This is a genomic window from Arthrobacter sp. StoSoilB5, from assembly GCF_019977235.1.
Taxonomy (GTDB): domain Bacteria; phylum Actinomycetota; class Actinomycetes; order Actinomycetales; family Micrococcaceae; genus Arthrobacter.
This window is the reverse complement of record NZ_AP024646.1, coordinates 3,045,223-3,160,565: the sequence shown is the minus strand read 5'-3', so window position 1 is coordinate 3,160,565 and position 115,343 is coordinate 3,045,223. Positions and strand designations below refer to the sequence as shown.

Here is a 115,343-nt window from a genome sequence, read left to right as displayed (position 1 = left end):
GTGCTGGACCTGGCGGGTATTGCCGTGGTGGGCGTCGATGAGCATGAGGCTGACGACGTTGTGGGTACCTATGCAAGCCAGGCGCAGTTGCCTACTGACGTGGTCACGGGTGACCGGGACCTTTTCCAACTCGTCGACGACGACCGGGACATCCGGGTCATTTACACCGCGCGGGGGATGAAAAACCTGGAAGTGGTCACCGACGTCGTAGTGGTGGGAAAGTACCGCGTGCTGCCGCAACAATACGCCGACTACGCCACCCTGCGCGGCGATTCGTCCGACGGCCTGCCAGGCGTTGCCGGCATCGGCGAGAAGACCGCCGCTTCCTTGCTCGCTGAACACGGCTCGCTTGAGGGCCTCCTGGAGGCAGCAGAGGATCCCGACGGCGGACTGTCCACTTCCGTACGCGCCAAACTGGCCGCAGCGGCCGAGTACCTCAAGGTGGCGCCCGCCGTCGTTAATGTGGTTCGCGATCTGAAGGTACCCACCCTTGAGGAGGCGGGAGCTCAATTGCGCCCCGTTACGGGTGAGGCGCGCGCTGAGCTTGAACGCTTGGCTACGGAATGGAACCTGGGCGGTTCAGTCAAGCGATTGCTTGCGGCCTTGGACACCCAACCGGACCTTCACAGCTGATTGACAGCTTCACAACAGCGTGGGCTTGGGTGATCGACTCATTGTAGTAACAGGACGGTGTTACAGATCGTCTGGAAGTTACCAGCCGTTCGCACGGCTCAGCAGCCGTTACAGCGGCGGCGGATTGAGGAGAGCACCATGTCAAAAACCAAGAGAATCACGCTGGGCATTACAGCCGGAGCGTTAGCGCTGGGCGCTGGGCTGGGTGTCACCAGCGTTGCTTCAGCTACCACGACGCCGACGCCGAGCGCAACGTCGTCAGCCGATGCCACTACGCCCCCGCAGGGCCACGGAAGGCCTGGAGGCCACGGCCCCGATCGTGGTCAGCTCGCAGCGGACCTCGCCAGCAAGTTGGGCGTGGACGAAGCCAAGGTCACCGACGCATTGAAAGCCTTCCGGGAGGCGAATAAGCCCACCACTCCGCCGACGGAAGGCACGGAAGGAACCAAGCCGGACCGGGCGGCGCATGAGGCCGCCTTGGCCAAGTCCCTGGCTGCAGCACTGGGCATTGATGAATCCAAAGTTACTGCCGCCCTGGAAGAAATCCGCACTGCGGCCCAGGAGGAGCGCGCGGCTGCTCTCAAAACCAGGCTGGACAAGGCCGTTGCCGACGGCAAGCTGACACAGGCCGAAGCTGATGCCGTGACCAAAGCTGTCGAAGCCGGAGTTATCGGAGGCGCCGGCCACTAGGCGTCGCAGCTGCACAGAACGAACCACGACGCCGGCACTCGGTAGCAATAAGGATCCCCTGGACAGCTCCAGGGGATCCTTGTCGTTGCCGAACGCAGCTTCTGGAAGGACCCGAAAAATTCTTTTGGGTGGTTGTCGATTTTGCCTCGCACTGTTCGACCTGTGAATGAGAAGGTCGAAGGGCGACCTTCCACAACACAGGAGATTGAGTGAAATGGCCAAGTACATGCTGATCATGCGGGCAACTGACGAGTCGTTCGCCAAGTTCGAGAACATCGACTTCAACGAAATCCTCGAAGCCATGGGCAAGTTCAACGACGAACTAATCCGCGCCGGAGTACTGCTGGCAGCCGAAGGACTGGACGATGCAAAGGAAGGCGTCGTGGTTGACTTCACCGGTGACACGCCGGTGGTAACTGATGGCCCCTATGGTGAAACCAAGGAACTGTTCGCCGGTTACTACATCCTGGATGTTGCATCCAAGCAGGAAGCAATCGAGTGGGCCAAGCGGGCGCCGATGACAGCCGGCACCAAGACGGAGATCCGCCGGGTGACCAGCATTGACGAGTTCCCGCAAGACAACGAATGGATCCAAAAGGAGCGGGCTTGGCGCGAGCAGACCGGACAGCTGTAGTCCGGAAAGCCACTGCTGTGAAAAGCGACCGACGTGGCAACTACTGGACTGGGCAGCGACTGACGTGAGCAGCAACGCACGTGAGCAGCAATGAGGCAAGGGCCGCCGTCGAAGCGGTGTGGCGCAGCGAATCCGCCCGCATCGTCGGCGCCCTTGCCCGCTATACGGGAGACTTTCCGCTGGCCGAGGATCTCGCGCAGGAGGCACTCGCGGAGGCACTCGTTTCGTGGTCCGTCAATGGCGCACCCGCCGAACCTGTGGGATGGCTCCTGACAGCGGGTCGCCGTCGCGCCATCGATACTTTCCGCCGGCGGGCAGCCCTGGACGACAAATACGCCCTCCTGGCCCGTGACCTTTCAGAGGAGGAAGCGGGCGTGGATACGCTGTTCGACCCCCAAACAATCGATGATGACGTGCTGGCCCTGATGTTCGTTTCATGCCACCCGGTCCTATCCAAGGAAGCCCGGATTGCGTTGACACTGAGGGTTGTGGGTGGCATGGCTACAGAAGAGATTGCGAAGGCATTCCTGGTCCCGGTGCCAACCATTCAGGCCCGTATCACCCGGGCCAAGAAGACTCTCGCCGCGGCGCGCGTCCCTTTCGCGGTGCCCGAAGCCCACGAGGTTCCGCAGCGGCTTGGTTCGGTACTGAATGTGGTCTACTTGATCTTCACCGAGGGGGCGTACGCTTCCGGAGGGAACTCCTGGATGCGCACCGAACTCGCCAGTGAAGCACGTCGGCTAGCCAGGGTGCTTGTTCGCCTCGCGCCGGAACCTGAAGCGTTCGGCCTGCTGGCATTGATGGAACTCACCGCCTCGCGATTCCCGGCGAGGCTCGACGCCGCCGGGCAACCGGTCCTGCTGGAAGACCAGGATCGACGGCGGTGGGACCAGTCAGCAATCAGGCGCGGACGCGCAGCTCTTTCGACTGCGGTGGCTGCCGGCCGAGGGCTCGGCGCCTATGGGCTCCAGGCCTCCATCGCCGAATGCCATGCTGCTGCGCGTTCAGTGGAGGAAACGGACTGGGAGCGAATCGTGATCCTTTATGAGGCACTCGGGCGACTCACGCCGTCGCCGATCATTGACCTGAACCGCGCCGTAGCTGTGTCCATGGCCTCTGGCCCTGTAGCCGGACTGGACCTCGTTGACGAACTTGCTGGTCGGGGTGAACTCAAAGGCCTGCATCTCCTGCCAGCGGTCAGGGGAGAACTGCTGTCCCGGCTTGGGCGCCATGAAGAGGCCAGAGAGGCGTTTCGACAGGCCCTTGAGCTGTGCTCCAACGGTGCGGAACGCTGGGCCCTTGAGCGGAAGATCGTGGGCTTGGGACACAGATAGCGCCAGGTATTGTTTGTGGCGCCTTTATGTTCTGAGGGGTGTGTGGTGGTGGTTGCGGCGTGGTGTTTGGTGGGGGTCGATGTGTGGTGGTGGGGTGAACCAGGGCACGCCGGTGTTGGTGGTGATGGTCCAGTGTTCTTTGTGGATGAGGTGGTGGTGGTGGCTGCAGAGGAGGGTGCCGTTTTCGGTTCCTGTGGTGCCGCCGTGTGACCAGTAGGTGATGTGGTGGGCTTCGCACCAGGGTGCTGGCATGGTGCAGTCGGGGAAGGCGCAGCCTTGGTCCCGGGCGGTGATGGCTTTGCGGATGTGGGGCGGGAAGATCCGGGTGGTGCGGCCGATGTCCAGGACCCTCGATTCGGTGCCGAGCAGGACCGGGATGATGTCGGCGTCGCAGGCGATTTTGCGGATGGTGTTGGGGTGGATCGGGCCGCTGAACGTGGCGGCGCCGGAGCCGGGCCGCGTTCGTTGCGGGCCGGGTTGATTCGTGGGGGTGCCGGCCGGGCGGGTTCGGGTGTTGGTTGCGCGGACCGGGGTGTTCGCCGCGTTCCTGAGTTCCTGGAGGAGGTCGTGGTGGTTGATGGTGACCATGACCTGGGGCCGGAGTCCGCCGTTGGCTGGCAGCTTGCCGGTGGTCAGGGCGACACCGCAGGCTCCGACGAGGCCGTCGAGGAGTTTCTGCGCGCGGGAGCGGCGGTCCAGGTCCGGGCTGGCTGATCCGTTCCGGCCACGACGCTGACCGGCAGGCTCACCAGCTTGGCCGCCACTGTTCGTGCCCGGCCCGCCCGTGCCCGCTTCGTTCGTGCCCGGCCCGCCCGTGTCCGCTTCGTTCGTGCCCGGCCCGCCCGTGCCCGGCCCGCCCGTCGTGTGGTTGTCCCCGTTTCCGGTGGTGTTGTTGCCGGTGGTGAGGCGGGGGTTGGTGGCGGTGTTCATGGCGGTGGTGAGTGTTTCGTATTGTTCGGTGGTGGCGAAGATTTCCAGGTGGTGCAGTCCGTGGCGGGGTTTGCGGATGAAGGTGCCTTGGAGTTGGCGGAGGATTTCTTCGCTGGGTTCGGGCCCGTCCTGGTCGATCGAGTCGGTCCAGCGTTTGGCTATTTTGAGGACGAAGTCGGGATCGGATTCACGGGCGGTGGTGGTCAGGGCTTGTTCCATTCCGGCGAGGGTGTCCTCGTCGGTGAGGAGCTGTACTTTGTCCAGCGCGGCGCTGATGATGGTCGCTGAGCGGGTGGGTATCTGTGTGGATTCGAGGGCCTTGGCAAGGATTTCGCGGCGGGGCGGGATGTGTTGTCCGGCGATGCCGACGCGGGGGAGCGCTTGGGCTGCGAGGGCGAGCCGGCGCCTGGCTTCGCCGATGCCGATCCTCAGGCGGGCGCGCAGGAATTCCGCGGCGTTGCGGTACCCATCATCCACCACCGCGGCAGCTTCCGCCGACCCAACAGCAGCAGGCCCAACAACGGCAGGCCCAACAACGGCAGGCCCAACAGCAGCGGGCCCAGCAGCAGTGGCCCCAACAACGGCAGCCGAGTCCGGACCCGAGGTTGCGGTCCCGGCCCCGGGTTCGCGTTCAAGTTCGGTTGCGGTTTCGGTCCAGCCTGTCCGCCATCTGGTGCCCGCGGCGGAGGAGTGTGCCTGCTGGGCTTCCTGCCGGGTCCGTTCCACCGCCTGGGCCGCGACCACCTGAAGGTACTCCACGGTCCGGGCGATCTCCTCCACCCGCCCGGCGAAGTGTGATGCCTCAACAAACCCGAACAGCCGGGCTTCAGTGGCGGCCATCCCGCGTGGGCCATCCAAAGCAGAGACCAGCGTTTCCATGGCACCGGCTAGTGAAAGCGGGGTGGGCTCTGAGTGCACGTGTCCATGGCCGGTGCCTGGTTGGGCCGGACTGGCGGTGGCATCCAGGGTTTCATCCGGGCCGGGAGGGGAATGCGGTGCACTCCTTATCGAATCGAGCCCGCGAAGCAGCTCAGCGCGCCTGGGATTATCCGCTCGTGTCAGCATCGACGTCGAACTCTTGGATGCCATGGCGAGCCGGGTAGGCGCTCCCAGGCTCCGCATCCTGGCCCGGGAGAGGGCACCACCGTCACCGGAGGCTACCGCCCCACGTGCCGCGAACTGCCCAACCCTTTCCATGAATCAACCCTCCCACCAGGGTCTGACAGTAATGATGGAATTGGCTTGTGTTGCGGTGTGACTCTGCCTCCGACTGACGCCCTTGTGGTTTGTCTTCAAAATGATCTGTCCGCCGTGACGCAGGCTGTAATAAGCGCGGCGGCCAGGTGGACATGACCTCATAGGAGCCTGCTCAAAGAATCCCATTACTGTCTTGTCTGACCACCCGGCCGGCGTGCCCTTCATGTTCCATTGCACGCAACAGAAGGTCAGGGCAGTTTCATCATGGCAAAACAACATCCGAAAGTCATCGCTGGGATCGACACGCATGCCGATACCCACCACGTCGCCGTCATCAGTGAAACAGGGCGGCATCTAGGGGACAAGGAGTTCCTTGCCGTCGGTTCCGGCTACCGGCAGATCGTGGAGTTCATCACCGGATTTGGCCCGGTCTCGTCCATCGGCGTGGAGGGCACAGGCAGTTACGGAGCGGAGCTCGCACGCGTCCTGAGTCGGGAGCACTTCTGGGTCCTGGAAGTGATGCGTCCAAACCGGCAAGAACGCCGGCTACGGGGCAAGTCTGATCCGTTGGATGCCTATCAGGCTGCGGAAGCTGCACTTGCCGGCAGCAGGGTTGCGACGCCAAAAGCCAGGGACGGGGCTGTGGAATCACTACGTGTTCTGCGCGCTGAACGAAACTCTGCCATGCGGGCAAGGGTCGCGGTCATGGCTCAGATCAAGAGCATCCTGGTCTCTGCTCCTGAGCCCATCCGGGCGAAGTACCGCGGCTTAAGCCGCGTTGCAATGATGAGCGCACTGGAGAAAAGCCGACCGATCGGTGACCCTGCCGAGCCTCCAAACGCCACCGCCATCGTTCTCAAGCGCTTGGCTGTCCGCTACCGGCACCTGAACACGGAAGTGGCCCTGATCGATACTGAACTCGACGCAATCCTCACCATTCACGCCCCTACGCTCAGGGACATTCAGGGTGTTGGCACTGACGTTGCAAGTCAGTTGCTGGTAACCGTAGGCGACAACTCCGAAAGGGTCACCTCGGAGGCAAGGTTCGCAGCCCTGGTCGGCGTTGCCCCCATCCCGGCCGCCTCAGGGAAAACCACCCGGCATCGACTTAGCCGTGGCGGAGACCGGCAAGCCAATAAAGCCATCCATCGCGTAGTGCTCGTACGGATGATGAGTGATAGCCGGACCAAAACCTACGTGGCCAGGCGCCGACAAGAAGGCAAAACCACCAAGGAAATCATGCGCTGCCTCAAACGCTACGTTGCACGTGAAATCTATGACCAGATCATGCACCCCCACCCAGCACCCTTCGCCGGGCAGCTCCGGGCCCTGCGGAAAGCCAAGAACATCACCCTCCAGGCCGCCGCTGATGACCTCCGCGTCTGGCCTACCGCACTATCCCGTCTCGAACGCGGACTCACCCGCGACGACAACTTCCACAAACGCTACGAAAGCTGGCTCAACGACCATTGACAGCAATAGGAGCATCATTTTTAGGATCGAGAGCCACCACCCTCAACCGGATAGCCATATTCCTCATCGGTCACCAGCTCACCCCACGTTGTCTCGGAACCGTCCAGCGTGCCAGTGGTTTCCCACATGGCGAGGTGACTCATGAAGTGCTCCGGAGCCGCGCCATGCCAGTGCCATTCGCCCGGCGGCGTGTAGATGGTGTCGCCTTGACGCACCACCTTTACCTCGGCTCCACGCGCTTGTACCAAGCCCACACCATCGGTCACATGGAGCGTCTGGCCAGCGGCATGCGTGTGCCAGGCTGTGCGGGCGCAGGGAGCAAAGCGAACGGTGTTCACGCGCATCCGCGAAGGCTCGTCTCCCTTGGCGATCACGTCGAAGTAGACGTCGCCCGTGAAGAGCTCCGCCGGTCCCTTGGTGCTGGTGGTCTTTGGGGTGATATTCATGGTTCCTTTTTTCGTTGCGGAATCAGTTGCGGTTTGTCTTCGGGAGAACTTCGCCGAATCCGGACTCCTGAGACGCCGGATGCGTGGTGGCTGCCCAACTCGCGAGCAGCCGCAAGGCATCCTCCGTTCCAGTGCCGGGCTCGGCGTTGTAGATGGTCATCGTCAGGCCGTCATCGGCGGACAACTCAAACGCCTCGTAGAGCACGTGCAGGTCCCCGACGATCGGATGCCGGAAGTGCTTCTTCCCGGTGTAGTGCTGCCGGACGTTGTGGGATGCCCAACGCACGCGGAATTCCTCGCTGCGGGTGGACAGCTCACCCACAAGGTCACTGAGTCCGCGGTCATAGGGGTTTCGCCCGGCCTCGGTCCGCATGATGGCGACAGTGTCGTTGGCAGCCCGTTCCCAATCTGCGTAGAAGTCATGGCTGCGGGAATCGAGGAAAAGGAAACGGGCAAGGTTGGGTGGCCCGGAAGGGACGTCGTAACTGTCTGCGTACAGCGCCCTGCCCAAGGCGTTGGTAGCCAGGATGTCGAGTCGGCCGTTCCGGACGAAAGCGGGGGAATGCGTGATTGCGTCCAAAGTGAGTTGGACACTTTGCCGGATGGACTGCTTCCGTACCGGACGCCGTCGCAAGCGGCCGCCATCATTTGCGGCACGGGCGAGGTCGAACAGGTGTGCCCGTTCGGCGTCGTCCAGTTGCAAGGCGCTGGCCAGGGACTCAAGGACGCTATCGGAAACGCCTGAAAGGTTCCCTCGCTCCAAACGGGTGTAGTACTCGACACTGACGCCTGCAAGCATGGCAACTTCGCCGCGGCGGAGTCCAAGGACGCGCCGGTTGCCGCCATAGGCGGCCAACCCTGCTTGCTCGGGGGTGATCTTCGCTCTTCGTGTCGAGAGGAAATCGCGCGTCTCGGTACGGTTATCCATGTTTCCAACGGTAGGGGTTTTGGCCTGCCAAGGGAGTCCCTGTCAGTACCCCTAACAGCAGTAACTCCTTGTGGTTTGGAAAAGGGGGTTAGATGGAAGCATCCGAAAATCTTCACCACGCAGGAGAAACATGCCTACCGCTAACGCGTATGCTTCACCCTCGGCCACGGGCGACCTCACCCTGACCACCATTGAACGCCGTGAGGTTGGTCCCCACGACGTCCACATCGACATCAAGTTCGCTGGCATCTGCCACTCGGACATCCACACCGTCCGGGGCGATTGGGGTCCCCAGCAGTACCCGCTGGTCCCCGGCCATGAAATTGCCGGCATCGTTACCGAAGTTGGTCCGAACGTCACCAAGCACAAAGTGGGCGACCGCGTAGGCGTTGGCTGCATGGTCAACTCCTGCAAGGAATGCAGGAACTGCTTGGCGGGCGAGGAACAGTACTGCCTCAACGGCAACGTGGGCACCTACGGCGCAGTTGACCGCGATGGCACCATCACCCAGGGCGGCTACTCGAGCAGCGTCGTGGTGAACGAGGACTTCGTAGTCACTATCCCTGAGGCGCTGGATCTTGATGTCGCCGCTCCGCTGCTGTGCGCAGGCATCACGACCTTCTCCCCGCTGCATCACTGGGAGGCCGGTCCTGGCAAGAAGGTCGCGATCGTGGGCTTGGGCGGCTTGGGCCACATGGGCGTCAAGATTGCCCACGCCATGGGTGCCGAGGTAACTGTCCTCTCGCAGTCCCTGAAGAAGATGGAAGACGGCCTGGAGCTGGGCGCAGACCACTACTACGCAACCAGTGATCCTGCCACGTTCGAGCAGCTGGCAGGTACGTTTGACCTCATCATCAACACCGTCAGCGCGTCCATCGACATCAGCGCCTACCTGCAACTGCTGAGCCTCGACGGCACGCTGGTGAACGTTGGTGCGCCGGCCGAGCCGCTGCCCGTGAATGCTTTCGCCCTCATCGGTGGGCGCCGCAGGTTCGCCGGCTCCATGATTGGCGGAATCCGCGAAACCCAGGAGATGCTGGACTTCTGCGCTGAGCACGGCCTCGGCGCCGAGATCGAAGTCATACCGGCCAGCAAGATCAACGAAGCCTACGAGCGCGTCCTCGCCTCTGACGTTCGGTACCGTTTCGTCATTGATGCGTCCACCATCGGCTAGAACCCACAGCACCACCGAAAAGGCCACGCTCCCGTCAAGGGGCGTGGCCTTTCACCTTCCACACAGCAGGGACAATGGTCTGGTGACTTTCAGACTGGACAGCATGGGGACGGGACTGGTCTTTGCTGATTCCCTCACGGCACTGGCAGCGGCCCTGACAGACCAGGGCGACGGCGGCACGGCAGTCGTGCAGGCACCGCCCGGTACCGGCAAGACCACGCTTGTTCCTCCGCTGCTGGCCAACCTTGTTGCGGAGAGGCACCCGGACCGGCCACGCGTCGTCGTCACTCAACCGCGGCGTGTCGCCGCCCGTTCTGCGGCGCGCCGCCTCGCGTCGCTGGACGGCACCCGTCTCGGGGACAGGGTTGGATATACCGTTCGTGGCGAGAGCAAAACGGGTTCGGAAACTGTGGTGGAGTTCGTGACGCCCGGCATCCTGCTGCGGCGCCTCCTGGCTGATCCCGGACTTGAGGGCATACAAGCCGTGATCCTGGATGAGGTCCACGAGCGCGGCCTCGAAACCGATCTTCTCGTGGGCATGCTCGCCGAAGTCCGCGAACTCCGTGGCGACCTGATGCTGGTCGCCATGTCGGCAACTCTTGATGCCAGGCGTTTCGCCGCCCTGCTGGGAAGGAACGGACAAGTGGAGGACGGCGACGGCGGCCCGGCTCCAGTGGTCGATTGTCCATCCGTGCTGCACCCCTTGGAAGTTGACTGGGCTCCTGCCGCGGGTCAGCGCCTGGATGATCGCGGCGTCACGTTCAGCTTCCTGAACCACGTTGCCGAAACAGCAGCGGCGGCGCACGAAGAAGCCCTCGCACATAACGGGGACATTGACGCCTTGGTCTTCCTCCCGGGCGTTCGCGAGGTGTCCGACGTCGCCAGCCGGCTCCGCGGGCGGGTCCGGGCTGGTGTTGAGGTGCTTGAGCTGCACGGCCAGATCGGCCCGGAAGCGCAGGACCGGGCGGTATCGGGCCGGGAACCTGGCGGACCGCCCCGAATCATCGTTTCAACACCGCTTGCAGAGTCTTCACTCACGGTGCCAGGCGTCCGGCTGGTAATAGATTCCGGCCTCGCACGTGAACCACGCCGCGACGCCGGCAGGGGCATGTCCGGATTGGTGACAGTTTCCTGCTCACAGGCCTCGGCCGATCAGCGGGCCGGGCGCGCTGCCCGCCAAGGTCCCGGAAGGGTGGTTCGTTGCTACGGCCAGCAGGCATTCGCAGCGGCGCCGGCACATCAAACCCCGGAGATTTCGGTGGCCGACCTCACCAGCGCCGCCTTGGTCCTCGCTTGTTGGGGCGCCCCTGGAGGCCGGGGGCTTGCCTTGCCGGATGCGCCGCCCCGCGCGGCCATGGACGAGGCTATCGAGGTCCTTCGGGAGCTCGGCGCGGTGACTGCGGAGGGAACTGTCTCGGACTTGGGCAGGACTTTGGCCAGGATACCGGCAGACCCTCGGCTCGCCCGGGCGCTGCTGGACGGTTCGGCGATGGTGGGCCGCCGCCGTGCGGCTGAAACGGTCGCAGTTGTGGCCGGTGACCAACGCGCGCCGGGCGCCGACCTCACAAAGCTGTTGGCCTCATTTCATTCGGGATCGGAGCCGGCAGCCCGACAATTTGCTGAGGACGTTAAACGGATGGAATCGATCGCGCGCCAGGAGAGCTCCGACGTCGTGGAAGGCGCGCTGGACGTTACAGCGGGGGAGGCGCCTGGGTTCGTGGTCGCGTTGGCCTTCCCGGACCGTATTGCCAGGCGGGTTCCTGGCCAAGGGTCACCAACGTATCTGCTGACATCGGGCACCCGGGCTGGTTTGCCGGCAGGTAGTTCCCTGGCCGGGCATGACTGGTTGGCCGTGGCCGAGGTTTCCCGTGCCCAAGGCCGGGATGCCGCGGGCACGGGCGCCGTGATCCGATCGGCGGCGCCCCTGTCCGCCGGGCTGGCGGCGGCCGCGGCGCCGGAACTTTTGGTCGAGGAGGTGACGGCACGTTTCGCCCAGGGGCGGGTGACCGCGAGGCTTGAACGGCGGCTGGGAGCCCTAGTGCTGTCCTCCACGCCCGTTCGCCCCAACGCGGTGCAGGGCCGGCATGCCGTTGCGGTTGCACTGGAGAAAGCAGGACTCTCGATGATCGGGTGGTCCGCTGCCGCAGATACCCTGCGCCGACGGCTCGCTTTGTTGTACCGGGTACTCGGCGATCCGTGGCCTGATGTCAGCGAATCCGCGCTGTTATCCAGGTTGGGTGACTGGCTTGCCCCCGAACTCGAATCCATGGCCACCGGCACGCCCACCAACACCATTGACCTCAGCGATCCACTACGGCGCCTGCTCCCATGGCCCGAGGCTTCAAACTTGGACAGCCTTGTTCCTGAGCGCCTTGAAGTGCCAAGCGGCTCGCGTGTGCGGATCGAGTATCCAGAGGTCTCGGAGGCCTCCGAGCACCCTGACCGGCAGAACGAGCAGCACGACGGCGGGAGCCCGGTTGTGGCGGTCAAGCTGCAGGAATGCTTCGGTTGGGACCGTACGCCCCGCCTTGTTGGCGGACGGGTGCCAGTACTTTTCCACCTTTTGTCTCCCGCAGGCAGGCCGTTGGCCGTGACAGGCGATCTCGCATCGTTTTGGTCCGGACCCTACTCCCAGGTTCGGGCAGAGATGCGTGGGCGCTACCCCAGGCATCCCTGGCCCGAAGACCCGTGGACGGCGGTTGCTACTGGCAAAACCAAGAAGCGGATGTAACCCTCCGGATCAGTGGAGCTAGGGGAGCCTTTCCAGCATGAACTGGATCTCGCCGTCCACGAACGTTCCCAGCACGCTGCTGGCGGCTAACTCATCAGCGGCCGTGGCGAGCGGATCGAGTTCGAACACGGTGAAGTCGGCGCGTTTGCCCACCTCGATGGACCCCGAAACGTCCCATATTCCTGCAGCGCGTGCCGCGTGCGAGGTGTAGCCCTCAAGGGCCTGGAGTGCCGTGAGTGCCTGGGCAGGTGCGATGGGCTCCTGCTCCGGATGTCCGGAACGGCGCCGCAACTGGGCGTCTGCAATGATCGGCAAGGGCTCGTAGGGAGCGATCGGCCAGTCGGAGCCGATGCCCAAGGTAACCCCGGCATCGCGAAGGTCCCTGCAGCGCCAGGCGCGGTCGGCACGGACCTGGCCAAGCCGGGTGGACCAGTTGTCGCTGTGGTCGGCCACGGAATAATGCGTGCAGTGTGTCGGCTGCATGCTCGCCACCACGCCGGCGTCCTTGAAGCGTTGCACAAGCTCATCCGGCACGGTTTCGATGTGTTCGATCCGGTGGACGGATTGGCGGAGGACGTCCGCGGGCACAACGCCGCGGAGAGACTCCAAGGCGTCCAGGACATGTTCCACTCCGGCATCGCCGATGGCGTGGGTGGCCGTCGGGATGCCACGGGAGGCAAAATAGCGAACCGCAGCTGTGTATTCTTCCGGCCGCGGCCAGAAGGGCGCAGTAGATTGGCCGTAGAGATCCGGCTCGTAAAGCCACGCGGTACCGTTGTCCACGGTTCCATCGACGAACAGCTTGATGGCCTCGATGGACCAGCGGCGCCCGCCCTTGCCTACGCTACGGGCAAGTTCCTTCCACTCAGCCTCGCCGGTGCCTGGCATGCACCACGGGGCGGTCCGCAGCCGCAGGGGCAGCTCGCCCTCGGCTTCCAAAGCCTGAAAAAGTGCTGTCGACTCTTCGTCATGGTCCATGACGTGTCCGCCGGTCAGGCCTGACCGTGCGAAGTCCCGCAGCAAGTTGCCGAGTCGGGTCTTCCGTTCGTCAAACGACTCCTTCGGGATATGCCGTTGCACGAGGTCAATGGCCGCCGCTTCCAGGAGCATGCCGGTAGGGACGCCGTCCGCGTCGCAGACCACCTCGGCGGTCTGGTCGAATTCAAAGCGGCCATGGATCCCGGCCACTTCCAGGGCCCGACTGTTGGCCAAAGCCGAATGGCCGTCGAACAACCGGATCATGGCTGGCCGGTCTCCGGAGACTTCGTCGATCACACTCCGGTGCAGGGGTGCCGAGCCAAACGCGTTCGGGTTCAGGCCCCATGCACGCAACCAGCCGCCGTCGTTCGCTGATTCTACCTGCAGCAGCGAGCGTACTTCAGCCAACGTCGAGGCACCGGACAGATCACAGCCGATGGTCAGGTCCAGGCCAAACACCGGGTGGATGTGGCAATCCACCAGGCCCGGTGTGAGCGTTGCGCTACCAAGATCCACAACCCGGGTGACGGCCTTCCGCCACTCCTGGGCGTCCTCCCGGGTTCCGACGGCGGTAATCACCCCGTCGCTGACGGCAACGGCCTGGGTGGACTGGCGGGAATCGCTGACCGGGTGGTCGTCGAGCGTGTGGATGGTGTCGGCAAGGACGATGAGGTTAGGAGTCATGGGTTTCGAAGCTTCCAATCCGGGCAAAGACGTCAGGGCGGGCACTGCGCAGGCTGCGGGCTATCAGCAGGCCTGCCAGGAAAACAAGGGGGGTCACCAGCAGGAGGATGGTGTTGGTGAGGGCATCGGCGAATGTCAGGAGCTCGATGTTGATGGCGATCAATGCGGCTACGCCGAAGAGCAGGATGGCTGAAGCAATGCTGAGGGGAATAAGTAGCCGGTTGGTCGCGGCCGCGGGATTGCGACGAAGGTAGATGAACGCTGCCACCGATACCAGTCCCTGCAAAGCGACAATGCCGAAGATGCCGGGCGTGTTGACCCAGATCAGCAGCTGCTTGTAAGGATCGGCGCCGGCAATTGCGCAAATGATGATGACGATTGCGGCGAGGGCTGTCTGGATCTGCCCGGCTCGGTGCGGGGACTTGTACTTCGGATGCGTCTTGCCGAGGAATGCAGGAACGACGCCATCTTTGGCGAGCATGTAGACATAGCGGTTGATGGCATTGTGGAAAGCAAGTTGGGAGGCATAGACACTGGTCACGATCAACACGTACATCACCACTTCTGCCCATGGACCCACGTAGTGGTTGATCGTGGCGAAGAACATGCCGTCGGCCAACTCACCCGCAGCCGCCATCACGTCGCCGTCGCCATAGGCCTGGATGACTGTCCACACGATGAAGGCGTAGAACACGGACATGAAGCCGACAGCAATGTAGGTTGCCCGCGGGACTGACTTGTCCGGATTGCGGGCCTCACGCCGGTACAGCACCGTGGATTCGAAGCCCATGAAGGCGGCGAAGCAGATGGCCAGGATGGCCAGGACGCCAGGGGTGAACGCATGCTCGGGGGAGAAGGAAGCAAGGCTGATGCCTTGTGCGCCGCCGTTCGCCAGAATGCCGGCGCCCATGATGGCAAGAATTGCTGTTTCGGCGATGAGCAGGACGCCCAGGACCTTTGCGCCAACGTCGATGCCCCGATAGCCAAGGAACCAGACGGCCGCGACAGCCACCAACGCTACTGTCGGCCATGGAACGTCCAAGCCGAAGAGCGTCCGGAGCATCGCCTGGGTTTGGACCGCGAACAGCCCGTAAACGCCGATCTGCAGGCAGTTGTAGGAAACGATCGCGAGGATGGCGGAGGCCAATCCCACCGTTTTTCCCATGGCAAGCGTGATGTAGGTGTAGAAGCCGCCGGCTGCTTTGACGTGCTTGGTCATGGCCATGAATGCCACAGCAAAGATCAACAACACGGCGCCGGCGATGACGTAGCCCATGGGAGCGCCAATGCCCCCGATACCAATGGCCACAGGTGCGACGCCGGCCATCACGGTCAAGGGTGCTGCTGCGGAGATCACCAGGAAGGCTATGCCGCCTGTGCCAATGGCATTCCGCTTGAGCCCGTTTCCAGCATCCGCTGCTGGAGGGCGGGTTTCGATTTCAGACATGGTGTCCTCGGGGGTCTAATGCGGGGAAGTTTCGAAGGGGGAGCCAATCCATAAGCGAAAGGCTTTCGTTTATCGTAGAGCCTTGTGATTCGGCGCACAATACCTTCGAGCAAAGTTCTGGCTAGAGTCGTAACAACACTTTGATTGGAGACCCAAATGCCACGCCCGCTGGTTCCGCTGATATCCATCGACGCACTCGTCACTGCCGCCCTGGAGCTGGTAGACGAAGCCGGCGACTTCAGCCTGCCCAAACTGGCCAAGAGGATCGGCGTCAGCCAATCATCCATTTACAACCACGTCAGCGGACGGGAAGAAATACTGGAGCTCATGCGCGGGCGGATCATCGCCGAGAGCCCCTACACCCTCCATGAAGGGCAGGACTGGGAGGACGCCCTGAGGGTCATCGTCCGCAGCTACCGCGATGCCTTCGCCCGGCACCCCCGCCTGGCGCCCCTGCTCGTCCTGCAAACGGTTCAGGACGACCAAGTGCTGGCCCTGTACGAGAACCTGGCGGTCGCCTTGGAAAACGCTGGTTTCCGTGGACAGGATGTGGTCTCGGCGATTTCCACCATTGATAGTTTCGCGTTGGGATTTGCCCTGGACCTGGCCGCTCCCGACGTCGTGTGGGCGCCTCCGGTTCACGGCTACCCGACGCTTACGCAGGCGCTCACGCATGCAGGTCCGCCGGATCAACGCGGTGAAGCAGCCTTCGATTTCGGTTTGGAGATCCTGGTTGCGGGACTCCGTTCCCGCCTCCAATCGCCGGTGTTGTGAACCTCCTGCAGAACTGGTGGGCGGCTGTAGTCCGTGGCTTCACCGAGGTCCATACCACCGCCGTGCCCCTGCCCGCACTGCTGGCCATTCTCGCCGGCGCCACTGTTTTGAGCATCCCCCGCGCCACCTGGCGATGGTTCGGCCTGTACGTGACATTCGTCCATGAGCTTGGCCACGCCTATGCCGCCCTCATGACGGGGCGCTTCGTCCACAGCCTTCGCATAGGAATGGACCATTCGGGCCGCCTCGTCAGCAGCGGCCGGAGTCCTTTCGGTGCGGCCTGGTCCGGCTTTTGGGGTTATCCAGCACCGGCAGTCGTTGGACTTGCCCTGATTGCGGCGTTCGCCGCAGGCCGATCAGGAGCCGCGATGTCCGTCGGTGCCCTCATCCTGCTGGTCTCCCTGGTTTTCCTGCGTAACCTCACCGGGATCCTTGTGGCCGTAGTCAGCGCAGCGATCGCCCAGTTGCTGGTCCTGTTCGGATCGCCCGCAGTGGTCAACTACGCCGTGCTTGCCCTGGGGTTGGCCCTTTCAGTGGGTGCTGTGCGGGATCTGTTCAAGCTGGCCGGTGTTCACACGCGTCGCCGGGACCGGCTCGCGGCCTCGGACGCCTATATCCTGGGACGCACCACCGGCATCCCATCCTTCCTGTGGTTGACTGGGTTCTCCGTGGTCATCACCGCAAGCGCCCTCACCTCAGCATGGCTGTTGTGGGGGATGGTCCAGTCCTAGCGCCTGTCCGCCATTTCCGAAGCTGGGTCTTGCCCTCCGGTCGCCTCAGGGTGTCCAATCCTCTTACACGTTCGAACCTTTCGACGCGTTCGAACTTCGAGCTTGGATACGACACCAGGAGGTGCTCATGTCCGCGAAGGGCACACGGGAGACGGCCAAGGCGGCCGGGCCCGGCACACCCGAGACCCGGCGAAGCGAGAACGGTACGGCCCTGGCGGCAACCGATCCTGCCAAGATACGCAACGTGGCACTCGTGGGACATTCAGGTGCAGGGAAGTCAATGCTGGTGGAGGCGCTGCTGGCGGCGACCGGGGCGATTACCAGGATGGGCTCGATCACCGAAGGAACCACAGTCAGCGATTCGGACCCGTCGGCCATCCATCAGCAGCGATCCGTCACCCTATCAGTGGCCCCGATCCTGGTGGGTGAGGTCAAGGTGAACCTGATCGACACGCCCGGGTACACGGATTTCACGGGCGAATTACGGGCAGGATTGAGGGCCGCTGACGCGGCCCTCTTTGTCGTCTCCGCCGTGGACGGCATCGACGGCGCCACCATTGCCTTATGGGGTGAATGCGAGAAGATCCGCATGCCGCGCGCTGTCGTGGTCAGCCGCCTGGACCACCCACGCGCGGACTTCAACGCCGCCGTCGTGCGTTGCCAGGAAGCTTTCGGTGAGTCCGTCCTCCCGCTTTACCTCCCCTCCGGGGGCGAGCTGGCAGGGGTGCTCCACGGCAGCAGTGATGATCCCGCAGTGGAGGAAGCCCGTGGGCCCTTGATTGAAGGGATTATTGCCGAAAGCGAAGACGAAACGCTCATGGACCGCTACCTGGGCGGCGAGGAGCTGCCACTGGAGGATCTCATCAACGACCTGGAGACCGCAGTAGCAAGGGGCTCGTTCTTCCCCGTGATGGCTACGTCGGCGGAAACGGGATTGGGGCTTCCCGAGCTCATGGCGCTGATGATTGATGCTTTGCCTTCGCCTTTGGAACGCACCGCTCCGCCCGTGATGAAACTCGATGGCTCGTCCCTCAAGCCGCTGGACTGCGATCCTGCAGGACGTCTCGCCGCCGAGGTGGTACGAACCACGGTGGACCCCTTCCTGGGACGCGTTTGCCTGGTCCGTGTCTTTTCCGGGACCCTTCGTGAAGATTCAGCCATCCACATCGGGGGTAGGGGATTGGCGGACAGAGGCCATGAGGACCACGACAGCGATGAACGGGTAACGCATTTGTATTCGCCCGTCGGATCGAGCTTGAAGGCGGTTTCGCAGTGCATCGCCGGTGACATATGCGCCATCAGCAAGCTGGCAAATGCGGAAACCGGGGACACTGTCTCGGACAAGGAAGCTCCACTGCTGATCGAAACCTGGAACATGCCTGAGCCGCTGATGCCCATAGCGATCGAAGGCCTCTCCCGTAGCGATGAGGACGCGCTGGCCAAGAGCATCGGGAAGGTAGTCGCCGCAGATCCGACGCTTCGGGTGGAACGCAACCAGGACACCCACCAGTTGATTCTTTGGTGCATGGGTGAGGCGCATGCCGAGGTGATACTGGACCGGCTCCGGGGCCAGGGCGTCAAGCTTCAAACAGTGGAGGTCATCACGCCGCTGCGGGAAACCTTCGCCAGCAAGGCCGCAGGGCATGGCCGGCACGTCAAGCAATCCGGCGGACATGGACAGTTCGCCATCTGCGACATCGAAGTTGAGCCCTTGGCGCGCGGAGAGGGGTTTGAATTCGCTGACAAAACAGTGGGCGGAGTTATTCCTGGCACCTTCGTCACCTCCGTGGAGAAAGGCGTGCGCTCCCAGATGCTCAAGGGTGTTTCGGCTGGGTTCCCCGTGGTGGATATCAAGGTCACCCTGGTGGGCGGAAAGACCCACAGCGTGGATTCCTCGGACGCGGCTTTCCAGGCAGCCGGTGCGTTGGCCCTTCGCGAAGCCGCATCAGCGGCCAAGATCCAGCTGCTGGAGCCCGTGTCAGCCGTGGTGGTCAGCGTCCCCGACGAACACGTGGGGGCGGTGATGAGTGATTTGTCGGGCCGAAGGGGACGGGTCACCGGCACTACGGCAGCCAACGGCGAAGGTACGGAGATCACCGCCGAAGTCCCTGATCAGGAACTTCTACGCTACGCCGTGGAACTTAGGGCCCTGACCGCAGGAACGGGCCGCTTCCGGCGGTCTTATCTTCGTCACGAACCGGTGCCGAAGTAGTCCCTCAACTGTTTTCCCTCAGAAAACCCGCCACTGCGGGCGCGAGTGAGGCGCCTATCTCAGCGGCACTGCGCTTAACGCCCTTGACCACGAACGAATGGTCAGCGTCTTCGCTCCACTGGAGTGTGGCCGTCGGGCCAATCCGGGCCACCACAGATTCCAGGAGTTCCGGCGTCGCGAAGGTATCGCGTGTGCCTTGGAGGAAGAGCATGGGCACGGTTACCCCGTAGAGGTGTTCATCGCGCAGCTTCTCCGGTTTGCCCGGTGCGTGCAGCGGATAGCCGAGATACACCAAGCCACGCGCGGGCATTCCCTCGGCCACGGCCATGGAGGCCATCCGACCACCGAAGGATTTGCCCCCTGCCCACAACGGTTCATCGCCGGCGATCTCCGCTGCCTTTTCCATAACCGCCCGCCACGTCGCAATGGCCGCCGGCGGACGGTCGGGGAAGCGTCGTCCTGCTTCCCGGTAGGGGAAATTGAAGCGCAGCGTACTGACGCCTTCCTCGGCCATCGCTTCGGCAAAACCCTGCAGGAAGGGGTGTTCCTTACCGGCGCCGGCGCCGTGGGCCACCACGAGGGTTGCGAACGGTTTGTCAGGCCGAACGTGGATTCCGGATACCTTGGTGTCTCCCACGGCAACAGTCAGGGCGGTTTCAGTGTTTGGCATGTATCCATCATGGAGCAGTTTGGCCGCGGGCTGTCAGTCAGTACGTCACGCCACCGGAAAAAAGGAACGCGGGATGCTGACGCGGGCGCCCGTCACGGGGTAGCTTGTGGCCATGGCGAGCGAATCAGCAACAGTTTCCGTGCCCGGCCCCGAAGGGCCCCGCGAAGTGAGGATTTCGAGTCCAAGCCGTGTGATGTGGCCTGAGGCAGGTCTGACGAAACTGGACCTGGCCAATTACCTGGTGGACGTCGGCGAAGCCTTTGTGGCGGCCAACGGCAACCGGCCAGTCAGTCTCCAGCGCTACTCGGGCAACATCGAAGGTGAGATGTTCTTCTCGAAGAACCCTCCCAAAGGAGCGCCGGACTACGTCCGCTCGGTCATGGTGACCTATCCAAGCGCCCGGACCCATCCGCAGTTGGTGATAGACGAACCGGCCACCGCCGTGTGGGCAGCTCAAATGAACACCGTGGTTTTCCATCCGTGGGCTTCCCGTGCCAATGATCCTGATAATCCCGACCAGCTGCGAATCGACCTTGATCCCCAGCCTGGAACCGACTTCGATGACGCCATCCCGGCCGCGCAGGAGCTCCGTGCGTTGCTTGACGAAGCCGGGCTGACGGCCTTCATCAAGACCTCAGGCAACCGCGGTTTGCACGTATATGCACCCATCCATCCCAAGCATGAATTCCTGGAAGTCCGCCACGCAGTGATCGCTGCGGGACGGGAGTTGGAGCGCCGGATGCCGGAGAAGGTCACCACAGCGTGGTGGAAGGAAGAACGCGGAACCAGGATCTTCGTGGACTTCAACCAAGCCAACCGCGACAGGACGATTGCTGGTGCGTACAGCCCCCGTGCCGTGCCCCAGGCACAAGTATCGTGCCCGTTGACCTGGGAAGAGCTGGAGAACGCCGATCCAGCAAAATACACCATCGCCACGGTTCCGGATCGACTGAAGAAAACAGGCGACCCCTGGGCCACCATGCATGACAAGCCCGGAGACATCGACGTCCTTCTGCAATGGTGGGAACGGGACGTCAAGAACGGCCAGGGCGAAATGCCGTTCCCGCCGGAATTTCCCAAGATGCCGGGCGAACCGATGCGGGTGCAGCCCAGCAGGGCCCGCAAGCAGGAGGAGTAACCGCAGGAGCAGGAGTGCATTCAGGTTCACGGAGGGGTATTTTTACCGCAGTGCTCGTGTGCGGCCTGATCCTTGCTGGCTGCACTGGTGAACCGCGGCCAAGCCCGCTGCCGCCGGCACCAGTGACAAGCTCGACGGCGGTACCTCCCACGGCGCCTGCCTCACCACCCTCCATAGCGGCATCACCCTCGCCACCAGCAACAGCGGCCTTCCGCGAGTTGCAGGCAACTTTGGAGCTCTTTAGCCGGGAGATGCTCCAGCACGGTGCACCGGCGGTGGTGATGGAGGCCAAAGCCGACACACAAGTGTGGACGCACGCTGCCGGCGTTAGGAGCCTTGACGGTGGTGCTCCCGTGCAACCGGGTGATCCCATCCGCGTGGGAGGGCTGACCCGGAGCATGGTGGCGGTTTCGGTGCTGAAGCTTGTGGAAGAAGGCCGGCTGGTACTTGAAGATTCCATCGCCAAATACCTGCCGGGGATCGAGGCCCTCCTGCCGCCAGAGCCAGCATCGGTAACAGTCCGGCGCTTGCTGGGCCACACCACGGGGATTCCCTTTGCCGGGGGACTTTCGGACTACGCAGTCCTCGGTTTCCTGGTGGAGCGGCTCCGGGGCGTTCCTCTCGCCGAGGTGCTGCGGGCGGACATCCTTGATCCCCTGGATTTGCACTCAACCATGGTGTTGGACGGGGACCCCCTCCCAGACACCTTGGTCCATGGTTATGCCCTGGTGGGGAACCAAACTGTGGACGTCACGCGTTCCTCGCAGCAAGGTGGCCCGGTTTCCGAGGGCGTGATAGCCAGCGTGGCCGACATCAACGCCTTCTACGCCGCGTTGCTTGAGGGGCGGCTGCTGTTACCGGACAGCCTCGTGGAGATGAAGGGTTCGGTCTTCGCCGATTACGGGCTAGGCCTGGACCACTGGAAGGACAGGTGCACCAACGGCTTCTATTACGGCCATTCAGGTGATGTACCCGGCTTTGGCACCATCTCAATCAGCAGTGCAGATGGAAACCGCCAGCTCACCATTTCCGTGGCCTACCCGCCGCTGCCCTTGACCACGCAACCCTCGCCCATCGCTTTGGAAATGACGGGACTTGCCCAGGTTGCTTTGAACGCGAGTTGCCGTTTCCACTTCCGATGAACCGGTAGCCCGACCAGGGACTTATTCGAATCGTGAAGGATCGCCCGTTCCGCGGCGAACTACTTCCGCAACGCCGCTGGAGAAGTCGATCACTGTGGTGGGCTCTGAACCGGTATCGCCGGAATCGATCACTGCGTCTACTTCATTGTCCAGCCGTTCCTTGATTTCCCAGCCTTGGGTCAGGGGCTCTTCCTGGTCAGGCAGCAGGAGCGTGCTGGAAAGCAATGGTTCACCGAGTTCGGCAAGGAGCGCCTGGACCACTTTGTGATCTGGAATGCGCACGCCTACTGTCTTCTTCTTCGGGTGTAGCAGGCGCTTGGGAACCTCACGGGTGGCCGGGAGGATGAAGGTGTAACTGCCCGGGGTGACGGCCTTGATGCTCCGGAAAACATCGTTATCGATCATCACGAACTGCCCCATCTGGGCGAAATCCTTGCAGACCAAGGTGAAGTGGTGTTTGTCGTCCAATTGCCGGATGGTCCGGATGCGATCCAATGCTTCCCTGTTTCCGATCTGGGCGCCCAAGGCGTAGCAGGAGTCGGTAGGGTAGGCGATCAGCCCGCCGCTTTGCAGCATGTTAACCACTTGGCCGATGGCGCGTGGTTGCGGATCTTCAGGGTGGACGTCAAAGAATCTGGCCATGGAGAGAGCCTACGGCAAAGCTAGGACAGGATGTCCTTGGTGGAGAACTTCCCGTAAGCCAGTGCGCCGCAGACGGCAATGTAGCCGGCTTGGAGCAGCGCGTTTTCTCCAAACGACGTCCAGGAGATCGGTTGCCGCAGGATGTCGGCGAACCCAAGCCAATGGTGGCTGAACAGCCAAGGGTGCAGCCATTCCAGTTGTGGCAGGTTGTCCAGCACTTGCGATACCACCGAGAGGACGATGGTCGCGGCCATCGCCCCCACCGGGACGTCCGTAAAAGTAGAAATGAGCAGCCCGATCGCGGACAAGCCCAACAGCGAAACCGTGATGTAGGCAGCGATCAACAGTGACCGCAGCGCTGACTCGCTTACCCCGATCGTGTCACCGGACAGCAGTGTGACAGGACCGATGGGGAAGAACACGACGCCGGCCAAGGTACCCGCCGCTGCGACGGTGGCTGTAGCGGCACAGCAGAAAGCAACGGCCCCGGCGTACTTGACCAGGAGCAGGCGGATGCGCCCCGCCGGTGCCAGGAGCAGATACCGCAAAGTTCCCAGGTTGGCCTCTCCGGCGACGGTGTCGCCGGCCACCACGCCGATGGTGAGCGGCAGGAACAGCGGGACACAAACCACCAGGGCCGTCACAGCGACAAACAGGCCGTTCTGTGTGATGCGGTCCAGAAACAGTGGACCGCGGCCAGGCGTCGCGGGCCGGGATGAGAGCTTGACGGCAATCGCAATGAGGATGGGAACAGCGGCGAGGGCCAACAGCATGGCCCAGGTCCGGAGGCGGCGAAACAGTACGGACAATTCGGAGCCAAGCAATGCCCACCCGATCCCGGGCCGGACCGGCGGGGCGGAACTTTCAGCCAACAACGTCAAACCCCTCTCCTGTCAGGGACACGAACCGCTCTTCCAGGCTTGCGTTCTCCACGGAGAAACCCCGGACGCGGACGCCCTCGGCCACCAAGGCGGCAACGATCTCTTCGGGCTCAACGCCGTCCAAGCCGGTTCCCTGGACCAGGCCGCGGCCAGGCGCTTCGCCGGGAACCAAACCCAGGCGGGCCAGGACACGGACAGCATGTTCGACGTCGGGCGTTCGCACCAGAACGTGCGCTTGTCCGGCAGACCGCAGTTCATCCAACGGTCCTTGGGCCACCAGCCGCCCGGCGCTCATGACCCCCACATGGGTGCACATCTGTTCCACCTCGGCCAAGAGGTGGCTGGAAACGAAGACGGTGGTCCCGCCGGCGGCCAGGGAGCGCACCAGGCCGCGCACCTCCCGGGTCCCTTGGGGGTCAAGCCCATTGGTTGGTTCGTCAAGCACCAGCAGTTCCCGTGGCCGGAGCATGGCGTTGGCGAGCCCCAGGCGCTGTTTCATCCCCAGTGAGTAGGCCCGTACTTTCTTCCCCGCAGCGTGGCCCAGGCCAACGCGGTCCAGTGCCTCGTTGACGCGCTGGCGTCGGGTGGACGAGGAGGCATGGCGGTCTGCGGAGTCCAGCCGCAGGAGATTGGCCGCTCCGGAAAGAAACGGATAGAAGCCCGGCCCCTCCACCAGCGCGCCCACCTCGGGCAACACCGAAGCCAACTGCTGCGGCATCTCCTTGCCCAGAACGCGTATTTCGCCACTGTTCGCTGAAGCCAGGCCAAGTAAAACGCGGATGGTGGTGGTTTTTCCCGAACCGTTGGGACCCAGGAAGCCGAACACCGCGCCGCGGGGGACGGCAAGATCAATGCCGTCCACCGCAGAACGGCGGCCAAAACGCTTCACCAGGCCATGGGTTTCTATGGCAAGGTCAATCGATGGGGTGGCGGGAGCAGTTTCACGGACCTCCGTCACAGGTCGCCGATCATAGGGGCGGCGATCATTGAACGGCCAGTCATTGGGCTGCAGCGGCTGATTCCAGCCGGTCCAAAGGCACCAAGCCCGCAAATACGCGGCCGTCGTCGAGAATAAGGACGCTCACCAGCGACGTTGTCAGTGCCCGTCCGCCGCTGACGGGTTGCAGCGCTTGGGCGAGCTGGGGGTTGGAGGTGAGTTCGGCGGGCGCCGTTCCAGCAGGGAAGCCGATCACAGTGGCCCAGCCTTCGCCGGTCACTGAACCGCCGTGGCGGGGGAGCGCCGGTATGGCTGATGCCTCAGGTGCCGGAACAGGCTGAACAGGGGCGGGTTGATCCGGGGCAGGGGCGGGGGCATCCGGAACAGGAGCAGTGGGCCCTTGCATCGTAGGCGGCAATGGCTTGGTGGGAACCGGCATCTCTGTGACAGTTGCGCCGACCGGCGGGGTGAAGTTAAACAAAGCGGCGTCCGGGGTGGAAAGGTTCACCTCGGTATAGGCAAGTGAATATGCAGGCTCCGGCTGGCCCTTCGCGCGAACCTCGACGCCCAGTGGCAATCCAGATTCGGAGTCGACGTCGATCGACACAGAATCAACCAAGGTCCCGTCACTGCGCGGCAGCAGGCTCAACCGGTACGCGCTGCGACCCGCAACCGTAGAAGCTTCGCCCACCGTAACTTCAGTGCTGGAATCAATGGCTGACAGGAAGTGACTGGCCATTGCCTCCGGAGTGGGAATGTCAGGACGCGTTGATTCGCTTGGAAGGGATTCCCCCCGCTCGGCCAATGAGGGCACAGGGACGTTTAGATGCGTAGCGCTGTTGTCCGCGGAATTGTAGAACCACGCATCGCCGCCATTGACCACAAAGTCACGTTCGGCCATCCTGTCCAGGATTTGCAGTTTGGCTTTGGAGGGGCCGTCCAGATAAACGCGCGCGGTGTGTGATCCTGTGAGCAGTTCAAGCGCCGAAGTGGCTCCAGGTACGATTCCCGGGCCAGCTGTGGGAACTTCAGGCAACCCCAACTCAGCGGTTTGCACCACAGTGCCGGATAAAGCGCGCACCTCCGTACGGGCGATCATGGCCAGGATCTCATCCGCCGTTTTGGGCGGCAGGGAAACGGTCGCGCCGGCCTGGACGGAGCCGATGAGCGCCGCCAGCGCCAGTGCAAGGGGAACCAGGAGAGCTGGCAGCCACCGCTGCCTGGCCCGCGCCATTAGTACCGACCACCACACGTGAGAGGCATGAATCCAGACTACTCCGGTTATCTGCGCGGATCATCGGTCCGCGTGGCTGGATGCGGTGTGCACATCCAGCCACGCACGCACCGGCGTCTACCAGGTTTCAGTCACCTTCAGCAGGCCGCGCGGAGCATCGGGATCATTGCCGCGCTCCACCGACAACTGCAAGGCCAATCGCTGGAGAGGCAGGATCTGCAGGATAGGCGAAAGCTCCTCCGGAACGCCCGCAGGCAAAGGAAGGACCAAACTACCTGGAAGGGCGGCAGAGTGGTCACCCACCACGCACACGTGGGCGCCACGGTCTGCAAGCCTCTCCAGGACAGGGCGCATGGCCGTTCCCCCGATTCCCTCCGGTACAACGGCAATTACAGGGTGCTGGGAGTCGATCATCGCGAACGGTCCGTGCAGGAGATCCGCACCCGAGAATGCCTGGGCAGGTAGGTAGGACGTTTCCATGAGCTTCAGGGCACCCTCCCTGGCCGTGGGGTAGGAATAGCCACGACCCGTAGTGATGATGCGGTCGGCAAAGCGGTAACTGCCAGCCACGTCCAGCACGGCATCATCAGCCAACACAGAATCGGCCCAGTCAGGAATGCCCGCCGCGTTGACGGACGTTCCACCACGCCACGCATCAACCAACAACCACAGAGCCAGAAGCTGCGCCGTGTAGCTCTTGGTAGCCGCCACGGCAGTTTCGCTTCCGGCCAGAATATCCAGGTGATGTTCCGCAGCCCTGGCCAGCGGGGACCCGGGCGAGTTGGTCACGGCGACGGTGAGGGCGCCAAGGCGGCGGGCTGCCGCCGTCGACTCCACCAGGTCCGGTGAACCGCCGGACTGGCTGACCGCCAACCACAGCACACCTTCCAGTTGGGGCGTGGCTCCATACGCGGTGAGGGTCGACGGCGAGGCAAGGCCAACCGGCAACCCAAGGCTGATTTCAATGAGGTACTTCGCGTACAACGCCGCATGGTCACTCGTGCCGCGGGCGGCGAGCAGGACAAACCGTGGGGACGCCCTCTTGATAATGTCCGCCATGGCAACGAATTGCTGGCGGCCCGAATCCAGGAGTCCGGCGAGTACCTGGGGCTGCTCTCTGATCTCGTTGGCCATTTTGGCACCGGGAGTGGAGTGCGGGACGCCTGGGGAGGTAGGAGTGATGGTCATGGTTCCTGTCTGTTTTTCGAAGGGGCAAAATCTCTGGGAGTCAGGGCTCGACCAGTTGCCGGGCCAGCTTTACGGCGCCGTGCACCGGGGCCTGGCCCAGGATCCTGATCAGTGAGGGATCCTCCAAGGCAACCTTGCGGGCAACGGCGCCTGCCAGTTGCTGTTGATTGACCAGGAGACCACCAGCCATCACCAAAGGCAGGTCCAATCCCAGCTCGCCCAGTACTTGCCTGGCCAAAGTGGCCAGGGAATGCGCGGCTTCAGCCTGGATCCGCAACGCAGCAGGATCACCTTCAACCGCAAGGTCCAGGACCAGCGGGGCAAGGCCCGCCCAGTGGTCCGGTTCAGGCTTGGCATAGAAGAGATCCATGAGCTGCAGTGCGTCCGCGCTCGCCGTCGCGGACATGAGGGCGCTGACCATCGTGCCGGGTTCCAGTCCCGCGTAGTACTCCCGCAAGGCCTCCCGGACAGCGTCACGCACCACGGAGTATCCTCCGCCTTCATCGCCGAGCAAATAGCCGTAGCCTCCGCTGCGGGCCTCTTGTCCCTCGCGGTTCCGCCCCCAAGCGACGGAGCCGGTGCCTGCTACCAGGACCACTCCGGCGTCGAGGTCCGCGGCGGCGAGGACGACGCGGGTGTCATGGACGACGTCGATCCTGGCGCCGGGAAAATGTTCAGTAAGAAGGGCACTCAGTACGGCCCTGCTGGCAGGGGTGTCCGCTCCCGCGGCGCCTGCGCATACCGCCTGGATACCCTCACCGACCGCCGCAGCGATCCGTCGCAGCACGGCGTCTGCTCCCTGGTGACCCACTGAGGACAGGTTGGCGCTTGCCTCGGTAATCTCAAGATGTGCGTCGCTGTTCGCGCCAGCGCCCTTGCTCCGGCCCTGTCCCTGCCCCCGGCCCAGGTCCGAACGCACAGCATGTGTCTTGGAACCGCCAATATGCAGGCCCAACACCGCCGGCGTCACCGGACAACCGCCGGTTCTGTGTCTTCATGTGCAGGGATGTGTCCGGCCGTCTCAGGCTCCGGCCACTTCCCACCATTTTCCCAGTACTGCTGTATTTCCTCCAAGGGGCGGCCCTTCGTCTCGGGAGCGAACTTGCGGACAAACATAAAGCCGAGGATAGCCAGAACACCGAACACTGCGAAGGTGCCCGCGCCACCCAAACGCTGGAGCATGGTCAGGAAGAACGCTGCCACCAGGACGTTGGCCACCAGGTCCGAGGTCAGCATCGCGCTTGCCCCGAGCGAGCGGAGCCGGGAAGGGAAGCTCTCGCCGGCGTATACCCACACCAGTGCACCGAAGCCGAACGTGAAGCCCACAGTGAAAAGAAGGACGCCAAGGAAGCCAAGGACTGTGAGCAGGCCGCCGAAGTCCTGGCCGGCCATGAACACTCCTACCAACAGGACGTTGGCCGCCACCATCATGCCGATGCCGGTCAAAAGCACCGGGCGGCGGCCCAGCCGGTCCACCAGCGACAAGGACACGAAAACGGCCACGAGCGAGGCCACTTGCACCGCCGCGGGCAGCAACAGGAGTGCTGCGTTGCCGCTGAAGCCCATGGCTTCAAAGATCCTGGGGCTGTAGTAGACCACAGCATTGATGCCGGTGATTTGGATGAAGAAGCCCAGGCCAACCACGAACACGGTCGCCCGGAGGTAGGGAACGCGCAGCATTTCGCGGAGGCCGCCGCCGCGTTCTTCGCTGATGGCCCGCTGCATCTCTGCCAACTCTGCGTCTACGTCTGTCCCCGGCTCAATAGCGGACAGGGTCCGCCTGGCTTCCGCCGTCCTGCCCCGCATCATGTACCACCGGGCGGTGTCCGGCAGCTTGACCACTATGGCGAGGACAATGATTGCCGGGATTGCTGCAAGGCCAAGCATCCACCGCCAAGAGCCAGTGCCGGCGAGGGCGTAGGCAGCCAGATAGCCAACGATGATGCCGAAGACGGTGGCCACCTGGTACGCAACCAGCAGGGCGCCGCGGACCTTTGCCGGCGCCGACTCCGCGACGAACACGGGGACCACCACCACGGAGATGCCGATGGTGAGGCCCAGCAGCAGTCGGGCGATGAGCAGCGTCGGTACATCGTCGGACATGGCGCTGAGCACTGCGAAGAGCGCGTAGCCGATCGCCAGACCCACCATGCACGCCTTGCGGCCCACGCGGTTGGATAGCCAGCCACCCACCAGCGCGCCCAGGACTTCTCCGGCAACCACTGCGGTGGTCACAAGTTCCTGCTGGGATGTGGTGAGGCTGAACTGCTTGGTGATGAACAGCAGGGCGCCGGCAATGTTGGACATGTCGTAGCCATAAATCACGCCGATGGTGGCGGCGGCGCCGCCCACCAGGAGCCCTAGCCTGGGTGTTTGCCGTAGGTCTTGCAGGATCGACATCTTTGTCCCTTGGATCTGTGGAAAAGTAGGGGTTTAGCGGAGTTTCTCCGAAATTGGTTTAGACCAACCTGCACTAGATTGGCATAGACCAATCACCTTGTCTACAAGTAGGATGTCCAATATGTCCACAGATGTCGCGGCGGCAATGCCCAAGTACTACGTCCTCAAGACCGAGCTGCTTGCCTCGATCGCCGGACTCCAGCCGGGCACTCTCATTCCCACGGAACGGGCGCTGGCGGAGAAGTACAAGACGTCCCGCACTACCGTTCGGCAAGCCATCAGTGAGCTCGTTGCAGAGGGGAAACTGGGCCGCATCCAAGGGCATGGCACTTTTGTGGCGCCGCCAAAGATGACCCACGTGCGGCAGCTTACGTCCTTCTCCGACGACGCAAGGAACCAAGGCTTGCGGCCTGACTCGAAGCTCCTGTCCCTGGCCGTGGCCAAGGCGGACATCGATGTCGCAGCACATTTGGGAATCGACCCCGGCGCTGGCGTCACACGCCTTGAGCGTATCCGGTTGATCGACGGCGAACCTCTGGCCCACGAGGTCGCTTACCTCCCGGGCAAGTTGCCGCGCTTCAAGGCAAACCTTGAGAAGGCCGGTTCGCTCTATGCAGCCTTGGCCGACATTTACGGCGTTCACATTTCCGACGTCGAGGACACCGTGGAGACGGCGCTGGCCGGGCCGGAGGACGTAAGGCTGCTCGGGATCGAAATGGGGGCGCCGTTGCTGGTGGTCCATCGCCTGGCGAGGGATGCTGCCGGTGTCCCCGTTGAGTGGACGCGCAGCACGTTCCGGGGCGACCGGTTCCGCTTCGTCTCACGGGTCAACAGCACCGCCTCGAAGGGCATTCCCTAAAAGCAGCGGCTGTCGAACCACAGCGGCTGTCGAACCACTCAGGGCGCCGGGACCGCCAAGTCGCTCCCAAGGGTACGCCGCACGAAGTCCGCACTTGGCTCTGCGTAGGCGTCCATAATCTGCTCGAACAACGCAGTTCCTTGGGCCCCGGGCCAGTCTGCGGGCAGGAAGGTCCGGGGCAGCCCGGGGTCGAGGTAGGGGATGATCCGCCAGCGGTCGATGCATTGGACATACCTGGCAAAAGCATCGGCGTTTGCATCAATACCGACGCTGTCCGGAGCGGGCGCGGCAGTGCCGTGCTCGCGGATGAAGTCCTTGTACAGCTCCGCCACCGCGTCCAGATCCCACCACTTCGATGCGGCATCGGCCAGGTTGCCGCCTACCAGCGGGGTTTGCGTCACGAAGAGGGTGGCCATTCCCCGGAGTTCAAGGTCGGTGAGGATTTCCTCCACCTCGCCGCGAAGGGTATCCGGGCAGATCCACAAGCCGGCGGCGACAGTCCCGCAACCAATCCAGTGGAGCCTCCGCCGCAACTGGTGGCGTTTTTCCCGCTCCGTCTCCGGAATCGAAAAGGAGACCAGGCACCACGGATCGGCCGGTGACATGCTTATTGGGTTGTAGATCCTGCGGTCGCCGCGGGCCAGCATGGTGGCGGCTCCCTCGGTCAGGGTGAACCCAGGGATCCCGTCACGCGCCTCCTGCAGGACTACGTCCTTCTTCCGCAGGCGGCCCAAGGCCGTCCGGGTCACCGTCCCGGACGTGCCCAGGGCCTCCATGAGGACAACCATGTCCTTGACCGACATCCATCCACCGGCATCGCGCAAATACAGGCCAATGACTGTTCGCAGCAACGACGTCGTACTCCCGGGACGGGAGTCCATGTCGTCAAGGACGGCACTCACAGCAGCTCGGCGAGGGCGTCGCGGATAGCGGTTACTCCCAGCTCAACCTCAGCGTAGCTTGTGCTCAAGGGGGACAAGCCGATGCGCAGGCCATGCGGGGGACGGAAATCGGGAATGACGCCACGCTCCCACAGCTTGGCCGTGACATCGGCAAACAGTGGGTGGTCCACAGTGATATGCGAGCCACGCTCGGCAGCGTCGCGGGGGCTCACGATGTCCACGCCAAGGGGTACCAGGAGCTCATCGGCGAGGGTAATGGCGTACTCCGTGAGCTTGACCGACTTCTCGCGAACGGCGTCCATGCCAACAGAGGCGATCAGTTCCACCATGTCCTTGATTGGCTGCATGGCCAGCACCGGAGGCGTGCCCGTGATGAACCGGCGGATTCCCTGTGCGGGACGGTATGACTCCGTCATGCCGAACGGATTGTCCGCCCCCATCCACCCCCAGATGGGCTGCTGGAGCAGGTCCTGCCGTGCGGCGTTGACGTACGCGAATGCGGGGGAGCCCGGACCGCCGTTGAGGTACTTGTAGGTGCAGCCGACAGCCAGGTCAACGTCCCAGGCGTCAAGCTCCAGCGGTACGGACCCAACCGAGTGGCAAAGGTCCCACAGCATCAGTGCGCCGGCTTGGTGCACCTTGGCGGTGATCGACTGCGCGTCGGCCAGGAACCCGGAGCGGTAGGCTACATGGCTAAGAACCACCACGGCCGTCCGCTCGCCAAGGAGCCCGTCGAGGTCCGCGGCACGAACGCCGCTGGCGGGGTTGGCGGCGATCCATTTGATGCTTGCCCCGCGTTCCTTGGCGATGCCTTCGATGATGAAGCGGTCCGTGGGAAAGTTGTCGCGATCGATGATGATCTCGTCACGGCCCGGTTGGGCATCTACGGCCGCGCGGATCAGCTTGTAGAGCATGACCGACGTCGAATCGCCCACAGTGACCTGCCCGGGCGCGGCGCCGAGCGCCACTTGGCCGATGCGGTCGCCAACACGGGTGGGTTCGTCCATCCATTGTTCGTCCCAGCCCCGGATGAGGCGGCTTCCCCAGGCGTCGTGGACAAAGGATTCCAGGTTCGCGGCAGTTGCCTTCAGTGGACGTCCGAGAGAGTTGCCGTCCAGGTAAGCGGTGAGCTGGCCGGCGTCGGGCGTGTAGAAGGCCTCACGCTGGGCGGCGAGAGGATCTGCGGCGTCCAGCTCGGCCGACGTTGGCCGCTGGGTCTGCTGGGCAGTAGTCATGGGTTCCCTCCTTGGGGAGTGCTTGTCGGGTATTTGCTTAGTTGCCGATCTCGGTGCGGACGGCGTAGAGCTCGGGGAAGAAGGTGAGGTCAAGGGCGCGTTTGAGGAAGTCGACACCTGACGAGCCGCCTGTGCCCACCTTGAATCCGATGGTCCGCTGGACGGTGCGCAGGTGGCGGAACCGCCAGGCCTGGAAGTTGTCTTCGATGTCCACCAGGTCTTCGCAGGCCTCGTACAGTCCCCACTGGGTATCGTCCGATTCGTAGATCTTCTGGAAGACGGGGACCAGATCCTTGCGGAACGTCCACGGCTCGCTGGTATCCCGCTCCAGGATGTCGGCCGGAATGTCGTATCCGGCGCGGGCCAGCACCGCCAGGAAGGCGTCGTACAACGTGGGTTCCTCGAGAAGCCGGCTGAGCAGCGCATGTGCCTCAGGGTCGCTTTCGAAGACCCGCAGCATGCCCCTGTTCTTGTTGCCCAGCAGGAATTCAACGCCGCGGTATTGGTACGACTGGAAACCTGAGGAACTGCCCAGGAAGCCGCGGAACTGCGCATACTCACGGGGCGTGAGGGTACCCAGGACAGACCACTGTTCAGTCATGGTGCGCTGGATGGCCTTGACGCGGGCGATGCATTTGAGGGCCTTGCCCAGGTTGTCAGCGTCGAAGAGCCTGCGGGCTTCAAGCAGCTCATGAAGGACCAGCTTGAGCCACAGCTCACTGGTTTGGTGCTGGATGATGAAGAGCAGTTCGTCGTGGTGCTCCGGCTGGCTGAGCGGGTGCTGGGAACTGAGCAGGTGGTCCAGGTCCAGGTAACCGCCATAGGACATCGCATGCCGGAAGTCGGTGCGGACTGTGTCTTCTATGGGGCGGACACTCTGCGGGGAATGGACTGGGGGCTTTTCCATACCTACGAGGTTATCACTTCCATGACGAACGTCAAGGAAATGATTTCTTGCGCATATTTTTCATCTCAGGATCGCCGACGTACCGTACGCTGGGCTTGACCCCACCAGAAAGTGGGGGAAGGGAGAACGGCCATGGCCTCCAACATGCCGGTGTCCATATACCTGGACGTCGACGGCGTGGTGAACCCGTTCGGCCCCCAAGGCGTCACTGATTGGGGTGGTGAGTGGAAAATTGCCGACGCCGGCATCCTTGACGTCGCGTTCGCGCCCGAGGCAGTGGCCGAACTCAACGAGCTGGCAGCGCATCCCCTCGCCCGTTTTGTATGGCTCACCACATGGGAGCGCCTTGCCCCGGAGTTTCTCTGCCCGGCCATTGGCCTCAAGGGCGAGGATTGGCCTGTACTTTCCAGCCAGGGCTGGGACCAGAGCCCCGAATGGTGGAAGCTCGGGGCGCTCCAGAAAGACCTGGCCGCGACGGGTGCGGAGCGCTTCGTGTGGTTGGACGACCAACTTGGCCAGGAGTCCGACGCCCGCTCCTGGGCCGAATACCACCAGGACCGTGTGCTTTGCATCTCACCGGATCCACGCAAGGGACTGTCCCGGCGCGATCTCGCCGCGGTCCGGACCTTCCTCGGTTGAGCCCAAGCACAGGCACACGTTTGTTCGCTCAGTGGTTGGCACGTAGGATTCTTAAGGTTTCAAGCCCGCCGGATAGAGTGCGGCAAGTCCAGTCAAGTAAACAGTGGCTGAACTATGCTGTGCATGGCAGGTATGGGGAAGTGGAACTGCTGAACGTCGACTCTGCAGATTGGGCAACAGGTGGAAATCACCTTCATGGTCGCGCTTGTCATAGCGTTGGCCCTATTCTTTGACTTCACCAACGGCTTTCACGACACAGCCAATGCGATGGCCACGCCTATCGCTACGGGGGCGATCAAGCCCAAAACGGCGGTTGCCTTGGCCGCCGTGCTCAACCTTGTTGGAGCGTTCCTTTCAACCGAAGTGGCAAAGACCATTTCCGGCGGACTCATCAGGGAAGGCTCGGACGGTATCCACATCACGCCGGATATCATCTTCGCCGGCCTGATGGGTGCAATCCTCTGGAATATGGTCACGTGGCTCAAAGGCCTGCCATCCAGTTCCTCGCACGCGCTGTTCGGCGGCCTCATCGGCGCCGCAGTGGTGGGTATCGGCCTGCACTCCATCAACTTTGAAACAGTGCTGCAGAAGGTGATCCTGCCCGCTGTCTTTGCACCACTCATCGCCGGAGGCGTGGCGTACCTTTGCACCCGCCTCGCGTATGCCCTGACTTCCCGGCACGATCCCGAAACGGGTGACAAGCTCACGCAGAAGCGTGGGGGTTTCCGTACCGGCCAGATCTTCACCTCCAGCCTGGTGGCCCTCGCGCACGGCACCAATGACGCCCAGAAGACCATGGGCATCATCACCCTGGTGCTCATCGCCGCAGGTACGCAGGCGCCGGGTTCCGGGCCGCAGTTCTGGGTTGTCGCCGCTTGTGCCCTGGCCATCGCCATCGGCACCTATGCCGGCGGTTGGCGCATCATCCGTACCATGGGCTCGGGCCTGACCGAAGTCAAGCCTGCGCAAGGCTTCTCGGCCGAGACCAGCACGGCCTCAGCCATCCTGGCTTCTTCCCATCTGGGCTTCGCGCTCTCAACAACGCAGGTCGCTTCCGGCTCGGTCATCGGCTCCGGGCTGGGCCGCAAGGGAACCTCCGTGCGGTGGGGCACTGCGGGCAAGATCGCCATAGGGTGGCTGTTCACGCTCCCGGCATCGGCGATCGTGGGTGGGCTCACCGCGCTCCTGGTGAATATCGGCGTCGTAGGTGTGGTCATTGCTGCGGTCGTCGGTAGCGGTGCCGTCCTGTTCATGTTCGTCGCGTCGCGTAAGTCGCATGTCGGCCACCACAACGCCGTGGAAGTCGAAGAGGCCGGCCACGCCGTCAAGTTCAGCAAGAAAAAGAAAGCCCGAAAGGCCGCCAACAACAAGGATGTGCAGCGATGAAGTGGTTGGAGTTGGTTCAGGTTGCCGGCGTCACGCTCGTGGCTGCTGTGAGCCTGGTGGTCCTCTACTCCCTGGGAGTACGCCTTACCGCCATTGCAGGTGACGCCCAGCAGAAGTCACCCGGACTCATACGCTCCCTCGCCGCCATATGCTTTGGCATTTGCGGACTGGCTGTTCTGTTCGGCATCTACCTGATCGTGCCGTACTTCGGAAAATAACGGCCTCTCTGGCAGCAATGTGCGTTCGGGAGAATAATCTGCAGTGTAGTTACATTACTGCGTGGTCGTGATCCGGCAGATGTGGGGCTGTCATGAAGTGCCATTCCCGAAGCCATCTCATCGGACTGGCGCTGGTTCCGGTCCTGATGCTGGCACTTTCTGCCTGCGTCCCCAACGCAACCTCCCCCGGGAGTCCATCGCCGAACCCTGCTCCGCCGGCCACCAGCGCAACATCACAAGGAGTTCCCAGCAGGGTCGATCCCACGGCGGGGCAGCCCGCTGGCCCGGCGGGACCGGGGGCCCCACAAGCAGAAGCGCCGGTGGTGCGCTGGGTACCCATCGGGCCGGTAGGCCCCAACGATCCCACCTCTGGCCAGCGGTATCTCCTCCTTCAGCAATTCCAGTGCGATGCACTGGCCCAGAGCCTGGAGGGCGCGGAAGACGCTGCGGTGTGGCAGGCGGGTGCGGCTGTCTGCAAGGCCCTGCAAAGTGGGACCCAGCAGGACTGGCAGCGGGCTTCCAACGCGGTTGCGGCAACACCCCGCATACCCCAGACCCAGTGCCTTGAATTTACGGTCGCCGCCACGTCAGCCTCTGCGATCGCCCAGCACCGCAGCAACCCAGGAGTTCCACTCAAGCCTGAGACCGCCCCGGGCGAGGCTTGCCCGCGCCACTTAAGCGGCCTGACGGTGGTCGACAGCGACTTGAGGCCCGTAGCAGGCACAGCACGTGCCTCCGGCCCCCGCTCGGGCGGAACGGTCGTAAGACTGGACGGCTATTACGTCAGAGTCGGGGACATCCTGTTCGACGGCGTCCCGGCATCACCGGAGATCGTTGCCGGCGGAGGGGACTACGAGACGCTGTATGTGAGGATGCCGCCGTCGGACGGCAGAGACTCCGTCCGCATTTCCATTACGGACACCGTGGACATCAGCGGAACAGTGACGTTCTTCTATGATGATTCCGCCCCCACCAGCACGGGCCCTGGAACCCAGAGCACAAGGCCAAGCGCCGAACCCACGCGGAGCGGCCCGTCGGCCACCATTCCTTCCGTCGGTGCGTCCCCATCGGCAACTCCATGAGCGTCGCCCAGGAGCCCGCTGCCTCACAGGAATCCGATGATCGGAGCCTGGTCAACAACCGCTGGCAACGGACCCTGGACGTCCTTTCCGTCATTGGTCCGCCCTTGACCGTCGCCACGGCCCTGCTGGTCTACTTCGGCTGGGCGCGCACTGATGCGCAAGCAAAGGCCATGGGCCTGGACGTCAGCCTCTTTGGTTATACGGTGCAGGACTTTATCCTGCGGAGCATCCAGTCGCTCTTCCAACCGTTGGCCTGGCTCGTAGTGATCGGCTTGTTGTGGCTCATGGTGGACCGGCTGGTTTCCCGCCTCCTTGGCGCTGCACGGCACCGGTCGCTGCTTCGAAGGGGCGCCATGGTGGTGTTGGTTCTTGGCTTCGCCTATGCAGCCGTGATGTGGGTGGCAATCGTAACGCAGCCGGAACGGATCCTGCTCTATGCGCCCTTCCTCATCGCCGCAGGTTTGCTGGTAGGGGCGTGGGGGCTCAGTGTGCGCCGAAGGGCTGCGGTTCCGGCCCAACGAATACTCCGCACCACCACGCCGCGCTCGCTCGAGAGGTCACTTGTGTTCGTCCTGGTCACCCTGCTGCTTTTCTGGGGAACCTCCGATTACGCGCAAGCCCTCGGACGGGGCGCTGCAGTCGATTACCAGGAACGGTCCAGCCTGCTGCCCACCGCCGTCGTGTACAGCAAGGAGCGGTTGGCGGTGACGGCACCCAACGTCCATGAGGACTCAGCTGGTACAGAGGCGGAGCCGTTGTACCGGTACACAGGGCTGAGGCTGCTGGTGGTCAGTGGAGGAAGGATCTTCCTGCTGAACGACGGATGGACGCTGGCCCAGGGCCGCGTGGTGGTACTCCGCGATGATGGCAGTGTCCGTGTGGAGTATGGGAACGCAAGTGCCAACTGACTAGTCTGGGGCCATGTCGATCTTCCAGTACTACGTCGCTTCCACCGTCGATGGCTTCATTGCTTCCCCGGACGACGATCTCGGCTGGCTCCTGCAATTTGACCAGGTTGAGGGCGTAAGTGGCAGCTATGAGTCCTTCTTCGCAGGTGTGGGTTGCATTGCGATGGGCGGCGGGACCTACCGTTGGCTCATGGAACACGAGCCCGGCAAGTGGCCGTACCCGGACACCCCCTGCTGGGTGTTCACCCATCATGAATACTCGGCTCCGGCCGGTTCCAATGTCACCTTCGTCCGCGGGGACGTGCGCGAGTTCGCCCCGGATCTCCTGGCTGACGCCGGAGACAAGAACGTGTGGCTGGTGGGTGGCGGTGACCTCGTCGCCCAGTTCGCCAATGCCGGTTTGCTCCACGAGATGATCGTCACCATCATCCCGGTTGTTTTGGGCGCCGGAAAGCGGCTGCTGCCGCTCAACGGCCCGACGGCGCCACTTGAGTTGCTCTCCTCACGCATCCTTGGTGGGGCCGCCGCGGAGCTGCACTACCGCATGCCGCCGCAGGTCGCCCGGCCGTAGGAGCGGCAGAAGAAGCGGCGGTGGCAGCTGCTGCTTAGTGGCGGTTGTTCCGGATCATGTTGGTGATCCGGGCAGTCGACAGCCTGCGGCCCTTTTCATCGGTGATCACGATCTCGTGCGTGGCCAGCGTCCCGCCCAGGTGGATTGCAGTGCACGTACCAGTTACCGTGCCGCTGGCGATGGAGCGGTGATGCGTGGCGCCGACTTCGATTCCCACAGCGTGCCGGCCTCTGCCGGCGTGAAGGGACGCCGCGAATGACCCCAGGGTTTCCGCGAGGACCACGTGGGCTCCGCCATGGAGGATGCCAGCTACTTGGGTGTTCCCCTCCACAGGCATGGTTGCCACAGTGCGTTCGGCGCTGAGTTCGGTAAACCGAATGCCCATTTTTACCACAAGGGAGCCAACGCCGTGGCCGGAAAGCCAATCATGGAACTCCTCCGGTACACCTGCCTCGTTGAGTTCGTCGACAAACCGGTTCGGCGTGAAATTGTCCATCATGCCAACTAGGCTGGCACCTGTGAGTGAAACAACCAAACCGGACCAGGTTCCAACGGCCCAAGCTGCTGCCATTGCAACAGCACCCACCCCCTCTGCCTCCGCTTCGTCCAGCACCACGGGGGAGGGCCGGCCCAGGCTGCTGGTCCTGGATGGCCACTCGATGGCGTTCCGGGCCTTCTATGCGCTTCCTGCCGAAAACTTCTCGACGGCCAGAGGCCAACACACCAACGCCGTGCACGGATTCACCTCCATGCTGATCAACCTGATTAAGGACCAGAAACCCACGCACGTCGCCGTCGCGTTTGATGTTTCTGACGACACAACTTTCCGCAAGGCCGAGTACAGCGAGTACAAGGGTGGCCGCAACGCGACGCCCGCGGAGTTCCAAGGCCAGATCGCCTTGATCGCGAAGGTCATGGAGGCGTGGGGGATTAGGACTATCGCGCTTCCCGGTTACGAGGCCGATGACATCCTGGCAACCCTTGCTGCCCAGGCTGATGCCGCGGGCTTCGAGGTCCTTCTGGTTTCCGGGGACCGTGATTCGTTCCAGCTGATCAACGAGAACGTTTTTGTGCTCTACCCCAAACAGGGCGTCAGCAACATCCCCAAGCTGGACGCCGCAGCCATCGAAGAGAAATACTTCGTCAAGCCAGCCTTGTATTCGGACCTCGCCGCATTGGTGGGCGAATCCGCGGATAATCTCCCGGGCGTACCCGGCGTGGGGCCAAAGACCGCCGCCAAGTGGATCAACCTCTACGGCGGCCTGGACGGCATCCTTGAAAACCTGGACGCCATCGGCGGCAAGGTAGGTGGAGCGCTCAAGGAGAACGTCGAAAACGTCAAGCGCAACCGGAGGCTCAACAGGTTGCTGACGGACCTTGAGTTGCCGATCACGCTTGAGGACCTTTATGAACCCCGCCCTGATCGCCAGGCAATGGAAGAACTTTTTGAAGAGCTGGAATTCCGCACACTGCGGGCCCGCCTGTTCGATCTCTACGGAGACGATACCGCCGGTGCTGCACCGGACACCATCGAAGCCCCTGAGTTTGCCACGCTGAAGGAGGCCGATGAGCTTGAGGCGTTCTTCAGCGCCGGATCGGGCATGCGTTCGGCTATTGCCATCCAGCCCATCCCGGGCCGCATAGGCGAGGACGCCAGCGCGTTGGCCGTGGTGCGGAACAACGGCGCTGCCTGCATCGAGCTCACCGGGCTGGATTCTGCAGCCGAGTCGGTGCTGGCCCGTTGGCTGCAGGACCCTGAAGAAGCCAAAGTGGTGCACGAGTTCAAAGCCGCCCTCAAGGCCCTGCACAACCGTGGCCTGGGCCTGGAAGGCGTTGTTGACGACACGTCGATTTCGGGATACCTAATCCAGCCGGACCGCCGCAGCTACGACCTCCCTGAGCTCGCCCAGGTCCACCTCAAGATCTCCTTGGGCGCTGTGACTGCAGCGGTTGGGCAATTGGAGCTGGACCTCATGGGTGGCAGCGATCAAGCGGCGGCCGCCGCGCTCGTCCAGCAGGCCGCCGTCGTGCATTCCCTTAGCAAGCACTTCGAAAAGGAACTTGCCGAGCGGAAGGCCGACGCCTTGCTGACAACGCTGGAGCTCCCGGTGGCCCGTGTCCTGGCACAGATGGAACTCACCGGCATCTACGTCTCCATGGATCGCATGAACGAGCAGCTTGCGGACCTCACCAAGGTGATCGAGAATGCCCAGGAGCAGGCATTCGCCGCGATCGGGCACGAGGTAAACCTGGGTTCGCCCAAGCAGCTGCAGACAGTCCTTTTCGAGGAACTCGGCCTGCCGAAGACCACGAAAATCAAGTCCGGTTACACCACGGATGCGGCGTCCTTGAAGGCCTTGCTGGAAAAGACCGGCCACGAATTCCTGGTGCAGCTCATGGCCCACCGGGAATCGTCCAAGCTTGCCCAGATGGTTGAAACCCTCAAGAAGTCGGTAGCGGACGATGGCCGCATCCACACCACGTACGCGCAGAACATTGCAGCAACAGGCCGTATCTCCTCGAACAACCCCAACCTGCAAAATATCCCGGTCCGCAGCGAGGAAGGCCGCCGGGTCCGCGGGATCTTCGTGGTCAGTGAGGGGTATGAATGCCTGCTGTCAGCTGACTACTCGCAGATCGAAATGCGCATCATGGCCCACCTCTCCGGTGACGAAGCTCTGATCCAGGCATACAGGGACGGGGAGGACCTGCACCGCTTCGTGGGCTCACGGATCTTCAACGTCGCTCCGGCCGAGGTCACCAGCGCGATGCGGTCCAAGGTGAAGGCCATGTCCTATGGCCTGGCCTATGGCCTGACCTCATTTGGCCTCTCAAAGCAGCTGGAGATCTCGGTGGACGAGGCCAGGACGCTGATGAAGGACTACTTCGACCGCTTTGGCGGCGTGCGTGACTACCTCAGGGGTGTCGTGGACCAGGCAAGGGTGGACGGTTACACGGCCACTATTGAAGGTCGCCGCCGTTACCTCCCGGACCTCACCAGCACCAATCGCCAAGCACGCGAAGCGGCCGAGCGCATTGCCCTCAACTCGCCTATCCAGGGTTCCGCCGCCGATATCATCAAGCGGGCCATGCTGGGCGTCTCCGCAGAACTTGCAAGCCAGGGCTTGAAATCACGGATGCTCCTCCAGGTGCACGATGAACTTGTCCTCGAGATTGCACCCGGAGAGCGCGAAGCCGTCGAAAAACTCGTGGTGGAGCAAATGGGTGCTGCTGCTGAGCTGTCAGTCCCGTTGGACGTCCAGCTCGGCGTAGGGTCCAGCTGGTTCGAGGCCGGCCACTAGTCAGCCGAACGATCCACAGGATCGTCCGAGGGGCGCGCCGCCTGGATGGTGGCGCGCCCCTCCACGTCTGGCTAGGCTCGGGGCGTGGCTGATCCCAATGAAAGTTATTCCGAAACGAACTCCGCCGAAAAATACAGGGTTCAACAATTCCCTGCTGTAGCTGATCGTGAGGACCCTGCCTACTCCCGCTGTGCAGCGTGGATCCAGGCAGTCTCGCACGGCTTCCACCAGCACAGGCGCGATGACGACTACATCGCCAAGACACTCGCGGCTTACCGCGCGGACCACCGTGAATTGACCGGGGTGTACATCAACGGTGACGTTCCCGAGCACGCTCTGGGTGCGGAGTTCCCGGTGGCCACGTACGGCACCATGCGCAAATCCCTGAACATCGGGTTTGGCCGACAACTGGAATCAAACCTGGTGACCGCCGTGACCGTCCGTGGAACGCACCGGCGCAAAGGCCTGCTCCGCGGCATGATCACCGCTGACCTTGCGGGCGCAAAGGACGATGGCCTCGCCATGGCAGCGCTGACCGCCTCGGAGGGTTCCATCTATGGCCGCTTCGGTTTTGGCGTGGCTACATTTGAACGCAGCATCAAGGTCGATACGGGCCCCCGTTTCCGCCTCAAGGGGCAAGCGACGGGGACAGTGGAGGTCGCTGATCCAGCTGTGCTCCTGGAGGTTGCACCGCAGGTCTTCGAACCTGTCCAGCGGGCGACTCCAGGCTCAGTAGACCGTCAGGAGTACTATCGCTTGCTGGCTTCCGGCGCGATCGGCCATGACGGGAAGCCGGACACCGGTGTCCGGAGCGCCCTGCACTACGACGCCTCCGGGACGCTGGACGGCTACGTTTCCTATCGCTTCAAAGGGTGGGATGAGAAGCCCTACACGATGGAGATTGTGGACCTCGTTGCTGGTACAAACCCGGCGTACCTCGATCTCTGGCGCTTCCTTGGGAGCATCGATCTCATTGACCAGGTGACGTGGGCCGAAGCGCCGGTGGACGATCCGCTGGCATGGGCCTTGGAAGATCCCAGATGCATTGACTCCTCGGATGTGCGCGACATGCTGTGGTTACGCATCCTGGATGTTCCGGCAGCACTGGCCGCCCGCCGTTACCCGGTTGCCGGAAAGCTCGTCATGGACGTCTCGGACACGCTTGGTCTGGCTGGTGGCACCTGGGCGTTGGAGTCCGACGGCGGTGCTGCCGCGGTGGTCACTGACGCATCCGGCCAGGAACCCGATCTCCGCATGGACGTCGCCGATCTCGCGTCCATATATCTCGGTGCCGTGTCCCCGGTGACGCTCACCGCGGGCGGGCGGATGAGTGAATGCAAGCCGGGTGCCGCGTTCAGGGCCCAACAGCTTTTTGCCGTGGAGCGGCCGGCACACTGCCTCACGCATTTCTAGAAATACACTTCTACTAACAGCTCAAACACCCAATAGACAAGGACATCCATGGGGGATTCCAAGCGGCGGCCGCTGGCCGGCCGGCGATCAGTGCTGCTTGGAATGGCAGGATTGGCAACTGCTGCCCTTGCGGCTTGCGCGGACAACGGCAGGGTGGCAGTGCCAGACGCCCCCGGACCAGGGCCGACGTCGCCTGTTGCTCAGCCAAGCGGACCGGGTGCCGGCCCTGCGACGCCGCCGCCATCCATCGCTGCGCTCTCGAGCGAGCAGGCCGCTGCGGCCATCGCCGCCAAACCCGGCGGCGGTGAGGGAGGCGACGGCACTGTAGCTCCGCCGTCGAACGCCCCCGCAGCACCGGCCGCTGTCCCCAGCAAGGAACAAATCGTTGCCGAGTTCGGGACCCTGCGCCCACAGGAATGGGGCCTTCACGTTGCGGGTGTCGTGAACAATTCCGCATCCCGGCATGTGGCCCTTACCTTCGACGCCTGCGGCGGGCCCGGCGGAACCGGCTGCGACCACAAATTGCTGAAGTCCCTTCGCAGCCTCAACGTCCCGGCCACCCTTTTCATTAATAGCCGCTGGATCACGGCGAACAGGTCACTTGCCGCCGAATTGGCAGCCGACCCCTTGTTCGAGCTCGCCAACCACGGCACACTCCATTTGCCGTTGTCAGTCAACGGAAGGTCCGCCTACGGCATTGCCGGAACGGCGAACCCAGCCGCGGTTTACGAGGAGTTGATGGGCAACCAGGCCCTCATGCATGAGTTGACGGGGGTTTCGCCGCGCTTCTTCCGGCCGGGAACGGCGTTCTACGACGACGTCGCTGCCGCGATGACGCGCAGGCTTGGGATGCTGCCGGTCAACTTCACCGTGAACGGCGACGGCGGTGCCACCTTCGCGCCCGCAACTGTCGCCGGGGAAGTGGCTCGGGTTGCGGCGGGGGACATCGTGATTTCGCACTTCAACAGGCCGGCCTCAGGAACTGCCGAGGGTTATGCGAGGGCTTTGCCGCGCTTGTTGGACGGCGGGGTTACCTTCGCGCGGCTGGGTGACGTCCTGCCTGGGTGAAGGCCTTTGCTGGTCCTGCCGGGGTCCTTTTGACCCTGCTTTGCAGATACGACTAGAATAAACGGGCGTGTACTACGTGCATGCGTCCATTTTGTATTAATCCACAAATCAGGATGACCCGGTATTCTGCCGTGTTCTGCCGTCCGGACCCGGGCGGCAGCGGTTTGCCTGACCGACACACTATCCACAACGGAGCCCCTACTACATGACCATCACCTCCACCGAGAAGCCCGGTACCCCCGTAGTCGCCATTAACGACATCGGTACCGCTGAGGACTTCCTCGCAGCTGTCGACGCCACCATCAAGTACTTCAACGACGGTGACCTCGTCGAAGGTACTGTCGTCAAGGTCGACCGCGACGAAGTCCTGCTCGACATCGGTTACAAGACCGAAGGTGTCATCCCTTCCCGCGAGCTTTCCATCAAGCACGACGTTGACCCCGGCGAAGTTGTTGCCGTTGGCGATCAGGTCGAAGCTTTGGTTCTCACCAAGGAAGACAAAGAAGGCCGTCTGATCCTCTCCAAGAAGCGTGCTCAGTACGAGCGCGCCTGGGGCGACATCGAGAAGGTCAAGGAAGAAGACGGCGTCGTTACCGGTACCGTCATCGAGGTCGTCAAGGGTGGCCTCATCCTGGACATCGGCCTGCGCGGCTTCCTGCCCGCATCGCTCGTGGAGATGCGTCGTGTCCGCGACCTCGCTCCGTACATCGGTCAGCAGATCGAAGCCAAGATCATCGAGCTGGACAAGAACCGCAACAACGTTGTGCTGTCCCGCCGTGCATGGCTTGAGCAGACCCAGTCCGAGGTCCGCTCCACGTTCCTCAACAAGCTGGAAAAGGGCCAGGTTCGTCCCGGCGTCGTTTCCTCCATCGTCAACTTCGGTGCATTCGTGGACCTTGGCGGCGTAGACGGCCTCGTTCACGTTTCCGAGCTCTCCTGGAAGCACATCGACCACCCGTCCGAGGTTGTCGAGGTTGGCCAGGAAGTCACCGTCGAGGTCCTCGAAGTGGATCTGGACCGCGAGCGTGTCTCCCTGTCGCTCAAGGCTACGCAGGAAGACCCGTGGCAGACCTTCGCCCGCACCCACGCCCTCGGCCAGGTTGTTCCGGGTAAGGTCACCAAGCTGGTTCCGTTCGGTGCGTTCGTTCGCGTCGAAGACGGCATCGAAGGCCTCGTGCACATCTCCGAACTGGCTGTCCGCCACGTGGAGCTCGCCGAGCAGGTTGTCTCCGTTGGCGACGAACTGTTCGTCAAGGTCATCGACATCGACCTCGAGCGTCGTCGCATCTCCCTCTCCCTCAAGCAGGCTAACGAGGGCGTTGACGCTGACAGCACCGAGTTCGATCCCGCTCTGTACGGTATGGCCGCTGAGTACGACGAAGAGGGCAACTACAAGTACCCCGAGGGCTTCGACCCCGAGTCGAACGAATGGCTCGAGGGCTACGAGACCCAGCGCGCCGCTTGGGAGCAGCAGTACGCTGACGCCCAGACCCGTTGGGAAGCCCACAAGAAGCAGGTTGCACAGCACGCTGCTGACGACGCTGCCGCTGCAACGTCCGGTGAGAGCGATTCCGGCACCACCAGCTACTCCTCGGAGCCGGCTGCTGCTGAGTCCAACGCTGGCACCCTGGCGTCCGACGAAGCTCTCGCAGCACTGCGCGAGAAGCTGACCGGCAACTAATTCCGCCACCCCTCACGGGATGCGCTGAATAGCCAAAGAAGGACCCCTGCCTCACGGCAGGGGTCCTTTTGCTTAAGCTGTTGGCAACGAGCTGGGCTATTGGAGGGCCAGGCGGCCAAGGCCTTGGCCCCGGAAACTCCGGCCCAACCAGATGCCAGTCTCCACGGAACCCGGGTCCGGCTCAGTCCTGGACATCGATCCACTCCGTTCCTTCCGGCTGGAGCACTGCAGACCCGGCGGTCAACGCCGCGAGCCGGGCCACGGCGTCGGCTATTGCTGCCGGCTCATCGGGGAGCGCCAGCCGCAGGACCGTCTCGTTGGCTCCGTAGCTGGTCTCCGCCATCACGTACATGGCCGAGCGGAGGTCATTTTCCAGTCGCCCGGCAGCGGCATGCGGAACGCTGACGGCGTATAGCCGCAAGCGGCGGCGCTGTACCAGCGGGGCGGCATCAAGCGCCGCCGAGACCGACTCCGAATAGGCGCGGACGAGCCCGCCGGCACCCAGCAGAATCCCACCAAAATAGCGGACGACGACGGCACTCACGTCGCTAAGGTCAGTCACCCCGGGCGCTGTCTCACGCTTGAGCAATGCTTCCAGCATGGGGATACCCGCCGTGCCCGACGGTTCGCCGTCGTCACTGGAACGTTGAATCATCCTGTCCGGACCGATAACAAAGGCAGAGCAGTGGTGCCGTGCATCATGGAACTCACGCCGCAGCGCGGCCACAAGGGAGCGTGCAGTGTCTTCATCGGGTGAGCGGCGGAGAACGGTGATGAAGCGGGAGCGGCGGATCTCCAGCTCGTGACGGAAATCGGGACCCCCGGCCAGCGTTGTGTAGGCCGTCGCGCGGCTGTCATCCTCAATTTCCACCGCTTCAGTCTAGTGTGGAGGGGTGTTGAAGATCGGGCTGACGGGCGGCATCGCCTCGGGAAAATCGTTGGTGGCGGCCAGGCTGCAAGAGCTGGGGGCTCTGCTCATTGATGCCGACCTCATCGCCAGGCAAGTAGTAGAGCCTGGAACTCCTGGCCTCGCCCGCGTAGTAGAGGCTTTTGGGCCGGGGATCCTGGACGGGCAGGGCAGGCTGGACCGGCCCGCCCTTGGCGCCATAGTTTTCCAGGATCCATCACGGCGCGAAGTCCTCAACGGCATCATCCATCCGCTGGTCCGGGAGTCCGCAGCCGGGATCATGGCCCAAGCTGCCGATGAAGACATTCTGGTCCAGGACATTCCCCTTCTGGTCGAGACGGGGCAGGGGAGCGCATTCCATTTGGTGATTGTGGTGGATGCTCCCGATGAGGTCCGGATTCAACGCATGGTGGACCTGCGCGGAATGACCCTGGAAGACGCCCGTTCGCGGATGGCCGCCCAGGCCACCCGGGAGGCCAGGAGAGCTGCCGCGGACATCATCCTGGAAAATTCCGGTAGCCGGGAGGATCTACTCGCCAAGGTGGACGACCTGTGGTTCGGGCGATTGGTTCCTTTCGCGGACAATTGCCGGCGCGGGATTCGTGCCCGGCGAACTAAAGGTCCTGTCCTTTCTGCCCCAAGGGCCGACTGGGGCCTGCAAGCGGCCCGTCTCTCATCGCGGATCCAGGCGGCAGCACCGGATGACATCCTTGCCGTGGACCACATTGGGTCTACGGCAGTGCCCGGACTGGCCGCCAAGGACGTTATCGACCTTCAAGTGACTGTTGCCGGCCTTGACGTGGCGGATCGGATCGCTCCACGTCTGGCGGCCGCAGGATACCCACGTGTTCCTGGCGTCGCGACGGACACCCCGAAGCCGTCACAACCTGATCCGGCCCAATGGCAAAAGCGCTTCCATGCCAATGCAGATCCAGGACGCCCGACCAACCTGCATGTGCGCGTTGCCGGCACGCCGGGTTGGAGATACGCTCTACTGTTCCGTGACTGGTTGAGGGCGGAACCTTCTGCAGTTGCCCTGTATGAGGCGCACAAGCGAGAAATGGCCGCACAACATGCAAGCGACCCCGGCACCGCTGGCTATGCCGATGCCAAGGAACCGTGGTTCACGGATGTAGCCTGGCCGCTGATGGATGGGTGGGCCAGCCGCACAGGCTGGCAACCGCCGTCGTATTCTTCTGTCGCAGCGGCACATAAATCCGGACGGTAACTGTCCGGGGGCGGGGGTAGATTGGTCTCATGAGTCTTGCCCAGGAGATCAACCGTGTCGTCGCGCCCTTCGAAGTCGTCAGCGACTACAAACCCGCCGGAGACCAGCCGGCGGCAATTGCGGAACTGACGGAACGCATCAGGAACGGCGAGAAGGACGTTGTGCTGCTTGGCGCCACCGGCACGGGCAAGAGCGCCACCACGGCGTGGCTTATTGAGCAGGTGCAGCGCCCCACGTTGGTCATGGTTCAAAACAAGACCCTGGCAGCCCAGCTCGCCAACGAGTTCAGGGAACTCCTGCCCAACAATGCGGTGGAGTACTTTGTTTCGTACTACGACTACTACCAACCGGAAGCCTACGTACCCCAGACGGATACGTTCATCGAAAAGGACTCATCGGTCAATGAGGAAGTCGAACGCCTGCGGCACTCGGCAACCAACGCGCTGCTGACCCGGCGGGACGTCATTGTGGTGGCCACGGTGTCTTGTATTTATGGCCTGGGAACGCCCGAAGAATACATCGCGGGCATGGTGACGCTCACCAAGGGCGCTGAAATGAACCGCGACCACCTCCTTCGCAAGTTCGTTTCCATGCAGTACACGCGAAACGACATGGACTTCCACCGCGGCACCTTCCGCGTCCGCGGGGACACTGTAGAGATCATTCCCATGTACGAGGAACTCGCACTCAGAATCGAATTTTTCGGTGACGAAATCGAGAACATCTACACGCTGCATCCAGTCACCGGTGAGGTCATCCGCGAGGAAACCGAGATGTACGTCTTCCCGGCCTCGCACTACGTGGCCGGACCGGAGCGAATGGGCCGGGCGATCACGGCCATCGAAGACGAACTCGCCGAACGCCTGAAGGTGCTGGAGAGCCAGAACAAGCTGGTGGAAGCCCAGCGGCTGCGGATGCGTACCACCTACGATCTCGAAATGATGCAGCAGATGGGTTTCTGCAACGGCATCGAGAACTACTCCCGGCACATTGACGGCCGTGCAGGCGGTACCGCTCCGCACTGCCTGCTGGACTACTTCCCTGACGACTTCCTCCTGGTCATCGACGAATCCCACGTCACCGTCCCGCAGATCGGCGCCATGTACGAAGGAGACATGTCCCGGAAGCGCACGCTGGTGGACCATGGGTTCCGGCTGCCCTCGGCCATGGACAACAGGCCTCTGAAGTGGGATGAGTTCCTTGAACGCATTGGACAGACCGTTTACTTGTCGGCCACGCCAGGCAAGTACGAGCTCGCCAAGGCGGACGGCTATGTCCAGCAGATCATCCGCCCCACCGGCCTCATCGACCCCGAGGTTATCGTGAAGCCCACCAAGGGCCAGATCGATGACCTCCTGGGCGAAATCCGCCAGCGTACCGAACGCGATGAGCGCATCCTGGTAACCACCTTGACCAAGCGTATGGCCGAAGACCTCACGGACTACCTCCTGGGCCATGGTGTCAAAGTCCAGTACCTCCACTCCGACGTCGATACCCTGCGCCGGGTTGAGCTGCTCCGTGAGCTCCGAATGGGCGTCTTTGACGTCCTGGTGGGCATCAACCTCCTGAGAGAAGGCTTGGACCTGCCTGAAGTCTCGCTGGTCAGCATCCTGGATGCGGACAAGGAAGGCTTCCTTCGTTCATCCACGTCCCTTATCCAGACGATTGGCCGTGCCGCTCGAAACGTGTCCGGGCAGGTCCACATGTACGCGGACAGGATCACGGACTCCATGGCCCACGCCATCGAGGAAACCAACCGTCGCCGTGCCATCCAGGTCAAGTACAACACCGATAATGGCGTTGACCCCCAGCCGCTTCGGAAGAAGATCGCTGACATCACGGACCAGCTGGCACGCGAAGACGCCGATACCCAGGAACTGCTGAACAACAACAGGCTCGCCAAGGGAGCCAAACGTACGTCGGGCAGCAAGGGTGCAGCCACCGTCCGGAAGGACGGGCTGGCCGCGGCTCCCGCGGAGGACCTCGTGGGCCTGATCGAACAACTCACGGAACAGATGCACGGGGCGGCTGCGGAGCTTCAGTTCGAGGTCGCCGCCCGAATCCGCGACGAGGTGGGGGAACTGAAGCGCGAATTGCGTCAAATGCAGTCCGCAGGGCACGCCTAAGGTAAGGTTGTGGTCACGTAGGGGAGTATCCCAAGCGCTATGTCCGTCAGCACGCAAGGCACAGATGCCTCGCCGGACTTAGCGGGCCGCCGCATTTGCATTCACCGCACTGGCAGGCCGGAGAGACTTACACCGCTTTCCCGTACCCTGCGAAAGGCCCGCATTAATGGAGCTTCCAATCTGGTTTGAGGTCGGCTCGTTTGTCGCCCTCGGAATCATCCTGCTAATCGACCTCCTGTTGGTAGTCAAGCGCCCCCACGAACCATCAATGAAGGAAGCCGGCCTCTGGGTCGCTTTCTACGTTGCCTTGGCCCTGGTCTTTGCCGGTGCCATGTTCTACTTCACTGGCCCCGAATATGGCAGCCAGTTCGTCGCTGGCTGGGTTACTGAATACAGCCTGAGCATTGACAACCTGTTCGTCTTCATCATCATCATGGCCCGGTTCTCCGTGCCCCGGAAATACCAGCAGGAAGTGCTGATGGTGGGCATCATCATCGCACTGGTCCTGCGTGGTATCTTCATCGCCTTGGGCGCCGTAGTCATCGAGCAGTTCAGCTGGATCTTCTACATCTTCGGCGCGTTCCTGCTGTGGACTGCGTGGAAGCAGGCCACCGATTCCGGTGAAGACGAAGAAGAAGGTGCCGAAAACCCCCTCGTGGCGCGCCTGCGCAAGGTCCTGCCGATGTCCGAAAAGTTCGACGGCGGCAAGCTGCGGACCACGGTAAACGGCAAGAAGGTCTTTACCCCGATGCTGATCGTCTTCGTGACCATCGGCATGACCGACCTCCTGTTCGCAGTGGATTCCATTCCGGCGATCTTCGGCCTGACCCAGAGCGCCTTTATCGTCTTCACAGCCAACATCTTCGCGCTCATGGGCCTCCGTCAGCTGTACTTCCTGCTGGGTGGGCTGATGAGCCGCCTGATCTACTTGAAGCACGCACTGTCAGTCATCCTGGCTTTCATTGGCGTCAAGCTCGTCCTGCACGCGATGCATGTCAACGAGCTTCCGTTCATCAACAACGGCCACCACATCGAGTGGGCTCCCGAGATTCCCACCTTCGTTTCGTTGGCGGTCATTATCGGTACGATCGTCGTAGCGGTCGTGGCCAGCCTGCTCAGCCCGGCGGCGCGCCAGTCCAAGCTGGACGCACGGCTGGAAGAGGACGCGAAGAAGAGCTTGAGCGAAGCAGAGTAACTGGGCAGTGAAGGTTGTAGTCTCTTGAAGTGACTACCACTTCTACTACGGCGCTGGACCCCCAACGGGTTCAGCGCCGTACTGTTTTCCTGCTCAGTTCGGCCCAGCTCCTCAGCGGAATTGGCAACGGCGCCACACTGTCCATTGGATCCCTCCTGGCTGTAGATCTGTCAGGCTCCGAGGCATGGGCGGGATCCATCACCACTATTCTCACCCTCGCCGCTGCTTTGTCTGCATTACCTTTGGCACGGCTGGCGGAGGCGCGCGGACGGCGCGTGGGTCTGGTCTCTGGCCTGGTGGCTGCCACTATCGGGGCGCTTCTGGTGATGGCATCCGTGGTGGTCGAATCGTTCCCGCTGCTCCTGCTTGCTGCCGGTTTCCTCGGGCTTGGTTCAGCCGCCAACCTCCAAGCGAGGTTCGCCGCCGTCGACCTCGCCCACGCTGAACACCGCGGCAGATCGCTTTCCACGGTTGTCTGGGCGATCACGATTGGAGCTGTGGCCGGCCCAAACCTCATCCAGCCAGGTGCCGTAGTGGGGGCCGCCTTGGGCCTGCCGTCCATTGCCGGGCCTTTTGTGTTCTCTGCTGCGGGCTTGTTCTTGGCGGCAGTGCTGCTTTTTGCCGGCTTGCGGCCGGACCCGTTGTTGTTGGCTCGGCGGCTGGCCTCAGAGGCCGCAGGCGCTGGGACCCTCCCTGCAAGGGGCACTATCCGCTCCGGCCTCCGGGCTGTTCGTTCCTCGCCCCGGGCCCTCCTGGCACTAGCAGCCGTGATCACGGCCCACGGCGTCATGGTGGCCATCATGTCCATGACCCCCTTGCACCTGCAGCAGTTGGTGGGTGGTTCCCATGCCAGCCACCACGGCGGAACAACTGACAGCACGGACGCCTTGGTTGTCATTGGGCTGACCATTTCGCTGCACATCGCCGGCATGTTCGCCCTGTCGCCGCTCTGGGGCTGGTTGACTGACAAAGCCGGCCGCATCCAGACCATCGCCATCGGCCACGGACTCCTGCTGGTCGCGGTGCTGATCGCTGGAATCGGCCAGCAAGAGCCTGTGTTGGTCACCACGGGGCTGGTCATTCTTGGCCTTGGGTGGTCCGCGGCGACCATCGCGGGCTCCACCCTCCTCGCCGAGAGCGTCGCCGAAACACAGCGGGTCACCGTGCAGGGCGTTTCAGATACGCTCATGGGCGCGGCTGGCGCCACCGGGGGCGCTACGTCCGGACTTGTCCTCGCCTGGCTCGGCTATGAAGGGCTCAACATTACCGCTGGAGTGCTGGCCGCAGCAATGCTGGCGCTAACCGCCGCCACCGCTGTCCGGGTGCGCCATTCCGCCGCTGTGTAGGAAACAGGTGAGGTTAGCGGGAACCCCTCACCAGCCCGAAGAGCCGCCCAAAGATACCCTCCCCGTCTTCCCCTATGCCGTCGTGGTGGAAGTCGTCGGTGACCCACGTTTGGAGTCCACGGACTGCTTCCGCGGTTTCCATTGAGAGGTCATGGTCCACATAGATGTCGTCCTTGTAGACGGCGGCTGCCACCGGAATGATATTGGCTGCTAGCTGCTGATGATCGTAAAGGGAACTCCAATCCGATTTGGCAGCCAGCAAAGCCGCCACGTCCCGGAGCGGGACAAGGGCCGGATCCTGTTCGAAGTACCAGGGGTAGATCATTTCTCCCGTGAGCAGGGGTGCCTCTGCTTCCGGCTTGAACTCCGGGAATTCGTCCAATACCCGCCACGCCGCCCAGTCCGTGGCCTCGCCCTGCCCGTAGATCGATTCGTGAAGTACTGCGTACAGCGGATTCCCGGCCCGGCTGACGAGATTGCGTACCTCCTCCAGGAACGCCTCTGACAGGCGTTCACCCAAAGGCGTTTCGATGAAGGCGTCCTCCAAGAGGTAATGCAAGGAGTCAACACGGGTGTTGCCGCCAAGGAAGGACCCCACCATCTGGAACCGTTCCGGCGTCAACCGTTCTCCGCTAGCCAGGAACTCCTCATGCCGTTCAAGGTGGCGGACGATCCTTGTGACCCTCTCACGGTCCTCCGGATACCACGCGAAGTACTCGGCATTCCTCTCCGCCACCCGGCGGAAGGTGGCGCGGTAAACGCGCTCTGCCGGGCCGTGCAGTGGAGCCAGGCCTCCGGTGATGAGCACCTCCCGCAGCCCCTTCGGGGCGAACGACAGATAGGTCAACGCGCAGAATCCCCCGAAGCTCTGGCCCAGCACTGACCATGGCCCGGAATCCAAGGCGTGCCGGATGAACTCGGCGTCGGCCACGATCGAATCGGCCCGGAAATGCGTCAGGTAGTCAGCCTGGGCTGCGGCGTCTCCCCGGAGCGCCAGTGACTGTCGCTCAACAGGAGTGGAAAGCCCCGTGCCGCGCTGGTCCAGCATCAGGATCCGGAAGTCCTTGGCGGCTGCCTTCATCCAACCGGAAAGGGAAGTGACGCGGTTCCCGCGTCCGCCGGGTCCGCCTTGGAGAAACAGCAACCACGGCAGTTTGGCGGCCTCCTCTGCGGAGTACGCGGTTGAGGAATACTCCCGTGCGAAGACGGTGATCGTCTCGCCGCTCGGCTGGGCCTCTTGAACGCCTTTGGCCGAACCATGGTCAAGGGGGACGGTGAAGTAGTGCTCGGCGGTACGGAGACCGCGGAATTCGTGCCGTGCGCGGATGCGGTGAGCGTCGGTCAAAGCTCGCATCTCAGCCATTGGCAAGAGCCTTGTTGCCGGTACTGGCACCTGCTCCGAACGCATCCAGCGCCTCACCGGTCAGCCTGAAGGTTGACCACTCCTCCATGGGGAAAGCGCCGAGGTTCTTATAGAAGTTGATGGACGGCTCGTTCCAGTCCAGGACGCTCCACTCCACCCGTGCGTAACCGCGTTCGACGGCGGTCGCGGCCAGATGCTGCAGGAGGGCCTTGCCGTGGCCCTCGCCGCGCGCTTCCGGAATGACATAGAGGTCTTCGAGGTAGATGCCGTGTACGCCTTCCCACGTTGAGTAGTTCAGGAACCACAGGGCGAAACCCTGCACAGTCCCAGCGGCATTCGCGGCCATGGTCGCGTACACCCGGGGGTTTTCACCGAAGAGCACCTCGGTAAGGAGCTCCGGGGTGTTCCTGACGGCGTCGGGTTCCTTTTCGTAGATCGCAAGATCGTGGATCATACGCAGGATGGCGGGAACGTCTTCAACGGTGGCAGGGCGGATTACACTCATGCTTCCGAGCTTACTAGGGCCCGGGCCGCCCACCGCCAGCGCAGAGCGGAGGACCCGTACGTAACGGGAGGTTCTTTATAGCGAAGGGGAATACCGTCCACCATGATGGGCGGGCCAACGTAGCGCAGGCGCCCGTACGGGCTGTCTACTTCGTGATAGTCCGGTTCCGGAAGTACAGCGTCAGAGTCCGTTAGTGCCGGAAGAAGAAGTAGTTCTTCCGCTGTGCGGGCAAGTGAAAGCCGGGCTGTACCACCACGTCCCGTGCCAAGGCGTTGGGTCAGCAACGAGAACACTGAAGCAGCAAGGCCATAGCCCGTGGCGTGATCGAGTGCCTGCACGGGCAGCGCTCCGGGCTTCCACCCGCCGTCGGCCGAGCGGCCGTACCGGTCAGCTATTCCGCATGCTGCCTGGACCAGGCTGTCGAAGCCGCGGCGCCCCTTCCAAGGACCTCCCTGGCTCCAAGCGCTCAAGGACACCACAACGAGGTCCGCGCGGGGAGCAAGCAGGGCGCCAGGGCCTAAACCAAAGCGATCCAGCCCGCCGTCGCGATATCCCATGACCACTACGTCGGCGGTCGCTATGAGGCCCTTGACCATGTTCAGGGCGTCAGGATCCCGGAAGTCGGCTTCGGCGCTTCGCTTGTCAAAGCCTGAGTCAATGAAAGCGTCCGTGAGTTCCGGGAGGTGGGGAGGGTCGATCCGCAGGACGTCCGCGCCCAGGGCGCCGAGGAGCCGCGTAGCCACGGGGCCGGCAATGACGCGGGTCAGGTCCAGGACCTTCAGGCCTGCCAGAGGGTGATCAGGGTCCGTGGAAGGAACCCACGACGACGGGCGGCCGGCTTCCGCGGATGGTGCAGGTTGGTCGAAGCTGATCCAAGGCCCGCCGCTGGCTGCTGCATGCATGGGAGTGGCCGCCCACTCGTCCCTTGTTCGGACGGCGGCAGCCACACCGTTGTTGCCAGTAATAACGTCTTCGGCTTCCAAGGACGTCATGGCCAGCAGGGCGCGGTCCACATCCGCAGCTTCGCTGGCCGAGACTGCTTCCATGAGACGGGCTGCGTGGTGTGGGTAGTTGGCGTGGAGGCGGATCCAGCCATCGGCAGTTCGTCGGAAACCGGACAACGGAGCGAAGCCTTCAGGTTTCTGCCCGGCTATCCTCAAGTGCCCCAGGGAATCGAACGCCGCCGCGGTGGGCCCGGCACCGACAGAATACCTGCCCGTGGTTCCCGTCAACGCGTTCAGCGCTGTTGCTGCAGCCCGCACCGCACCCAAAGCAAGGCCCTCAACGTCCAGTCCCGGAACTCCATCAGCAGGGGCCCACCATCGCCGTGATCCGGTCCACGGAGCCGTAGGTTCTGCGCTCATGATCTCCAGCGACCGCTGGCTGCTGCCGAGATCAGGGACGGGTTCCATGGGACCTCCTAAAGCCGGTTAACCTGAGCCGATTGAACTAGAGCCGGTTGACGTTCGTCACGCGAACCACAGCAGTGCCCGTCTCGTCGGATGCCGCGAGATCCACGTCGGCCGAGATGCCCCAGTCGTGGTTCCGGGCGGGGTCATCAAAAATCTGCCGGACCCGCCACGTACCGGGTTCCTCGGTGATGATGAGCAAGCCCGGACCCCGGGCGTCGGGGCCCGTGCCGATGTCGTCGTGTTCATCGAAATAGTCGTCCAGAACCTCTTCCCAGCGTTCTGCGTCCCAGCCGGCGTCAGCGTCCAGTTCACCCAAGGCAGCAGAATCCTCGTCCGCGAAGAGCTCCACCCTGCGGAACATCTCGTTCCGGACCATGACGCGGAAAGCCCTGGTGTTCGTGGTCAAGAGCGGCGGCGGGGGTGGGGGAGCGTCGTGCGGTGTTGGCGTCAGCCCTGAGGTGAGCTCCTCCCATTCATCAAGGAGGCTCGAGTCCACTTGACGGACAAGTTCGCCAAGCCAGGCGATGAGGTCTTCGAGATCCTCGCGCAGCAAATCCTGGGGCACGGTCTGCCTGAGTGCACGGAATCCATCTGCCAGGTAGCGCAGCACTATGCCTTCAGAACGGGCCAGGCCGTAAAACTGTACGAACTCTCCGAAGTTCATGGCGCGTTCATACATGTCGCGGATGATCGATTTGGGCGCGAGCTCGAAGTCGCCCACCCACGGCGCGGCCTTGCGGTACACCTCGAAAGCTTCACCGAGAATCTCCGCCAGGGGCATCGGGTACGTCACTTCGTCGAGCATGGCCATGCGCTGCTCATATTCGATGCCGTCAGCCTTCATGGCGGCAACAGCCTCTCCACGGGCCTTCTTCTGCTGCGCCGAGAGAATCTGGCGCGGCTTCTCCAACGTGGCCTCGATAACTGAGACAACATCCAGGGCATACGACGGCGACTCTGGATCGAGGAGCTCAAGGGCGGCAAGGGCAAACGGGGAAAGCGGTTGGTTGAGGGCGAAGTTGGCCTGCAAGTGAACCGTCAAGCGGACAGAACGGCCCTCGGATTGTTGTTCGTCTTCCGGAATGCGTTCCACCACACCTGCTGCCAGCAGTTCGCGGTAAATTCCCAGCGCCTTCCTCATGAGTTTCAGCTGCGCGGGCCGGTTCTCGTGGTTTTCGCTGAGCAAACGCCGGGTTGCCTGGAACGGATCTCCGGGGCGTTCCATGAGGTTAAGGAGCATCGCGTGGGTAACGGCAAAGCTTGAGGTCAGCGGCTCCGGAACGGACTCCACCAGCCGCTTGAAGGTTGACTCACCCCACGAAACGAAACCCTCGGGAGGTTTCTTCTTGACCACTTGGCGCAGCTTCTTCTGGTCGTCGCCGAACTTTGCGGTGGCCTTTGCCATGGCCTTGGCGTTCTCCACTACGTGATCTGGAGCCTGGACCACCACGGTGCCGGCGGTATCGTATCCTGCGCGCCCGGCGCGGCCGGCAATCTGGTGGAACTCACGCGGGTTGAGCACCCGGGTGCGTACGCCGTCGTATTTGCTCAAGGCTGTCAGCAGAACTGTCCGAATGGGCACATTGATGCCTACGCCCAGGGTGTCGGTGCCGCAGATGACCTTCAGGAGCCCGGCTTGGGCCAGTTGCTCCACCAAACGGCGGTACTTCGGCAACATGCCGGCGTGATGGACGCCGATGCCATGGCGGACGAGCCGGTTGAGCGTCTTTCCGAAGCCTGCCGCGAACCGGAAACCGGCGATGAGCTCTGCGATGCGGTCCTTTTCCTGCCGGCTGCACATGTTGATGCTCATCAGGTTCTGGGCGCGCTCGATCGCCTCTGCCTGGCTGAAGTGCACAACGTAGACGGGGACCTGCTTGGTGGAGAGCAGTTCTTCCAGGGTCTCGTGGACCGGTGTCTGGTGATAGTAGTAATGCAGCGGGATGGGTCGTTCCGCGGAGCTAACGGTAGTGGTGGGCCGTCCGGTCAGTTCGCTCAGGCCGGTTTCGAAGCGGCTGACGTCTCCCAGCGTGGCGGACATGAGCAGGAACTGGGCCTGGGGGAGTTCCAACAGTGGAACCTGCCAGGCCCATCCGCGCTGGGGATCGGAGTAGAAGTGGAACTCATCCATGATCACAGCGCCGAGTTCCGCGGAGGCTCCCTCACGCAGCGCAATGTTGGCGAGGATCTCTGCGGTGCAGCAGATAATTGGCGCATCCTGGTTCACACCGGAGTCGCCCGTAATCATGCCAACGTTTTCGGCGCCGAAGATGTCACAGAGCGCGAAGAACTTCTCCGAAACCAAAGCCTTGATGGGAGCGGTGTAATAGCTGCGTTGGCCGCGGGCCATGGCTTCGAAGTGGGCTGCAATGGCAACAAGGGATTTTCCCGAGCCCGTGGGCGTGGCCAGGATAACGTTGGCGCCGGAGGCGAGCTCCATGATCGCCTCGTCCTGCGCAGCGTACAACTGCAGGCCGCGGCCTTCCGTCCATTCAACGAACCGGGTGTAGATCTCGTCCGGACCGAGGGGACTGGAGGCGTTGGAACCAGGGAGCTGCTCAAGAAGTTTCATTGGTTTCCAGCTTAGTGCCCGCACGGTTTAGGCTCGGCCCAGCAGTGCTGCCAAACGCAAGGAGGGTTATATGAGGTGGGATCCGTCCAAGTATGTGGAGTTTGGCAATCACAGGGATAGGCCCTTCCACGACCTCGTGGGCAGGGTTCAGGCCCGGGGTCCGCGGAAAGTGGTGGACCTTGGATGCGGCCCTGGGAACCTCACCGCGACTCTGGCAGTCCGCTGGCCTGGCGCCCGCATCGTCGGCCTGGACTCCTCAGCGGAGATGCTTGCGAAGGCAGCCAGCCAGGCCCTGCAATTTGCCAACCTGGAATTCGAAAAGGCTGATATCGCCAGCTGGCAGCCCGACCAGGAGACAGACGTCGTGGTCACCAATGCCGCACTCCAGTGGGTTCCAAAGCATCAGGACATGCTCGCTGGGTGGTTGCGTGGCCTTAAACCGGGTGCGTGGTTCGCGCTGCAGGTACCGGGAAACTTCACTTCCCCTTCGCATGCGTTGATGAGGGAGCTCGCTGAGTCACCCAAGTGGTCCTCCCGCCTTGGCGGTGTTCTTCGGCATGATGGCGTTGTGGGTAGTCCTGCGGATTACCTGGGGATCATGCTCGACGCCGGTTGTGCCGCTGACGCTTGGGAAACTACCTACCAGCAGGTACTACCGGGCAAGGATCCGGTCCTTGAATGGGTGCGTGGCACCGGACTGCGGCCGGTGCTCGCAGCTTTGCCTCCAGGGGATGCCGCCGACTTCGAGAAGGAATACTCTGCTTTGCTGCGGGAGGCTTATCCGGCGACGAGACACGGAACAGTGTTCCCGTTCCGCCGTATCTTCGCAGTGGCCCGGAAAGACACATGAGTGGCCCGGAAAGACACATGAGCGGGCGGGACCCGTTGGGACGCGTAGCAATCAAGTTTCCAGCCCTCGGTGGCTTGTACCCTTTCCGCGTCGCTGGTCTAATTCTCGACATGGACCAAGGACGCTTCATTGAGCTAACCCCCGGATTGGTGCCGGCACCTGGCCGGTGTTCGCGATGACTGCCATGGACGGGTTTCCTGGCAGTTGGCGCCCCAACACCAGCAGCGGAGTGGCCCTTTTTGAGCAATTAAGGCTGCGCATCATCGAACTGGCAGACTCCGGGGTGCTCGCAGTTGGAGCAAAACTTCCGCCGGTCCGGAACCTGGCTGGCGTGCTGGACGTGGCCCCGCATACAGTGGCCAGGGCTTATAAGGAGCTGGAGGTTGCGGGCGTAGTCGCCACGAGGGGCCGCAACGGCACCATAGTCTGCGCGCGGGATGACCGCTGGGGTGCGCTGGCCGAAGTTGCCGGCCAGTATGCCGCGGCGGCCAAGGCCCAAGGAGCCTCTTTCGCGGAGGCTGTACAGCTTCTTGCCGCCGCTTATGACGCCGATTGATACCGATCAGTAGTGTGTGAGGCACGACATGGAAATTCGAAGAAGTTTTCGATTAGCATTGGTAGGTGCCCAAAGCCTTAGCTGAAGATGCAGCCATCGATGCCCTGAAGAGCGTATCCGCCGTTCCCGACACCAAGCCCACCAGGCCGGACCTGTCCCGGCTCGTCGTCAAGGGTGCACGGGAACACAACCTGCGCAATGTAGATCTGGACCTGCCCAGGGACGCGATGATCGTGTTCACAGGCCTCTCGGGTTCAGGCAAGTCCTCCCTTGCATTCGATACGATCTTCGCCGAGGGGCAGCGGCGGTACGTGGAATCGCTGTCCGCCTATGCCCGACAGTTCCTGGGCCAGGTGGATAAGCCGGACGTGGACTTCATTGAGGGCCTGTCGCCGGCAGTGTCGATCGACCAGAAGTCCACCAGCAAGAACCCTCGTTCCACAGTGGGCACCATCACCGAAATTTACGACTATATGCGTCTGCTCTGGGCGCGTGTGGGCCGTCCGCACTGCCCTGTCTGTGGCGAACCCATCGCCCGGCAGACCCCACAGCAAATTGTTGACCAGCTGTTGGAACTGGAAAAGGGCACGCGCTTCCAGGTCCTCGCTCCCGTGGTACGCGGCCGCAAGGGCGAGTTCGTGGACCTCTTCAAGGAACTGACCGCCAAGGGATATTCGCGTGCGCGGGTGGATGGCGAACTGGTCCAGCTCAGCGAGCCTCCCAAGCTCGGCAAGCAGTTCAAGCACACCATCGAGGTAGTGGTGGACCGCCTGGTGGTCAAGGAAGACATCAGCCAGCGGCTCACGGATTCCATTGAAACGGCACTGGGCTTGGCGGAAGGCCGGGTACTGATCGAATTCGTGGACGTTGATGCCGGGGACCCCGCACGCATCCGCGCTTTCTCCGAGAACCTCGCATGCCCCAACGAGCATCCACTGGCAATTGATGAAATCGAGCCCCGGTCCTTCTCGTTCAACAACCCCTTCGGCGCCTGCTCCGCGTGCAGTGGAATTGGGACCAGGCTTGAAGTGGACGAGGAACTGATTGTTCCCAATCCTGAGCTTTCCCTGGCACAGGGTGCTATCGCTCCATGGTCGCTGGGCACCGCCACCACTGAGTACTGGAACCGTCTCCTGGAGGGCTTGGCCCATGAGCTCGGCTTCTCCATGGACACATCGTGGGAGAAACTGCCCAAGGATGTCCGGAACACTGTGCTGCACGGCAAGGACCACAAGGTCGTCGTCCAGTATCGGAACCGGTTCGGGCGCGAACGCAAGTACAGCACCGGCTTTGAAGGTGCCATCCAGTATGTGCACCGCAAGCACGGAGAAACTGACTCGGATTGGGCCCGGGACAGGTACGAAGAGTACATGCGGCAGATTCCCTGCCCCGAGTGCAACGGCGCGCGACTCAACCCAGCTTCGTTGTCGGTTCTGATCAATGGAAAGTCGATCGCTGAAGTAGCGGCCCTTCCCATGCGTGAATGTGCAGCGTTCCTGGGTAGTCTGACCTTGACGGACCGCGAGGCACAGATTGCCCACCAGGTCCTGAAGGAAATCCAGGCCCGCCTGACGTTCCTTCTGGACGTGGGGCTTGAATACCTGAACCTGGAACGGCCTTCCGGTACGTTGTCCGGCGGCGAAGCCCAGCGTATCCGCCTTGCCACGCAAATTGGTTCCGGTCTGGTGGGAGTGCTCTACGTCCTGGACGAGCCGTCCATCGGCCTTCACCAACGCGATAACCGCCGGTTGATCGAGACGCTCACCCGCCTGCGGGACCTCGGCAACACCCTGATTGTGGTGGAACATGACGAGGACACCATTCATGAGGCGGACTGGGTGGTTGACATTGGACCTGGCGCCGGCGAGCACGGCGGCCAGGTGGTGCATTCCGGTACATACAAGGAGCTCCTGGAAAACAAGGACTCCCTTACCGGCGACTACCTGTCCGGGCGCCGCAAGATCGACATCCCGGCCAAGCGCCGCAAATATGACAAGAAGCGTGAACTAAAGGTCATCGGTGCCAGGGAAAACAACCTGGACAACGTGGATGCCACCTTCCCGCTGGGGCTGTTTACGGCCGTGACCGGCGTCAGTGGTTCGGGCAAATCCACGTTGGTGAACGAGATCCTTTACAAGGTCCTTGCCAACAAGCTCAACGGCGCCAAGCAGGTGGCAGGCCGTCACCGGAGCGTGAACGGGCTCGAGCACCTGGATAAGGTGGTCCACGTAGACCAGAGCCCCATCGGACGCACGCCGCGCTCCAACCCGGCAACCTATACAGGCGTGTTCGATAACATCCGAAAACTGTTTGCTGAAACCACTGAAGCAAAAGTCCGTGGCTACCAGCCCGGCCGCTTCTCGTTCAACGTCAAGGGTGGGCGCTGCGAAGCGTGCTCCGGCGACGGCACGTTGAAGATCGAAATGAACTTCCTGCCGGACGTCTATGTTCCCTGCGAGGTGTGCCACGGCGCCCGGTACAACCGGGAAACCCTTGAAGTGCATTACAAGGGAAAGACCATCGCCGACGTCCTTAACATGCCTATTGAGGAAGGTGCGGAATTCTTTGCCGCATTCACCCCGATAGCAAGGCATCTGAACACCTTGGTGGATGTAGGCCTTGGCTATGTCAGGCTCGGCCAGCCAGCTACAACGCTCTCCGGTGGTGAAGCACAACGCGTGAAGTTGGCCGCCGAACTGCAGAAGAGGTCCAACGGTCGCAGCATTTATGTTCTGGACGAGCCCACCACGGGCCTGCACTTCGAGGACATCCGGAAGCTACTTATGGTTCTACAGGGGCTGGTGGACAAGGGCAACACTGTGATCACCATCGAGCACAACCTGGACGTCATCAAGTCTGCGGACTGGATTGTGGATCTGGGACCGAACGGTGGTTCAGGCGGAGGAAAGATCGTCGCCACCGGCACACCTGAGCAGGTCGCCCAGTCCACTGACAGCCACACCGCAACGTTCCTTGCGGAAATTCTGGGCTAACGGCTCGACTGCTCGGGAAACGCCCAAAGAAATATCTTCAGGACGACCGAAGTATTCCGGTAGCGGCATGCGAGTTTCAGGCATGCCGCTACTCGTGAGAAACTAACCCGGTGACTCAAACAACGGTGCCCGTAATTTTCGATCTGGACGGCACCCTTGTCGATCCAGCCGGTGGTATCACGGGAGGAATATCCGCAGCCCTGCGCGAAATGGGCCTCCCAGTTCCGGAACAGGCCTTGCTGAATGCCATGGTTGGCCCCAAGCTCAGCGACGCATTGCTGCATTTGGCGGATGTGCCCACGGAATTGGTCGATGAAACCATTTCCCGCTACCGGCAGCATTACAAGGAAACCGGTATTGGCCAGAGTAAGTTGTATCCGGGAATCTTCGACCTCCTTGAATTCTTCGCCGAAACAGGACGGGCCGTTGCCGTAGCAACCCAGAAGCCGCAAGGTATTGCCCGGGTAGTCCTTGAGCATCACGGTATTTCGGATTTCTTTGTATCCATTCGAGGAGCTGCTGACGATGAGTCGCTGGCGGCCAATTCTGCTTCCGGCAAGATCGAGATTGTTGGCGCAGCCTTGGCGGACCTCCACTCGCAGCCCGCAGTGATGGTAGGGGACCGGCACCAGGACGTTGCCGGTGCGATGGCCAACGGACTGGATTGCATTGGTGTTCGCTGGGGCTTCGCCCCCGACGGCGAGTTGGAGGATGCCGGCGCGGTGGCCGTGGTTGGCACTGCCCTTGAATTGCGAACCAAGATTGAAGAACTTGACGCTGTCCGCGCGGCAGCCCTGAGCGAGGTACAAAACGATGGCAGTCTTTGATGCGATCCGCTGGACTACCCGTGGACTGATCTCCACCACGTGCCGGCCCACGGTCATTGGACTGGAGAACGTGCCCAAAGAAGGCCCGTTCATCGTGGCGCCCAACCATCTCTCTTTCCTGGACAGCGTCATTGTGCAGGCGCTCATGCCGCGTCCGGTTGCGTTCTTCGCCAAAGCGGAATACTTCACCACGAAAGGCGTCAAAGGCGCTGTGATGAAGTCCTTCTTCGAAGCCGTCGGTTCCATCCCGGTGGAACGCGGTGAGCAGGCAGCAAGCGTGCAGGCGCTCAAGACCCTCCTGGACATCCTGGAGGCCGGAAAAGGCATTGGCATCTACCCTGAGGGCACCCGGTCCCGCGACGGCATCCTTTACCGCGGCCGGACCGGCGTGGGTTGGTTGGCGCTCACCACTGGTGCACCAGTGATCCCCGTGGGGCTTATAGGCACAGAGAAACTACAGCCCGCGGATAAGAACGCGGTCCGTCCCCAGCACTTCACTATGAAAGTTGGCGAGCCGCTCTACTTCGACAAGACGGGCCCGGACCATTCCCTCCCTGCGCGCCGGCAGGTTACGGACAAAATCATGGATGCCATCGCTGCCCTGAGCGGACAGGAACGTTCCACGAGCTACAACCAGAGCAAGTCGGTGGACTGAGCGACTGGCGTTGGCTGTCGGTCCTGTTCACTAGACTGGAATCGTGGCAAATCCAGCAAGTTACCGGCCCCAGACGGGTGAAATTCCCACCACGCCGGGCGTCTACCGTTTCCGCGACCCCCACGGTCGCGTCATCTACGTGGGCAAAGCCAAGAACCTCCGCTCCAGGCTGAATTCCTACTTTGCGAATCCCTCCGGGCTGCTACCCAAGACGCATGCGATGGTGCATGCCGCGAGCAGCGTGGAGTGGACCGTGGTGGGCAGCGAGCTGGAGTCGCTACAGCTGGAGTACACCTGGATCAAGGAATTCAAGCCGCGCTTCAATGTGGTCTTCCGGGACGACAAGACGTATCCCTACCTGGCCGTCACCATGGGGGAGAAGTACCCCAGGGTGCAGGTCATGCGTGGCGAGCGGAAGAAGGGCACGAGGTATTTTGGCCCCTACACCGCGGGCGCCATCCGGGAAACGATGGACACGCTCCTTCGCGTGTTCCCCGTGCGCAGTTGCAGTGCGGGCGTCTTGAAGCGGGCGCAAGCCAGCGGGCGCCCGTGCCTCTTGGGCTACATCGACAAATGCGCGGCACCCTGTGTTGGCCGCGTGACGCCGGAGGAGCACCGCCAACTGGCGGAGGACTTCTGCGCCTTCATGGGCGGCGAGGCCAAGCGCTTCATCGGCCGGCTTGAAAAGGATATGGCGGCTGCCGTCGCGGAACTCGACTACGAGCGCGCCGCGGGGCTCAGGGACGACATCATCGCTCTGCGCAAGGTCTTTGAGCGCAACGCCGTTGTCCTTGCGGAGGATACGGACGCCGACGTCTTCGCTCTGCATGAAGACGAGCTCGAAGCCTCGGTGCAGGTTTTCCACGTCCGTGGCGGGCGGGTCCGTGGGCAGCGTGGTTGGGTGGTGGAGAAAGTCGAAGACGCCACGACGCCGGAACTCATCGAGCACCTGCTGCAGCAGGTCTACGGGGAAGACAGCGAGGTCCAGGGCCGCATCCCGCGGGAAGTACTGGTCCCGGAGAACCCGAGCAACCACGCCGAACTCAGCGAATGGCTGGGCGGGCTCCGTGGGGCCAAGGTGGATATCCGCGTACCCCAACGTGGTGACAAGGCTGCGCTTATGTCCACGGTCCGGGAGAACGCCGAGCAAGCGCTGAAGCTGCACAAGACCCGCCGCGCCGGGGATATCACCGTCCGCTCGCTGGCCCTTCAGGAGCTTCAGGAGGCCCTTGAGCTTCCGGTGCCGCTGCTCCGGATCGAGTGTTTCGATATTTCACATGTCCAAGGGACCAACGTCGTGGCGTCCATGGTGGTGGTGGAAGACGGCTTGCCCAAGAAGTCCGATTACCGCAAGTTTTCCATCACGGGAGCAGCGGCAGCGGATGACACAGCCGCCATGCATGATGTCCTCACGCGCCGCTTCCGCCATTACTTGACGGACAAGGCCGCCCAGGTGCCTGTCTCCGGCGAAATCATCAATCCGACGCGTATGGGCACCGCCGCAGCTCCCAACGGGACTGAAGCGCCGCCGTCGGACCCCACCATGCCGGCCCCCAAGGCCAAGTTCGCATACCCGCCCAACCTGGTTGTGGTGGACGGTGGCCAGCCACAGGTCAATGCCGCAGCCCGTGCGTTGGCGGAGTTGGGCATCGACGACGTCCATGTGGTTGGCCTGGCAAAGCGCCTCGAAGAAGTCTGGCTGCCCAACAGCGACTTCCCGGTGATCCTTCCCCGGACTTCGCAAGGCTTGTATCTGCTGCAGCGCATCCGCGATGAAGCCCACCGCTTCGCCATCACCTTCCACCGGCAAAAGCGGGGCAAGGCCATGACGGTCTCAGCCCTGGACGGCGTTCCGGGCCTGGGAGAGGCCAAACGCAAGGCCCTGGTGGCGCATTTTGGCTCCCTCAAGAAGATCAAGGCGGCCAGTGTGGAGGAACTTACCTCCGCCAAGGGCATCGGTCCGGCATTGGCAGCTGCCGTCGTGCAGCATCTGGGATCCAGCGAAGACGCAGGTGAAGCCGCTCCCGCCGTGAACATGACCACCGGCGAAATCCTCGAATCTTAGCTAGGGTAAGAACTTGACCGGTGGCCGCGACTGCGATGCCACCGGTCAGGCTGTAACAACCACTTCCAAGGAAACGGGGACCACTGATGGATGAGGCAACGGCAGGAGCCGGCGCGGAGCAGGACGGACTGACGCCCGTCAAGCCACCGGAGGCGGAACTGCTGGTGGTTACCGGCATGTCGGGGGCGGGTCGCAGTACCGCTTCGGACGCGTTGGAGGACCACGGTTGGTACGTTGTGGACAACCTTCCTCCGCAGATGCTTGGCACTTTGGCGGAAATCGTCTCGCACGCGCCAAAATCCATCCCTAAGCTGGCCGTAGTTGTGGACGTTAGAAGCAAGGACCTCTTCACCGACATCCAGACAGCCCTGGGCGCCTTGAGTGCCACAGGCATCACCTTCCGGGTACTGTTCCTCGATGCCAGCGACGAAGTCCTGGTCCGCCGGTTCGAACAAGGCCGGCGCCCTCATCCGCTGCAAGGCGGGGGACGGATCCTTGACGGAATCGGCATTGAGCGGGAGGTCTTGCGCGAACTCCGGGAGCATGCCGACGTTGTATTGGACACCAGTGAATTCAACGTGCACGGGCTTGCAACAGCGATCACTGAATTGTTCAGCGATACCGGACCTGTGACGCTCCGGCTGAACGTCATGAGTTTTGGATTCAAGTACGGGTTGCCTGTAGACGCAAACTTCGTTGCCGACGCCCGTTTCATTCCCAACCCGCACTGGGTTCCGCAGCTCCGTCCCCACACAGGACTGGATGAGGACGTCAGCGATTATGTGCTCACAGCCGATGGGGTCCAGGAGTTTGTTGACCGTTACGTCAAGGCCCTGGAGCCGGTTCTGGACGGCTACCGCCAGGAAAACAAGCACTACGCCACGCTGGCCGTGGGGTGCACCGGTGGCAAGCACCGTTCGGTAGCAGTCGCCGTCGAACTCTCCAAGCGCCTTGCTCAGTATCCGCGCGTTACGGTCACAACATCCCACCGCGACCTGGGGCGTGAGTAATGGGAGTCCTGACGGGCCCGTTGCCGCTCATCCCGCCCAAAGGCGTTCCGGGAAGCCAGCAACACAAGAGTCCTTCCGTGGTTGCGCTCGGAGGCGGACACGGCCTTGCGGCCTCGCTCTCCGCCCTTCGTTTGTTGACGTCGGAGCTGACGGCCATCGTCACAGTAGCTGACGACGGCGGCTCCTCCGGGCGCCTCCGGGACGAGTACGGTGTCCTCCCGCCCGGCGACTTGCGGATGGCACTGAGTGCGCTCTGCGACGACACCGACTGGGGGCGGACATGGCGGGACGTCATGCAGCACCGCTTCAATGCGGGCACCGCCAAGGGCGGCTCGCTGGATCATCACGCCATGGGCAACCTGCTCATCGTCACGCTCTGGGAGCTGCTGGGGGATACCGTGGCCGGCCTCAAATGGGCCGGAGCGTTACTGGGGGCGCGGGGCCAAGTACTGCCGATGTCCAGTGTTCCTTTGACCATTGAAGGCCAAGCCCGGGTGGAGCTGCCCGGCGGGGGGCATGAACTGCAGACTGTCAGTGGCCAGGCGAAGTGCGCAGTTGCGGGAAAACTCGAGGAAGTGCGGCTGCTGCCCGAGGATGCACGCGCGTGCACCGAGGCCCTCACAGCGATCGAGCTCGCCGATTGGGTCATCCTCGGACCGGGATCCTGGTACACGTCTGTATTGCCCCATTTGTTGCTGCCGGAGCTTCGCCAGGCCCTGGGCGATACCGCAGCCAAACGCTGCCTCACCATGAACCTTGACGTCGAAACCAAGGAAACGTCCGGCATGACGGCGGCGGACCACTTGGATGTCCTGCGGCGCTACGCACCGGAGTTCAGCGTCGACGTCGTACTCGCCGACCCCGCTGCGATCCAGGACCTCAAGGCCTTTGAGAAGGCGGCGGGGATGATCGGTGCGGAAGTGGTGTTGGGTAGAGTAGGGGCTTCGAGGCGCCGCCCCGTCCATGATCCACTGCTCTTGGCAGCGGCGTACCACGATATCTTCGGGAACAGTTAGGAATACATACGCGATGGCACTTACCGCGTCGGTCAAGGACGAACTGTCCCGGCTGGACATCAAGAAATCTTCAGTCCGTAAAGCTGAGGTTTCGGCGATGCTCCGCTTTGCAGGCGGCCTGCATATTATTTCGGGACGAATCGTCATCGAAGCCGAGGTGGACCTGGCCTCGACTGCCCGGCGCCTGCGCGCCGCGATTGCCGAGGTTTACGGACACCAGAGCGAGATCATCGTGGTCTCCGGCGGCGGCCTGCGCCGGGGAAGCCGCTACGTGGTCCGTGTCGTCCGCGACGGCGAGGCACTGGCCCGGCAAACAGGCCTTCTGGATGGTCGTGGGCGCCCGGTTCGTGGCCTGCCTTCCGTGGTGGTCAACGGGTCCGCGGCAGATGCTGAAGCCGTGTGGCGCGGAGCTTTCCTGGCTCATGGATCCCTCACTGAACCAGGACGTTCCTCGTCCCTGGAAGTAACCTGCCCAGGGCCCGAGTCTGCGCTGGCGCTCGTAGGTGCTGCCCGCCGGCTGGGCATACAGGCCAAGGCCCGCGAAGTCCGCGGGGTGGACCGCGTGGTTATCCGCGACGGTGACACCATCGCGGCGCTCCTTACGCGGATGGGCGCACATGACGCCCTGATGGTCTGGGAGGAGCGGCGCATGCGCAAGGAAGTCCGGGCAACTGCCAACAGGCTGGCCAACTTTGACGACGCCAACCTGCGCCGTTCGGCGCAGGCTGCCGTAGCGGCAGGCGCCAGGGTGGACCGCGCGCTTGAAATTCTCGGCGACGACGTTCCGGATCACCTGAAGTACGCAGGGGAGCTTCGGGTCGCCCACAAGCAGGCAAGCCTGGACGAACTGGGCCGCCTTGCCGATCCTCCCATGACCAAGGACGCCATTGCGGGCCGGATCCGTCGCTTGCTCGCGATGGCCGACAAACGCGCGCTGGATCTCGGAATTCCGGGTACTGAGGCAAATGTGACTCCGGAAATGATGGACGAGTAGTTCCCGCCCATAGAATCGAGAGCGTGCGGAGGAAATACTGCGAGGCGGCGGCGGGTTGTTCCCGGTGGCGGCAGGAGCAGGCTTCTTCCCCAAGGATTTCCGGCTGGCCTGCCGGCCGGATGAACACAACGAGAGTTACCAAACCGGACTTCGGTCCATTACATTGGAGGATTTCGTGACAGAGTACGTTCTGCCCGAGCTCGGCTACGACTACGCAGCACTTGAGCCGCACATTTCGGCAAAAATCATGGAGCTGCACCACAGCAAGCACCACGCTGCCTACGTTGCAGGCGCCAACAACGCCCTCAAGCAGCTCGCAGAAGCCCGCGAAACGGGTGACTTCGCCAACATCAACCGCCTCTCCAAGGACCTTGCGTTCCACACCGGCGGCCACATCAACCACTCCGTGTTCTGGAACAACATCTCCCCGGACGGCGGCGATAAGCCTGAAGGCGAACTCGCAGCCGCCATCGAGGACGCCTTCGGTTCGTTCGACGCTTTCCGTGCCCAGTTCACCGCTGCTGCACTCGGCCTGCAGGGTTCCGGCTGGGCCTTCCTGGCCTACGAGCCCATCGGTGGCAACCTGGTCATCGAGCAGCTCTACGATCAGCAGGGCAACGTCGCCGTTGGCACTACTCCGCTGCTCATGCTGGACATGTGGGAGCACGCGTTCTACCTGGACTACGTCAACGTCAAGGCTGACTACGTCAAGGCATTCTGGAACATCGCCAACTGGGCAGACGTCGCCAAGCGCTTCGAAGCAGCCCGCGCCAACGCCACGGGCCTCATTGTTCTGTAGCTGGTGAGCCCCGGTTCACGCTGATGTAACAAAAGTCACATTATCGGCGAAAAGGGACCAAATACTGAAAAGCCTGCCCCCGCAGTTGCGGGGGCAGGCTTAGTTAAACGTAAGATGGGTCACGGAAGGCGGTTAGCCTTCAGCAACGTGGCTGGTCGCCCTCCGATCTGATAATCACCTCTGCCCAATGACGTGCGGGGTCTGTTAGTTGGAAATATTGATCCGACTCACTAGGCGTGCTTGCAAGAGCACCAAGGAGATTGACACACAGTGACCACCCGTATTGGTATCAACGGCTTCGGCCGCATCGGCCGCAACTACTTCCGCGCAGCACTGGCCCAGGGCGCAGACCTTGAGATCGTCGCAGTCAACGACCTCACCAGCCCCGAGACCCTCGCCCACCTCCTGAAGTACGACTCCGTCGGTGGCCGTCTGACCCAGTCCGTGGAGGTCAAAGAAGGCAACCTGGTTGTCAACGGCGAGTCCATCACCGTGCTTGCTGAACGCGATCCCGCAAACCTTCCCTGGGCCGAGCTCGGTGTCGACATCGTTATCGAATCCACCGGTTTCTTCACCAAGGCGGCAGCTGCGCAGAAGCACATCGACGCCGGCGCCAAGAAGGTCCTGATCTCGGCACCTGCAAGCGACGAGGACATCACCATCGTCATGGGTGTCAACCACGAGCTCTACGACCCCGCTGCGCACCACATCATTTCCAACGCATCCTGCACCACCAACTGCCTTGGCCCCCTGGCAAAGGTAGTCAACGACGCCTTCGGCATCGAGCGTGGACTCATGACCACGGTTCACGCCTACACGGCAGACCAGAACCTGCAGGACGGCCCCCACAGCGATCTCCGCCGTGCCCGCGCTGCTGCCATCAACATGGTTCCTACCTCCACCGGTGCCGCCAAGGCCATCGGCCTGGTCCTGCCGGAGCTCAAGGGCAAGCTGGATGGCTACGCGATCCGCGTTCCCGTCCCCACCGGTTCGGCCACTGACCTCACGGTCACTGTTTCCCGCGAAGTTACGGTCGAGGAAGTCAACGCCGCTGTCAAGGCTGCCGCTGAGTCCGATCAGTTCGCCGGCATCCTGAGCTACACGGATGCACCCATCGTCTCCTCGGACATCGTGGGCGACCCCGCTTCCTCGATCTTCGACTCCGGCCTGACCAAGGTCATCGGCAACCAGGTCAAGGTTGTTTCCTGGTATGACAACGAGTGGGGCTACTCCAACCGCCTCGTGGACCTTACGGAGCTCGTCGCATCCAAGCTGGGCTAGGGTAGACACATGACATCTCACACCCTCAACGAACTCATCGCTGAAGGTGTCCGCGGGCGGTACATTCTGGTCAGAAGTGACCTTAATGTGCCGCTCGACGGCTCTACAGTGACCGACGACGGCCGCATCAAGGCCTCCCTCCCGGTCCTTAAGAAGCTCTCGGACGCCGGTGCCCGTGTGCTCGTAACCGCCCACCTCGGCCGCCCCAAGGGCGCTCCGGAGGAAAAGTACTCGCTGAAGCCCGCTGCAGCCCGCCTCGGCGAACTCGCGGACTTTAACGTCCAATTGGCTGCTGATACCGTTGGCGACTCCGCCAAGGAGCTGGCAGCTGCACTGCAGGATGGCGACGTACTCGTTCTCGAAAACGTGCGATTCGACCCCCGCGAGACCAGCAAGGACGACGCCGAGCGTGGCGCTTTCGCTGACGAGCTGGTTGCCTTGACTGGTGACAACGGCGCGTTCGTGGACGACGCCTTCGGCGCAGTCCACCGCAAGCACGCCAGCGTCTACGACGTCGCAACGCGCCTGCCGTCCTACCTCGGCGATCTGGTGCACACCGAAGTGGAAGTCCTGCGGAAGCTTACCGCCGACACCCAGCGGCCTTACGTCGTTGTCCTGGGCGGGTCCAAAGTCTCCGACAAGCTGGCAGTCATCGACAACCTGCTTGGCAAGGCGGACACCATCCTGGTTGGTGGCGGCATGCTGTTCACCTTCCTGGCAGCAGAAGGCCACAAGGTAGCTGGGAGCCTTCTGGAAGAGGACCAGATTCCTGTGGTGCAGGACTACCTCAAGCGCGCGGCCGACGCCGGAACTTCGTTCGTGATCCCCACGGACGTCGTCGTGGCCAGCCGTTTCGCAGCGGATGCCGAACACGAAGTTGTCCGTGCGGATGCCATCGAGGAGAGCTCCTTTGGTGCCTCCGGCATTGGCCTGGACATTGGCCCTGAATCCGCGTCTGCTTTTGCAGCGCAGATCGAAGGAGCCAAGACCGTCTTCTGGAACGGCCCCATGGGCGTCTTTGAATTCGAGGCGTTCTCCAGCGGCACCCGAGCCATCGCCCAAGCCCTGACTGACACCGTAGCCTTCACCGTGGTGGGTGGCGGCGACTCAGCCGCAGCAGTACGGACCCTAGGCTTCGAAGATTCCCAGTTTGGCCACATCTCCACCGGTGGCGGCGCCAGCCTGGAATACCTCGAAGGCAAGGAACTTCCCGGCCTCAGCGTCCTGGACCGCTAAACAGCAATCCAGCCGGCAGGACGCCCACGCGTCCTGCCGGCTGTTCCATATATCAACGCATTCTTGGAGTTCATGTGACTACCTCTGCCAACGGCAACTTTGTCCGAAAGCCCTTCATCGCAGGCAACTGGAAGATGAACATGGACCACGTCCAGGGCATCACCCTGCTACAGAAGCTTGCCTGGACCCTCTCGGACGCTAAGCATGATTACAACCGTGTCGAGGTTGCCGTCTTCCCGCCTTTCACTGATCTCCGCGGCGTACAGACGCTTGTCCAGGGCGACGAACTTGACGTCGTTTACGGCGGCCAGGACCTGTCCCAGTTTGACTCCGGAGCATTTACCGGCGACATCTCCGGTCAGTTCCTCAGCAAATTGGGCTGCGCCTACGTCCTGGTGGGGCACAGCGAACGCCGCACCATCCACAACGAATCCGATGACGTCCTGAACGCCAAGGTCAAAGCCGCGTTCCGTCACGGTGTCACACCGGTCCTCTGTGTCGGTGAAGGCCTTGAGATCCGTCAAGCGGGAACGCACGTGGAGCACACGCTGGCCCAGTTGCGGGCCGGCGTCGAAGGTCTCACGCCGGAGCAGGCCGCTGAGCTCGTGGTCGCCTATGAGCCCGTGTGGGCTATCGGAACCGGTGAAGTTGCAGGTCCGGAAGATGCACAGGAAATGTGTGCCGCCATCCGCGCCGAACTTGCAAAGCTCTTCGACGAAGGTGTCGCTGAAAAGACGCGCCTTCTGTATGGAGGTTCCGTCAAGGCAAACAACGCTGCCGCGATCATGGCGGAAAACGATGTTGATGGCCTGCTTGTGGGTGGCGCCAGCCTGGACCCCGCCGAGTTTGCTAACATTGTCAGGTTCGAGAGCCACCTCGTCACGGACTAGTCCGGCTCCCGATTTCCGCTTCTTCGAAAGGCCGTCGTGGACGTTCTTCATGTCATTCTGCAGATCCTGCTGGGCGTTACCAGCCTTCTGCTGACGCTGCTCATTCTTCTCCACAAGGGACGTGGAGGCGGTTTGTCCGACATGTTCGGTGGAGGAATGAGTTCCGGACTGAGCTCGTCCGGCGTCGCTGAGCGGAACCTGAACCGCTTCACCATCATTCTTGGCGTCACGTGGGGAGTTGTCATCATCGGCCTGGGCCTGATCATGCGCTTCACTTCGGGTGGCGACTCCTAGGCATTCGCGAGGGAGGCTCCTTCGCTTTGGAGCCTCCCCAACACTTCTGAATCAATCGGCACCAAACACTAGTGCCGCCGTCGTACCCCTCGCATTAGACTGGGCCTGTCGGCCGTAAGGCCTACGGGCCGTGACGGCCAACCACCGAGTCGCTAGGGGTTCGAAAATGGTTCATGGCACGCCTGGTTACCGGGGCACCCGCGTTGGTGTAGCACTGGGATCTGCTCCGAGAAATCAAAGCGACCACGGCGATGGAGAACAACTGCCGCGTATTCGTGTCCCCTATTGGTGCGCCAAGGGACACGAGACGCGGCTTGTTTTTCTTAAACTGCCGGACGAACAAATACCCAGGAATTGGGACTGCCCCAAGTGCGGCCTCCCAGCGTCGAGAGATCCAGGCCAGGTTCCGGAAACCCGGCCGGAAGACGAGCTCTTCAAGTCCCACCTGGATTACGTTAAAGAACGACGCTCCAGCCAGGACGCAGAAATTGTCCTGGCTGGAGCGTTGGAGCGGTTACGCGCCCGCGGGGTCCTTCCGGACCAACTGCTGGGGGACACGTGACGCAGCGTTTTCGTCGATGAGCCAAAGAGTCCTGGAGCGCCCAACAGGTCCGGCTGCGGGGACCTGAACGGGGTTGGCACCTGCCAAGGCAAGGCCCACGGCGCCGGCCTTGTCTTCACCCGCTACCACCATCCAGATCTCCTGCGCCGTATTGATGGCGGGCAGGGTCAAGGAAACGCGCGACGGCGGTGGCTTGGGTGAGTTTTCGACGCCGACCACTGTGCGGTTCTTCTCCCTGATGGCTGCCTGCTCCGGGAAGAGGGAAGCCACATGGGCGTCGGGACCTACACCGAGTAGGAGTACGTCGAAACGAGGCAACACTCCACGGTTCTCCGGCCGGTCATCTGACATGTCAGCGGCATGCTCTGCCTCTGCTGCTGCCTTGAGCTCTTCAGCGTAGGCTGCAGCGGCTTCCTCCGCGGTGGCGAACTGGTCTGCCGAACCCGGCTCGTGGACCCGGGCAGGGTCAACTGGAAGGTGTGCTAGCAGGGCCTGGTACGCCTGTCGGGTATTGCGGTCGTTACTGTCTGCTGCAACAAAGCGCTCATCACCCCACCAGAAGTTCACCTTCGACCAGTCGACAGCTGGTGCCGCCGCAGAGTCTGCCACCGCCTTCAGGGTTCCAATCCCGACAGTTCCTCCTGTCAGGACCACCGTGGCCTCGCCGTGCTTGTCCTGGACATCCACAAGCTTGGTGATAAGGCGGGCCGCAATGGCCGCCATGAGCACCTTGGAATCGGGGTGGATGCTTACTCTGGGCTCAGCGTGCACTGGTCTGGACTCTCCTCTGACTGGTTAATGGCAGTCCCATCGTAATCACTTCTCCGAAGACTTCGTCGGGGTCGAGCCGGCGGAGTTCCTCGGCGAGGCAGTCCTTGAGGCTGCGCCGGGGGAGCGTGATGCGCTGTGCGGGCTGCCCCGGCTGCGTCAGTTCAGCCACGGACAGGCCGGGGCGGAAGAGCTGGACGTCGCCGCTGGCGCGGGTCAGGCGGACGCGCCGGATGCCAGTGCCGGCAGGGTCTGCAACGATCGTCACGGGCGCCTGGAGGGCCAAGCTCAGCCATGCTGCAAGGAGCAGTGTACTGGGAGAGTCCGAGGCACCTTCAACAGCGACGGCGGAGACGGGGTCACCATCAACTTGGTCGAACACAGCGGCAAGCTGCATGCGCCAGTTCGTCAATCGGGTCCAAGCGAGGTCGGTGTCGCCCGCTTTGTAGGTCTGGCGAATGTTCTCCAGTGCCTGGGCGGGATCGGGCTCGTTCGCGGAGTCCGTGATGCGGCGGTGGGCGATGCGGCCAATGGACGTCTCGCATGCGCTTTCGGGTGCTCCGTGCGGCCACCAAGCCACGATCGGAGCGTCCGGGAGCAGGAGCCCTGACACGAGGGACTCGCTTTCGTGGGCCATATGGCCGAAGCCACGCAGCACGATGACTTCGGATGCACCGGCATCGCCGCCGACGCGGATCTGCGCGTCCAGGCGGTCCGGAGCCTCTGCCCCGGCGTCGGCAAGCACGATAATGCGGCAGGGGTGTTCGCGGCTGGCCTCGTTGGCTGCCTCGATGGCGTCTTCTTCCTGGCCGGACTTGGTGACAACCACCAAAGTAAGCACTCGGCCCAACGCGATCACGCCACCCTGTTCGCGCAAGGCCATGATCTTCTTGGAGATCTTGGAGGTGGTTGTGTCAGGAAGATCTACGATCATGGCCTTCTCCAGGTTCGTCCATCGCGGGCAAGGAGTTCATCGGCCGAAGCCGGCCCCCAGCTACCGGGTGCGTAGGGTTGCGGTTGTTCTTCCAGGCCCGCCCAGTACTCTTCGAACGGGTCAAGGATCTTCCAGGACAGCTCGACTTCCTGGTGGCGCGGGAACAGCGGCGGTTCACCCAGGAGTACGTCCAGGATGAGGCGTTCGTAGGCTTCGGGGCTGGACTCGGTGAACGAGTGGCCGTAGCCAAAGTCCATCGTGACGTCGCGGACTTCCATTTGCGTGCCCGGGACCTTGGACCCAAAGCGGATCGTGGCGCCTTCATCGGGCTGTACGCGGATCACCACGGCGTTCTGGCCGAAGTCATCATCGTTGTGGTCCCGGAACAACAGGTTGGGTGCACGCTTGAACACAACCGCGATTTCGGTCACGCGGCGGCCCAGACGCTTGCCGGCCCGCAGGTAGAACGGAACACCGTTCCAGCGGCGGGTGTTGATGTCCACGCGGATCGCGGCATAAGTCTCAGTCTTTGAATCGGCCGGGATGCCGTCCTCATCCAGGTAACCCAGCACTTCCTCGCCGCCCTGCCAGCCGCCGGTGAATTGCCCCCGGGCGGAATGCGTGGACAAGTCATCGGGCAGCTTGACGGCCGCGAGGACCTTTTCCTTCTCGGCTCGCAGGTCATCGGCGTTGAAGGAAATAGGCTCTTCCATTGCCGTCAACGCAAGGAGCTGCAGCAGGTGGTTCTGAATCACGTCGCGGGCCGCACCGACGCCGTCGTAGTAACCTGCACGGCCACCGGTGCCGATGTCCTCGGCCATGGTGATCTGGACGTGGTCAACGTAGTTGGCGTTCCAGAGAGGCTCGAACAACTGGTTTGCGAAGCGCAGCGCCAGGATGTTCTGCACCGTCTCCTTGCCCAGGTAATGGTCGATCCTGAATACCGCATCCTGCGGGAACACGGACTCCACGATGTCGTTGAGCTGACGGGCAGAATCGAGGTCGTGGCCGAACGGTTTCTCGATGACCACACGGCGCCACTGCCCCGGCTTCGCCTGCGCCAGACCGTGCTTGGACAGCTGGCGACAGACCTGCTCGAACGCTTTGGGCGGGATGGAGAGGTAGAAACCGTGGTTGCCGCGCGTGCCCCGGGTCTCGTCCAGTTCGTCAAGGACGTCGCCGAGACGCTCGAAGGCGTCGTCGTCGTCGAAGTCGCCCTGCACGAACCGGATCCCGGAAGCCAGCTGTTCCCACACAGCTTCATCGAAATTGGTCCGGGCGTTGGCCTTGACGTTCTCTTTGACCTCGGCTGCGAAGTCGGCGTCGTCCCACTCACGCCGACCGAAGCCCACCAGGGCGAAGCTCGGCGGCAGCAGGCCACGGTTCGCCAGGTCATAGACCGCGGGCATGAGTTTCTTACGGGCGAGGTCGCCGGTGACTCCGAAGAACACCAACGATGACGGCCCGGCGATGCGGTTCAGGCGCCGGTCCCGCGGATCCCGCAAGGGATTCCGCAGGCCGGCGATCTTCCTGCCGTTTTCAGTTTCTGGCATGTTTGGTTTTGTGCCTTAGCTTTCGAGTGCGCTGGCCTGGCCGGCCAGTGCAGCGACGACTTCCTGGAGCTGGGCCACGCCGGCAGCACGCTCGGTGAGGTGCAGGCGCAACACGGGACGCCCATGGCCTTCCAGGACCTGGGCATCGCCCGAGGCCTGTGCAGCAATGAGCTCCCCGAAGGTGAAGGGGCGGTCAGGGATCTCGAGATCCAAGGAGGATGCTGCCGTGATCTGAAGGAACACTCCGATAGCCGGACCGCCCTTGTGGAACTGGCCTGTGGAATGCAGGAAGCGCGGGCCCCATCCGAAAGTTACCGGACGGCCGGAGACTGCGGCGAGTTCGTCGCGGATGCCTTCAAGGGGTGCGTGGGAGATGCGGTCGAGGTAGGCCTGGACACTGAGGTAGCCATCCGTGCCGAGCTGGGCCAGAAGGGCCTGCATGGCTTCGGATGCAGTGCCGGCATTGCCCAGCCAGTCGCCGCCTCGAACTTCCACAGCGCCGTCGGTGAAGGCCGCTGGCGTGGGTTCAGGGCGGGCATCCAGCAGTCCGCGCGCGGCCACCTTGGCAGCCTCGACGTCGGGCTGGTCAAACGGGTTAATGCCCAGGAGGCGTCCTGCTACAGCGGTCGCGAATTCCCAGAGGAACATCTGGGAAGCGAGGCCACCTGCGATGGCAACTTCGTTTTCGCGAAGTTCGACGTCGGCGTCCGCACTTACCAGCCGAACCACCAGGACATCCTCGGCCCCGTTGAGGGCCTCGGGGCAATCCGGTCCTGCAACAACAGGCAACACACCTGTGCCGAGCTTGCCCGTGGATTCAGCGATGAGCTGCTCGGCCCAATCGGCAAAGCCGACGATGCCGGAACCATCCTCGGCAATAACGATCTTGTTGCGCAGCGGGTTGGTACCGCCGAGGGCAATGCCCAAAGCCAAGCCAATGTTGTCTTCGGAATCCTCATTAAGGATCTCGGCGGCCTCCTCTGCCTCGTCCAGGAAAGCCTGGATGTCGACGCCGGCCAGGCCGCAAGGGACCAGACCGAACGCGGTGAGGGCAGAGAACCGGCCCCCGACGTTGGGATCGGCGTTGAAGACGGCGCGGTAGCCTGCTTCGCGGGAAGCCTTGTCCAGCGGCGATCCCGGGTCGGTGACGATGATGATGCGTCTCTTGGCGTCGATGCCGGCGTCGTTGAAGGCTTTCTCGAACACCCTGCGCTGGGAATCTGTCTCAACCGTCGAACCCGATTTGGAGGAGACGACAATTGCGGTCTCGGCCAGCCGGTCCGTCAAAGCAGCGCTTACCTGCTCAGGGTCTGTGCTGTCCAGCACAGTCAGCTCGACGCCGGCGGTGCCGGCGATGACCTCGGGAGCCAAAGAGGAGCCACCCATGCCACAAAGGACAATGCGGGAGACGCCCTCGGCGCGGAGAGCATCACGAAGTTCGAGAATGCCGTCCACCAAAGGTTGCGATACGGCGGCAGCCTCAACCCAGCCCAGACGGATGGCCGATTCGGACTCCGCTTCAGGACCCCACAGTGTGTGGTCCTTGGCGAAAATCCTCGTGGCGACGTGGTCGTCTACAAGGCTGGAGATGTTCTGGGCGATGGCCTGCTGCGCGGCACCGCTGGCGTCGTAGCTGATTGTGCTCATTGTGGGTTAGGAAGCCTTCCGTGCGGTGGCGAGGGCGCCTTCGACGTCGGCCAGGAGTTCCTTCCAGCTGGCCACGAACTTCTCGAGGCCTTCGGACTCGAGCAGCGCTACGACGTCATTGTAGGAAACACCGAGTGCCTCCAGGGCGTTGAGGGTCTCGTTGGCGTCTTCGTACGTGCCGGTGATGGTGTCGCCGGTGACCACGCCGTGGTCAAACGTAGCGTCAAGCGTCTTCTCCGGCATGGTGTTGACCACGCCGGCAGCGACGAGTTCCGTCACGTACAGGGTGTCAGGGTAGGCCGGGTCCTTGACGCCAGTGGACGCCCACAGCGGACGCTGGGGGAGGGCGCCGGCTTCGGACAGCACGGCCCAGCGCTCGGTGGAGAACAGCTCTTCGTAGACCTGGTAGGCCAGGCGTGCATTCGCGACGCCAGCCTTGCCCTTGAGCGCCTTGGCTTCATCGGTGCCGATGGCGTTCAGGCGCTTGTCGATCTCGGAGTCCACGCGGGAGACGAAGAACGAAGCCACGGAGTGGATCTTGGAGAGGTCGTGGCCGTTGTCCTTGGCCTGCTCCAGGCCGGACTGGAAGGCGTTGATGACGGCGCGGTACCGCTCCAGGGAGAAGATCAGGGTCACGTTGACGCTGATGCCCTCGGCCAGGGTTGCCGTGATGGCCTCCAGGCCTTCCAGGGTTGCCGGGATCTTGATGTGGACGTTGTCCTTGTTGACCTTGCCGTAAAGGTGCTTGGCCTCAGCAATGGTGGCCTCGGTGTCCCAAGCAAGGCGGGGATCCACCTCGATGGACACGCGGCCGTCCACACCGTTGGTGGCCGCAGCGATCGGTGCGAAAAGATCGCAGGCATCGGCGACATCGGTGGTGGTGATCTCGAAGATGGTCTCTTCGACGCTGGCACCGGCTGCGGCCTGGGCGGCGATCGTGGCGTCATAGTCCGTGCCGGTGGTGATGGCGGCGTGGAAGATGGACGGGTTGGTGGTCACACCGACGACGTTCTTTTCGTCGATGAGCTTCTGCAGCGTGCCCGTCTCCAGGCGGTTGCGGGAAAGGTCATCGAGCCAGATGGAAACGCCGGCGTCGGAGAGCTGCTGCGTGGGGGTGCTGGTCATTGTTTTCTCCTTGATAGAGGTATCAGGCGCTCAGGCCTGCGAGGGAGTCTTTTGCGGCGGCGGCAACGGCTTCGGCCGTGATGCCGAATTCCTGGAACAACCGCTTGTAGTCTGCCGAGGCACCGAAGTGCTCAAGGGAGACCGAACGGCCGGCGTCACCGACGAATTCCTTCCAGCCCAGTGCGAGGCCGGCTTCGACGGAAACGCGTGCCTTCACATCCGTGGGGAGCACGGACTCGCGGTAGGCCTCGTCCTGTTTGTTGAACCATTCCACGCACGGCATGGAAACAACGCGGGTGGCGATGCCTTCAGCCTGGAGTGCTTCGCGGGCTGCAACGGCGAGCTGGACCTCGGAGCCGGTGCCGATCAGGATGACCTGGGCGTCAACGGTTTCGCCGTCCTTGGAAGCCTCGGCCAGGACGTAACCGCCCTTGGCCACACCAGCGGTGGAACCAAAGGTGTCGCCCGCTGCAGTGCCTTCGCCGCGGGCGTAGGTGGGGATGTTCTGTCGGGTCAGCACAATGCCGGCAGGGTTCTCGTGGTTCTCCAACATGGCCTTCCATGCCGCGGAGACCTCGTTGGCGTCGCCGGGGCGGACCACGTCCAAGCCGGGGATGGCGCGCAGGGATGCGAGCTGTTCCACTGGCTGGTGCGTGGGTCCGTCTTCGCCGAGGCCGATGGAGTCGTGCGTCCACACGTACAGGGACGGAACGCCCATCAGGGCACCCAGGCGGATGGCCGGGCGCTGGTAGTCGGAGAAGATCAGGAACGTGCCCGAGAAAGCACGGGTGCGGCCGTGCAGGGAGATGCCGTTCACGATCGAGGCGGCTGCGTGCTCGCGGATACCGAAGTGCAGAACGCGGCCGTAGGGGTTGCCCTTCCAGGCTTCGGTGGAACGCGAGGCCGGAATGAACGAGGGCGAGCCTTCGATGGTGGTGTTGTTGGACTCGGCGAGGTCGGCGGAACCGCCCCAGAGCTCCGGCAGGACGGGTCCGATGGCGTTGAGGACCTTGCCCGAGGCCGCACGGGTGGAAACGTCCTTGCCGGCTTCGAATACGGGGAGAGCGGCGTCGATGCCGACGGGAAGCTTCTTGGCTTCGACACGCTCAAGCAGGGCAGCGGCGTCCGGGTTGGCGGACTGCCAGGCCTCGAACGAGCTCTGCCATGCGGCACGGGACTCGGCGCCGCGGTCAAGGACCTTGCGGGCGTGCGCCAGGACCTCTTCGTCAACGTCGAAGGACTTGGCCGGGTCGAAACCGAGCACGGTCTTCAGTGCGGCAACTTCCTCGGCACCCAGGGCAGAACCGTGGATCTTGCCGGTGTTCTGCTTCTTCGGGGCCGGGTAGCCAATGATGGTGCGCAGCGAAATGATCGACGGCTTGTTCGTCTCTGCTTTCGCTGCGAGGAGTGCGGAGTAGAGCTCCTGGACGTCTTCGACGTAGTCGCCGGTCTTGGTCCAGTCAACGCGCTGGGTGTGCCAGCCGTAAGCCTCGTAGCGCTTCAGGACATCCTCGGTGAAAGCGATGTCGGTGTCGTCCTCGATGGAGATGTGGTTCTCGTCGTAGATCACCACGAGGTTGCCCAGTTCCTGGTGGCCTGCCAGCGAGGACGCCTCGGACGTCACGCCTTCCTGCAGGTCGCCGTCGGAAGCGATAACCCAGATCGTGTGGTCGAACGGCGACTCGCCAGCGGGAGCATCGGCGTCGAACAGGCCGCGCTGGCGACGCTGGGAGTAAGCGAAACCGACAGCCGACGCAAGGCCCTGGCCCAGCGGGCCGGTGGTGATTTCCACGCCGGCGGTGTGCTTGTACTCGGGGTGGCCCGGAGTCAGCGAACCCCAGGTACGCAGAGCCTCAAGATCCTTCAGTTCCAGGCCGTATCCGGAGAGGAACAGCTGAATGTAGAGGGTCAATGAGGTGTGTCCCGGGGACAGGACAAACCGGTCACGGCCAATCCAGTCAGGGTTCTTCGGGTCATGGCGCATCAGCTTCTGGAACAGCAGGTACGCTGCCGGTGCCAAGCTCATTGCCGTGCCGGGGTGGCCATTTCCAACCTTCTCCACGGCGTCGGCGGCCAACACGCGGACGGTGTCAACAGCCTTCTGGTCCAGATCGGTCCATGACAGTTCTTGCTCTTCCAAATGTGGCACGAAAACCGAGCCCCTCTCTGTGCTGACGGCAGGCGGAAGGACACGGCGCGCAGGAAGCACAGGATGGCGCCCGCTGCAATGTGTCTACCAGCCGTTCACCATTGAAACGTTGATCCTTCATCCAGACGCACGGATTTCCGAGAATACGGTTTCCCGGATTGTCAACGTGTGCTGATCTGCTCAACAGCTTAGCCCCAAACGTGTCGTGAGACTCAGGGAATCCCACTAACTGGACAGAATTTCCCTTATATGAATCACGATGGCGCCGCGCGGAAGTGATCTTTCCGAAACATTGGCGTATTTTGCGGACATGGGCGTACTTCCAGCCACGGTATGATATTTGGAGGCCACCAGCGGTTCATGCGCCCGCGGTTCCATGTCAGAAACCCGGACGGCTGCCGCTGCGAGAACCCCAGAGCATAGAACAGAGTGACTGCCGCCGTGAGCACAACTGATACGCCCCTCAACGCGTCCCCGGCCCGGGGAAACATCGGAATCTCCCGTAAGTTCAAGGCGTATCTGGCTCTGACCAAGCCCCGTGTGATCGAACTGCTCCTGGTTAGTACCCTCCCCACCATGATTTTTGCCCAGCGGGGCTTCCCGTCCATCGGGCTGATTCTGGCAACACTCGTGGGTGGTGCTTTCGCCGCAGGCAGCGCCGGCGTGTTCAACTGCTACATCGACCGCGACATCGACAAATTGATGCACCGCACCGAAAAGCGTCCCCTTGTTACCGGGGAAGTCACCCCGCGCGAAGCCATTGTGTTCGCTTGGATCCTCGGCGCGGCTTCGATCGCGATCCTCTGGTTCGGGGCGAATCCGCTGTCCGCGTGGCTGGGGTTGGGTGCAATCGTCTTCTACGTGGTCATCTACACCATGATCCTCAAGCGCCGCACCGCACAGAATATCGTCTGGGGCGGCGCGGCCGGCTGCTTCCCAGTGCTCATCGCCTGGGCCGCGGTCACCAATACTGTCGAGTGGCCCGCCGTCGTTCTCTTCATGGTCATTTTCCTGTGGACACCCCCGCACTACTGGCCGCTGTCCATGCGCTACGGCGAGGATTACCGCAACGCCAAGGTGCCCATGCTTGGCGCAATTGCCGGGGCAAAGGTCGTCTCTGTCCAGGTGGTCCTGTACGCCTGGGCCATGGTTGCCTGCTCGCTCCTGATGATTCCCGTGGGCGGTGCAGGCTGGGTCTACTCAATCGCCGCCGTCGCTGCCGGTGCATGGTTCCTCTATGAGAGCCACGCACTCTACAAGCGCGCACAAGGTGGCGACGTCTCCAACAAGGGCGCCATGAAGGTCTTCCACGGCTCCATCAGCTACCTGACGCTACTGTTTATCGCGTTGGCCGTGGACCCGTTCATCGGATCACCGATCATCGGCGGCTAGGCCGCACCGCAAGTTGCCCAACCAAAAGGCACGACGCCGGCACTCACCCCCGAGTGCCGGCGTCGTGCCTTTCGTCTCCCACCAGCGATGCTCTCTCACTTCCAGCCCCATTTGGCCGGTTGTTCTCTCACATCCCACCGATCCGAAGCGGATGCTCCCAATGGATGTTCGACGTCCGCAGGATCTGAGAGAGCAACCGGGCCAGGGCTGCAGGATCTGAGAGAGCAACCGGGCTAGGGCTGCAGGATCTGAGAGAGCAACCGGGCCAGGGCTGCAGGATCTGAGAGAGCGTAGTGGGGGTTGCTACTTGGCCGGGCTGTATTTAGCGGTGTCGGCCGCGTTGGTGGATGCGCTCATCAGCAGGGCTGCTCCAAGCATGTGCGCACCCACGAGAAGTGCGGGAATTCCGTTGTAGTACTGCGTGAACCCGATGATGGCCTGGAGCACTGTGACACCCAGCAGCAACCATGCAGCGGTGCGGAACGGTCCACCTATCTTGTGGCGGATCACCAAGTAGACGGCAAACAATGTTCCCGCGGTGATGAGGTAGGCCGGCACGGCGTGAATGTGTGAAAAGAGGTCCCAATCGAGGTCGTTTCGGGGAGCATCGGCGTCGCCGGCGTGCGGACCTGCGCCGGTCACAACCACGCCCAGCATGACCGCGATGGCGGAGAATACAGCAACGGCCATCATGACGGGCCGGACAATCGCGGGAAGCGCGGGCAGGGACCGGTCCATGAAGCGTCCAGTGCGTCCGTAAGCACGGTTGACGAGCAAGGTGGCGAAGACCACGAGGGCCATTGACACCAGGAAGTGAAGCCCGACGACCCAGGGGTTCAGGCCGGAGAGAACTGTTACGCCGCCGATGACAGCCTGGGCGGGGATGCTCGCCAAGAGGCCAAGTGCCAGAAGGAAGAGATCGCGGCGTTCCCTGCGCAGGTTCCACAAGTACACCAGCATGAGCGCGGCAACCGCGGCCAAGGCGAAAGTCAGCATTCTGTTGCCGAACTCGATGAAGCCGTGGATACCCATCTCGGGCGTATTCACCAATGAGTCGCTGGTGCAACGCGGCCAAGTCGGGCACCCAAGTCCGGAGGCGGTTAGGCGGACCGCGCCGCCAGTGACCACGAGGACCGTCTGCCCAATGAGCGAGAGCACTGCGAGTCGGCGGATGGTGCGGTTGACCTCCGTTGGCAGCTTGGAGGTGAACCGCTGAACAGTTTTCGGAAGGCGGGATGCCGTACTCACAGTTTTCTCAATTCTCAGTTCTGCTTGGTTGGTCAGTTCCACTTGAACCAGCGGATGGCTGCGGCGCCGGCAAGCACGGTCCACAGCAGGAGGACCATTACGGCCGGGAGGGGGACGACGCCCAACAGGAAAGCATCCCTCAACGCCTGTCCCAGTGCACCGGATGGAAGGAAGTGCACGATCCCCTGAGCCAAAGCGGGGAGCCGTTCTGCCGGAACGACGATGCCGCCCAGTGCTCCCAGCAGGATCCATAGCAGGTTGGTGATGGCAAGGGTGGCTTCGGGCCGCACAGTTCCTGCCACCAGCAAGCCCAAGGCCGTAAACGCGGCTGCTCCGAGAATCAGCAGGCCTATGCCCGGGAGCCAGGCCTCTGGCCGTGGCTGCCAGCCCAGCAGTCCAGCGACGGCGGCCACCACCAGTACCTGCAGGAACAGCACCACGAGCACCGCCAGGACCTTGCCCGCAATCAGCCCACCGCGCCCCAGGGGAGTAGTGGACAGGAACCGCAGGACTCCGTAGCGGCGGTCAAATCCTGTGGCTATGCCTTGCCCCGTAAAGGCTGTGGACATGGCGCATAGGGCGAGGATTCCAGGCGTGGCGACGTCTATGCGGGAGCCGCCAAGGCCATCCAATAAGGGCGTAACGGTCAAGCCGGCCATGGCCAGCAACGGCAGGACGATTGCGAGAATCAATTGCTCGCCGTTGCGGAGCATCGTTATGGTCTCGTAACGGCCCTGCTGCAGAATACGGCGGGGCAGGGAAGCAGGTCCGGCGTTTGGGGACAGTAGTTTGCTCATCGGAGGTCCCTTCCGGAGATGTCCAGGAAAACGTCTTCGAGGCTGCGCGCCTCGAGTCTCAGTGACGCTGGCATGATTTCGCGTTCCGCCCACCAAGCGGTCAAGGCGGCAAGATCGGCGGGCCCCAGGGCACCTGTGATGGAGTAGCTGCCAGGACGGGTTTCAAGGACTTGCAAACCTGCGCGAAGGACGCCTTTAAACTCGAGTCCGGCCGGTGCATCGAAGAACAGGGTCCGGTCAGTAATAGCGGTGTCGGCAGAATGGTCGTGCCGTAGGAGGTCGGCGACCGTTCCCTCGGCGACGTTGTGTCCGCCGTCGATGATGTAGACGTAGTCAGCCAGGCGTTCGGCGTCGTCCATCAAATGCGTCGTGAGGATGATGCCCATGCCGGCGTCGCGCAGTTCAGCAATGAGATCGAACACCACCTGACGCGAATGCGGATCCAGTCCAGCGCTGGGCTCGTCAAGGAAGAGGACTTCCGGGTTACCTACCAAGGCTGCAGCCAGGGCCACGCGCTGCTTTTGGCCGCCTGACAGGCGCCGTACGCTGGTGCGGCTGAACTGGGCAATGCCCAAGCGCTCCACGAGCGCATCGACGTCCATGGGATTCCGGTACATGCCGGCAACATGACGCAAGAGGGGGACGGGACGGGCCGACGGCGGGAGGCCGCCGTCCTGGAGCATGACGCCTACGCGGGACCTCAAGTCAGCGCCGGCCGTATCCGGGTCCGCGCCCAGGAGGGAGATGCTCCCCCCGGTCCGTTTCTGCAGACCTTGTGCACACTCAAGCGTGGTGGTCTTGCCGGCGCCGTTGGCTCCAAGGAGGGCCGTAATCCGGCCTCGTTCAGCCGCCATGGACAGCCCACTGACAACCCGGAGCATTTTGCCGTCAAGGGAGGCCAGGGGGCCTACATCCTTAATGAGTCCGTCTATAGTGAGGACAGGGGAATCGGTGGATCGCACCAAAGTATTCTACGTGAAGTAGTACGGTCACACTTGGCGGGCGGCTAAGGTCAGTCTTGCCTTACTGGATGCATGAAACAAATTACGACATGATTGTGTTGTGTATTCCATGAGCAGTCCAGTTTCCATGCCCTCAAAGCGGCATGCTGCAGCAGCCGAGGCCTTCGCGCCTTTGCATGCGCTGCCTGACGCGGAAGACCGCACAAGGGACCGCGTCCTTGGCGCAGTTTTGGAGAACGGCCCCGTCAGTGCTGCTGAGCTGGGCGATCTTCTTGGCTTCACGCCTGCAGCGGTTCGCCGCCACCTGGATCACCTGGAGCGGAGCGGCGTGATCGAAGTCAAGCGCGTCGCCAAGGCAGGAGCCGGCGCCGGACGCCCTGCGCGCCGCTATGTCCTGAGTTCACAAGGCCAATCGAAGCTTGGCGATGACTACCTGAACATCGCCAGTTCCGCGCTCCGGCGACTCCAGGAGATTGCCGGCGAGGATGCAGTCCGCGAATATGCGGAGGAGCGCTTCTCTGAAATGGAGCGTCGATACGCACCGGAAGTCGCGGCTGCCGGGCAGGACATCACCGCCCGCGCCTTGGCCTTGTCCAAGGCCCTGAGCCGTGACGGTTACGTAGCCTCTGCCCATTCCATTGAGGCCAAAGCCCCTCTGCCCGCAGAGTTTTCCAGTGTCCAGCTGTGCCAGGGACATTGCCCCATCCAACAGCTCGCAGCGGAATTCCCGGTCTTTTGCGACAGCGAGACCAAGGTCTTTTCCCGCTTGGTGGGCGTCGATGTCCGGCGTCTTTCAACCCTGGCGCAAGGCGGGCACGTCTGCACCACCCACATACCTACCGGGCGACCAGCTGCCACGGTGCCTCACAGCACCGCAGTGCAGTCCGGGAACCCGTACCAGGAATCAAACAACCAGCAAGAAAGGCCGTGATGACGGACCAACTAGCAGAGAAAGCGGTAGCTGACGGCACTGTGATCTCGGAGATTCTGGAGAAGAATCCCGAACTGCACGGTATCGGAAACTACGAGTACGGCTGGGCCGACAAGAACGACGTAGGCGCGAACGCCCGTCGTGGCCTCGACGAGGAGGTTGTCCGCGACATCTCCTCGAAGAAGAACGAGCCCGAATGGATGCTCGATCTGCGGCTCAAGGGCCTGAAGTACTTCGACCGTAAGCCCATGCCAACCTGGGGCGCAGACCTCTCGGGCATCGACTTCGACAACATCAAGTACTTCGTGCGTTCCACCGAGAAGCAGGCGGCAACGTGGGAAGACCTTCCCGAGGACATCCGCAATACGTACGAGAAGCTCGGCATTCCCGAAGCTGAGCGCAGCCGCCTCGTCTCCGGCGTGGCAGCCCAGTACGAGTCCGAGGTTGTCTACCACCAGATCCGCGAAGACCTGGAAGCCCAGGGCGTTATCTTCCTGGACACGGACACCGCTCTGCGGGAACACCCGGAAATCTTCCAGGAATACTTCGGCACCATCATTCCCGTCGGCGACAACAAGTTTGCTTCGCTGAACACAGCGGTATGGTCCGGTGGATCGTTCGTGTACGTGCCCAAGGGCGTGCACGTGGATATCCCGCTCCAGGCTTACTTCCGTATCAACACGGAGAACATGGGCCAGTTCGAGCGCACCCTGATCATCGCCGATGAGGACTCCTACGTTCACTACATCGAAGGTTGCACGGCTCCGATCTACACTTCGGACTCCCTGCACTCCGCCGTTGTGGAGATCATCGTGAAGAAGGGCGCCCGCGTCCGCTACACGACCATCCAGAACTGGTCCAACAACGTGTACAACCTGGTCACCAAGCGTGCCATCTGCGAAGAGGGCGCCACCATGGAATGGATCGATGGCAACATCGGCTCCAAGGTGACCATGAAGTACCCGGCCGTTTACCTGGTGGGCGAACACGCCAAGGGTGAAACCCTGTCCATCGCCTTTGCCGGCGAGGGCCAGCACCAGGACACGGGCTCCAAGATGGTGCACATCGCACCCAACACCAAGAGCTCCATTATTTCAAAGTCGGTTGCCCGCGGCGGAGGCCGTGCGGCTTACCGCGGCTTGGTCCAGGTCCGCGAAGGTGCAAAGCACTCGGCCAACACGGTCCGTTGCGATGCCCTCCTGGTAGACACCATTTCCCGTTCGGACACGTACCCGTACATCGACATCCGCGAGGATGACGTTGTCATGGGCCACGAGGCCACCGTTTCCCGCGTCAGCGAAGAGCAGCTCTTCTATCTGATGTCCCGCGGCATGCCTGAGGACGAGGCCATGGCCATGATCGTGCGCGGCTTTATCGAGCCGATCGCCCGTGAGCTGCCCATGGAATATGCCCTTGAGCTGAACCGCTTGATTGAACTGCAGATGGAAGGGTCCGTCGGTTAACAATGACTGATATCACTACTGAAAAGGCGCGCATCGGCGCGCCCTCGGCCCAGCCGTACATCAACGGCTTCACCGAGGAAGGCGAAAACCTTTCGCCCGTCAACACAGGCACCAATGCTTCGCAGAGGCTGGAAAAGCCGTCGGAACAGCCCTCAGCTGGTCCGCTCGCCGGTGCGTCGGCCAAGAGCCACTCGCACGGTGGCGGGGTAGGCGTCCCGGACAGCTCCCGGGCCGGCCGCCTCACCTCCTACAAGCTTGAGGACTTCAAGCCCCTGACGGGTCTTGAGGAAGACTGGCGGTTCACGCCCTTGAAGCGTCTGCGTGGCCTCCACACGGATGTCCTCAACGGGGCAGCTCCGGCTGTGAACGTAACGGCACCGACCGGCGTCGTGGTTGAAACTGTTGGCCGCGACGACGCCCGGATCGGCCAGGCAGGCATTCCGGAAGACCGTGTGTCCGCCAACGGCTGGGAGAACTTCTCCGAAGCCACTGTCGTGACGGTTCCTGCGGAACTGCAGGCTGAGAGTGAAGTTTCCGTCCTGATCACAGGTGCTGGCGAAGAAGCATCCGCCCAGCACATCGTGATCGTGGCTGAGCGCTTCTCCAAGGCTGTTGTTGTCCTGGACCACCACGGCACCGCGGTGGTTTCCGAGAATGTCGAAATCATCGTTGAAGACGGCGCCGAACTGACCGTCGTGTCCTTGCAGGAATGGGACGACAAAGCAGTTCACGCTTCATCACAGCAGGCCAAGATCGGTCGCGACGCCAAGTTCAAGCACATCGTCGTCAGCCTGGGCGGGGATCTGGTCCGCGTCACGCCGTCCACGCGCTTTACCGCACCTGGTGCCGACGTCGAAATGTTCGGCCTGTACTTCGCCGACGCCGGACAGCACCTTGAGCAGCGCCTGTTCGTTGACCACGCAGTGGCCAACTGCAAGTCGCGCGTGCTGTACAAGGGCGCCCTGCAGGGCCGCAACGCCCACACCGTGTGGGTCGGCGACGTCCTGATCCGCAAGGAAGCCGAAGGCACCGACACCTACGAGGCCAACCGCAACCTGGTCCTCACCGACGGTGCGCGTGCCGACTCAGTGCCGAACCTGGAAATCGAAACCGGCCTGATCGAGGGTGCGGGCCACGCCAGCGCCACTGGCCGTTTCGATGACGAGCACCTGTTCTACCTCATGGCACGCGGCATCCCGGAGAAGGTTGCCCGCCGTCTGGTGGTGCGTGGCTTCCTCAACGAGATCATCCAGCAGATCAAGGTTCCGGCAATCGAAGATCGCCTGACCGACGCTGTTGAGCGCGAGCTCGCTGCAACAGACAACTAAGACAGGTCAGTCAGAGAATCATGAGTGAACAAACCAAGGGCGAACTGGTATGCAACGCCAATGACATTCAGGTCAAGCAGGCGCTGCGAATCCTGATTGATGACTATCCCGTAGCCGTCGTGAAGGACTCGATGGGGGACATCCATGCCATCGGGGATACCTGCTCGCACGCGGATATCTCACTGTCGGAGGGCGAGATTGAAGGCTGTGCCATCGAATGTTGGGGGCATGGTTCCCAGTTCGATCTTCGCAGCGGACAGCCCCTCCAACTGCCTGCCTACGATCCCGTGCCCGTCTTTGCCGTCACCCTCGACGGCGACGACGTCTACGTGGACGTGACCAACGTTGTGAACGGCGCCTCGGTAGAGAACTACTGAGCGCCAAGTATCGCCAGACTTACGAACGAAAAAAGAAAGAAGAGCATGTCTACTCTTGAGATCAAGGACCTGCACGTCAGCATCGAGACGGAGCAGGGCACCAAGGAGATCCTGAAGGGCGTCAGCCTCACCATCAAGACCGGTGAGACCCACGCCATCATGGGCCCCAACGGATCGGGCAAGTCCACGCTGGCCTCCACCATCGCCGGCCACCCGCGCTACACCGTCACCAGCGGTACCATCACGCTGGACGGCGAAAACGTCCTCGAAATGAGCGTTGACGAGCGCGCCCGTGCAGGCGTCTTCCTCGCCATGCAGTACCCGGTAGAGGTTCCCGGCGTCACCATGACAAACTTCCTGCGTACCGCCAAGACGGCTATCGACGGCGAAGCGCCCGCCCTGCGCACGTGGACCAAGGACGTCAAGGCTGCCATGCAGCAGCTGCGCATCGACGCCGACTTCGCACAGCGCAACGTCAATGAAGGCTTCTCCGGTGGCGAGAAGAAGCGCGTTGAAATCCTGCAGCTCGAGCTCTTCAAGCCGAAGTTCGCTGTCCTGGACGAGACCGACTCCGGCCTCGACGTCGACGCCCTGAAGGTTGTTTCCGAAGGCGTCAACCGCGCACATGCAGAGGGCAAGATGGGCACGCTGCTCATCACCCACTACACCCGCATCCTGCGCTACATCAAGCCTGACTTCGTCCACGTCTTCGTAGACGGCAAGGTTGTTGAAGAGGGCGGCCCCGAGCTCGCTGACCGCCTTGAAGAAGAAGGCTACGACCGCTACGCCGCAGGCGCCGGCGTTGCCGTTGCTCCTGCCGTACAGGCCTAGTTAGGATCGTTCCATGACCGAAATCAACGCGGCGCGCACCAGCCTCGAGGACGTCGAGGAAGCGCTCAAGGACGTCATTGACCCGGAACTCGGTGTCAACGTCGTGGACTTGGGCCTCCTCTATGGCCTGAAGTACTCGGACGAGGACGGCGCACTCCTCATCGACATGACGCTGACGACTGCGGCCTGCCCGCTGACTGACGTCCTGGAAGAGCAGGTGGGCAAGTCCCTCGACGGAATCGTCGATGACTGGCGCCTCAACTGGGTATGGATGCCGCCATGGGGTCCTGAGCGGATCACCGACGACGGCAAGGACCAGATGCGGGCCCTCGGCTTCAACATCTGATCAGTAGTTTTCGCCCTCCAAGGGCAAAGAAAATGGTTCCGGGCCAATTGGCCCGGAACCATTTCTGCATTAAGTCTGCGTTAAACGCAGGTTTACGGCGTCGCCACGCCAAAGGTGTCGCACTTGTTGATATCACCAGTGGCATATCCCTGGTAGAACCACTTCTGCCGCTGTTCACTGGAACCATGCGTCCAGGACTCGGGCGAGACCCGTCCGGTTGCGGCTTTCTGGATGCGGTCATCACCGACGGCGGATGCGGCCGACAGCGCGTCCTGAAGGTCCTGCTCGGTGAGGGGATCCAGGAACGGCTTGCCGGTTGCCGGGTCTTGCTGGGTGGTTGCATGGCGAACCCAAAGTCCCGCGTAGCAATCGGCCTGCAATTCAACACGAACGGCACCGGACTGCGGCCCTTGGGGATCCTGTTGTGCTTGGTCAAGGTTGCCAAGGATGTTCTGGACGTGGTGGCCGAATTCGTGGGCCACCACATATTCCTGCGCCAGTGGTCCGCCTGATGATCCAAAGCGTGTTACGAGCTCGTCGAAGAACCCGGGATCGAAGTATGCCTTGGTGTCCGCCGGACAGTAGAAAGGTCCAACAGCCGTGGTGGCAGTGCCACATCCGGTATTGGTCCCTTGTTCGAAGATGACCGTGCCGGGCCTGGAATATTGCACGTTGTACTGGGCGAGGTATTCCGGCCAGAAAGCATTAAGGCTGTTCACAGTGCCTGTAATCCGGCAGTCGAGTCGTTTGTCCGCATCAGCACCGGTCTTGCACTCCTGCACACCACCGCTCCCACCGTCGACGGCGGGCGGCTGGCTTCCGCCGCCCGTGAGGTCCCCAAGGATGTTGGGGTTGATTCCGAAGAGGGCCAGAAGCAGCACGACGATGCCACCACCAATCCCGCCGCCTATCTTCGTCCCGCGGCCCATGCCTCCGCCGCGTCGGTCTTCTACTTGGGATGGGTCAAGCTGCGCACCGTCATTGAAACTCATACAGTCAGAATAGACGTCACCATTGGTGCCGGAGGGCGGACACTGCCGTAAAATTGCGGGGATGCCTTTCCTGGACAAAATTCAGCTCTGGGCCGATGAGCGACCCCACGACACCGCCGTCGTTGTGGGCCGCAGCCGGCTCAACTGGGCCGAGCTCCGCGACGCCGCGACGGAGCTGCTTGGCCACACGACGGCCACTACCGTGCTTGCCGAACCCAACTCCACCGGATTCGTCGCGAAGTTTGTAGCCGCAGTGGCGGGGGAGCGCCGCTGTGCCGTGCTGGACCCACAGTGGCCCGCAGCGATGGTGGAGGAAGTGACGTCCCGTATCGTCGACCCGGCCATTGCATCCGGCGTCGAACTCATTGACGGGGATCCCTCCACCACTTTCTTGATTGGGCTTACGTCGGGCACCACATCGGTGCCGAAGGCCTTCACGCGGTCCCGCCGCTCGTGGCAGGTTTCCTTCAACGCTTCGATCGAGTTCTTTGGGCTCTCACAGGACGACCGGACTTTGGCGGCGGGCCCCCTCTCCTCCAGCTTGAACCTCTACGCCCTGTCCGAGTGTCTGTATGCGGGCTCTGCGTTCCATACGCTGGAGTCCTTCGACGTCGGTGATGCGCACGCGGCCATCAGCCACGACGACATTACAAGGCTGGTCCTCACCCCGACCATGCTTCGTTTGCTCAGTGAACGGGGCCTGGCCGGAGATGTGGATGCTTCCGGAATCCGGAGCATCATCTGCGCCGGTTCCAAGCTCGACGGCCGCACGTTGGAGGCAGCTCGCCGTTGGGCTCCACATGCTGCCATCTTTGAGTATTACGGAGCCTCCGAGTTGAGCTTCGTCTCGGGCACGCGGCTGGCCGCGGGTGAACCGCTGGACGTCGGAGGTACGGGGATAGGCAGGCCGTTCCCAGGTGTGGAACTGCGAATCCTGGACGACGCTGGCCGGAACCTCCTGGACGGCGCCCATGGCAACATCAGCGTCCGCAGTGGAATGGTCAGCAACGGTTACCTTTGGGGGGACGACGGCCAGGCCCTTCGATGCCTGGACGGTTGGTACACCGTGGGGGACCAGGGCTATCTCGCCAACGGGATCCTGCACATTCTGGGACGTCGTTCGGACATGATCATCACTGCGGGCAAGAACGTCTACCCACACGAAGTGGAACTTGCCCTCGCCTCCGTTCCAGGCATCGAAGTTGCCGTGGCTGCCGGGGCCCCGGATGACATCCGCGGACAAAAGGTGATTGCCGGCGTCGTTCCTGCGTATGGTGCCGTCACGGCCACCCAGCTCCGCACGGGCCTTGACGGCCTGCTCGCCCGGGACAAGTGGCCATTGCAGTACTACGTGCTTTCCGAGCTACCCATCACGGATCGGGGCAAGGTCAGCCGGATGGTGCTCCTTGACTGGATCAAGAACCATGATTCACGGGCGCAGCCCCTTGGATAGCGGCAGCCTCTTGGATAGCGGCAGCCCGTCGATTCACGACGCCGACGAGTCCCGCCAGCCGGTCATCATCGCGGCGCTGCGGACTCCAATTTGCCGCGCGAACGGGCAACTGAGGCATCTCCGCGCCCCGGACCTTCTGGCACCGGTCATCCGTTCCCTCATTGCGTCGGTGGGCGTTGATCCGGCTGGGGTGAACGACGTCATTATGGGCAATGCTGTTGGCGGTGGCGGGAACGTGGCGCGCTTTGCCGCGCTCCAAGCGGGTTTGCCCATAACGGTGCCGGGGCTCACCGTTGATCGGCAGTGTGGTTCCGGACTGGATGCCATTGCCCTTGCGGCCCGTCTGGTTGGCGCCGGGGGAGATCCCCTGTATGTGGCTGGCGGGGTGGAAAGCATCAGTACCGCTCCCTCCCGTGCCAACAGGAACGACGACGGCGGACTGGACTTTTACTCGCGGGCCACCTTTGTGCCACCCGCGTTTGGTGACCCTGACATGGGTGTTGCTGCGGAAAATGTGGCCAGCGAGTTTCGTATCAGCCGCAATCGGCAGGATGAGTTCGCACTCCGTAGCCACCAGCGGGCTCTTGAGGCCGCGGCAACGGGCAAGTTCGCTGGCGAAATCGTCCCGCTTGATGGCCGTGGCGCTATAGTCGACGCCGACGACGGCCCCAAGGCTTCGCTGCGCGCCTCCCTGATGTCGCGGTTCCCGGCAGTATTCGTCCCCGATGGAACTGTCACGGCGGCGAATTCGTGCTTCGACGCGGACGCAGCGGCCGCCGTCGTCATAACGTCCCTCAAGCGCGCCCGTGAGATGGGTGCTGCTGACGGCCTGCTGGTTTTGGGTTGTGAGACCACGGGCGTGCATCCGGAGTTGCTGGGTATCGGGGCTGCACACGCGGCGGAGAGGTTGTTGGCTCAGCACGGCGTGACTGCCAACGATGTTGAGCTCATCGAATTCAACGAGGCCTTTGCTTCTCAGACCATCGCTTGCCTGGATCATTTGGGCATCGATCCGGCCAGAGCCAATGCAGAGGGCGGAGCGCTGGCGCTTGGCCACGGCTACGGCGCTTCTGGGGCGGTCCTGGTGACCCGGCTGCTTGCCCAGGCTCGCGGCCTATCTGCAGATTCCGGGTCAGCGCCGCTGGGCTTGGCGATGATCAGCATCGCGGGCGGCATGGGTACGGCAGCCCTGCTGCGCTATTCCCGGCTCTTGGGCTCGTCCGGCTCTCCGAGCCCGCGGGCGGCCAACGCATCGCCTGTTTGGCGGGCATAAGCGACCGTCGTGATAAAGACGGGGAGTACCAGGGCCCTGGGGTTGCGTTCCAGTCCGCGGGCCCGGGCCGCATCCCTGACGTCCGAAAAGGCGCCCGCAATAAACGGGATGCTCCTGAGCATCACGGCAATGGTTAGCGCGAAACGCTCGGGATCGGCACCCAGTCGCTGGAACGGCTTGGCGAGGGAGACAACGCCGTCCAAAAGGTCCTGAACGGGAGTGGTGGCAGTCAGCACGGAAGCTGCGACGACGCACACCAGGATGTTAAGGATGATGCGCGCAGCCGTGGGGCCACCCAACTGCCACCACTGGAACAAGCCGATCACTACGAGGATGGGCGCCACCATCCAGATGGCCCGCGCCAAACGCCGCCAACCGGCCCCGCTGAGCAGGAACAGGCCGCACATCGTGGCGAAGACCAGCAGCGACACGGCCCAGTCGACGATCAGGAAGGACGCCGTTCCGCAGGCCGCCACCACGAGGAACTTCAGCCACAGCGGGGTGCGGTGGATGACCGACTTGCCTGGCACATAGTTTGCGATCAGGAAGCCGTGGCCCCTCATGGCTGGCCCCGCCCCGGAAACTCGTGCAGCGCAGTTGCGCACAGCTCCCGGTACCGCGCAACGCCGTCGGCCGGTCCGCCGTCGAAGATGATGCGCCCTGACTCCACGACAAGGACCCGGTCCATATCCAGTGCGAGGTCGAGGTCGTGCGTGGACATGATCACTTGCTGGTCCAAGCCCGCCACCGTGCGGCGAAGGAGTTCGCGGTTGCGTAGATCAAGCAGGGTGGAAGGCTCGTCCAGGACCAGCACTTTGGGGTCGACGGCGAGGACCGCTGCCAAGGCAAGCAACTGACGCTCTCCACCGGAAAGCTCATAGATGCTCTGGTCGGCCAAGGGCAGCAGGCCAAACCTGTCAAGAACCGATTCCGCGCGTGTGGCTCGTTCGCGTGTGTTCTTGATGGTGCGGCGCAGCGAGAGCTCAACGTCCTCCCGGCCGGTGGGCATCACCAATTGCGACAAAGGATCGGTGAAGACGAACCCGACGTTCGCACGAACCCGGCGGCCAGCCTTGACCGTGTCATCGCCGTGGACCTCGACAGTTCCGTCGCTGGGCTCCACCAAGCCGTTCAACAGCCGCAACAGTGTGGACTTTCCGGAACCGTTGGCACCGATGACGCCGATTCGCCGCTCCGTGAGGCTCAAGGAGACGTCGTGCAGCAGGGTCTTGGGTGTGTTGCTGCCATCTATGGCTACACGAACCGAGACCCTGCTGAAGCGGATGGAATTCATAGAGTGATTGTGTCCGACTTTGCCTGGCGCAGGCTATTTGACCTTGCGGACCAGGACGTCCGGGAAGGCTTTGTGGATAGCTACGGCAATGATCACGGCCAGGATGTTCTTAAGAATGTCTCCGGGGTAGAACGCGAGGTCGGCAATGAAGGCTTTGGTGAAGTCCAGTTTGCCGTTGACCATCATGCCCAGGACACCCAGGCCATGGATGAGGACGATGCTGCTGACCATGGCGGCAGCAAACAGCAGCAAGGAACGGTTCCGGATCGTCTTACGGATGATCAGGGCCGCCAGATAGCCTGTTGCGGCTGCCGCAAGCGGGAACGCAATGATGTAGCCTGCGGACGCAGTAGCCAGGATCCCGAGCCCGCTGCGGCCGCCGCTGAAGATCGGCAGCCCGGCCAGCCCAAGGAGGACATAAAGCCCGACGGCGGCGAATCCGCGCCCGGGGCCAAGCACCAGGCCGCTGAGCATCACCGTGAGGGTCACCAAAGTGATCGGCACGCCAAGGGCACCAACCGGAATGCCGGGAACGATCGCGGACGCTGCCACCAGGGCTGCGAAGACGGCAATGAGGCCGAGGTCCGTGGCGGTCCATCGCTTGCGCGAAGAGTTGCGCTCCACAGAGGCGGAGGTGGTTTGGCTCATGACGGGTCCTATCAGGAAATGCTGTGGGTGCGAGGTTAGTGTGTGTTTCCCCCAAGAGTGAGGATACGGAGCTTGAGAAGGGGTGTTTTTGGTGCCTCTCCACAATCGCCAGGCGGAATTCTTTGGTGGGATGCCACAAATGGCACTGTGGGCGATGCTATGTCCGGGGGAGGTCGGGGTGCCGGTAGACTTGAACAGGCTGTTCTCACAGCCACCCCCGCCGCAACTACCGGGCCTACCGGTCACGCAGGCGTTCCCCATTGAAAGGCATCACCCGAATTGATTACCGTCCAGGAACTCGAACTCCGCGCCGGCGCACGCCTGCTCATGGACAAGGTCAACTTCAGGGTAGACAAAGGGGACAAGATCGGCCTCGTTGGCCGCAACGGAGCGGGAAAGACAACCCTGACCCGCGTTCTCGCGGGCGAAGGTCTTCCGGCCGGTGGCAAAGTGACCCGCAGTGGTGAGATCGGCTACCTGCCCCAGGATCCCCGCACCCCGGACATGGAGCAGCTCGCACGGGATCGTATCCTCTCTGCACGCGGATTGGACGTGGTGGTCGGGAAGCTGAAGAAGGCGCAGGCCGAAATGGCAAGCGAGGATGACGCCGTCCAGCGCAAAGCCATGAACCGCTACGATCGCTTGGAAGCTGAGTTCCTGGCTGGCGGCGGGTATGCCGCTGAAGCCGAGGCAGCCGCGATCTCCTCAAACCTTGCGCTCCCGGAACGCATTCTTAATCAGCCGCTGAAGACCCTCTCCGGTGGTCAGCGCCGCCGCGTGGAGCTCGCCCGCATTCTCTATTCCTCGGCCGAAACCCTGCTCCTCGACGAACCTACCAATCACTTGGATGCCGACTCCATCACTTGGCTGCGCGACTTCCTCAAGGACCACCAGGGTGGACTGATCGTGATCAGCCACGACGTCGAATTGCTTGAAGCCACGGTCAACAAGGTCTACCACCTTGACGCAAACAGGGCCCAGATCGACTACTACAACATGGGCTGGAAGCGCTACCTCCAGCAGCGCGAAACGGATGAGCGCGCCCGCAAGCGCGAACGTGCCAACGCGGAAAAGAAGGCCCAGGTCCTCATCGACCAAGCCAACAAGATGCGTGCCAAGGCAACCAAAGCCGTCGCAGCGCAAAACATGGCAAAGCGTGCTGAACGTCTCCTCGGCGGTTTGGAAGCTGTCCGCGAAAACGATCGCGTCGCAGCCCTGCGCTTCCCGGACCCGTCACCCTGCGGCAAGACCCCGCTGACCGCGGAAGGGCTCAGCAAGTCCTACGGCTCATTGGAGATCTTCACAGACGTGGACCTGGCGATCGATCGCGGCTCCAAGGTGGTCATCCTTGGCCTCAACGGTGCAGGCAAGACCACCCTCCTCCGAATGCTTGCAGGAGTGGACAAGCCGGACACCGGCGACATCATCCCGGGACACGGGCTGAAGGTGGGCTACTACGCCCAGGAACACGAAACGCTGGACCACGATCGCACCGTCCTTGAAAACATGCGTTCGTCCGCGCCGGATATGAAGGACGCCGAAGTCCGGGGCATCCTGGGTTCGTTCCTGTTCTCGGGTGACGACGTGGAGAAGCCTGCAGGAGTTCTGTCCGGCGGCGAGAAGACCCGCCTGGCCCTCGCCACCATCGTTGCCTCAAGCGCCAACGTGCTGCTCCTCGACGAGCCCACCAACAACCTGGACCCGGCCAGCCGCGCGGAAATCCTCGGTGCCCTGAAGAACTACAGTGGCGCCGTCGTCATGGTCAGCCACGATGAAGGTGCCGTCTCTGCCCTGAATCCGGAACGCGTGGTGCTGCTGCCGGACGGTGTTGAAGATCACTGGAACGAGGACTACCTGGACCTGATCACGCTGGCGTAGGGCGCCTGACCTCTACGGATCTAACGAACCTGGAGTTCTTCGGCGTTGGTGATTGTTCTTAGCCGTTCGTAGGTGATGGAGAACATGGAGTTGTGGTCGCCCGCGCCTGCCCACAGGACACGGTGTTCCTGCAGGGACGTGTCAAGAATGGTTCTTATGCGTTGTGGGTGACCGACCGGGGCTACGCCGCCCACTTCCTGGCCCGTGTGGGCGAGCACGAAGTCGGGCTTCGCCCGGCGGATTTTTCCCGTGCCCAGAAGTTTGGCTACCAGGGTTGTGTCTACTTTCGCGGCACCGCTGGCGAGGATCAGCAAAGGTTTGCCGTCGAGTTCGAAAATCAGGCTGTTGGTGATGGCCGCAACCCCGCAGCCAAGGACAGACGCGGCAGCAGCTGCCGTGGGCACCTTGTCCTGAAAGATCCGGACGGTGTCCTCAGCGCCTGCTGCCATCAGGGCCGACTTCACGTTGAGTACTGGGTCCGGAACCGCTTCAGTAACCTTGTGCATCCAGGATCGCGTCTTCCTCTTCTTCCGACGTGGGGCGCTTATTTCTCCGGTTTGACGGCACACGGCGCTTGGGCGGCCCGTTGGCAGCGATAACTTCCTCGGCGTCCTGTTCATCCTCTTCAGCGTCGATGGCCGCGTTACGGGCCTGCTGCCGGGCCGCATAACCGAAGCCAATGAACATCAGGACGCCGAAGGCAAACCACTGCAGGGAGTATGAAAGGTGCGTGCCCTCTTCAGTGGCTGGTTTGGGGAACGGTGTGGGCATCGGTTGGACAGCGGGGACCTCGCTGGCCAGCTGGCCATAGGCGCCCATGGCGATGGGGTAGGGGAGTTCGCTTGCGAAGCTGGCCAGGTCAATGGAGGCCAGTTGTCCGTCCACCGCGCCGCGGTCCAGCTTCGGTTCGGACGGCTTGAGTCGGGCCACCACGGTGACCTCGCCCTTGGGAGGTGCCGGAACGACGTCGGGCCGGCCCGGAGTGTTGTTGCCAATCGGCAACCAGCCGCGGTCGATGACCACCGCTTCGCCGGTAGTCAGGCGGAAAGGAACCACGACGTCGTAGCCTGGCTGCCCGTTCAACGGACGGTTGCGGACAACACGCTGGCCGTCGAGGTCATAGCTGCCCCTCAGCTCCACCTGGGTCCATTCCCGCTCCGGGTCCAAGACGCGGAACTGGTCCTTGATGTCAGCGAAGGGGACGGGCGTCGCGGAGTAATTACTCACAACGCGGTTGATCTCTGCAAGCGTCTCGGCCCGCCGATCCATTTGCCAGCGGCCGAGGAACACACAGGCTGTGGCGAAGATAACAGCCAGAATGAAGTAGCCCAGCCACTTGCTGGAAAAAAGAAAGCGGTACATTCAGCGGGCCTCGCCAACAGCTGCGTCATCTGCCTCGAAAGGGATGGTCTCTTTCCAAAGGCCCCGGGTTTGAAGGTAGTCCTCAAGCCATTCACGGTGCTCGTTGCACGAAAGCCAAACCTTGCGCCGCTCAGGGGTATGGATGCGCGGGTTGTTCCACAGGAGTTGCCAGGTTGCTCTATCCCGGCATCCCTTACGGGAGCAGAGGGCAGGGCCGGTGGCACGTTCGGACTCCTGGCTGCCCAAACCGGCGCCGCCAAGGTTAAAGATGTTCATGAAGCCGCCCGTTCATCGCCGGAGTCCCCGGCTTTCGGTGTATGAGTCGCGTCAGGCTCTGTGCCCTGACCCGGTGGCTCGTCGTCTACTACTTCGCCTTTTAGCACCGTGATGTTGTCCATAGCTTGGTCGTCGCTGGATTGGGGCGAGCCCTCGATTTCCGTTGCTGCCACGTAATCCAGCAGGGAATCGCTGTGGTCCTCGGCCTTATCGCTACCATTCGCGATGACAACGGCTATCCAGGGAAGGAACACGGCGCCAGCCACGGCCACTATCTTGAACCAGCCATCCACCACGAAGATCAGGATGATGCAGACCATGCGAATACCCATTGCCACTGCGTACTTGATCATGCGCTCCCGCATGTCTTCCGAGTGGGCAGCCGCGGCATCGGTGATGCTATGGACTTCGGGGTCGCCGGAAACGGCGTCCGGATCCCCGGGCACCTGCTGCAGGGGACTGTTTTCTCGTGTCACAACTGAATCATCACGCTCCAAAGGCTTGTTCCAATTCTCTCACCAAGGCGGTAGCCGCCCAAACCGCTGGACAGGCCGGTTACCCGCGGGTTGCAGCAGGTGCCCGATAAGATCGAGGCAGGAAATCCCCTCTTCACCGCAGCACACCCATGCCGCAGAACCTGGAGCGAAAGTATGTCTGAAGCAGTATCCACCGGCCGCAGCGTCCTCATTACCGGCGGCAACAGGGGCATCGGCCTTGCCATTGCCGAGTCCTTCCTTGCAAACGGTGACAAGGTGGCAGTGACATATCGAAGCGAAACAGAACTGCCTGAAGGCATCCTGGGAGTCAAAGCCGACGTCACCGATGAAGCCTCGATTGATGCAGCCTTCAAGACAGTCGAAGAAGCGCACGGTCCGGTAGAGGTTTTGGTAGCCAACGCGGGCATCACCAAGGACACACTGCTCCTGCGCATGAGCGAGGACGATTTCACCTCTGTGCTGGACACCAACCTGACCGGAGCCTTCCGCGTCATCAAGCGGGCTTCAAAAGGCATGATCCGGCTCCGCAAGGGCCGCGTGGTCCTCATCTCCTCGGTGTCCGGCCTATACGGGGCCCCTGGCCAGATCAACTACTCCGCCTCGAAGGCGGGCATGGTAGGCATCGCCCGCTCGCTGACCCGGGAACTGGGCAGCAGGGGGATCACGGCCAACGTCGTGGCTCCAGGATTCATCAACACGGACATGACTGCAGAACTGCCGGAGGAAACCCAGAAGTCGTACTTGGCAAACGTGCCGGCGGGCCGTTTCGCCGAGGCGTCCGAGGTAGCCAATGTTGTTCGTTGGGTGGCCAGCGACGAGGCCGCCTACATTTCCGGCGCTGTGATTCCTGTTGACGGTGGTCTTGGGATGGGCCACTAAAGGCCACGCTCTGAGGCGACCAACAAGTTTTTGTGGCCGCCCTACAAAGGGATTCGAGGCTGCCGCTGGCATGATGGATCCCGAGCCCACACATTTTAGATGAAGTGAACAAAAGGAGCACGAATGGGAATGCTGGATAACAAGACCGCGATCGTCACTGGATCTTCCCGGGGCATCGGCGCTGAAGTTGCCAAGATCCTTGCGGGTGAGGGTGCCGCCGTCGTCGTCAACTACCGCCAGAAGGCGCCGCGCGCCAACAAGGTTGTTGCGGAAATCCAGGCAGCCGGCGGCCGCGCGGCGGCCGTTGGTGCGGACCTCACCACCGATGAGGGCGTACACGCGCTTGCCAGTACTGCGATGGAGGAGTTCGGCTCCTTGGACGTCCTGGTGCTCAACGCATCCGGGGGCATGGAGTCCGGCATGGAAGAGGGCTACGCGCTCAAGCTCAACCGCGACGCCCAGATCAACATGCTCAATGCGGCTGTTCCCCTGATGCGCGAAGGCTCGCGCGTAGTCTTCGTGACCAGCCACCAGGCACATTTCGTGGAGACAGTGCCCACCATGCCTGAATACGAGCCGGTTGCAAAGAGCAAGCGGGCCGGCGAGGATGCCCTGCGCGCACTCCTGCCCAACCTTGCTGACAAGGGCATCTCGCTGGTGGTTGTTTCCGGTGACATGATTGAGGGCACCGTCACGGCCACCCTGCTTGACCGCTCCAACCCCGGCGCCATCGAGGCCCGCCGTGCAGAAGCCGGAAAGCTGTATTCGGTTGAAGAATTCGCGGCAGAGGTTGCCAAGATGGTGACGGCGGATGTCGAATCCGGCCACACCGAGTATGTGGGTGGAGCAGACTACTTCGGCAAGTCTGCCGAGTAGCTCCCTGACTACATTAGTTGCGGCCCGGACACGTGTCCGGGCCGCAACTTTTTAACTGTGGGAAGGCAGCCAAGGGTAGGCAATGTCGATTTGGTAAATTGTTCGGATTTTCGCGACACGAAATAGGATTAGTTGTTTCGCAAGAGAGTTTTTGCATTAAAGAGATCTATCTGATTGAATCTGCAAGGCGTCATAGTCCCTCATTGTAAGCAAGCTGTATTAAGCCAAGGTAGCGAAGTCTATGGCAGTGTCCAGGGTCGAACCCATAACTGTGAACCAGGAGCTTCTTTGGATCTGTTAATGCATGCTGATGATATTCACGCGTCTTACGATCAAAGGCGCATCCTCAAAGGCGTCGAACTTTCCCTCCATCGCGGCGAAATTCTGGGATTGATCGGGACCAATGGTGCCGGAAAAACGACGCTCATGGGAGTGTTGGCTGGATCCCATAAGCACGACGGCGGCAGAATTACGTTGGCCGGTGAAAAATATGGACCGGACTCGATGGAGGAAGCCCAGGCTTGTGGCGTCGGCCTTATCCCGCAGAACTTCCGGCTGGACCCCGACCTCACTGTGGCCAAGGCAATTTTTCGCGGAACTTTCCAAGCCGATAAGCCCCATGATGAACTCCGCGGTCAGGCGCTTGAGCTCATTAAGGATATCGGCATCACCATGGATCCCGACGTGAAAGTGGGCACGCTGATTCGTGCCGAGCAGACCCTCGTGGAAGTTCTGAGAATTGTTGCCGAAGAGGCCCAACTCGTGATTATGGATGAGGTTGCCGCCTCCCTGCCAGATCACGACGTCGCCGTCCTCCACCAGGTTTTGCGGATGCTGGTAGGGCAGGGGCGCGCGATTATCTACATCACCCACCGCCTTGATGAAGTCCGGTCCATCGCGGACCGTATCGCGGTCCTACGGGACGGCAAGGTCCACAGGATCCTTGAAGCCAGCCGGACCGACGTTCGCGAGCTCTCCTTCCTTTTGCTTCAACAGGAGCTGGCAAACAACGCCAGGCCCACTGATCCGGCGGCCGGCGACGAAGCTATGCGGGTGGTGCAGCTCAGTGTCGGAGACAGTATTCGCGACGTCTCCTTCAGTGTGGCTAAAGGCGAGATTTTTGGCCTGGCCGGAACACATCGCTCGGGCATTTATCAGTTGATCGAAGCGCTGGTAGGCATCCATCCGAGCACCTCAGGGCAGATTCTCATCCACGGCAAGCCTGTACAGATCCGGGGGCTGGAGGACGCGCTCCGTTTGAAGATCGGTTACCTGTCAGACACTGCTGACACGCTTGATTCCGCAACCGGAATAGTTGATGGCCTTCAGCGCAGTGACGATTCGGCCGGGGCGAATTTACAGGATGAGATCACTCAGCTTCGTGGCGTGATTGAACTGGTTCGCCGCATGCGCATTAACACGACGAACATCCATGGCGCCATCACTACTCTCTCCGGCGGCGACCGTCAGAAAGTGCAGCTTGCCAAATGGATGACTAGCGACTGCGACGTGTTGATCCTCAGCCATCCCAGCCGTGGCATAGACATCGGGGCCAGGGAAACTGTGTACAAGATGCTCAACGAGCTCAGCCGGACGGGGGTTGCGATCATCCTGCTGTCTTCAGATTTATCGGAACTGGTCAGCTGGTGCCACCGGATTGGTGTGATGCGTAATGGCGAACTAGTAGCCATTGAGGCAAATGCCAATACCAATGAGGATGCCTTGGTGCACCACATGTTGGGTGAGAAATTCACGTCCGCCGACGGCGAGGCACGCCGCGTGAAGCTTTAACGCCCCATTGCCCATCCCAAGGTGGAAACGCAAGGGGCGGCCGCGCATGCGCAGCCGCCCCTTTTCGGTCTTCCAGGGGAGATCAGATGGTAATTCCCTTGGCCAGGTTGTTGAGCTTGTGGCGTGCCAAAGCAAGGTTTGCATACGTACGGTCCAGCACCAAGTAGACGAAGAGGCCCTTGGCGCCGCCTGAATTCAGTACGTTGATGAGGTGGTACTGGGAACCCAGAGTAATGAGGATGTCCTCGATATCACTGTCGACGTGCAGGTCCGCCATGGTGCGGAGTTTTGCACTGACAACATTCGAGTTGCCGGCAGCGGCCACTCCGAGGTCAAAGCCGGGGCTTCCGCCCTGAGCCAAAGCCATTCCGCTGGAGTAGTCCACCACGGCCGCGCCTGTTGCGCCTTCAATGGACAGCAACTGCTTTATGGATTCGTCAAGCGTGCTCATATAATTTTCTTCCATTTCTGTTTTTTCATCGTCGGTTTGCGTGAAGTAAACCGCCCGGGTTTCCTGGTCCACTGGGGTATTACGAAGTGATCGTCTCCACCACCTTCGTGCGTGCCGCGAACGATTCACTTTCTGCCCCTACTGGTCTTCCTCCGGGCTGCATTATGCATCACCACACCGTCTTGGAGTTTCCAACATTACACACCAACAAGCCGCATGAATGTATTGTCTCAAGAAGCGAACATGTTGATGACAATCGAATAAATTATTCATACTTTGGCGTCACGAAATATGATCCGGAGTTTCAGGAACCGTTTCGCTGGCACGGTGCCCGATTAACGAAGGCGACGTTAATTATGTGGTCTCCTCCGGCCTCGGTCGTGTTTTGGAAGATCACTTGATAGGGCGTTTGTCCGATGAGCAGGACTATCCCATCAGGTGCCCTGTCCGGCGCGGCGGATACGGTGGCGAGCATCTCCCGGAAACCTGGATGGTTCTCCACCTGGCCACGGATTCCGGATTCGTCAAAGGATGCCAAGGCAGACAGCCACACGGTTCCGTCGGCCTCGATTATTCCGTGCGCGGGGTGGACGGCATGGCCAGTTTCCGTGGTGAAGCCCGAATCGGTTGGGAAGATCTTGAACCGGGCGCACCAGGCTGCGAAGTGCCTCCCTAAGACGCCGTCAGGATCTGCTGGAACAACAGACCTGCAGAGAGTTTCATGCTCCAGCAACGCTTCTCCTTCGGATGGGCAAACCGACGTTGGCCCTATTTCAGGGTGACCGTGGGTTCGCTGTTTCCTTCTTGTCGTGGTCGAGGTCGCCTGGACTGTCCTGCGGCGTCATGACTACTTCTGCTGAGTGTCCGGACAACCTGAATCGTGTTGCGACAATGCTCGTTTTGGAATCCGCGACACAAACCGTGTGGGAGCACTACTCCGATGGTGGAGATCCTTGGGCATGTGTTCAGGGCCCCATCAATCGAAGGGATAAACGTGATCAACCAACGCGCTTCACGACCTTGGCGAGCAGCCGCTGCCGCCCTGGCAGGAGCGGTGCTGACTGTGTTGCTGTCCGTCACGCCGGCCTCGGCAACCCCGGTGATCGATGGTGGCCAAACCGGTTCCATCACTGTTCACAAGTACGAGAAGCCGAACAACGGCGGCGGCGGGAACAACGGCGGCGGCGGAAACGGGGGAGGCCACAACGGTGGCAATAACTTTTCCCGTGCCGTTCCTGATACAACAGGCCTGACGCCCTTGCCTGGTATTGAGTTCACGATCCAGCAGGTCAATACCATTGATCTATCCACCAATGCTGGCTGGGACGCGGCACACAACCTAAGCTTTGTCTTTTCTACGTCCGACCCGTCCGGTTCCATCACTGCCGCTGGATACACGCTGGGTGCCAGCCAGGCGCAGGTCACTGCTGCCGATGGCACTGCTATCTTCGCCACCTTGCCCATAGGCCTGTATCTAGTGACCGAGACGAACTATCCTGCCGGCGTCACCCCATCGGCTCCGTTCCTTATCTCGGTGCCGATAACCGATCCGGACAACCATGACAACTGGATCTACGACGTTGACGTGTACCCGAAAAACTCTGTTTCCGGTGCGGAGAAGATCGTCACTGATGCTCCCGACGTCAAGCTCGGCGACCAAGTCGATTGGACAATCACGGCTGATATCCCGAACGAGGCTGTGATTGACGGTTACAAGGTGTTGGATCAGCTCGACGCCAAACTCACCTACGTCGGTGCGACCGCCAGGCTGGAAGACGGTACTGAACTTGCTGAAGGAACCGAGTACGTTGTGAGCTTCGATGCCACAACCAACACCGTCTCGGTGGTCTTCACCGATGACGGGCGTGCCTTCCTGGCCTCCCGCACCGAAACCCGTGTGCAGATCGTTGTGAGCACCAAGGTCAACACCATAGGTGAGATTGAAAACGTCGCACTTGCCTACCCGAACGCTGCGAGCTTCAACATCACCCCCGGCCAGCCCGGCGGGCCCGTAGTGACGCCGCCTGTCGTGACCAAATGGGGCGGGATGACGTTGCAGAAGGTGGACGAGAACGCTGCCGCCCTGGCTGGGGCTTCTTTCTCGGTCTACACCAATGAGGTTGATGCCAAGGCAGGCACCAACCCCGTGGATATTGACGGCCAGAGTGTCTTCACCGTTGCCGGTGATGGAACCTTGAGCATTTCGGGCCTACGCTACTCGGACTGGGCCAACGGGGCAGCTGTTGCCCCTGGCGACGCGGACTACCGCACGTACTACCTGGTGGAGACCGCTGCTCCGGCAGGGTACGAACTGCTCGCTGAGCCTGTGTCCTTCCTGATCAACTCCGCCACCACAACTGTCGGCATCGACCTTAGCGTGAAGAACATGCCGTCCAACAGCGGGTTTGAGCTGCCGTTGACCGGTGGAGTGGGAACCGGTCTGCTCTATGCAGCTGGCGCTCTCTTGGTGGTTGGTGCCGGCCTGCTGTTTCTCCGCAGCCGCAGGAAGAGCGCCAACAGCTAAATACCCTGGGCAGTGGGGAAGGACGCCACCAAGGTTCTTCCCCACACTGTTGGCCTGGTGCTTCAGACGTTGGCGATGTGCCGCACAGCATCAAGGTACGGCATGTTGATCACAGCGTCTGCCACAGCGCGGACAGCGGGTTTGGCATTAAAAGCGACGCCAATTCCGGCCGCCCCCAGCATGTCGAGGTCGTTGGCGCCGTCTCCCACTGCGATGGTGTTCTTTAGGTCGATCCCCTCAGCAGCTGCCCACTCACGGAGGTACTTTTCCTTCGCCGCGCGATCAATTACGTCGCCAAGCACCCTGCCCGTCAAAGCGCCATCGATGATTTCAAGCTCGTTGGCGATCCAATAGTCCAGGCCAAGTTCCTCGGCAATGGGCCCCAGGATCTGGTTGAAACCGCCGGAAACGACAGCCACTACGTGGCCTGCTGCCTTGAACGCGGCCACAAGTTCTGCCGCACCGAGGCTGAGCCGGACTTCCTCGCGCACAGAATCGACGACGGCGGCGGGTAGTCCAGCAAGGACCTCAACGCGGGCGTACAGGCTCTGCGCGAAATCCAGCTCCCCACGCATGGCTGCTTCGGTGACAGCTGCAACTTCGTCGCGCTTGCCGGCGTATGCGGCAAGCAACTCAATGACTTCCTGCTGGATCAGTGTGGAATCCACATCCATGATCAAGAGTTTCCTCGAGGCCTGGCGAAGGGACTCCGGAACGATCGCAGTATCTACTCCGGCGTTCGCCGCCTCAGCCACCTGACGCCGGATAGCTGCCAGGTCTGTGGGCGTGATTGCATCAACCGCGAGACCGGCGGTGTGAACACCAAAGCGGTGGTCCCCGGATTGTGATTCCGATGACACTGCGACGCCGGCATCAGCCAACACTTTGCGCACGTTATCAAGCGATTCAGGGGACAAATTCACGCCATAGCTGACCGCAGCCAAGTTCGAAGTCATGGCCTCAATCCTACTGAGCGTGCTACGTTCACCCGAATTCGTTTCCCCTGATAAACCAGCGGGCGTGACGGGTTATCAGTCATCTGCATTTTTGTCCTAGTGTCTACTGCTATGAGTGATGTTCTGGAATTGGCTTCCGTCAGCGTTGTCCGAGGCAAGAAGACCCTGCTGGACAAGGTCGACTGGCAGGTCAACGAGGGCGAACGCTGGGTCATTCTTGGCCCTAACGGCGCTGGCAAAACGACACTTCTGCAGATTGCTGCAGCACGGATGCACCCTTCCAGCGGGAGGGCCGGAATCCTTGACGAAACTCTGGGCCGCGTCGACGTCTTTGAACTGCGCCCCCGGATCGGCCTTTCCTCGGCAGCCCTCGCTACCCAGATTCCGGAACAGGAAAACGTCCTCAACGTCGTGGTGACCGCGGCTTACGGCGTCACGGGCCGCTGGCGCGAAGGATACGAGCGCGATGACGAACGGCGCGCGTTCGGCCTCCTTAATGACTGGGGGATGGGCCCGTTGCTCAACCGTACGTTTGCCACTCTGTCTGAAGGAGAGCGGAAGCGGGTGCAGATTGCGCGTGCACTCATGACCGACCCCGAACTCCTGCTGCTGGACGAACCGGCCGCCGGTCTGGACCTTGGGGGGCGAGAAGAACTCGTGCATAAACTCGGTGAACTGGCCAAGGACGAGGCAGCTCCGGCGATGGTCCTGGTAACGCACCACCTGGAAGAAGTTCCCCCGGGCTTCACTCACGCCATGCTGCTGCGCGAAGGTGGAGTAGTGGCTGCTGGTGCCATCAAGGATGTCCTCACAGATGAGCACCTGAGCAACACCTTCGGCCTGGCCCTGGACGTCACGGAAAACGCCGGCCGCTACACGGCAACTGCCCGCCGCTAGGCAGGCCGGTAGTCGACTGTGGAGATTCTTAGCAGCATCCTGGTCTTTTTCGCGGGCTTGTGGGCCGGCACCATCAATGCGGTGGTCGGCTCCGGCACCCTCGTGACTTTTCCTGTGCTCATCGCGCTGGGCGTGACTCCGGTGGTTGCCTCGATGAGCAATGCCATGGGCCTGGTTGCCGGCACTGCCGCCGGAGCGTGGGGATATCGTCGCGAACTCGCGGGCCGCGGCAGGCAGTTGATGAAGCTGCTTCCGGCCTCACTGCTGGGCGGTATCACGGGGGCTTGGCTGCTGCTTCATCTGCCGGACAAAGTCTTCCACTACGTGGCCCCGGTCCTGCTGGTGGTGGCGCTGCTGATGGTGGTGTTCCAGCCCCGGCTCCAGGCGTCGGTGCGAAACCGTGAGCAGAACCCGGAGCATGCCCTCAGGGACCGGAGCCATGGCATCCTCCTGGTGGTCCTGGTTTACCTGGCAGGCGTTTACGGCGGCTACTTCGTAGCGGCCCAAGGTATTTTGCTTGTAGGAATACTGGGCGTGTTCCTCACGGGGACAATGCAGAATGCCAACGCCATGAAGAACATCCTGGTGCTTGGCGTCAACATGGTTGCGGCTGTGTCCTACCTGATCTTTGCCTTCGATCGGATTAACTGGCTGGTGGTCCTGCTTATTGCCGTGAGTTCAACCATCGGTGGCCTGGTGGGATCCAAGGTTGGCCGCAGGCTTTCCCCGCGCGTCTTGAGGGCGGTCATCTTTACGCTTGGCATCGTTGCCCTTGGCTTCATGGTCGCCAATCTGCTGAAATAATCACCCGGTGACGTTCCACTACCTAGAGTCCGCCGATGATCCCCGCGTGAGTGATTACACCACGCTGACCGATGTGCACCTCCGCAAGCTCCGCGAGCCTGAAGAAGGCATGTATATCGCCGAATCTTCAAGGGTCCTTCGCCGCGCACTGGCAGCAGGTCATCAGCCACGTTCCTTCTTCCTCGCGGAGAAGTGGCTGGAAGACCTCGACGACGTTTTCCAGGCCTATCCTGACGTTCCGGTCTTCATCGGCAAAGCCAAGCTGCTGGAAGAAATCACGGGCTTTCACCTGCACCGCGGAGCGATGGCAGCCATGCATCGTCCGGCACCCCTGCCGCTCACGCATCTGCTGGCCGGTGCCCAGCGGGTTGCCGTCCTCGAAGACATCGTGGATCACACAAACGTCGGCGCTATTTTCCGTTCAGCTGCCGCCCTGGGCGTGGATGCCGTTCTCGTATCGCCACGCTGCGGGGACCCGCTGTATCGCCGGAGCGTGCGGGTCAGCATGGGTACGGTCTTCCAGGTTCCGTGGGCGCGCCTTGAAAGCTGGCCTGGCGATCTTGCAAGGCTCAAGGAGCAAGGCTTCACAGTTGCCGCCATGGAATTGACTGATAACGCTGTTGACCTTGACGAACTTGCAGCCCGGAATATACCCAAACTCGCCCTGGTGTTGGGTACGGAAGGTGCGGGCATGAGCGAAGAGACGCTAGCCGTCGTCGACCTCGCGGTCAAGATTCCAATGCGCGCCGGCGTCGATTCGCTTAACGTCGCATCCGCCTCGGCGGTGGCGTTCTGGGAGCTTCGTCCGCGGCAGTGAGCCTGGTTCGTGCTCCGCGCTGGTTTCGGCTATTATTGATTGTTGGCCCGGCCGCTGAAATTTCTACATGGCAGCAGGTCGGTCCACCTCCATTCATACCTGGCAGCTGGCAAAATCCAGTTGCGTGAACAAAAGGTCCCATTATGAAGTCTGATATCCACCCGAAGTACGAAGCTGTTGTTTTCAACGACCTGGCTTCCGGCACGAAGTTCCTGACCAAGTCGACTGTGTCTTCCTCGAAGACCATCGAATGGGAAGACGGAAACACCTACCCGGTTATCGACGTCGAAATCTCTTCGGAGTCCCACCCGTTCTACACGGGCAAGCAGCGCATCATGGACTCCGCTGGCCGCGTCGAGCGCTTCAACGCTCGCTTCAAGGGCTTCGGCGGCTCGAAGTAACCACTTCACCCCAAGGCTTTTCGAAGGCCCGCATCGCTGGAATTTCCGGCAATGCGGGCTTTTTCGTTTTCCGGCAAGATGGAACGCATGACGTCCCAACCCGCACCCGAAAAACCCCTTAACGACATTACCGAGATTAACGACGACGGCACGCGCCTTCACGGGGAGTATAAGGTTCCCGGCGGCAAACTGGTGGTTGTGGACCTGGATGTCCGGGATGGTCGCCTGGCCAACGTTTCACTGAGTGGTGACTTCTTCCTGGAGCCCGATGAAGCCCTGCAGGACATCAATGCAGCGCTGACAGGACTGCCTTCCAGCACGCCTGCAGCGGACATCGCTGCGGCTGTATCAGCCGGGTTGCCCCAAGAGTCCGTACTGTTTGGATTCTCTGCAGAGGCGGTTGCCGTGACCGTCCGCCGTGCGCTGTCCAAAGCGACAGGCTGGCCGGACCACCAATGGGAAGTGATCCCGCCCGCGGTCCTGCCCACACACGTCAATGTGGCACTTGACGAAGTACTTACCGAAGCGGTGGGGTCAGGCAGCCGGAATCCCACCCTGCGCTTCTGGGACTGGGAAGAACCCTCAGTTGTCATCGGAAGCTTCCAGTCCGTCCGCAACGAAGTCGATCCGGCGGGTGTGTCCAGGCACGGCATCACTGTAGTCCGCCGTATCAGTGGTGGCGGGGCCATGTTCATGGAGGCCGGCAACTGCATCACCTATTCCCTTTACGTACCACAAACGTTGGTGGACGGCATTAGTTTCGCGGATTCCTACGCCTTTCTTGATGCATGGGTCATGGCAGCGCTCGAGAAGCTTGGCATTATGGCCTTCTATGTTCCCCTCAATGACATTGCCACTGACCAAGGCAAGATCGGGGGCGCGGCCCAAAAGCGTCTCGCCAATGGAGGCATGCTGCACCACGTGACCATGAGTTACGACATTGACGCCGACAAGATGGTGGACGTCCTGCGCATCGGTAAGGAAAAGCTCTCAGACAAAGGCACGCGGAGCGCCAAGAAGCGGGTGGACCCGTTGCGCCGTCAAACAGGCCTGGCCCGCGCCGCCATTATTCAGGCCATGCAGGAAGTGTTTACGGAACGGTACGGAGCTGTTGAGTCCCGCCTCACAGACCACGAACTTTCGGAGGCCAGGAAGCGGGTGGAAACGAAGTTCGGCACCGAGGACTGGCTCAACAGGGTTCCTTAACGGCAGGCTTCCCTACCCGGCCGCCTGCGCAGTCAGTGCCCGCAGCAAGCGGCTGCGCTGTTCGATGATGATGCGGCGCAGGGCCCGCGGTGCGTCGTTGTGGTCATGCAGCCACTGGTCGGTTCCCAGAAGCACCGGATGCATTGTGGGCTCCGTGCCGGCCGCCAAGTCCTGGGCGCCGGGGTAGAGGCCCCTGACAATCCTGCCTGCGATCTCGATACTACGTTCGGCCCAGACACGTTCCAGGCATTCAAAGTAGGGCTCGATGTATGGCAGCAGGAGGTGCCCGGGGGCAATTGCGAAGCCCGTGATTGTTGCACTAAGGATCTCGTTGGACAGCCCGGTAGTGTTGACGGCCGCGTCCCACGCCGCAGCCTTCACCGAGGCGTCGGGGCGGGCCGCTGAGGCCACCGCGTGGCCCTCCCGGCCGGAGGCTGTCTTGTCCGCCTCAAGTTCAGCGTCCAGGTCGCGCTGTGTCGCTTTCCCCTGGGCGGCCAGGGCTTGCCAGAAACTCCATCGCAGCTCGGCGTCCACGGCCAGGCCGTCGATGATCGTGCTGCCATCCAGGATGCCGCGTACCAGGGCGAGCTCGCTGTCACCGTGCCTGGACACATCAGCCAGGGTTCGTGCCCACGCAAGCTGCTGGTCGGATCCAGGGGCCGCGGCTTGCAGCTGCGCGGCGGTCACTGCAAGGAAATCCTTGCGGACGCTTTCCCGCATGACTGCGGGGACATACCGTTCAACGGCGGTGGCGGCGTTGCCCAGCACGTTGAGGAGGACGCCGATGCCGCTTTCGGTGGGAGCGAATCGTTCGACGGCGGCGACGTACCGTACCGCTGGCGTCACGCCGTCGCGAGCCGAATCCCAAAGGGCGGTCCAGCACAGCGCCCGCGCCATGGGATCCTGGAGTGTGCCAAGGGAATGACGGATAGTGCGCTCGGAAACGGCATCCAGGCGGACCTTGGCGTAGCTAAGATCGTCATCGTTGACCAGCAGCAGGGCGGGGCGGGGCTTCCCCGCCAGTGCTGCCACCAGCGTGCTGGGGCCGGAGACGTCCAGCTCGATACTTTCTGTCCGGACGAGGCTCCCGGATGAATCGGAGTCATACAAGCCCAAACGGAGCCGGTGAGGCCGCAACTCCTGCTTACCCGTCAGGGGGTCGATGGCCTCTTGCTGGAGGGTTACAGCGCCCATAGTGCCGTTGTCGTCCACGATGTCCGCTGTGATCGTGGAAATGCCCGATGTCTGCAGCCACTGACGCGCCCAGCCGGCAAGGTCCCGACCGGAAGCGGAGCTGAGCGCTTGGAGAAGGTCCTGCAGGGACGTATTACCGAACTCGTGGTCCCGGAAGTACTGGCGGGAACCGGCAATAAAGTCGTCGAAACCCACGTAGGCCACCAGCTGCTTCAAAACTGAGGCGCCTTTGGCATAAGTGATTCCATCAAAGTTCTGTTTGGCCGCTTCGAGGTCCGGAATATCGGCAACGATGGGATGGGTGGTTGGCAACTGGTCCTGCACATAGGCCCAGGCTTTGCGCTTGCTGGCGAAGTTTACCCATGCCGTATCCCAGTCGGTGGCCCGATCCACTCCGAGCGTCCCCATGTAGTCGGCAAACGATTCCTTGAGCCAGAGGTCGTCCCACCAGGTCATGGTTACGAGGTCGCCAAACCACATGTGCGCCATCTCATGCATCAGCGTGTTGGCGCGGGCCTGGTACTGGGCGTCTGTTGCCCGGGAAGCGTAGACGTACTTCTCGGTGAAGGTCACCAGCCCTGGGTTTTCCATCGCGCCGAGGTTGTATTCGGGCACGAACGCCTGATCGTATTTGCCCCACGGATAGGGATAGTCGAAGAGTTTGTTGAAGAACGCCAACCCGTTTTTTGTCAACCGGAAGAGTTCATCGGCATCGAATGACTCCGCCAAAGACGCCCGGCAGTAAAGGGCCAGCGGTACGTCAAGGCGGGTGCCGTCGTCGAGCGTGGCTCCCCAGTGGTCAGTCGCCTTGTAGTAGGGCCCGGCAAGGATGGTGGTGATGTACGTGGACATCCGGTGGGTGGCCGCGAAGTCCCAACGGTGGGCCGCCGCATCATCCTCCAGAGGCGTGCGAGAGGCCACCGCGCCGTTGGATGCTACCTC

At 62.3% G+C, this 115,343-nt stretch carries 104 protein-coding genes (2 of these 104 only partly in view); 61 read left to right on the top strand and 43 right to left on the bottom strand.

Annotated elements, in window-relative coordinates:
- The 4 genes from LDN75_RS14205 to LDN75_RS14190 all read left to right on the top strand — a co-directional run.
- Window positions 1–633, top strand: the 3' portion of a protein-coding gene (locus LDN75_RS14205; RefSeq protein ID WP_223932933.1) for a 5'-3' exonuclease. Its footprint begins 315 nt before the window's first position; the window shows 633 of its 948 coding nt (coding positions 316–948); its start codon lies off the left edge, out of view; the stop codon is at window positions 631–633.
- Window positions 634–771: 138 nt separating this feature from the next.
- Window positions 772–1,323 carry a hypothetical protein gene (locus LDN75_RS14200; protein ID WP_223932932.1) on the top strand — a complete coding sequence of 184 codons (552 nt, stop codon included), beginning with the start codon at window positions 772–774 and terminating at the stop codon, window positions 1,321–1,323.
- Window positions 1,324–1,537: 214 nt separating this feature from the next.
- Entirely contained in the window at window positions 1,538–1,957 is a 420-nt protein-coding gene (locus tag LDN75_RS14195; RefSeq protein ID WP_223932931.1) for a YciI family protein, read from the top strand.
- An 80-nt stretch (window positions 1,958–2,037) separates the two neighbouring features.
- Window positions 2,038–3,291: an RNA polymerase sigma factor gene (locus LDN75_RS14190; RefSeq protein ID WP_223932930.1), complete on the top strand. Its 1,254-nt coding sequence runs from the start codon at window positions 2,038–2,040 to the stop codon at window positions 3,289–3,291.
- Between the two features lie 24 nt (window positions 3,292–3,315).
- On the opposite strand, the gene LDN75_RS14185 is transcribed toward LDN75_RS14190, so the two are convergent.
- Complete coding sequence (locus LDN75_RS14185) at window positions 3,316–5,418, bottom strand: DUF222 domain-containing protein (protein WP_223932929.1); 2,103 nt, start codon at window positions 5,416–5,418, stop codon at window positions 3,316–3,318.
- A 264-nt stretch (window positions 5,419–5,682) separates the two neighbouring features.
- Here LDN75_RS14185 and LDN75_RS14180 point away from each other — a divergent pair, with 264 nt between their 5' ends.
- Entirely contained in the window at window positions 5,683–6,891 is a 1,209-nt protein-coding gene (locus LDN75_RS14180; RefSeq protein WP_223932928.1) for an IS110 family transposase, read from the top strand.
- 20 nt (window positions 6,892–6,911) lie between these two features.
- Here the strand turns inward: LDN75_RS14180 and LDN75_RS14175 are convergent, their stop codons facing one another.
- Entirely contained in the window at window positions 6,912–7,337 is a 426-nt protein-coding gene (locus LDN75_RS14175; RefSeq protein WP_223932927.1) for a cupin domain-containing protein, read from the bottom strand.
- Between the two features lie 22 nt (window positions 7,338–7,359).
- Window positions 7,360–8,265 (bottom strand): helix-turn-helix transcriptional regulator, encoded by a 906-nt coding sequence (locus LDN75_RS14170; protein WP_223932926.1) that lies wholly within the window; start codon window positions 8,263–8,265, stop codon window positions 7,360–7,362.
- Between the two features lie 130 nt (window positions 8,266–8,395).
- Here LDN75_RS14170 and LDN75_RS14165 point away from each other — a divergent pair, with 130 nt between their 5' ends.
- Together LDN75_RS14165 and hrpB are read left to right on the top strand one after the other, a co-directional pair.
- Window positions 8,396–9,439 carry an NAD(P)-dependent alcohol dehydrogenase gene (locus LDN75_RS14165; RefSeq protein WP_223932925.1) on the top strand — a complete coding sequence of 348 codons (1,044 nt, stop codon included), beginning with the start codon at window positions 8,396–8,398 and terminating at the stop codon, window positions 9,437–9,439.
- A gap of 103 nt (window positions 9,440–9,542) precedes the next feature.
- Window positions 9,543–12,170 carry an ATP-dependent helicase HrpB gene (hrpB, locus tag LDN75_RS14160; protein WP_223937584.1) on the top strand — a complete coding sequence of 876 codons (2,628 nt, stop codon included), beginning with the start codon at window positions 9,543–9,545 and terminating at the stop codon, window positions 12,168–12,170.
- Between the two features lie 18 nt (window positions 12,171–12,188).
- Here hrpB and LDN75_RS14155 read toward each other — a convergent pair whose 3' ends face one another.
- A complete protein-coding gene (locus tag LDN75_RS14155; RefSeq protein ID WP_223932924.1) occupies window positions 12,189–13,832 on the bottom strand; it encodes an amidohydrolase in 1,644 nt (547 codons plus the stop codon).
- The gene (locus LDN75_RS14150; protein ID WP_223932923.1) at window positions 13,822–15,279 is read right to left on the bottom strand and encodes an APC family permease; all 1,458 of its coding nucleotides are present in this window, start codon (window positions 15,277–15,279) and stop codon (window positions 13,822–13,824) included. The genes LDN75_RS14155 and LDN75_RS14150 overlap by 11 nt, the downstream gene beginning before the upstream one ends.
- A 156-nt stretch (window positions 15,280–15,435) precedes the next feature.
- Between LDN75_RS14150 and LDN75_RS14145 the strand changes: the two genes are divergently transcribed.
- From LDN75_RS14145 to LDN75_RS14135, 3 genes are all read left to right on the top strand, one after another.
- Complete coding sequence (locus tag LDN75_RS14145; protein ID WP_223932922.1) at window positions 15,436–16,053, top strand: TetR/AcrR family transcriptional regulator C-terminal domain-containing protein; 618 nt, start codon at window positions 15,436–15,438, stop codon at window positions 16,051–16,053.
- Complete coding sequence (locus tag LDN75_RS14140; RefSeq protein ID WP_223932921.1) at window positions 16,050–16,784, top strand: M50 family metallopeptidase; 735 nt, start codon at window positions 16,050–16,052, stop codon at window positions 16,782–16,784. The genes LDN75_RS14145 and LDN75_RS14140 overlap by 4 nt, the downstream gene beginning before the upstream one ends.
- 127 nt (window positions 16,785–16,911) lie before the next feature.
- The gene (locus LDN75_RS14135) at window positions 16,912–18,996 is read left to right on the top strand and encodes an elongation factor G-like protein EF-G2 (protein ID WP_223932920.1); all 2,085 of its coding nucleotides are present in this window, start codon (window positions 16,912–16,914) and stop codon (window positions 18,994–18,996) included.
- 4 nt (window positions 18,997–19,000) lie between these two features.
- On the opposite strand, the gene LDN75_RS14130 is transcribed toward LDN75_RS14135, so the two are convergent.
- Complete coding sequence (locus LDN75_RS14130) at window positions 19,001–19,666, bottom strand: alpha/beta family hydrolase (RefSeq protein WP_223932919.1); 666 nt, start codon at window positions 19,664–19,666, stop codon at window positions 19,001–19,003.
- Between the two features lie 112 nt (window positions 19,667–19,778).
- Between LDN75_RS14130 and ligD the strand changes: the two genes are divergently transcribed.
- Window positions 19,779–20,804, top strand: a complete 1,026-nt coding sequence (ligD, locus tag LDN75_RS14125) for a non-homologous end-joining DNA ligase (RefSeq protein WP_223932918.1) — start codon at window positions 19,779–19,781, stop codon at window positions 20,802–20,804.
- A gap of 14 nt (window positions 20,805–20,818) precedes the next feature.
- Window positions 20,819–21,946 carry a serine hydrolase domain-containing protein gene (locus tag LDN75_RS14120; RefSeq protein WP_223932917.1) on the top strand — a complete coding sequence of 376 codons (1,128 nt, stop codon included), beginning with the start codon at window positions 20,819–20,821 and terminating at the stop codon, window positions 21,944–21,946.
- 21 nt (window positions 21,947–21,967) lie between these two features.
- Here the strand turns inward: LDN75_RS14120 and LDN75_RS14115 are convergent, their stop codons facing one another.
- The 7 genes from LDN75_RS14115 to LDN75_RS14085 form a co-directional block, all read right to left on the bottom strand.
- Window positions 21,968–22,588, bottom strand: a complete 621-nt coding sequence (locus tag LDN75_RS14115) for an L-threonylcarbamoyladenylate synthase (protein ID WP_223932916.1) — start codon at window positions 22,586–22,588, stop codon at window positions 21,968–21,970.
- Between the two features lie 20 nt (window positions 22,589–22,608).
- Window positions 22,609–23,469, bottom strand: coding sequence for an ABC transporter permease (locus LDN75_RS14110; RefSeq protein ID WP_223932915.1), 861 nt, complete (start codon window positions 23,467–23,469; stop codon window positions 22,609–22,611).
- The gene (locus LDN75_RS14105; protein WP_223932914.1) at window positions 23,453–24,427 is read right to left on the bottom strand and encodes an ABC transporter ATP-binding protein; all 975 of its coding nucleotides are present in this window, start codon (window positions 24,425–24,427) and stop codon (window positions 23,453–23,455) included. The genes LDN75_RS14110 and LDN75_RS14105 overlap by 17 nt, the downstream gene beginning before the upstream one ends.
- 40 nt (window positions 24,428–24,467) lie before the next feature.
- Entirely contained in the window at window positions 24,468–25,640 is a 1,173-nt protein-coding gene (locus tag LDN75_RS14100; protein WP_223932913.1) for a DUF2092 domain-containing protein, read from the bottom strand.
- A 117-nt stretch (window positions 25,641–25,757) separates the two neighbouring features.
- A complete protein-coding gene (locus LDN75_RS14095) occupies window positions 25,758–26,828 on the bottom strand; it encodes an SIS domain-containing protein (RefSeq protein WP_223932912.1) in 1,071 nt (356 codons plus the stop codon).
- A 40-nt stretch (window positions 26,829–26,868) separates the two neighbouring features.
- Window positions 26,869–27,747: a BadF/BadG/BcrA/BcrD ATPase family protein gene (locus LDN75_RS14090; RefSeq protein ID WP_263422328.1), complete on the bottom strand. Its 879-nt coding sequence runs from the start codon at window positions 27,745–27,747 to the stop codon at window positions 26,869–26,871.
- Between the two features lie 47 nt (window positions 27,748–27,794).
- The gene (locus LDN75_RS14085; protein WP_223932911.1) at window positions 27,795–29,228 is read right to left on the bottom strand and encodes a sugar porter family MFS transporter; all 1,434 of its coding nucleotides are present in this window, start codon (window positions 29,226–29,228) and stop codon (window positions 27,795–27,797) included.
- 112 nt (window positions 29,229–29,340) lie between these two features.
- Here LDN75_RS14085 and LDN75_RS14080 point away from each other — a divergent pair, with 112 nt between their 5' ends.
- Window positions 29,341–30,087, top strand: coding sequence for a GntR family transcriptional regulator (locus LDN75_RS14080; RefSeq protein WP_223937582.1), 747 nt, complete (start codon window positions 29,341–29,343; stop codon window positions 30,085–30,087).
- Window positions 30,088–30,125: 38 nt separating this feature from the next.
- Here the strand turns inward: LDN75_RS14080 and LDN75_RS14075 are convergent, their stop codons facing one another.
- Genes LDN75_RS14075 through kynA form a run of 3 tightly spaced genes read right to left on the bottom strand, consistent with a single transcriptional unit; the run spans window position 30,126 to window position 33,131 of the window.
- Complete coding sequence (locus tag LDN75_RS14075) at window positions 30,126–30,989, bottom strand: PaaX family transcriptional regulator C-terminal domain-containing protein (RefSeq protein WP_223932910.1); 864 nt, start codon at window positions 30,987–30,989, stop codon at window positions 30,126–30,128.
- Window positions 30,986–32,224, bottom strand: a complete 1,239-nt coding sequence (gene kynU / locus LDN75_RS14070) for a kynureninase (RefSeq protein ID WP_223932909.1) — start codon at window positions 32,222–32,224, stop codon at window positions 30,986–30,988. Before kynU ends, LDN75_RS14075 begins: the two co-directional genes overlap by 4 nt.
- Window positions 32,225–32,261: 37 nt before the next feature.
- On the bottom strand, window positions 32,262–33,131 hold the full coding sequence (kynA, locus tag LDN75_RS14065) for a tryptophan 2,3-dioxygenase (RefSeq protein WP_223932908.1): 870 nt from the start codon (window positions 33,129–33,131) through the stop codon (window positions 32,262–32,264).
- A 132-nt stretch (window positions 33,132–33,263) separates the two neighbouring features.
- On the opposite strand from kynA, the gene LDN75_RS14060 reads away from it, so the two are divergent.
- From LDN75_RS14060 to LDN75_RS14035, 6 genes are all read left to right on the top strand, one after another.
- A complete protein-coding gene (locus LDN75_RS14060; protein WP_223932907.1) occupies window positions 33,264–33,770 on the top strand; it encodes an HAD domain-containing protein in 507 nt (168 codons plus the stop codon).
- A gap of 180 nt (window positions 33,771–33,950) precedes the next feature.
- On the top strand, window positions 33,951–35,156 hold the full coding sequence (locus tag LDN75_RS14055) for an inorganic phosphate transporter (protein WP_223932906.1): 1,206 nt from the start codon (window positions 33,951–33,953) through the stop codon (window positions 35,154–35,156).
- Window positions 35,153–35,374, top strand: coding sequence for a hypothetical protein (locus LDN75_RS14050; protein WP_223932905.1), 222 nt, complete (start codon window positions 35,153–35,155; stop codon window positions 35,372–35,374). Before LDN75_RS14055 ends, LDN75_RS14050 begins: the two co-directional genes overlap by 4 nt.
- Before the next feature lie 320 nt (window positions 35,375–35,694).
- The gene (locus LDN75_RS14045; protein WP_223932904.1) at window positions 35,695–36,456 is read left to right on the top strand and encodes a hypothetical protein; all 762 of its coding nucleotides are present in this window, start codon (window positions 35,695–35,697) and stop codon (window positions 36,454–36,456) included.
- The gene (locus LDN75_RS14040; protein ID WP_223932903.1) at window positions 36,453–37,364 is read left to right on the top strand and encodes a hypothetical protein; all 912 of its coding nucleotides are present in this window, start codon (window positions 36,453–36,455) and stop codon (window positions 37,362–37,364) included. The genes LDN75_RS14045 and LDN75_RS14040 overlap by 4 nt, the downstream gene beginning before the upstream one ends.
- A 13-nt stretch (window positions 37,365–37,377) precedes the next feature.
- The gene (locus LDN75_RS14035; RefSeq protein ID WP_223932902.1) at window positions 37,378–37,935 is read left to right on the top strand and encodes a dihydrofolate reductase family protein; all 558 of its coding nucleotides are present in this window, start codon (window positions 37,378–37,380) and stop codon (window positions 37,933–37,935) included.
- A 34-nt stretch (window positions 37,936–37,969) separates the two neighbouring features.
- On the opposite strand, the gene LDN75_RS14030 is transcribed toward LDN75_RS14035, so the two are convergent.
- Window positions 37,970–38,434, bottom strand: a complete 465-nt coding sequence (locus LDN75_RS14030; RefSeq protein WP_223932901.1) for a hotdog fold thioesterase — start codon at window positions 38,432–38,434, stop codon at window positions 37,970–37,972.
- Window positions 38,435–38,594: 160 nt separating this feature from the next.
- Here LDN75_RS14030 and polA point away from each other — a divergent pair, with 160 nt between their 5' ends.
- From polA to rpsA, 4 genes are all read left to right on the top strand, one after another.
- The gene (gene polA, locus LDN75_RS14025; RefSeq protein WP_263422395.1) at window positions 38,595–41,237 is read left to right on the top strand and encodes a DNA polymerase I; all 2,643 of its coding nucleotides are present in this window, start codon (window positions 38,595–38,597) and stop codon (window positions 41,235–41,237) included.
- An 84-nt stretch (window positions 41,238–41,321) separates the two neighbouring features.
- The gene (locus tag LDN75_RS14020) at window positions 41,322–42,650 is read left to right on the top strand and encodes a GNAT family N-acetyltransferase (RefSeq protein ID WP_223932899.1); all 1,329 of its coding nucleotides are present in this window, start codon (window positions 41,322–41,324) and stop codon (window positions 42,648–42,650) included.
- Between the two features lie 48 nt (window positions 42,651–42,698).
- Window positions 42,699–43,718: a polysaccharide deacetylase family protein gene (locus tag LDN75_RS14015; protein WP_223932898.1), complete on the top strand. Its 1,020-nt coding sequence runs from the start codon at window positions 42,699–42,701 to the stop codon at window positions 43,716–43,718.
- A gap of 205 nt (window positions 43,719–43,923) precedes the next feature.
- The gene (gene rpsA, locus LDN75_RS14010) at window positions 43,924–45,399 is read left to right on the top strand and encodes a 30S ribosomal protein S1 (RefSeq protein ID WP_216925808.1); all 1,476 of its coding nucleotides are present in this window, start codon (window positions 43,924–43,926) and stop codon (window positions 45,397–45,399) included.
- Between the two features lie 181 nt (window positions 45,400–45,580).
- Here the strand turns inward: rpsA and LDN75_RS14005 are convergent, their stop codons facing one another.
- Window positions 45,581–46,270 (bottom strand): YigZ family protein, encoded by a 690-nt coding sequence (locus LDN75_RS14005; protein WP_223932897.1) that lies wholly within the window; start codon window positions 46,268–46,270, stop codon window positions 45,581–45,583.
- 22 nt (window positions 46,271–46,292) lie between these two features.
- On the opposite strand from LDN75_RS14005, the gene coaE reads away from it, so the two are divergent.
- The 4 genes from coaE (at window position 46,293) to LDN75_RS13985 (ending at window position 52,201) form a co-directional block, all read left to right on the top strand.
- Window positions 46,293–47,534 (top strand): dephospho-CoA kinase, encoded by a 1,242-nt coding sequence (gene coaE, locus LDN75_RS14000; RefSeq protein WP_223932896.1) that lies wholly within the window; start codon window positions 46,293–46,295, stop codon window positions 47,532–47,534.
- 29 nt (window positions 47,535–47,563) lie between these two features.
- Entirely contained in the window at window positions 47,564–49,660 is a 2,097-nt protein-coding gene (gene uvrB, locus LDN75_RS13995) for an excinuclease ABC subunit UvrB (RefSeq protein WP_223932895.1), read from the top strand.
- A 166-nt stretch (window positions 49,661–49,826) separates the two neighbouring features.
- Entirely contained in the window at window positions 49,827–50,855 is a 1,029-nt protein-coding gene (locus tag LDN75_RS13990; RefSeq protein ID WP_223932894.1) for a TerC family protein, read from the top strand.
- A 29-nt stretch (window positions 50,856–50,884) separates the two neighbouring features.
- Entirely contained in the window at window positions 50,885–52,201 is a 1,317-nt protein-coding gene (locus LDN75_RS13985; protein ID WP_223932893.1) for an MFS transporter, read from the top strand.
- 13 nt (window positions 52,202–52,214) lie between these two features.
- Here the strand turns inward: LDN75_RS13985 and LDN75_RS13980 are convergent, their stop codons facing one another.
- The 4 genes from LDN75_RS13980 to LDN75_RS13965 are packed head-to-tail and all read right to left on the bottom strand — an operon-like array spanning window position 52,215 to window position 58,053.
- Window positions 52,215–53,564, bottom strand: a complete 1,350-nt coding sequence (locus tag LDN75_RS13980) for an alpha/beta fold hydrolase (protein WP_223932892.1) — start codon at window positions 53,562–53,564, stop codon at window positions 52,215–52,217.
- A complete protein-coding gene (locus LDN75_RS13975; protein ID WP_223932891.1) occupies window positions 53,557–54,069 on the bottom strand; it encodes a GNAT family N-acetyltransferase in 513 nt (170 codons plus the stop codon). The genes LDN75_RS13980 and LDN75_RS13975 overlap by 8 nt, the downstream gene beginning before the upstream one ends.
- Window positions 54,066–55,481, bottom strand: a complete 1,416-nt coding sequence (locus LDN75_RS13970; protein WP_223932890.1) for a CoA transferase — start codon at window positions 55,479–55,481, stop codon at window positions 54,066–54,068. The genes LDN75_RS13975 and LDN75_RS13970 overlap by 4 nt, the downstream gene beginning before the upstream one ends.
- Window positions 55,482–55,518: 37 nt before the next feature.
- A complete protein-coding gene (locus tag LDN75_RS13965) occupies window positions 55,519–58,053 on the bottom strand; it encodes a DEAD/DEAH box helicase (RefSeq protein ID WP_223932889.1) in 2,535 nt (844 codons plus the stop codon).
- Between the two features lie 70 nt (window positions 58,054–58,123).
- On the opposite strand from LDN75_RS13965, the gene LDN75_RS13960 reads away from it, so the two are divergent.
- The 15 genes from LDN75_RS13960 (at window position 58,124) to LDN75_RS13890 (ending at window position 74,081) form a co-directional block, all read left to right on the top strand.
- Window positions 58,124–58,903 (top strand): trans-aconitate 2-methyltransferase, encoded by a 780-nt coding sequence (locus LDN75_RS13960; RefSeq protein ID WP_223932888.1) that lies wholly within the window; start codon window positions 58,124–58,126, stop codon window positions 58,901–58,903.
- Between the two features lie 175 nt (window positions 58,904–59,078).
- A complete protein-coding gene (locus LDN75_RS13955; RefSeq protein WP_223932887.1) occupies window positions 59,079–59,459 on the top strand; it encodes a GntR family transcriptional regulator in 381 nt (126 codons plus the stop codon).
- 65 nt (window positions 59,460–59,524) lie between these two features.
- On the top strand, window positions 59,525–62,452 hold the full coding sequence (uvrA, locus tag LDN75_RS13950) for an excinuclease ABC subunit UvrA (RefSeq protein WP_223932886.1): 2,928 nt from the start codon (window positions 59,525–59,527) through the stop codon (window positions 62,450–62,452).
- A gap of 110 nt (window positions 62,453–62,562) precedes the next feature.
- The gene (locus LDN75_RS13945) at window positions 62,563–63,279 is read left to right on the top strand and encodes an HAD hydrolase-like protein (protein WP_223932885.1); all 717 of its coding nucleotides are present in this window, start codon (window positions 62,563–62,565) and stop codon (window positions 63,277–63,279) included.
- On the top strand, window positions 63,266–63,934 hold the full coding sequence (locus LDN75_RS13940) for a lysophospholipid acyltransferase family protein (RefSeq protein WP_223932884.1): 669 nt from the start codon (window positions 63,266–63,268) through the stop codon (window positions 63,932–63,934). The genes LDN75_RS13945 and LDN75_RS13940 overlap by 14 nt, the downstream gene beginning before the upstream one ends.
- A gap of 43 nt (window positions 63,935–63,977) precedes the next feature.
- On the top strand, window positions 63,978–65,999 hold the full coding sequence (uvrC, locus tag LDN75_RS13935; protein WP_223932883.1) for an excinuclease ABC subunit UvrC: 2,022 nt from the start codon (window positions 63,978–63,980) through the stop codon (window positions 65,997–65,999).
- 86 nt (window positions 66,000–66,085) lie between these two features.
- Entirely contained in the window at window positions 66,086–67,009 is a 924-nt protein-coding gene (gene rapZ / locus LDN75_RS13930) for an RNase adapter RapZ (protein WP_223932882.1), read from the top strand.
- Window positions 67,009–68,025 (top strand): uridine diphosphate-N-acetylglucosamine-binding protein YvcK, encoded by a 1,017-nt coding sequence (gene yvcK, locus LDN75_RS13925; protein WP_223932881.1) that lies wholly within the window; start codon window positions 67,009–67,011, stop codon window positions 68,023–68,025. The genes rapZ and yvcK overlap by 1 nt, the downstream gene beginning before the upstream one ends.
- Before the next feature lie 13 nt (window positions 68,026–68,038).
- A complete protein-coding gene (whiA, locus tag LDN75_RS13920; protein ID WP_018777554.1) occupies window positions 68,039–69,019 on the top strand; it encodes a DNA-binding protein WhiA in 981 nt (326 codons plus the stop codon).
- A 175-nt stretch (window positions 69,020–69,194) separates the two neighbouring features.
- Window positions 69,195–69,818 carry a superoxide dismutase gene (locus LDN75_RS13915; protein WP_223932880.1) on the top strand — a complete coding sequence of 208 codons (624 nt, stop codon included), beginning with the start codon at window positions 69,195–69,197 and terminating at the stop codon, window positions 69,816–69,818.
- Window positions 69,819–70,088: 270 nt separating this feature from the next.
- Window positions 70,089–71,099: a type I glyceraldehyde-3-phosphate dehydrogenase gene (gene gap, locus LDN75_RS13910; RefSeq protein WP_223932879.1), complete on the top strand. Its 1,011-nt coding sequence runs from the start codon at window positions 70,089–70,091 to the stop codon at window positions 71,097–71,099.
- Window positions 71,100–71,108: 9 nt separating this feature from the next.
- Window positions 71,109–72,335 (top strand): phosphoglycerate kinase, encoded by a 1,227-nt coding sequence (locus tag LDN75_RS13905; protein ID WP_223932878.1) that lies wholly within the window; start codon window positions 71,109–71,111, stop codon window positions 72,333–72,335.
- Window positions 72,336–72,409: 74 nt separating this feature from the next.
- Complete coding sequence (gene tpiA / locus LDN75_RS13900; RefSeq protein WP_223932877.1) at window positions 72,410–73,225, top strand: triose-phosphate isomerase; 816 nt, start codon at window positions 72,410–72,412, stop codon at window positions 73,223–73,225.
- A 36-nt stretch (window positions 73,226–73,261) separates the two neighbouring features.
- Window positions 73,262–73,519, top strand: coding sequence for a preprotein translocase subunit SecG (secG, locus tag LDN75_RS13895; protein WP_216925786.1), 258 nt, complete (start codon window positions 73,262–73,264; stop codon window positions 73,517–73,519).
- A gap of 166 nt (window positions 73,520–73,685) precedes the next feature.
- Window positions 73,686–74,081 carry an RNA polymerase-binding protein RbpA gene (locus LDN75_RS13890; RefSeq protein ID WP_223932876.1) on the top strand — a complete coding sequence of 132 codons (396 nt, stop codon included), beginning with the start codon at window positions 73,686–73,688 and terminating at the stop codon, window positions 74,079–74,081.
- Here LDN75_RS13890 and pgl read toward each other — a convergent pair.
- The 6 genes from pgl to tkt are packed head-to-tail and all read right to left on the bottom strand — an operon-like array spanning window position 74,034 to window position 82,257.
- Window positions 74,034–74,852: a 6-phosphogluconolactonase gene (gene pgl, locus LDN75_RS13885; RefSeq protein ID WP_223932875.1), complete on the bottom strand. Its 819-nt coding sequence runs from the start codon at window positions 74,850–74,852 to the stop codon at window positions 74,034–74,036. The genes LDN75_RS13890 and pgl overlap by 48 nt on opposite strands.
- A complete protein-coding gene (locus LDN75_RS13880; RefSeq protein ID WP_223932874.1) occupies window positions 74,842–75,783 on the bottom strand; it encodes a glucose-6-phosphate dehydrogenase assembly protein OpcA in 942 nt (313 codons plus the stop codon). Before LDN75_RS13880 ends, pgl begins: the two co-directional genes overlap by 11 nt.
- Window positions 75,780–77,336, bottom strand: a complete 1,557-nt coding sequence (gene zwf, locus LDN75_RS13875) for a glucose-6-phosphate dehydrogenase (RefSeq protein WP_223932873.1) — start codon at window positions 77,334–77,336, stop codon at window positions 75,780–75,782. Before zwf ends, LDN75_RS13880 begins: the two co-directional genes overlap by 4 nt.
- A 15-nt stretch (window positions 77,337–77,351) precedes the next feature.
- Window positions 77,352–78,983 (bottom strand): glucose-6-phosphate isomerase, encoded by a 1,632-nt coding sequence (locus tag LDN75_RS13870; RefSeq protein ID WP_223932872.1) that lies wholly within the window; start codon window positions 78,981–78,983, stop codon window positions 77,352–77,354.
- A gap of 6 nt (window positions 78,984–78,989) precedes the next feature.
- The gene (gene tal, locus LDN75_RS13865; protein ID WP_223932871.1) at window positions 78,990–80,108 is read right to left on the bottom strand and encodes a transaldolase; all 1,119 of its coding nucleotides are present in this window, start codon (window positions 80,106–80,108) and stop codon (window positions 78,990–78,992) included.
- Window positions 80,109–80,130: 22 nt separating this feature from the next.
- On the bottom strand, window positions 80,131–82,257 hold the full coding sequence (gene tkt / locus LDN75_RS13860) for a transketolase (protein ID WP_223932870.1): 2,127 nt from the start codon (window positions 82,255–82,257) through the stop codon (window positions 80,131–80,133).
- 429 nt (window positions 82,258–82,686) lie between these two features.
- Here tkt and LDN75_RS13855 point away from each other — a divergent pair, with 429 nt between their 5' ends.
- Entirely contained in the window at window positions 82,687–83,649 is a 963-nt protein-coding gene (locus LDN75_RS13855; RefSeq protein ID WP_223932869.1) for a heme o synthase, read from the top strand.
- Between the two features lie 303 nt (window positions 83,650–83,952).
- Here the strand turns inward: LDN75_RS13855 and LDN75_RS13850 are convergent, their stop codons facing one another.
- Genes LDN75_RS13850 through LDN75_RS13840 form a run of 3 tightly spaced genes read right to left on the bottom strand, consistent with a single transcriptional unit; the run spans window position 83,953 to window position 86,656 of the window.
- A complete protein-coding gene (locus LDN75_RS13850) occupies window positions 83,953–84,897 on the bottom strand; it encodes a COX15/CtaA family protein (protein ID WP_223932868.1) in 945 nt (314 codons plus the stop codon).
- 32 nt (window positions 84,898–84,929) lie between these two features.
- Window positions 84,930–85,694, bottom strand: coding sequence for an ABC transporter permease (locus LDN75_RS13845; protein ID WP_223932867.1), 765 nt, complete (start codon window positions 85,692–85,694; stop codon window positions 84,930–84,932).
- Window positions 85,691–86,656, bottom strand: coding sequence for an ABC transporter ATP-binding protein (locus LDN75_RS13840; RefSeq protein WP_223932866.1), 966 nt, complete (start codon window positions 86,654–86,656; stop codon window positions 85,691–85,693). The genes LDN75_RS13845 and LDN75_RS13840 overlap by 4 nt, the downstream gene beginning before the upstream one ends.
- 127 nt (window positions 86,657–86,783) lie before the next feature.
- Between LDN75_RS13840 and LDN75_RS13835 the strand changes: the two genes are divergently transcribed.
- Genes LDN75_RS13835 through LDN75_RS13810 form a run of 6 tightly spaced genes read left to right on the top strand, consistent with a single transcriptional unit; the run spans window position 86,784 to window position 91,932 of the window.
- On the top strand, window positions 86,784–87,587 hold the full coding sequence (locus LDN75_RS13835; RefSeq protein WP_223937581.1) for a helix-turn-helix domain-containing protein: 804 nt from the start codon (window positions 86,784–86,786) through the stop codon (window positions 87,585–87,587).
- Window positions 87,587–89,050 (top strand): Fe-S cluster assembly protein SufB, encoded by a 1,464-nt coding sequence (sufB, locus tag LDN75_RS13830; RefSeq protein WP_223932865.1) that lies wholly within the window; start codon window positions 87,587–87,589, stop codon window positions 89,048–89,050. Before LDN75_RS13835 ends, sufB begins: the two co-directional genes overlap by 1 nt.
- Window positions 89,051–89,052: 2 nt before the next feature.
- Window positions 89,053–90,378 (top strand): Fe-S cluster assembly protein SufD, encoded by a 1,326-nt coding sequence (gene sufD / locus LDN75_RS13825; protein WP_223932864.1) that lies wholly within the window; start codon window positions 89,053–89,055, stop codon window positions 90,376–90,378.
- Window positions 90,379–90,398: 20 nt separating this feature from the next.
- Window positions 90,399–90,755: a non-heme iron oxygenase ferredoxin subunit gene (locus tag LDN75_RS13820; protein WP_223932863.1), complete on the top strand. Its 357-nt coding sequence runs from the start codon at window positions 90,399–90,401 to the stop codon at window positions 90,753–90,755.
- A 45-nt stretch (window positions 90,756–90,800) separates the two neighbouring features.
- Window positions 90,801–91,586, top strand: coding sequence for a Fe-S cluster assembly ATPase SufC (sufC, locus tag LDN75_RS13815; RefSeq protein ID WP_223932862.1), 786 nt, complete (start codon window positions 90,801–90,803; stop codon window positions 91,584–91,586).
- A gap of 13 nt (window positions 91,587–91,599) precedes the next feature.
- A complete protein-coding gene (locus tag LDN75_RS13810; RefSeq protein ID WP_021470428.1) occupies window positions 91,600–91,932 on the top strand; it encodes a metal-sulfur cluster assembly factor in 333 nt (110 codons plus the stop codon).
- A 92-nt stretch (window positions 91,933–92,024) separates the two neighbouring features.
- Here the strand turns inward: LDN75_RS13810 and LDN75_RS13805 are convergent, their stop codons facing one another.
- Window positions 92,025–92,924 carry a neutral zinc metallopeptidase gene (locus tag LDN75_RS13805; RefSeq protein ID WP_223932861.1) on the bottom strand — a complete coding sequence of 300 codons (900 nt, stop codon included), beginning with the start codon at window positions 92,922–92,924 and terminating at the stop codon, window positions 92,025–92,027.
- A 61-nt stretch (window positions 92,925–92,985) separates the two neighbouring features.
- Here LDN75_RS13805 and LDN75_RS13800 point away from each other — a divergent pair, with 61 nt between their 5' ends.
- Both LDN75_RS13800 and LDN75_RS13795 read left to right on the top strand, forming a co-directional pair.
- A complete protein-coding gene (locus LDN75_RS13800; RefSeq protein ID WP_223932860.1) occupies window positions 92,986–94,377 on the top strand; it encodes an AMP-binding protein in 1,392 nt (463 codons plus the stop codon).
- Complete coding sequence (locus LDN75_RS13795; protein WP_223932859.1) at window positions 94,349–95,650, top strand: thiolase family protein; 1,302 nt, start codon at window positions 94,349–94,351, stop codon at window positions 95,648–95,650. Before LDN75_RS13800 ends, LDN75_RS13795 begins: the two co-directional genes overlap by 29 nt.
- On the opposite strand, the gene LDN75_RS13790 is transcribed toward LDN75_RS13795, so the two are convergent.
- From LDN75_RS13790 to LDN75_RS13780, 3 genes are read right to left on the bottom strand one after another with little or no spacing between them, the layout of a single operon-like run.
- Window positions 95,575–96,213 carry an energy-coupling factor transporter transmembrane component T gene (locus LDN75_RS13790; protein ID WP_223932858.1) on the bottom strand — a complete coding sequence of 213 codons (639 nt, stop codon included), beginning with the start codon at window positions 96,211–96,213 and terminating at the stop codon, window positions 95,575–95,577. The two genes, LDN75_RS13795 and LDN75_RS13790, sit on opposite strands and share 76 nt — an antisense overlap.
- Window positions 96,210–96,944, bottom strand: a complete 735-nt coding sequence (locus LDN75_RS13785) for an ABC transporter ATP-binding protein (RefSeq protein WP_223932857.1) — start codon at window positions 96,942–96,944, stop codon at window positions 96,210–96,212. The genes LDN75_RS13790 and LDN75_RS13785 overlap by 4 nt, the downstream gene beginning before the upstream one ends.
- 33 nt (window positions 96,945–96,977) lie before the next feature.
- Window positions 96,978–97,592, bottom strand: a complete 615-nt coding sequence (locus LDN75_RS13780) for a biotin transporter BioY (protein WP_223932856.1) — start codon at window positions 97,590–97,592, stop codon at window positions 96,978–96,980.
- A gap of 279 nt (window positions 97,593–97,871) precedes the next feature.
- Between LDN75_RS13780 and LDN75_RS13775 the strand changes: the two genes are divergently transcribed.
- The gene (locus LDN75_RS13775; protein WP_223932855.1) at window positions 97,872–99,470 is read left to right on the top strand and encodes an ABC-F family ATP-binding cassette domain-containing protein; all 1,599 of its coding nucleotides are present in this window, start codon (window positions 97,872–97,874) and stop codon (window positions 99,468–99,470) included.
- Between the two features lie 20 nt (window positions 99,471–99,490).
- Here the strand turns inward: LDN75_RS13775 and LDN75_RS13770 are convergent, their stop codons facing one another.
- The 4 genes from LDN75_RS13770 to LDN75_RS13755 are packed head-to-tail and all read right to left on the bottom strand — an operon-like array spanning window position 99,491 to window position 101,605.
- Window positions 99,491–99,976 (bottom strand): YbaK/EbsC family protein, encoded by a 486-nt coding sequence (locus LDN75_RS13770; protein WP_223932854.1) that lies wholly within the window; start codon window positions 99,974–99,976, stop codon window positions 99,491–99,493.
- Complete coding sequence (locus LDN75_RS13765) at window positions 99,960–100,832, bottom strand: SURF1 family protein (RefSeq protein WP_223932853.1); 873 nt, start codon at window positions 100,830–100,832, stop codon at window positions 99,960–99,962. The genes LDN75_RS13770 and LDN75_RS13765 overlap by 17 nt, the downstream gene beginning before the upstream one ends.
- On the bottom strand, window positions 100,833–101,108 hold the full coding sequence (locus LDN75_RS13760; RefSeq protein WP_223932852.1) for a hypothetical protein: 276 nt from the start codon (window positions 101,106–101,108) through the stop codon (window positions 100,833–100,835).
- The gene (locus LDN75_RS13755) at window positions 101,105–101,605 is read right to left on the bottom strand and encodes a DUF3099 domain-containing protein (RefSeq protein WP_223932851.1); all 501 of its coding nucleotides are present in this window, start codon (window positions 101,603–101,605) and stop codon (window positions 101,105–101,107) included. The genes LDN75_RS13760 and LDN75_RS13755 overlap by 4 nt, the downstream gene beginning before the upstream one ends.
- Window positions 101,606–101,758: 153 nt before the next feature.
- Here LDN75_RS13755 and LDN75_RS13750 point away from each other — a divergent pair, with 153 nt between their 5' ends.
- The 3 genes from LDN75_RS13750 (at window position 101,759) to LDN75_RS13740 (ending at window position 105,151) form a co-directional block, all read left to right on the top strand.
- On the top strand, window positions 101,759–102,484 hold the full coding sequence (locus LDN75_RS13750; protein ID WP_223932850.1) for a beta-ketoacyl-ACP reductase: 726 nt from the start codon (window positions 101,759–101,761) through the stop codon (window positions 102,482–102,484).
- Between the two features lie 123 nt (window positions 102,485–102,607).
- Window positions 102,608–103,360: an SDR family oxidoreductase gene (locus LDN75_RS13745; RefSeq protein ID WP_223932849.1), complete on the top strand. Its 753-nt coding sequence runs from the start codon at window positions 102,608–102,610 to the stop codon at window positions 103,358–103,360.
- A 174-nt stretch (window positions 103,361–103,534) separates the two neighbouring features.
- On the top strand, window positions 103,535–105,151 hold the full coding sequence (locus tag LDN75_RS13740; protein WP_223932848.1) for a sugar ABC transporter ATP-binding protein: 1,617 nt from the start codon (window positions 103,535–103,537) through the stop codon (window positions 105,149–105,151).
- Window positions 105,152–105,233: 82 nt separating this feature from the next.
- Here LDN75_RS13740 and LDN75_RS13735 read toward each other — a convergent pair whose 3' ends face one another.
- Complete coding sequence (locus tag LDN75_RS13735) at window positions 105,234–105,602, bottom strand: hypothetical protein (protein ID WP_223932847.1); 369 nt, start codon at window positions 105,600–105,602, stop codon at window positions 105,234–105,236.
- A gap of 304 nt (window positions 105,603–105,906) precedes the next feature.
- The gene (locus LDN75_RS13730; protein ID WP_223932846.1) at window positions 105,907–106,335 is read right to left on the bottom strand and encodes a hypothetical protein; all 429 of its coding nucleotides are present in this window, start codon (window positions 106,333–106,335) and stop codon (window positions 105,907–105,909) included.
- Window positions 106,336–106,596: 261 nt separating this feature from the next.
- On the opposite strand from LDN75_RS13730, the gene LDN75_RS13725 reads away from it, so the two are divergent.
- Entirely contained in the window at window positions 106,597–108,126 is a 1,530-nt protein-coding gene (locus LDN75_RS13725) for a SpaH/EbpB family LPXTG-anchored major pilin (protein WP_223932845.1), read from the top strand.
- Window positions 108,127–108,188: 62 nt separating this feature from the next.
- On the opposite strand, the gene serB is transcribed toward LDN75_RS13725, so the two are convergent.
- Window positions 108,189–109,082 carry a phosphoserine phosphatase SerB gene (gene serB, locus LDN75_RS13720; protein ID WP_223932844.1) on the bottom strand — a complete coding sequence of 298 codons (894 nt, stop codon included), beginning with the start codon at window positions 109,080–109,082 and terminating at the stop codon, window positions 108,189–108,191.
- 111 nt (window positions 109,083–109,193) lie between these two features.
- On the opposite strand from serB, the gene LDN75_RS13715 reads away from it, so the two are divergent.
- The 5 genes from LDN75_RS13715 (at window position 109,194) to LDN75_RS13695 (ending at window position 113,207) form a co-directional block, all read left to right on the top strand.
- Window positions 109,194–109,979 carry an ABC transporter ATP-binding protein gene (locus LDN75_RS13715; protein WP_223932843.1) on the top strand — a complete coding sequence of 262 codons (786 nt, stop codon included), beginning with the start codon at window positions 109,194–109,196 and terminating at the stop codon, window positions 109,977–109,979.
- 18 nt (window positions 109,980–109,997) lie between these two features.
- A complete protein-coding gene (locus tag LDN75_RS13710; protein ID WP_223932842.1) occupies window positions 109,998–110,783 on the top strand; it encodes a sulfite exporter TauE/SafE family protein in 786 nt (261 codons plus the stop codon).
- A 7-nt stretch (window positions 110,784–110,790) separates the two neighbouring features.
- Complete coding sequence (locus LDN75_RS13705; protein ID WP_223932841.1) at window positions 110,791–111,600, top strand: RNA methyltransferase; 810 nt, start codon at window positions 110,791–110,793, stop codon at window positions 111,598–111,600.
- A gap of 143 nt (window positions 111,601–111,743) precedes the next feature.
- On the top strand, window positions 111,744–112,001 hold the full coding sequence (locus LDN75_RS13700; protein WP_223932840.1) for a type B 50S ribosomal protein L31: 258 nt from the start codon (window positions 111,744–111,746) through the stop codon (window positions 111,999–112,001).
- 87 nt (window positions 112,002–112,088) lie between these two features.
- Entirely contained in the window at window positions 112,089–113,207 is a 1,119-nt protein-coding gene (locus LDN75_RS13695; protein WP_223932839.1) for a lipoate--protein ligase family protein, read from the top strand.
- A gap of 12 nt (window positions 113,208–113,219) precedes the next feature.
- Here LDN75_RS13695 and pepN read toward each other — a convergent pair whose 3' ends face one another.
- A protein-coding gene (pepN, locus tag LDN75_RS13690; RefSeq protein ID WP_223932838.1) for an aminopeptidase N crosses the window boundary here: on the bottom strand, window positions 113,220–115,343 show its 3' portion. The gene runs 480 nt beyond the window's last position; the window shows 2,124 of its 2,604 coding nt (coding positions 481–2,604); the start codon falls outside the window, past its right edge — the gene reads right to left on this strand; its stop codon occupies window positions 113,220–113,222.

Coding starts and splice junctions, on each gene's coding strand:
- LDN75_RS14200 (WP_223932932.1), top strand. CDS start 772: ATGTCAAAAACCAAGAGAATCACGCTGGGCATTACAGCCGGAGCGTTA.
- LDN75_RS14195 (WP_223932931.1), top strand. CDS start 1,538: ATGGCCAAGTACATGCTGATCATGCGGGCAACTGACGAGTCGTTCGCC.
- LDN75_RS14185 (WP_223932929.1), bottom strand. CDS start 5,418: ATGGAAAGGGTTGGGCAGTTCGCGGCACGTGGGGCGGTAGCCTCCGGT.
- LDN75_RS14180 (WP_223932928.1), top strand. CDS start 5,683: ATGGCAAAACAACATCCGAAAGTCATCGCTGGGATCGACACGCATGCC.
- LDN75_RS14175 (WP_223932927.1), bottom strand. CDS start 7,337: ATGAATATCACCCCAAAGACCACCAGCACCAAGGGACCGGCGGAGCTC.
- LDN75_RS14170 (WP_223932926.1), bottom strand. CDS start 8,265: ATGGATAACCGTACCGAGACGCGCGATTTCCTCTCGACACGAAGAGCG.
- LDN75_RS14165 (WP_223932925.1), top strand. CDS start 8,396: ATGCCTACCGCTAACGCGTATGCTTCACCCTCGGCCACGGGCGACCTC.
- hrpB (WP_223937584.1), top strand. CDS start 9,543: ATGGGGACGGGACTGGTCTTTGCTGATTCCCTCACGGCACTGGCAGCG.
- LDN75_RS14155 (WP_223932924.1), bottom strand. CDS start 13,832: ATGACTCCTAACCTCATCGTCCTTGCCGACACCATCCACACGCTCGAC.
- LDN75_RS14150 (WP_223932923.1), bottom strand. CDS start 15,279: ATGTCTGAAATCGAAACCCGCCCTCCAGCAGCGGATGCTGGAAACGGG.
- LDN75_RS14145 (WP_223932922.1), top strand. CDS start 15,436: ATGCCACGCCCGCTGGTTCCGCTGATATCCATCGACGCACTCGTCACT.
- LDN75_RS14135 (WP_223932920.1), top strand. CDS start 16,912: ATGTCCGCGAAGGGCACACGGGAGACGGCCAAGGCGGCCGGGCCCGGC.
- LDN75_RS14130 (WP_223932919.1), bottom strand. CDS start 19,666: ATGCCAAACACTGAAACCGCCCTGACTGTTGCCGTGGGAGACACCAAG.
- ligD (WP_223932918.1), top strand. CDS start 19,779: ATGGCGAGCGAATCAGCAACAGTTTCCGTGCCCGGCCCCGAAGGGCCC.
- LDN75_RS14115 (WP_223932916.1), bottom strand. CDS start 22,588: ATGGCCAGATTCTTTGACGTCCACCCTGAAGATCCGCAACCACGCGCC.
- LDN75_RS14100 (WP_223932913.1), bottom strand. CDS start 25,640: ATGGCGCGGGCCAGGCAGCGGTGGCTGCCAGCTCTCCTGGTTCCCCTT.
- LDN75_RS14095 (WP_223932912.1), bottom strand. CDS start 26,828: ATGACCATCACTCCTACCTCCCCAGGCGTCCCGCACTCCACTCCCGGT.
- LDN75_RS14085 (WP_223932911.1), bottom strand. CDS start 29,228: ATGTCGATCCTGCAAGACCTACGGCAAACACCCAGGCTAGGGCTCCTG.
- LDN75_RS14080 (WP_223937582.1), top strand. CDS start 29,341: ATGTCCAATATGTCCACAGATGTCGCGGCGGCAATGCCCAAGTACTAC.
- kynU (WP_223932909.1), bottom strand. CDS start 32,224: ATGACTACTGCCCAGCAGACCCAGCGGCCAACGTCGGCCGAGCTGGAC.
- kynA (WP_223932908.1), bottom strand. CDS start 33,131: ATGGAAAAGCCCCCAGTCCATTCCCCGCAGAGTGTCCGCCCCATAGAA.
- LDN75_RS14060 (WP_223932907.1), top strand. CDS start 33,264: ATGGCCTCCAACATGCCGGTGTCCATATACCTGGACGTCGACGGCGTG.
- LDN75_RS14050 (WP_223932905.1), top strand. CDS start 35,153: ATGAAGTGGTTGGAGTTGGTTCAGGTTGCCGGCGTCACGCTCGTGGCT.
- LDN75_RS14040 (WP_223932903.1), top strand. CDS start 36,453: ATGAGCGTCGCCCAGGAGCCCGCTGCCTCACAGGAATCCGATGATCGG.
- LDN75_RS14035 (WP_223932902.1), top strand. CDS start 37,378: ATGTCGATCTTCCAGTACTACGTCGCTTCCACCGTCGATGGCTTCATT.
- LDN75_RS14030 (WP_223932901.1), bottom strand. CDS start 38,434: ATGATGGACAATTTCACGCCGAACCGGTTTGTCGACGAACTCAACGAG.
- polA (WP_263422395.1), top strand. CDS start 38,595: ATGGCGTTCCGGGCCTTCTATGCGCTTCCTGCCGAAAACTTCTCGACG.
- LDN75_RS14015 (WP_223932898.1), top strand. CDS start 42,699: ATGGGGGATTCCAAGCGGCGGCCGCTGGCCGGCCGGCGATCAGTGCTG.
- rpsA (WP_216925808.1), top strand. CDS start 43,924: ATGACCATCACCTCCACCGAGAAGCCCGGTACCCCCGTAGTCGCCATT.
- uvrB (WP_223932895.1), top strand. CDS start 47,564: ATGAGTCTTGCCCAGGAGATCAACCGTGTCGTCGCGCCCTTCGAAGTC.
- LDN75_RS13990 (WP_223932894.1), top strand. CDS start 49,827: ATGGAGCTTCCAATCTGGTTTGAGGTCGGCTCGTTTGTCGCCCTCGGA.
- LDN75_RS13980 (WP_223932892.1), bottom strand. CDS start 53,564: ATGGCTGAGATGCGAGCTTTGACCGACGCTCACCGCATCCGCGCACGG.
- LDN75_RS13975 (WP_223932891.1), bottom strand. CDS start 54,069: ATGAGTGTAATCCGCCCTGCCACCGTTGAAGACGTTCCCGCCATCCTG.
- LDN75_RS13970 (WP_223932890.1), bottom strand. CDS start 55,481: ATGGAACCCGTCCCTGATCTCGGCAGCAGCCAGCGGTCGCTGGAGATC.
- LDN75_RS13965 (WP_223932889.1), bottom strand. CDS start 58,053: ATGAAACTTCTTGAGCAGCTCCCTGGTTCCAACGCCTCCAGTCCCCTC.
- LDN75_RS13960 (WP_223932888.1), top strand. CDS start 58,124: ATGAGGTGGGATCCGTCCAAGTATGTGGAGTTTGGCAATCACAGGGAT.
- LDN75_RS13955 (WP_223932887.1), top strand. CDS start 59,079: ATGACTGCCATGGACGGGTTTCCTGGCAGTTGGCGCCCCAACACCAGC.
- LDN75_RS13940 (WP_223932884.1), top strand. CDS start 63,266: ATGGCAGTCTTTGATGCGATCCGCTGGACTACCCGTGGACTGATCTCC.
- rapZ (WP_223932882.1), top strand. CDS start 66,086: ATGGATGAGGCAACGGCAGGAGCCGGCGCGGAGCAGGACGGACTGACG.
- yvcK (WP_223932881.1), top strand. CDS start 67,009: ATGGGAGTCCTGACGGGCCCGTTGCCGCTCATCCCGCCCAAAGGCGTT.
- whiA (WP_018777554.1), top strand. CDS start 68,039: ATGGCACTTACCGCGTCGGTCAAGGACGAACTGTCCCGGCTGGACATC.
- LDN75_RS13905 (WP_223932878.1), top strand. CDS start 71,109: ATGACATCTCACACCCTCAACGAACTCATCGCTGAAGGTGTCCGCGGG.
- LDN75_RS13890 (WP_223932876.1), top strand. CDS start 73,686: ATGGTTCATGGCACGCCTGGTTACCGGGGCACCCGCGTTGGTGTAGCA.
- LDN75_RS13880 (WP_223932874.1), bottom strand. CDS start 75,783: ATGATCGTAGATCTTCCTGACACAACCACCTCCAAGATCTCCAAGAAG.
- zwf (WP_223932873.1), bottom strand. CDS start 77,336: ATGCCAGAAACTGAAAACGGCAGGAAGATCGCCGGCCTGCGGAATCCC.
- LDN75_RS13870 (WP_223932872.1), bottom strand. CDS start 78,983: ATGAGCACAATCAGCTACGACGCCAGCGGTGCCGCGCAGCAGGCCATC.
- tal (WP_223932871.1), bottom strand. CDS start 80,108: ATGACCAGCACCCCCACGCAGCAGCTCTCCGACGCCGGCGTTTCCATC.
- LDN75_RS13845 (WP_223932867.1), bottom strand. CDS start 85,694: ATGAGCAAACTACTGTCCCCAAACGCCGGACCTGCTTCCCTGCCCCGC.
- LDN75_RS13835 (WP_223937581.1), top strand. CDS start 86,784: ATGCCCTCAAAGCGGCATGCTGCAGCAGCCGAGGCCTTCGCGCCTTTG.
- sufB (WP_223932865.1), top strand. CDS start 87,587: ATGACGGACCAACTAGCAGAGAAAGCGGTAGCTGACGGCACTGTGATC.
- sufD (WP_223932864.1), top strand. CDS start 89,053: ATGACTGATATCACTACTGAAAAGGCGCGCATCGGCGCGCCCTCGGCC.
- LDN75_RS13820 (WP_223932863.1), top strand. CDS start 90,399: ATGAGTGAACAAACCAAGGGCGAACTGGTATGCAACGCCAATGACATT.
- sufC (WP_223932862.1), top strand. CDS start 90,801: ATGTCTACTCTTGAGATCAAGGACCTGCACGTCAGCATCGAGACGGAG.
- LDN75_RS13810 (WP_021470428.1), top strand. CDS start 91,600: ATGACCGAAATCAACGCGGCGCGCACCAGCCTCGAGGACGTCGAGGAA.
- LDN75_RS13805 (WP_223932861.1), bottom strand. CDS start 92,924: ATGAGTTTCAATGACGGTGCGCAGCTTGACCCATCCCAAGTAGAAGAC.
- LDN75_RS13800 (WP_223932860.1), top strand. CDS start 92,986: ATGCCTTTCCTGGACAAAATTCAGCTCTGGGCCGATGAGCGACCCCAC.
- LDN75_RS13795 (WP_223932859.1), top strand. CDS start 94,349: ATGATTCACGGGCGCAGCCCCTTGGATAGCGGCAGCCTCTTGGATAGC.
- LDN75_RS13790 (WP_223932858.1), bottom strand. CDS start 96,213: ATGAGGGGCCACGGCTTCCTGATCGCAAACTATGTGCCAGGCAAGTCG.
- LDN75_RS13785 (WP_223932857.1), bottom strand. CDS start 96,944: ATGAATTCCATCCGCTTCAGCAGGGTCTCGGTTCGTGTAGCCATAGAT.
- LDN75_RS13780 (WP_223932856.1), bottom strand. CDS start 97,592: ATGAGCCAAACCACCTCCGCCTCTGTGGAGCGCAACTCTTCGCGCAAG.
- LDN75_RS13770 (WP_223932854.1), bottom strand. CDS start 99,976: ATGCACAAGGTTACTGAAGCGGTTCCGGACCCAGTACTCAACGTGAAG.
- LDN75_RS13765 (WP_223932853.1), bottom strand. CDS start 100,832: ATGTACCGCTTTCTTTTTTCCAGCAAGTGGCTGGGCTACTTCATTCTG.
- LDN75_RS13760 (WP_223932852.1), bottom strand. CDS start 101,108: ATGAACATCTTTAACCTTGGCGGCGCCGGTTTGGGCAGCCAGGAGTCC.
- LDN75_RS13750 (WP_223932850.1), top strand. CDS start 101,759: ATGTCTGAAGCAGTATCCACCGGCCGCAGCGTCCTCATTACCGGCGGC.
- LDN75_RS13745 (WP_223932849.1), top strand. CDS start 102,608: ATGGGAATGCTGGATAACAAGACCGCGATCGTCACTGGATCTTCCCGG.
- LDN75_RS13735 (WP_223932847.1), bottom strand. CDS start 105,602: ATGAGCACGCTTGACGAATCCATAAAGCAGTTGCTGTCCATTGAAGGC.
- serB (WP_223932844.1), bottom strand. CDS start 109,082: ATGACTTCGAACTTGGCTGCGGTCAGCTATGGCGTGAATTTGTCCCCT.
- LDN75_RS13715 (WP_223932843.1), top strand. CDS start 109,194: ATGAGTGATGTTCTGGAATTGGCTTCCGTCAGCGTTGTCCGAGGCAAG.
- LDN75_RS13700 (WP_223932840.1), top strand. CDS start 111,744: ATGAAGTCTGATATCCACCCGAAGTACGAAGCTGTTGTTTTCAACGAC.
- LDN75_RS13695 (WP_223932839.1), top strand. CDS start 112,089: ATGACGTCCCAACCCGCACCCGAAAAACCCCTTAACGACATTACCGAG.